Origin of the sequence: Cellulosilyticum sp. ST5 (genome assembly GCF_046529625.1) — a bacterium.
In the GTDB taxonomy this organism is placed as follows: Bacteria; Bacillota; Clostridia; order Lachnospirales; family Cellulosilyticaceae; genus Cellulosilyticum; species Cellulosilyticum lentocellum.
The window spans coordinates 1-115,343 of the sequence record NZ_CP132338.1; the positions used below are offsets into that span (position 1 = coordinate 1).

General features: G+C 35.4%; 98 protein-coding genes, 12 tRNA genes and 3 rRNA genes (1 of these 113 running past the window's edge). 99 read left to right on the forward strand and 14 right to left on the reverse strand.

What is annotated here, in order from left to right:
• The first annotated feature begins 127 nt into the window (after positions 1 to 127).
• The 17 genes from QTL86_RS00005 to QTL86_RS00085 all read left to right on the forward strand — a co-directional run bounded on the left by QTL86_RS00005 (position 128) and on the right by QTL86_RS00085 (position 9,178).
• A 16S ribosomal RNA gene (locus tag QTL86_RS00005) occupies positions 128 to 1,654 on the forward strand.
• Positions 1,655 to 1,798: 144 nt separating this feature from the next.
• Positions 1,799 to 1,916 (forward strand): 5S ribosomal RNA (rrf, locus tag QTL86_RS00010).
• Between the two features lie 5 nt (positions 1,917 to 1,921).
• Positions 1,922 to 1,995, forward strand: a tRNA-Ile gene (locus QTL86_RS00015).
• A gap of 53 nt (positions 1,996 to 2,048) precedes the next feature.
• Positions 2,049 to 2,121, forward strand: a tRNA-Ala gene (locus QTL86_RS00020).
• A gap of 232 nt (positions 2,122 to 2,353) precedes the next feature.
• Positions 2,354 to 5,256: ribosomal RNA gene (locus tag QTL86_RS00025) — 23S ribosomal RNA — on the forward strand.
• Together the 16S, 23S and 5S rRNA genes with 12 tRNA genes alongside form the textbook arrangement of a ribosomal RNA operon.
• A 112-nt stretch (positions 5,257 to 5,368) precedes the next feature.
• Positions 5,369 to 5,440, forward strand: a tRNA-Asn gene (locus tag QTL86_RS00030).
• Positions 5,441 to 5,449: 9 nt separating this feature from the next.
• Positions 5,450 to 5,521 (forward strand) — tRNA-Glu (locus QTL86_RS00035).
• Positions 5,522 to 5,535: 14 nt separating this feature from the next.
• A tRNA-Thr gene (locus QTL86_RS00040) sits at positions 5,536 to 5,608 on the forward strand.
• A 23-nt stretch (positions 5,609 to 5,631) separates the two neighbouring features.
• Positions 5,632 to 5,705, forward strand: a tRNA-Ile gene (locus QTL86_RS00045).
• Between the two features lie 29 nt (positions 5,706 to 5,734).
• Positions 5,735 to 5,808, forward strand: a tRNA-Asp gene (locus tag QTL86_RS00050).
• A 47-nt stretch (positions 5,809 to 5,855) separates the two neighbouring features.
• Positions 5,856 to 5,928, forward strand: a tRNA-Val gene (locus QTL86_RS00055).
• A 6-nt stretch (positions 5,929 to 5,934) separates the two neighbouring features.
• Positions 5,935 to 6,018 (forward strand) — tRNA-Leu (locus tag QTL86_RS00060).
• Positions 6,019 to 6,045: 27 nt separating this feature from the next.
• Positions 6,046 to 6,119: transfer RNA gene (locus QTL86_RS00065), tRNA-Arg, on the forward strand.
• A 50-nt stretch (positions 6,120 to 6,169) separates the two neighbouring features.
• Positions 6,170 to 6,243 (forward strand) — tRNA-Arg (locus QTL86_RS00070).
• Between the two features lie 4 nt (positions 6,244 to 6,247).
• Positions 6,248 to 6,320 (forward strand) — tRNA-Thr (locus QTL86_RS00075).
• A 617-nt stretch (positions 6,321 to 6,937) separates the two neighbouring features.
• A complete protein-coding gene (locus QTL86_RS00080) occupies positions 6,938 to 8,014 on the forward strand; it encodes a DUF6709 family protein (protein WP_127067638.1) in 1,077 nt (358 codons plus the stop codon).
• 141 nt (positions 8,015 to 8,155) lie between these two features.
• Positions 8,156 to 9,178, forward strand: coding sequence for a hypothetical protein (locus tag QTL86_RS00085; protein ID WP_410496134.1), 1,023 nt, complete (start codon positions 8,156 to 8,158; stop codon positions 9,176 to 9,178).
• Positions 9,179 to 9,311: 133 nt separating this feature from the next.
• Here the strand turns inward: QTL86_RS00085 and QTL86_RS00090 are convergent, their stop codons facing one another.
• Complete coding sequence (locus QTL86_RS00090; RefSeq protein ID WP_410496135.1) at positions 9,312 to 10,076, reverse strand: DUF6062 family protein; 765 nt, start codon at positions 10,074 to 10,076, stop codon at positions 9,312 to 9,314.
• Between the two features lie 399 nt (positions 10,077 to 10,475).
• Here QTL86_RS00090 and QTL86_RS00095 point away from each other — a divergent pair, with 399 nt between their 5' ends.
• The 5 genes from QTL86_RS00095 (at position 10,476) to QTL86_RS00115 (ending at position 15,284) form a co-directional block, all read left to right on the forward strand.
• On the forward strand, positions 10,476 to 11,372 hold the full coding sequence (locus QTL86_RS00095) for a DNA-3-methyladenine glycosylase family protein (protein ID WP_013658301.1): 897 nt from the start codon (positions 10,476 to 10,478) through the stop codon (positions 11,370 to 11,372).
• 260 nt (positions 11,373 to 11,632) lie between these two features.
• Positions 11,633 to 11,917: a co-chaperone GroES gene (gene groES / locus QTL86_RS00100; protein ID WP_013658300.1), complete on the forward strand. Its 285-nt coding sequence runs from the start codon at positions 11,633 to 11,635 to the stop codon at positions 11,915 to 11,917.
• A gap of 150 nt (positions 11,918 to 12,067) precedes the next feature.
• A complete protein-coding gene (gene groL / locus QTL86_RS00105) occupies positions 12,068 to 13,702 on the forward strand; it encodes a chaperonin GroEL (protein WP_013658299.1) in 1,635 nt (544 codons plus the stop codon).
• 608 nt (positions 13,703 to 14,310) lie between these two features.
• Positions 14,311 to 14,460, forward strand: coding sequence for a hypothetical protein (locus QTL86_RS00110; protein ID WP_190283409.1), 150 nt, complete (start codon positions 14,311 to 14,313; stop codon positions 14,458 to 14,460).
• 86 nt (positions 14,461 to 14,546) lie between these two features.
• The gene (locus QTL86_RS00115; protein ID WP_127067635.1) at positions 14,547 to 15,284 is read left to right on the forward strand and encodes a hypothetical protein; all 738 of its coding nucleotides are present in this window, start codon (positions 14,547 to 14,549) and stop codon (positions 15,282 to 15,284) included.
• A 65-nt stretch (positions 15,285 to 15,349) separates the two neighbouring features.
• Here the strand turns inward: QTL86_RS00115 and QTL86_RS00120 are convergent, their stop codons facing one another.
• A complete protein-coding gene (locus tag QTL86_RS00120; RefSeq protein WP_127067634.1) occupies positions 15,350 to 16,894 on the reverse strand; it encodes a S1C family serine protease in 1,545 nt (514 codons plus the stop codon).
• A gap of 211 nt (positions 16,895 to 17,105) precedes the next feature.
• Here QTL86_RS00120 and QTL86_RS00125 point away from each other — a divergent pair, with 211 nt between their 5' ends.
• Positions 17,106 to 17,882, forward strand: coding sequence for a hypothetical protein (locus QTL86_RS00125; protein ID WP_127067633.1), 777 nt, complete (start codon positions 17,106 to 17,108; stop codon positions 17,880 to 17,882).
• 40 nt (positions 17,883 to 17,922) lie between these two features.
• On the forward strand, positions 17,923 to 18,651 hold the full coding sequence (locus QTL86_RS00130; RefSeq protein ID WP_127067632.1) for a hypothetical protein: 729 nt from the start codon (positions 17,923 to 17,925) through the stop codon (positions 18,649 to 18,651).
• Between the two features lie 170 nt (positions 18,652 to 18,821).
• Here QTL86_RS00130 and QTL86_RS00135 read toward each other — a convergent pair whose 3' ends face one another.
• A complete protein-coding gene (locus QTL86_RS00135; RefSeq protein ID WP_410496136.1) occupies positions 18,822 to 19,661 on the reverse strand; it encodes an undecaprenyl-diphosphate phosphatase in 840 nt (279 codons plus the stop codon).
• A gap of 207 nt (positions 19,662 to 19,868) precedes the next feature.
• Here QTL86_RS00135 and QTL86_RS00140 point away from each other — a divergent pair, with 207 nt between their 5' ends.
• From QTL86_RS00140 to guaA, 3 genes are all read left to right on the forward strand, one after another.
• A complete protein-coding gene (locus QTL86_RS00140) occupies positions 19,869 to 20,381 on the forward strand; it encodes a DUF6106 family protein (protein ID WP_127067631.1) in 513 nt (170 codons plus the stop codon).
• A gap of 692 nt (positions 20,382 to 21,073) precedes the next feature.
• A complete protein-coding gene (gene guaB, locus QTL86_RS00145) occupies positions 21,074 to 22,528 on the forward strand; it encodes an IMP dehydrogenase (RefSeq protein ID WP_013658296.1) in 1,455 nt (484 codons plus the stop codon).
• 248 nt (positions 22,529 to 22,776) lie between these two features.
• Positions 22,777 to 24,318: a glutamine-hydrolyzing GMP synthase gene (gene guaA, locus QTL86_RS00150; protein WP_410496137.1), complete on the forward strand. Its 1,542-nt coding sequence runs from the start codon at positions 22,777 to 22,779 to the stop codon at positions 24,316 to 24,318.
• 405 nt (positions 24,319 to 24,723) lie between these two features.
• Here guaA and QTL86_RS00155 read toward each other — a convergent pair whose 3' ends face one another.
• Genes QTL86_RS00155 through QTL86_RS00175 form a run of 5 tightly spaced genes read right to left on the reverse strand, consistent with a single transcriptional unit; the run spans position 24,724 to position 33,036 of the window.
• Positions 24,724 to 27,072, reverse strand: coding sequence for an alpha-galactosidase (locus QTL86_RS00155; RefSeq protein WP_410496138.1), 2,349 nt, complete (start codon positions 27,070 to 27,072; stop codon positions 24,724 to 24,726).
• Positions 27,073 to 27,096: 24 nt separating this feature from the next.
• A complete protein-coding gene (locus QTL86_RS00160) occupies positions 27,097 to 28,509 on the reverse strand; it encodes a glycoside-pentoside-hexuronide (GPH):cation symporter (protein WP_410496139.1) in 1,413 nt (470 codons plus the stop codon).
• 21 nt (positions 28,510 to 28,530) lie between these two features.
• Complete coding sequence (locus QTL86_RS00165; RefSeq protein ID WP_410496140.1) at positions 28,531 to 29,994, reverse strand: DUF6937 domain-containing protein; 1,464 nt, start codon at positions 29,992 to 29,994, stop codon at positions 28,531 to 28,533.
• The gene (locus tag QTL86_RS00170) at positions 29,994 to 32,438 is read right to left on the reverse strand and encodes a glycoside hydrolase family 2 protein (RefSeq protein WP_410496142.1); all 2,445 of its coding nucleotides are present in this window, start codon (positions 32,436 to 32,438) and stop codon (positions 29,994 to 29,996) included. The genes QTL86_RS00165 and QTL86_RS00170 overlap by 1 nt, the downstream gene beginning before the upstream one ends.
• A 37-nt stretch (positions 32,439 to 32,475) precedes the next feature.
• Positions 32,476 to 33,036 (reverse strand): TetR/AcrR family transcriptional regulator, encoded by a 561-nt coding sequence (locus QTL86_RS00175; protein WP_013658290.1) that lies wholly within the window; start codon positions 33,034 to 33,036, stop codon positions 32,476 to 32,478.
• Between the two features lie 274 nt (positions 33,037 to 33,310).
• On the opposite strand from QTL86_RS00175, the gene QTL86_RS00180 reads away from it, so the two are divergent.
• The 20 genes from QTL86_RS00180 (at position 33,311) to QTL86_RS00275 (ending at position 54,604) form a co-directional block, all read left to right on the forward strand.
• Positions 33,311 to 33,880 carry a GNAT family N-acetyltransferase gene (locus QTL86_RS00180; protein WP_410496143.1) on the forward strand — a complete coding sequence of 190 codons (570 nt, stop codon included), beginning with the start codon at positions 33,311 to 33,313 and terminating at the stop codon, positions 33,878 to 33,880.
• Positions 33,881 to 33,912: 32 nt separating this feature from the next.
• Complete coding sequence (locus QTL86_RS00185; RefSeq protein ID WP_410496144.1) at positions 33,913 to 34,770, forward strand: effector binding domain-containing protein; 858 nt, start codon at positions 33,913 to 33,915, stop codon at positions 34,768 to 34,770.
• 123 nt (positions 34,771 to 34,893) lie between these two features.
• Entirely contained in the window at positions 34,894 to 35,880 is a 987-nt protein-coding gene (locus QTL86_RS00190) for a serine hydrolase domain-containing protein (RefSeq protein WP_410496145.1), read from the forward strand.
• 158 nt (positions 35,881 to 36,038) lie between these two features.
• Entirely contained in the window at positions 36,039 to 36,887 is an 849-nt protein-coding gene (locus QTL86_RS00195; RefSeq protein WP_410496146.1) for a PhzF family phenazine biosynthesis protein, read from the forward strand.
• A gap of 74 nt (positions 36,888 to 36,961) precedes the next feature.
• Complete coding sequence (locus QTL86_RS00200) at positions 36,962 to 38,428, forward strand: hypothetical protein (RefSeq protein ID WP_410496147.1); 1,467 nt, start codon at positions 36,962 to 36,964, stop codon at positions 38,426 to 38,428.
• A gap of 178 nt (positions 38,429 to 38,606) precedes the next feature.
• Entirely contained in the window at positions 38,607 to 38,837 is a 231-nt protein-coding gene (locus QTL86_RS00205) for a hypothetical protein (protein WP_127067601.1), read from the forward strand.
• 408 nt (positions 38,838 to 39,245) lie between these two features.
• Complete coding sequence (locus tag QTL86_RS00210) at positions 39,246 to 39,665, forward strand: hypothetical protein (protein WP_410496148.1); 420 nt, start codon at positions 39,246 to 39,248, stop codon at positions 39,663 to 39,665.
• 863 nt (positions 39,666 to 40,528) lie between these two features.
• The gene (locus tag QTL86_RS00215) at positions 40,529 to 42,781 is read left to right on the forward strand and encodes an ATP-binding cassette domain-containing protein (protein ID WP_013658283.1); all 2,253 of its coding nucleotides are present in this window, start codon (positions 40,529 to 40,531) and stop codon (positions 42,779 to 42,781) included.
• A gap of 784 nt (positions 42,782 to 43,565) precedes the next feature.
• The gene (locus QTL86_RS00220; RefSeq protein WP_013658282.1) at positions 43,566 to 44,711 is read left to right on the forward strand and encodes an IS1 family transposase; all 1,146 of its coding nucleotides are present in this window, start codon (positions 43,566 to 43,568) and stop codon (positions 44,709 to 44,711) included.
• A gap of 259 nt (positions 44,712 to 44,970) precedes the next feature.
• Positions 44,971 to 46,386 carry an extracellular solute-binding protein gene (locus QTL86_RS00225; protein WP_127067591.1) on the forward strand — a complete coding sequence of 472 codons (1,416 nt, stop codon included), beginning with the start codon at positions 44,971 to 44,973 and terminating at the stop codon, positions 46,384 to 46,386.
• A gap of 115 nt (positions 46,387 to 46,501) precedes the next feature.
• A complete protein-coding gene (locus QTL86_RS00230; protein WP_013658280.1) occupies positions 46,502 to 47,398 on the forward strand; it encodes a carbohydrate ABC transporter permease in 897 nt (298 codons plus the stop codon).
• On the forward strand, positions 47,399 to 48,286 hold the full coding sequence (locus QTL86_RS00235) for a carbohydrate ABC transporter permease (RefSeq protein WP_127067590.1): 888 nt from the start codon (positions 47,399 to 47,401) through the stop codon (positions 48,284 to 48,286).
• A gap of 212 nt (positions 48,287 to 48,498) precedes the next feature.
• Positions 48,499 to 49,131, forward strand: coding sequence for a GyrI-like domain-containing protein (locus QTL86_RS00240; RefSeq protein ID WP_410496150.1), 633 nt, complete (start codon positions 48,499 to 48,501; stop codon positions 49,129 to 49,131).
• Between the two features lie 371 nt (positions 49,132 to 49,502).
• Entirely contained in the window at positions 49,503 to 49,787 is a 285-nt protein-coding gene (locus tag QTL86_RS00245) for a hypothetical protein (protein WP_410496151.1), read from the forward strand.
• A gap of 177 nt (positions 49,788 to 49,964) precedes the next feature.
• Positions 49,965 to 50,492 carry a GNAT family N-acetyltransferase gene (locus tag QTL86_RS00250; protein ID WP_410496152.1) on the forward strand — a complete coding sequence of 176 codons (528 nt, stop codon included), beginning with the start codon at positions 49,965 to 49,967 and terminating at the stop codon, positions 50,490 to 50,492.
• 227 nt (positions 50,493 to 50,719) lie between these two features.
• Entirely contained in the window at positions 50,720 to 51,586 is an 867-nt protein-coding gene (locus tag QTL86_RS00255) for a damage-control phosphatase ARMT1 family protein (RefSeq protein ID WP_410496153.1), read from the forward strand.
• A gap of 140 nt (positions 51,587 to 51,726) precedes the next feature.
• Positions 51,727 to 51,903 carry a hypothetical protein gene (locus tag QTL86_RS00260; protein WP_410496154.1) on the forward strand — a complete coding sequence of 59 codons (177 nt, stop codon included), beginning with the start codon at positions 51,727 to 51,729 and terminating at the stop codon, positions 51,901 to 51,903.
• Positions 51,904 to 52,005: 102 nt separating this feature from the next.
• Positions 52,006 to 52,347, forward strand: a complete 342-nt coding sequence (locus tag QTL86_RS00265; RefSeq protein ID WP_410496155.1) for an arsenate reductase family protein — start codon at positions 52,006 to 52,008, stop codon at positions 52,345 to 52,347.
• A gap of 371 nt (positions 52,348 to 52,718) precedes the next feature.
• The gene (locus QTL86_RS00270) at positions 52,719 to 53,633 is read left to right on the forward strand and encodes a MurR/RpiR family transcriptional regulator (RefSeq protein WP_410496156.1); all 915 of its coding nucleotides are present in this window, start codon (positions 52,719 to 52,721) and stop codon (positions 53,631 to 53,633) included.
• 20 nt (positions 53,634 to 53,653) lie between these two features.
• A complete protein-coding gene (locus QTL86_RS00275) occupies positions 53,654 to 54,604 on the forward strand; it encodes an ROK family protein (RefSeq protein ID WP_127067587.1) in 951 nt (316 codons plus the stop codon).
• Between the two features lie 73 nt (positions 54,605 to 54,677).
• Here the strand turns inward: QTL86_RS00275 and nagB are convergent, their stop codons facing one another.
• The gene (gene nagB, locus QTL86_RS00280) at positions 54,678 to 55,430 is read right to left on the reverse strand and encodes a glucosamine-6-phosphate deaminase (RefSeq protein ID WP_127068170.1); all 753 of its coding nucleotides are present in this window, start codon (positions 55,428 to 55,430) and stop codon (positions 54,678 to 54,680) included.
• A 247-nt stretch (positions 55,431 to 55,677) separates the two neighbouring features.
• Between nagB and QTL86_RS00285 the strand changes: the two genes are divergently transcribed.
• The 14 genes from QTL86_RS00285 to QTL86_RS00350 all read left to right on the forward strand — a co-directional run bounded on the left by QTL86_RS00285 (position 55,678) and on the right by QTL86_RS00350 (position 74,878).
• Positions 55,678 to 57,528 carry a beta-N-acetylhexosaminidase gene (locus tag QTL86_RS00285; RefSeq protein ID WP_127067586.1) on the forward strand — a complete coding sequence of 617 codons (1,851 nt, stop codon included), beginning with the start codon at positions 55,678 to 55,680 and terminating at the stop codon, positions 57,526 to 57,528.
• Positions 57,529 to 57,595: 67 nt separating this feature from the next.
• Positions 57,596 to 58,882, forward strand: a complete 1,287-nt coding sequence (locus QTL86_RS00290; RefSeq protein WP_127067585.1) for an ABC transporter substrate-binding protein — start codon at positions 57,596 to 57,598, stop codon at positions 58,880 to 58,882.
• Between the two features lie 64 nt (positions 58,883 to 58,946).
• Complete coding sequence (locus tag QTL86_RS00295) at positions 58,947 to 59,831, forward strand: carbohydrate ABC transporter permease (RefSeq protein ID WP_127067584.1); 885 nt, start codon at positions 58,947 to 58,949, stop codon at positions 59,829 to 59,831.
• On the forward strand, positions 59,818 to 60,666 hold the full coding sequence (locus QTL86_RS00300; protein WP_127067583.1) for a carbohydrate ABC transporter permease: 849 nt from the start codon (positions 59,818 to 59,820) through the stop codon (positions 60,664 to 60,666). The genes QTL86_RS00295 and QTL86_RS00300 overlap by 14 nt, the downstream gene beginning before the upstream one ends.
• A 46-nt stretch (positions 60,667 to 60,712) precedes the next feature.
• A complete protein-coding gene (locus tag QTL86_RS00305) occupies positions 60,713 to 61,642 on the forward strand; it encodes a GNAT family N-acetyltransferase (protein WP_127067582.1) in 930 nt (309 codons plus the stop codon).
• Between the two features lie 44 nt (positions 61,643 to 61,686).
• Positions 61,687 to 63,213, forward strand: a complete 1,527-nt coding sequence (locus tag QTL86_RS00310) for a DUF4127 family protein (RefSeq protein ID WP_127067581.1) — start codon at positions 61,687 to 61,689, stop codon at positions 63,211 to 63,213.
• Positions 63,191 to 64,165, forward strand: coding sequence for a CehA/McbA family metallohydrolase (locus QTL86_RS00315; RefSeq protein WP_243118617.1), 975 nt, complete (start codon positions 63,191 to 63,193; stop codon positions 64,163 to 64,165). Before QTL86_RS00310 ends, QTL86_RS00315 begins: the two co-directional genes overlap by 23 nt.
• 12 nt (positions 64,166 to 64,177) lie before the next feature.
• Positions 64,178 to 64,870, forward strand: coding sequence for an N-acetylmannosamine-6-phosphate 2-epimerase (locus tag QTL86_RS00320; protein WP_190283403.1), 693 nt, complete (start codon positions 64,178 to 64,180; stop codon positions 64,868 to 64,870).
• Between the two features lie 2 nt (positions 64,871 to 64,872).
• Positions 64,873 to 65,922 (forward strand): GDSL-type esterase/lipase family protein, encoded by a 1,050-nt coding sequence (locus QTL86_RS00325; RefSeq protein ID WP_410496157.1) that lies wholly within the window; start codon positions 64,873 to 64,875, stop codon positions 65,920 to 65,922.
• Positions 65,923 to 65,946: 24 nt separating this feature from the next.
• Positions 65,947 to 67,059 carry an N-acetylglucosamine-6-phosphate deacetylase gene (gene nagA, locus QTL86_RS00330; RefSeq protein WP_127067577.1) on the forward strand — a complete coding sequence of 371 codons (1,113 nt, stop codon included), beginning with the start codon at positions 65,947 to 65,949 and terminating at the stop codon, positions 67,057 to 67,059.
• A gap of 8 nt (positions 67,060 to 67,067) precedes the next feature.
• Positions 67,068 to 68,447 (forward strand): MATE family efflux transporter, encoded by a 1,380-nt coding sequence (locus QTL86_RS00335; protein ID WP_410496158.1) that lies wholly within the window; start codon positions 67,068 to 67,070, stop codon positions 68,445 to 68,447.
• Positions 68,448 to 69,052: 605 nt separating this feature from the next.
• The gene (locus QTL86_RS00340; protein ID WP_410496159.1) at positions 69,053 to 71,071 is read left to right on the forward strand and encodes a methyl-accepting chemotaxis protein; all 2,019 of its coding nucleotides are present in this window, start codon (positions 69,053 to 69,055) and stop codon (positions 71,069 to 71,071) included.
• Positions 71,072 to 71,471: 400 nt separating this feature from the next.
• A complete protein-coding gene (locus tag QTL86_RS00345) occupies positions 71,472 to 72,221 on the forward strand; it encodes a ThiF family adenylyltransferase (protein ID WP_127067574.1) in 750 nt (249 codons plus the stop codon).
• A gap of 416 nt (positions 72,222 to 72,637) precedes the next feature.
• Positions 72,638 to 74,878: a cation-translocating P-type ATPase gene (locus tag QTL86_RS00350; protein WP_410496160.1), complete on the forward strand. Its 2,241-nt coding sequence runs from the start codon at positions 72,638 to 72,640 to the stop codon at positions 74,876 to 74,878.
• Positions 74,879 to 75,062: 184 nt separating this feature from the next.
• Here the strand turns inward: QTL86_RS00350 and QTL86_RS00355 are convergent, their stop codons facing one another.
• Complete coding sequence (locus QTL86_RS00355; RefSeq protein ID WP_410496161.1) at positions 75,063 to 75,824, reverse strand: immunoglobulin-like domain-containing protein; 762 nt, start codon at positions 75,822 to 75,824, stop codon at positions 75,063 to 75,065.
• Positions 75,825 to 76,123: 299 nt separating this feature from the next.
• Here QTL86_RS00355 and QTL86_RS00360 point away from each other — a divergent pair, with 299 nt between their 5' ends.
• The 11 genes from QTL86_RS00360 (at position 76,124) to QTL86_RS00410 (ending at position 86,263) form a co-directional block, all read left to right on the forward strand.
• A complete protein-coding gene (locus QTL86_RS00360; RefSeq protein ID WP_410496162.1) occupies positions 76,124 to 76,789 on the forward strand; it encodes a diphthine--ammonia ligase in 666 nt (221 codons plus the stop codon).
• A gap of 183 nt (positions 76,790 to 76,972) precedes the next feature.
• Complete coding sequence (gene rsmH / locus QTL86_RS00365) at positions 76,973 to 78,022, forward strand: 16S rRNA (cytosine(1402)-N(4))-methyltransferase RsmH (RefSeq protein WP_410496163.1); 1,050 nt, start codon at positions 76,973 to 76,975, stop codon at positions 78,020 to 78,022.
• 141 nt (positions 78,023 to 78,163) lie between these two features.
• The gene (locus QTL86_RS00370; RefSeq protein ID WP_410496164.1) at positions 78,164 to 78,844 is read left to right on the forward strand and encodes a response regulator transcription factor; all 681 of its coding nucleotides are present in this window, start codon (positions 78,164 to 78,166) and stop codon (positions 78,842 to 78,844) included.
• Positions 78,834 to 80,558, forward strand: coding sequence for a sensor histidine kinase (locus tag QTL86_RS00375; RefSeq protein ID WP_410496165.1), 1,725 nt, complete (start codon positions 78,834 to 78,836; stop codon positions 80,556 to 80,558). Before QTL86_RS00370 ends, QTL86_RS00375 begins: the two co-directional genes overlap by 11 nt.
• A gap of 214 nt (positions 80,559 to 80,772) precedes the next feature.
• The gene (locus QTL86_RS00380) at positions 80,773 to 81,105 is read left to right on the forward strand and encodes a hypothetical protein (protein WP_410496166.1); all 333 of its coding nucleotides are present in this window, start codon (positions 80,773 to 80,775) and stop codon (positions 81,103 to 81,105) included.
• A 137-nt stretch (positions 81,106 to 81,242) separates the two neighbouring features.
• On the forward strand, positions 81,243 to 81,689 hold the full coding sequence (locus tag QTL86_RS00385) for a MarR family winged helix-turn-helix transcriptional regulator (protein WP_410496167.1): 447 nt from the start codon (positions 81,243 to 81,245) through the stop codon (positions 81,687 to 81,689).
• A gap of 33 nt (positions 81,690 to 81,722) precedes the next feature.
• Positions 81,723 to 82,841, forward strand: a complete 1,119-nt coding sequence (locus QTL86_RS00390) for a hypothetical protein (protein ID WP_410496168.1) — start codon at positions 81,723 to 81,725, stop codon at positions 82,839 to 82,841.
• Positions 82,842 to 83,016: 175 nt separating this feature from the next.
• The gene (locus QTL86_RS00395) at positions 83,017 to 83,985 is read left to right on the forward strand and encodes an alpha/beta hydrolase (RefSeq protein ID WP_410496169.1); all 969 of its coding nucleotides are present in this window, start codon (positions 83,017 to 83,019) and stop codon (positions 83,983 to 83,985) included.
• 95 nt (positions 83,986 to 84,080) lie between these two features.
• Positions 84,081 to 84,434 carry a YmaF family protein gene (locus QTL86_RS00400; protein ID WP_410496170.1) on the forward strand — a complete coding sequence of 118 codons (354 nt, stop codon included), beginning with the start codon at positions 84,081 to 84,083 and terminating at the stop codon, positions 84,432 to 84,434.
• A gap of 128 nt (positions 84,435 to 84,562) precedes the next feature.
• Positions 84,563 to 85,909: a GyrI-like domain-containing protein gene (locus QTL86_RS00405; RefSeq protein ID WP_410496171.1), complete on the forward strand. Its 1,347-nt coding sequence runs from the start codon at positions 84,563 to 84,565 to the stop codon at positions 85,907 to 85,909.
• The gene (locus QTL86_RS00410) at positions 85,910 to 86,263 is read left to right on the forward strand and encodes a hypothetical protein (RefSeq protein ID WP_127067561.1); all 354 of its coding nucleotides are present in this window, start codon (positions 85,910 to 85,912) and stop codon (positions 86,261 to 86,263) included.
• A gap of 200 nt (positions 86,264 to 86,463) precedes the next feature.
• On the opposite strand, the gene QTL86_RS00415 is transcribed toward QTL86_RS00410, so the two are convergent.
• Together QTL86_RS00415 and QTL86_RS00420 are read right to left on the reverse strand one after the other, a co-directional pair.
• Positions 86,464 to 87,312 carry an aminoglycoside 6-adenylyltransferase gene (locus QTL86_RS00415; RefSeq protein WP_410496172.1) on the reverse strand — a complete coding sequence of 283 codons (849 nt, stop codon included), beginning with the start codon at positions 87,310 to 87,312 and terminating at the stop codon, positions 86,464 to 86,466.
• An 85-nt stretch (positions 87,313 to 87,397) separates the two neighbouring features.
• Positions 87,398 to 88,237 (reverse strand): helix-turn-helix domain-containing protein, encoded by an 840-nt coding sequence (locus QTL86_RS00420; protein ID WP_410496173.1) that lies wholly within the window; start codon positions 88,235 to 88,237, stop codon positions 87,398 to 87,400.
• A 295-nt stretch (positions 88,238 to 88,532) separates the two neighbouring features.
• Here QTL86_RS00420 and QTL86_RS00425 point away from each other — a divergent pair, with 295 nt between their 5' ends.
• The 21 genes from QTL86_RS00425 to QTL86_RS00525 all read left to right on the forward strand — a co-directional run bounded on the left by QTL86_RS00425 (position 88,533) and on the right by QTL86_RS00525 (position 107,728).
• Positions 88,533 to 89,330 carry an SDR family NAD(P)-dependent oxidoreductase gene (locus QTL86_RS00425; RefSeq protein WP_013658258.1) on the forward strand — a complete coding sequence of 266 codons (798 nt, stop codon included), beginning with the start codon at positions 88,533 to 88,535 and terminating at the stop codon, positions 89,328 to 89,330.
• A 474-nt stretch (positions 89,331 to 89,804) separates the two neighbouring features.
• Entirely contained in the window at positions 89,805 to 90,560 is a 756-nt protein-coding gene (sufC, locus tag QTL86_RS00430; protein ID WP_013658257.1) for a Fe-S cluster assembly ATPase SufC, read from the forward strand.
• The gene (sufB, locus tag QTL86_RS00435) at positions 90,557 to 91,954 is read left to right on the forward strand and encodes a Fe-S cluster assembly protein SufB (RefSeq protein WP_013658256.1); all 1,398 of its coding nucleotides are present in this window, start codon (positions 90,557 to 90,559) and stop codon (positions 91,952 to 91,954) included. The genes sufC and sufB overlap by 4 nt, the downstream gene beginning before the upstream one ends.
• A gap of 11 nt (positions 91,955 to 91,965) precedes the next feature.
• Positions 91,966 to 92,709, forward strand: a complete 744-nt coding sequence (locus tag QTL86_RS00440) for a SufB/SufD family protein (protein WP_013658255.1) — start codon at positions 91,966 to 91,968, stop codon at positions 92,707 to 92,709.
• Complete coding sequence (locus QTL86_RS00445; RefSeq protein WP_410496174.1) at positions 92,706 to 93,941, forward strand: aminotransferase class V-fold PLP-dependent enzyme; 1,236 nt, start codon at positions 92,706 to 92,708, stop codon at positions 93,939 to 93,941. The genes QTL86_RS00440 and QTL86_RS00445 overlap by 4 nt, the downstream gene beginning before the upstream one ends.
• Complete coding sequence (sufU, locus tag QTL86_RS00450; protein WP_013658253.1) at positions 93,931 to 94,359, forward strand: Fe-S cluster assembly sulfur transfer protein SufU; 429 nt, start codon at positions 93,931 to 93,933, stop codon at positions 94,357 to 94,359. The genes QTL86_RS00445 and sufU overlap by 11 nt, the downstream gene beginning before the upstream one ends.
• Positions 94,360 to 94,521: 162 nt before the next feature.
• Positions 94,522 to 94,758 (forward strand): purine biosynthesis protein PurH, encoded by a 237-nt coding sequence (locus QTL86_RS00455; RefSeq protein ID WP_127067555.1) that lies wholly within the window; start codon positions 94,522 to 94,524, stop codon positions 94,756 to 94,758.
• 234 nt (positions 94,759 to 94,992) lie between these two features.
• A complete protein-coding gene (locus QTL86_RS00460) occupies positions 94,993 to 95,262 on the forward strand; it encodes a hypothetical protein (protein WP_410496175.1) in 270 nt (89 codons plus the stop codon).
• Between the two features lie 10 nt (positions 95,263 to 95,272).
• Entirely contained in the window at positions 95,273 to 96,442 is a 1,170-nt protein-coding gene (fliB, locus tag QTL86_RS00465; protein WP_410496176.1) for a flagellin lysine-N-methylase, read from the forward strand.
• A gap of 180 nt (positions 96,443 to 96,622) precedes the next feature.
• Positions 96,623 to 97,258, forward strand: a complete 636-nt coding sequence (locus QTL86_RS00470) for a TetR/AcrR family transcriptional regulator (RefSeq protein ID WP_410496177.1) — start codon at positions 96,623 to 96,625, stop codon at positions 97,256 to 97,258.
• Positions 97,259 to 97,261: 3 nt separating this feature from the next.
• A complete protein-coding gene (locus QTL86_RS00475; protein ID WP_410496178.1) occupies positions 97,262 to 98,632 on the forward strand; it encodes a phenylacetate--CoA ligase family protein in 1,371 nt (456 codons plus the stop codon).
• A gap of 129 nt (positions 98,633 to 98,761) precedes the next feature.
• Complete coding sequence (locus QTL86_RS00480) at positions 98,762 to 100,318, forward strand: rhomboid family intramembrane serine protease (RefSeq protein ID WP_410496179.1); 1,557 nt, start codon at positions 98,762 to 98,764, stop codon at positions 100,316 to 100,318.
• Positions 100,319 to 101,196: 878 nt separating this feature from the next.
• The gene (locus QTL86_RS00485; RefSeq protein WP_410496180.1) at positions 101,197 to 101,988 is read left to right on the forward strand and encodes an aminoglycoside N(3)-acetyltransferase; all 792 of its coding nucleotides are present in this window, start codon (positions 101,197 to 101,199) and stop codon (positions 101,986 to 101,988) included.
• A 112-nt stretch (positions 101,989 to 102,100) separates the two neighbouring features.
• Positions 102,101 to 103,168, forward strand: coding sequence for a glycosyltransferase (locus tag QTL86_RS00490; RefSeq protein WP_410496181.1), 1,068 nt, complete (start codon positions 102,101 to 102,103; stop codon positions 103,166 to 103,168).
• Positions 103,165 to 104,187: a phosphodiester glycosidase family protein gene (locus QTL86_RS00495; RefSeq protein ID WP_410496182.1), complete on the forward strand. Its 1,023-nt coding sequence runs from the start codon at positions 103,165 to 103,167 to the stop codon at positions 104,185 to 104,187. Before QTL86_RS00490 ends, QTL86_RS00495 begins: the two co-directional genes overlap by 4 nt.
• Positions 104,168 to 104,569: a hypothetical protein gene (locus QTL86_RS00500; protein WP_410496183.1), complete on the forward strand. Its 402-nt coding sequence runs from the start codon at positions 104,168 to 104,170 to the stop codon at positions 104,567 to 104,569. Before QTL86_RS00495 ends, QTL86_RS00500 begins: the two co-directional genes overlap by 20 nt.
• 152 nt (positions 104,570 to 104,721) lie before the next feature.
• On the forward strand, positions 104,722 to 105,381 hold the full coding sequence (locus tag QTL86_RS00505; RefSeq protein ID WP_127067545.1) for a YoaK family protein: 660 nt from the start codon (positions 104,722 to 104,724) through the stop codon (positions 105,379 to 105,381).
• Between the two features lie 28 nt (positions 105,382 to 105,409).
• Entirely contained in the window at positions 105,410 to 106,324 is a 915-nt protein-coding gene (locus QTL86_RS00510; protein ID WP_410496184.1) for a GyrI-like domain-containing protein, read from the forward strand.
• 50 nt (positions 106,325 to 106,374) lie between these two features.
• A complete protein-coding gene (locus QTL86_RS00515) occupies positions 106,375 to 106,839 on the forward strand; it encodes a GyrI-like domain-containing protein (protein ID WP_127067543.1) in 465 nt (154 codons plus the stop codon).
• Positions 106,840 to 106,941: 102 nt separating this feature from the next.
• On the forward strand, positions 106,942 to 107,508 hold the full coding sequence (locus QTL86_RS00520; protein WP_013658240.1) for a TetR/AcrR family transcriptional regulator: 567 nt from the start codon (positions 106,942 to 106,944) through the stop codon (positions 107,506 to 107,508).
• Positions 107,509 to 107,605: 97 nt separating this feature from the next.
• Positions 107,606 to 107,728 carry a hypothetical protein gene (locus QTL86_RS00525; protein ID WP_256372382.1) on the forward strand — a complete coding sequence of 41 codons (123 nt, stop codon included), beginning with the start codon at positions 107,606 to 107,608 and terminating at the stop codon, positions 107,726 to 107,728.
• 188 nt (positions 107,729 to 107,916) lie between these two features.
• Here QTL86_RS00525 and nagA (QTL86_RS00530) read toward each other — a convergent pair whose 3' ends face one another.
• Positions 107,917 to 109,056: an N-acetylglucosamine-6-phosphate deacetylase gene (nagA, locus tag QTL86_RS00530; protein ID WP_410496185.1), complete on the reverse strand. Its 1,140-nt coding sequence runs from the start codon at positions 109,054 to 109,056 to the stop codon at positions 107,917 to 107,919.
• Between the two features lie 303 nt (positions 109,057 to 109,359).
• Here nagA (QTL86_RS00530) and QTL86_RS00535 point away from each other — a divergent pair, with 303 nt between their 5' ends.
• Together QTL86_RS00535 and QTL86_RS00540 are read left to right on the forward strand one after the other, a co-directional pair.
• Complete coding sequence (locus QTL86_RS00535) at positions 109,360 to 110,196, forward strand: DegV family protein (RefSeq protein ID WP_013658238.1); 837 nt, start codon at positions 109,360 to 109,362, stop codon at positions 110,194 to 110,196.
• Positions 110,197 to 110,476: 280 nt separating this feature from the next.
• The gene (locus QTL86_RS00540; protein ID WP_410496186.1) at positions 110,477 to 111,862 is read left to right on the forward strand and encodes an MATE family efflux transporter; all 1,386 of its coding nucleotides are present in this window, start codon (positions 110,477 to 110,479) and stop codon (positions 111,860 to 111,862) included.
• Between the two features lie 18 nt (positions 111,863 to 111,880).
• Here QTL86_RS00540 and uppS read toward each other — a convergent pair whose 3' ends face one another.
• Positions 111,881 to 112,525: a polyprenyl diphosphate synthase gene (uppS, locus tag QTL86_RS00545; protein WP_013658236.1), complete on the reverse strand. Its 645-nt coding sequence runs from the start codon at positions 112,523 to 112,525 to the stop codon at positions 111,881 to 111,883.
• A 257-nt stretch (positions 112,526 to 112,782) separates the two neighbouring features.
• On the opposite strand from uppS, the gene QTL86_RS00550 reads away from it, so the two are divergent.
• From QTL86_RS00550 to QTL86_RS00565, 4 genes are all read left to right on the forward strand, one after another.
• Positions 112,783 to 113,463 carry a response regulator transcription factor gene (locus tag QTL86_RS00550; protein ID WP_013658235.1) on the forward strand — a complete coding sequence of 227 codons (681 nt, stop codon included), beginning with the start codon at positions 112,783 to 112,785 and terminating at the stop codon, positions 113,461 to 113,463.
• Between the two features lie 139 nt (positions 113,464 to 113,602).
• The gene (locus tag QTL86_RS00555; RefSeq protein WP_410496187.1) at positions 113,603 to 114,511 is read left to right on the forward strand and encodes an ABC transporter ATP-binding protein; all 909 of its coding nucleotides are present in this window, start codon (positions 113,603 to 113,605) and stop codon (positions 114,509 to 114,511) included.
• Positions 114,504 to 115,301: a hypothetical protein gene (locus tag QTL86_RS00560; protein WP_127067540.1), complete on the forward strand. Its 798-nt coding sequence runs from the start codon at positions 114,504 to 114,506 to the stop codon at positions 115,299 to 115,301. The genes QTL86_RS00555 and QTL86_RS00560 overlap by 8 nt, the downstream gene beginning before the upstream one ends.
• 29 nt (positions 115,302 to 115,330) lie before the next feature.
• Positions 115,331 to 115,343 carry the start of a sensor histidine kinase gene (locus QTL86_RS00565; protein WP_127067539.1) on the forward strand. Its footprint extends 878 nt past the window's final position, so 13 of the gene's 891 nt are visible here — the first part of the coding sequence; it begins with the start codon at positions 115,331 to 115,333; the stop codon falls past the right edge of the window.

Below are 115,343 nucleotides of genomic sequence, written 5' to 3' on the forward strand. Positions count from 1 at the left end.
TGAACTTTGAAAACAAAATAGTAACTATAAACCAGTCGATTCATTACGTCTCTAATAAGAGATGAGAATCAGTACAACTTGTACTAAGTAAAATAGTCAGTAGTAGAAATACTACACGGACAAACTTTTATATGAGAGTTTGATCCTGGCTCAGGATGAACGCTGGCGGCGTGCTTAACACATGCAAGTCGAACGAAGTGATAGGAGCTTGCTCCTAGAACTTAGTGGCGGACGGGTGAGTAACGCGTGGGTAACCTGCCCTATGCAGGGGGATAACGTTTGGAAACGAACGCTAATACCGCATAAACTATGGACAATCGCATGATTGTTATAGTAAAGATTTTATCGGCATAGGATGGACCCGCGTTGGATTAGCTAGTTGGTGAGATAACAGCCCACCAAGGCGACGATCCATAGCCGGCCTGAGAGGGTGAACGGCCACATTGGGACTGAGACACGGCCCAAACTCCTACGGGAGGCAGCAGTGGGGAATATTGCACAATGGGCGCAAGCCTGATGCAGCGACGCCGCGTGAAGGAAGAAGGTCTTCGGATTGTAAACTTCTATCAGCAGGGAAGAAAAAAATGACGGTACCTGACTAAGAAGCTCCGGCTAACTACGTGCCAGCAGCCGCGGTAATACGTAGGGAGCGAGCGTTATCCGGATTTACTGGGTGTAAAGGGTGCGTAGGCGGTTTGTTAAGTCAGAAGTGAAATTTAGGGGCTCAACCTCTAAGCTGCTTCTGAAACTGATGAACTAGAGTGTGGGAGAGGAAAGTGGAATTCCGAGTGTAGCGGTGAAATGCGTAGAGATTCGGAGGAACACCAGTAGCGAAGGCGGCTTTCTGGACCATAACTGACGCTGAGGCACGAAAGCGTGGGGAGCAAACAGGATTAGATACCCTGGTAGTCCACGCTGTAAACGATGAATGCTAGGTGTCGGGGCTTACGGGTCTCGGTGCCGAAGTTAACACATTAAGCATTCCACCTGGGAAGTACGATCGCAAGATTGAAACTCAAAGGAATTGACGGGGACCCGCACAAGCGGTGGAGCATGTGGTTTAATTCGAAGCAACGCGAAGAACCTTACCTAAACTTGACATCCCGATGACCGAAGGGTAATGCCTTCTTTCCTAGCTTGCTAGGACATTGGTGACAGGTGGTGCATGGTTGTCGTCAGCTCGTGTCGTGAGATGTTGGGTTAAGTCCCGCAACGAGCGCAACCCCTATCTTTAGTAGCCAGCATTGAGTTGGGCACTCTAGAGAGACTGCCAGGGATAACTTGGAGGAAGGTGGGGATGACGTCAAATCATCATGCCCCTTATGTTTAGGGCTACACACGTGCTACAATGGCTGCTACAAAGGGAAGCGATCTCGCGAGAGTCAGCAAACCTCAAAAAAGCAGTCCCAGTTCGGATTGTAGTCTGCAACTCGACTACATGAAGTTGGAATCGCTAGTAATCGCGAATCAGAATGTCGCGGTGAATACGTTCCCGGGTCTTGTACACACCGCCCGTCACACCATGGGAGTTGGGGGGGCCCAACGCCGGTGACCCAACCCTTCGGGGAGGGAGCCGTCTAAGGCAAAACCAATAACTGGGGTGAAGTCGTAACAAGGTAGCCGTATCGGAAGGTGCGGCTGGATCACCTCCTTTCTAAGGATAGAAATCGAAGGTTTAATAGTTACTGTTTTGCTTTGAGAGTTCATCGCTAGATGTAACTATCAAAGCACCGAACCGAAGTGAAACGGCGGTGAGGTGTTGCTTAAGATCTAGTGTAAAATTGAATTCTAATAAATTTGTGGTGATGATGCGCTTAGGGGAAACACCCGTTTCCATTCCGAACACGTAGGTTAAGACCTAAGCGGCTGATGGTACTTGTCGGGAGACTGACTGGGAGAGTAAGTGGTTGCCACATTTTATAGGCTCGTAGCTCAGGTGGTTAGAGCGCACGCCTGATAAGCGTGAGGTCGGTGGTTCGAGTCCACTCGGGCCTATTCACTTTTAAGAAGTGATGATAGGATTAACTCAATAATAAAAAACACCATATGGGGGTTTAGCTCAGTTGGGAGAGCACCTGCCTTGCACGCAGGGGGTCAAGGGTTCGAATCCCTTAATCTCCACTGTCCTTACAATAGGACAATTTGTACTTTGAAAACTAAACACAATTTAAAATAGATTTGTAAGTTATAGCAATATAACTTGCGCCTAACGATAAATGTACACGCACATTAGTGCAAAAATGTTTGTCAGGGTGTAAAATCTACAATTTAACCGATAATAAATATTCTTTGTATTCAACGAAAGTTGATTAACAAGGCACAAACGACCGATTAACGAAAGTTAATCATTATAGGTCAAGCTACTAAGAGCGTAGAGTGGATGCCTTGGCACCGAGAGCCGATGAAGGACGTGATAAGCTGCGAAAAGCTACGGGGAGTTGCAAATAAACTTTGATCCGTAGATATCCGAATGGGGAAACCTGGCAGAGCAAACCTCTGTCATCCTATAGCCAATACATAACTATAGGAAGGGAACGAAGGGAACTGAAACATCTAAGTACCTTCAGGAGGAGAAAGAAACATCGATTTCCTAAGTAGCGGCGAGCGAAAGGGAAACAGGCCAAACCAGATTACTTGTAATCTGGGGTTGAGGACTGCGTCATGGCAAGAATGCGGATAGCTGAAGAGTCTGGAAAGTCTCATCAAAGAGGGTGATAATCCCGTAAGCGAAATCCAAGTGAAGCCTAGCAGTATCCAGAGTACCACGAGACACGAGAAACCTTGTGGGAAGCCGGGGGGACCACCCCCCAAGCCTAAATACTCCTCGGTGACCGATAGCGCATAGTACTGTGAAGGAAAGGTGAAAAGAACCCCGGGAGGGGAGTGAAAGAGAACCTGAAACTCTATGTTTACAAGCAGTGGAAGCGCCATATGATGCGCAACCGCGTACTTTTTGTAGAACGGTCCGGCGAGTTACTAGCTGTGGCAAGGTTAAGTACCAGGAGGTACGAAGCCGAAGGGAAACCAAGTCTGAATAGGGCGCCAAAATAGTCATTGTTAGTAGACCCGAAACCGGGTGACCTACCCATGTGCAGGATGAAGTTACCGTAAAAGGTAATGGAGGTCCGAACTCACATCTGTTGAAAAAGGTGGAGATGACGTGTGGGTAGCGGAGAAATTCCAATCGAACCCGGAGATAGCTGGTTCTCCTCGAAATAGCTTTAGGGCTAGCGTTGATAGGAGTCTAATGGAGGTAAAGCACTGAATTGCCTAGGGGGCCCACAAGCTTACCGAAGCATATCAAACTAAGAATGCCATCAAGATACCGTCAGCAGTCAGACTACGAGTGATAAGACACGTGGTCAAAAGGAAAACAGTCCAGACCATCAGCTAAGGTCCCCAAGTGTGTGTTAAGTGGAAAAGGATGTGAGATTTCGAAGACAACTAGGATGTTGGCTTAGAAGCAGCCACTCATTCAAAGAGTGCGTAATAGCTCACTAGTCGAGAGATCTTGCGCCGAAAATGTCCGGGGCTAAAACACACCACCGAAGCTATGGAATTCACAATAGTGGATTGGTAGAGGAGCGTTGTAACGACGCAGAAGCAGTACCGTAAGGAGCTGTGGAGTAATTACAAGTGAGAATGCCGGAATGAGTAGCGAGATACAAGTGAGAATCTTGTAGGCCGAATATCCAAGGTTTCCAGAGTAAAGCTGATCTGCTCTGGGTAAGTCGGGACCTAAGGCGAGGACGAAAGTCGTAGTCGATGGACAACTGGTTCATATTCCAGTACTACCTATTATCAGAACTGCAGGGACGCAGGAGGATAAGCAAACCCAGGAATGGTATCCTGGGCCAAGCACAAAGTCGCACCTAATAGGCAAATCCGTTAGGCGAGGATGAAGTGTGATGGGGATCGAAATAAAAGTAGAGAAGTTGCTGAATCCACACTGCCGAGAAAAGCTGCTATTGCGTGATAGGTACCCGTACCGTAAACCGACACAGGTGGATGAGGAGAGAATCCTAAGGCCGACGGGAGAAGCGTTGTTAAGGAACTCGGCAAAATGACCCCGTAACTTAGGGAGAAGGGGTGCCTACTTAGGTAGGCCGCAGAGAATAGGCCCAAGCAACTGTTTAACAAAAACACAGGTCTTTGCTAAACCGAAAGGTGATGTATAAGGGCTGACGCCTGCCCGGTGCTGGAAGGTTAAGGGGAGAGGTTAGTCTAAGGACGAAGCTTTGAACTTAAGCCCCAGTAAACGGCGGCCGTAACTATAACGGTCCTAAGGTAGCGAAATTCCTTGTCAGGTAAGTTCTGACCCGCACGAAAGGCGTAATGATTTGGGCACTGTCTCGACAGCGCACCCGGTGAAATTGTAGTACCAGTGAAGATGCTGGTTACCCGCGACAGGACGGAAAGACCCCGTGGAGCTTTACTGTAGCTTGATACTGAGGTTGGGTATTACATGTACAGGATAGGAGGGAGACTGAGAAATCTGGACGCCAGTCTAGGTGGAGTCGCCGGTGGGATACCTCTCTTGTAATACTTAACTTCTAACCATGGCCCGTTACCCGGGTCTGGGACAATGTCAGGTGGACAGTTTGACTGGGGCGGTCGCCTCCTAAAGAGTAACGGAGGCGCTCAAAGGTAACCTCAGAATGGTCGGAAACCATTCGAAGAGTGCAAAGGCATAAGGTTGCTTGACTGCGACACCGACGGGTGGAGCAGGTACGAAAGTAGGACTTAGTGATCCGGTGGTATGAAAGTGGGATTGCCATCGCTCAACGGATAAAAGCTACCCCGGGGATAACAGGCTTATCTCCCCCAAGAGTTCACATCGACGGGGAGGTTTGGCACCTCGATGTCGGCTCATCGCATCCTGGAGCTGAAGCAGGTTCCAAGGGTTGGGCTGTTCGCCCATTAAAGCGGTACGCGAGCTGGGTTCAGAACGTCGTGAGACAGTTCGGTCCCTATCCGTCGTGGGCGCAGGAAATTTGAGTGGAGCTGTCCTTAGTACGAGAGGACCGGGATGGACGGACCACTGGTGCATCTGTTGTCATACCAATGGCATAGCAGAGTAGCCAAGTCTGGATCTGATAAACGCTGAAGGCATCTAAGCGTGAAGCAGACCACAAGATAAGATTTCCCATCCGAAAGGAGTAAGACCCCTTAGAGACTATGAGGTAGATAGGTTGGAGCTGTAAGTGTAGTAATACATTGAGGTGACCAATACTAACGGTTCGAGGGTTTGACCTAGATAATAAAGGTTGAATAAAAAATTGTGTTTAGTTTTGGAAGTATAAAGGTGTTGACATAAGTCAATAGATATGATATACTTCATAAGTGCTCAAGAGAGTAAAAGAAATAATCCTCGATAGCTCAGCGGCAGAGCATCCGGCTGTTAACCGGAGGGTCGTAGGTTCGAACCCTACTCGGGGAGTTTAAATAAGGCCCGTTGGTCAAGCGGTCAAGACACCGCCCTTTCACGGCGGTAACACGAGTTCGATTCTCGTACGGGTCATTACATTTTAATATGCCGACGTGGCTCAATTGGCAGAGCAGCTGACTTGTAATCAGCAGGTTATCGGTTCGAGTCCGATCGTCGGCTTGCTACATATAATGTAGTGATATGGACCCTTAGCTCAGTTGGTTAGAGCATCCGGCTCATAACCGGACGGTCCTGGGTTCGAGTCCCCGAGGGTCCATCATAGCTCATTAAAATGTAAGTAAATAAGGCCCAGTGGTACAGTTGGTTAGCACGCCGCCCTGTCACGGCGGAGGTCGAGGGTTCGAGTCCCTTCTGGGTCGTATTAGTTAGTTGTTTTAACTAATAAATAAAAATATGCCATTAATATGGTCGCTTAGCTCAGCTGGGAGAGCACCTGCCTTACAAGCAGGGGGTCATAGGTTCGAGCCCTATAGCGACCATCATATGCCCGAGTGGCGGAACTGGCAGACGCACAGGACTTAAAATCCTGCGAGCTAACCCTCGTACCGGTTCGATTCCGGTCTCGGGCATATTTTTAAGTAATTATCAATAAATAAGTGCGCATAGCTCAGCTGGATAGAGCGTCTGACTACGGATCAGAAGGCCGAGGGTTCGAATCCTTCTGTGCACGTTTTCTATAAGATATTATAGAAGTAAAATAAAATATAAAATTGACATCATGTGCGCATAGCTCAGCTGGATAGAGCGTCTGACTACGGATCAGAAGGCCGAGGGTTCGAATCCTTCTGTGCACGTTTTGCCGACGTGGCTCAATTGGCAGAGCAGCTGACTTGTAATCAGCAGGTTATCGGTTCGAGTCCGATCGTCGGCTTTTTGAATTAGAACACCTTAGGGTGTTTTTTTGTTGTTTGAATTAATATATATCATAGACTATTTATCCAGATATAATAAAGAAGTTTTTGATTGAAGAGTAGTGTATAAGAGGGTAGTTAGAAGCGCTAAAAATGTTTCTAACTACTTTTTTTAGTTATCAATATTGTTGAGACTTTACTTGTAAATCACGGAATTTAAAATAAGTATTATTAATTTTAGAACATCAAAAATATAGTATATATAGAAAGGGGGGTATCATGAAACAACTTTATTATTTGGATACTAATGAAATTTATGATAAGTTAAATACTAGTTCTAAGTTATAGAATAGTAGAAGAAAAGTTGAGATAGTTAAAGAGTAGGCTATAGGAATTTAAATACTAGTAGCCTACTTTTTTTGTGATGAAAGACTATATATAGTTTCAAAATGATTACATTAAATATTGATAATATAAAAAAAATAATATATAATTTAAATGACTTAGGAACACTTTAATACTTTTAATGTCTTAAAGGTAGATTATTTAATACATTAAACCTAAATACGATGGAAAGGAGAATTAGGGTTAGATTATTAAAATAGAGGATTTAGAATAAGAAGAAAAGGGGAGAATTATGGAACAAGGGTTGTTAAAGAAGAGTGCAATTAAAAACAATTTAATGTGGATAGTTATTTTGGGAGTGATTTGTGGGGGATTAAGTTTTTTTGGATATCAAAATAAAGATTATTTAAAGTCACTTATAAAACCTATAGTTTTACAACAAGAGGAAAACTACGATGAATACTATGAACAGATGCTACCACCTATTACGAATTTAGATGAATTATATATTTTAAATACCTATTTTTACCTATATGAGCAAGAAACACCTAGTTCTAAAGAAAGAAAAACTGATGGTATATATTTAACGCAGCTAGGTAATAAAATGATTATTTGCGTTTATCCAAGTACCGCAGATGAAGATCCAGATGTATTATTAACTGAAGATATGGTGGGTTATATTAAAAATACAAGTGAAGTAGACCGATATAGTGAATTATTACCAGAGGTAATAAAAGATTTTAACTCATACTATGGAACTGAATTCACTGAGGAAGACTTTGCACCTAAAGTACTGTATATGGAGTCAAAGAGCCGTTTAATTGTTAATTATATTGTTACTGGTGCGATTGTAATTTTTGGCTTAGCAATGATAATATATCTTATTAAATATGTTATTTACCTAATCAACTTTAAGGGGATGAAAGGAATAAGGCATCTGAAAAAGTATGGTGAAATAACCAGTGTTATAGATGAAATTGAGAGTGAACAACCCATCTACGCAGGAAAAGGACAAATGATTACAGAGAACTGGATTGTTTCCACTAAGTTAAACACTTGCGCAGTGAAACTTGAGAATATTATATGGGTTTATACGAAGTTAAAAGGCATTAGTGAAGTACAATATTATGCGCTTTATATACATACCAAGGATGGGGACAAGTTTGTAATAAATACCCTAACCGAAATGAATCATACTCAAGTTCTAAACCAGTTAAAAGAAATGATTCCATGGATTTATTATGGTGAAACTAGTCAAACACATAACTTATGGAAAAAGCAAAGACAGATTATGTTAGATGAAATTGAAGCGAATAAGAAAATAATAAGCCTTAATCAAATACAAGATACAGGGATAGAAGAAGTCTAAGAAAAGGATTTATTTCTCAATACATGATCTAATAGACGTATCACTTCAGTTGAAGTAAAATCTTAAGAGAGGGGGAACTATCATCTAGTTCCCCTTATAATATAAAATGTAAAAATATGATTGATGAGTATGAGGAGAAAAATGCAGGCTAAAGGATTAAACAAAGAGATAAGGCAACATTATCTAAAAAGGTTATTGATTTGGTGTGTTTTATTAATAGTAATCTGCATGCAGACTTATCCCAATAGAGAGTATGTAGAATCATTATTAATAGGTGCTGGGGATATTCAGGACTATGACATGAAATTATTTATAAAGGAAGTACCACCTGTTGTAACAGCCAAGGAAATGAGTTTTATTAATACTGGATATGAAATTTATAGTGGGGACAAAGATGGGGAGAATTACAAGGAAAGTACTATTTATTTAGGAGAAATGAAAGGTAAATACATGATATGTATATACGCTAGTACTAGTAGTACAGATCCATCCTATTTAACGGGTAAGAATAAATTTTTAATAATAAAAGAGGCAAACACATTAATTGATTATGAAACGATTTTATTAGGTGTTGTCCGTGATTTGAATGCTATTTATAAAGAAAATGTAACAGAGGCGGATTTTATAAATAAAATAGTATTCATAGAAGAAGAAAAAGGCTTGTTAAGATATCGCTTAGAAGTAGCAGGTTTAATCTGTATAAGTGTTTTTGTGATTTATGAAGTAATAAAATGTTTAGTAGGTGTACTGGGATTACCAAGGATTAAGGGAAGGCATTACATAGGTAAGCAAAGATGGAAAGAGGTTGCTTTAAAAATACAAGAAGAAAAGAGTCTTAGGGAAGATAAGAGGTATAGAATTACAGAGCACTGGTTTATAGGTATCTTCCAAGGTATTGTAGTTATACCAATAGAGAAAATGATATGGATTTATCAAGAAGACTATAGTATTTATATTTATGCTCAGGATGGGAGAAAGTATTGCTTAAGACATTGGAGTAGAAAGCAGATAGAAAAAATGTATAAAGATATGAAAGAAGCATTACCCTGGGTTTATCAAGGAAATACCAAAGACTTACAGTATATTTGGAAAAAGCAACGTATGCAGATGATAGAAGATGTTGAAGAAGGAAAATTAGATTATGATTTAAGTGAGTGGTTATAATCCAATAGACAGAATGAGCGCAGTATATAACTCATTAAAGTCGAATCATTTTAATAGAGCTGGACACTAAATAGTGTACCAGCTCTTATTAGTAATTATTAAATTTAATCAATAACAAGCTTTGTATAAAAGACTATTTTTCTTTAAAAGGAGGATCTTGAACATAAATACCTACGAGTTTTTGAATACCTCTAGGAATAGCATCTTTAGAATTTTTCCAATCTGCATCTTTATTACGATAGTCATATTTATCTATAAACCAGGATAAATCTTCTTCAATACGTTTCAGATTGGTTTGCATCTTATCAAATAAAATACTATAAAATTCAGGTTTAGCTTTTTCAGTAACAAGGGTATCTGATAGAGCCATTAAATCTCCAAAATGAGTAACACAGAAACCTTTACAATCCTTAAAGAGAGCCATAAAATCAGGGCTTGTCTCCATTAAATAGAAGAAAGTATTCATATAGCGGATAAAATTTTTATCAATATAGTCACAAACATAGCAAGTATGATTTTGTTCATTCACCCACTCACTAATAGGATTTCCAGCTAATTCATCCATGGTTTTAGCTTTTTTGAATTTGGCAAACATACTCGTTTTAGTAGGAGAAAAGGCTTCAATTTTCTTTGCTAATTCCTTTTGAAGGGCTACATAATGGGTATGTAACATAAGAGCCATGCCAAGTCGGTTGCCGTAATCATACATTTTCTTATAGTGTTCACTACAAAAGCCCATTTGGTCAGTTGTAGCGCGAATATCATCCTCCATATAAGCACAGCCTAAAATAAAGGAAATGGCATCTTGTTCTAACTTACGTTTTATATAACAAAAAGGACATTCATCCTCTGCATGAAAGGCATCCGTTAGTGGAATGGTATAAATTGTATCTTTCATAGAAAACTCCCTTCTTAGATAAAAAAATAAATAACTCTGTTTTTATTATACAATAATAAAAAATAATTACCTACTAAATTAATAAATTTAATCAAGTACTAATTGGTATATAAAGATAGAGAGTAGATTTAGAGCGTATTATAATCTAGAGAAACTGTCCTTAAGAAATAATGATTTATTATACTTTTATTGATAATGTTGGAATAAGAGTGATATGAGAAAGGTAAAAAAGAAAAATAGTTTATCTATAACGAGTGTAAAATAATAAATATTATGATAATATAAAAGAAAAATTAACAATCATTAATCATATTAAGGGACAAAAAATTACATAAAAATGGATATTAGTAGACGAAATGGTAATAATATGAAAGAATGAAAAAGTAAAGGGTGTGGAACATGAATAATATGGTAATGCTCAATCATGTAAGTCACTTTAATATTGGACAAATTTTAGAAAGTGGACAAGTGTTTCGCTTTGAAAAAATTTCAGATCATAGTTACCTTTTAAATGCCAAGCAAAAGTTAATTAAAATTACTCAGCAACCAGATTCTAGCAGTGTAGCGATTTATAATACTACTGCTAGTGAAGTAGAAGAAATCTGGATGAATTACTTTGACATTAACACAAACTATGAAAATATTACAGCAACATTAGCTGCAAAGGATGAATGGATGGCAAAAGCTGTGGAGTTTGGTAAAGGCATTCGTATTTTGCGTCAAGATCCATGGGAGATGCTTATTTCTTTTATTGTCTCACAGAATAAATCCATTCCTCATATTAAAGCTTGTTTAAAGAATATAACCAATAAATTTGGATTCCCAATTAATGAAGTCGATGGCATGGGAGAACATTATCATTCATTTCCAACACCAAAGGAGCTATCTCGTGCCACAGAAGAAGATTTAAGAGAATGTAAAGTAGGCTTTAGGGCACCCTATATAATGGATGCTTGCCAAAAAGTATTAAATGGTGATGTTATTTTAAACGATTTATATATTATGCCTATTGAAGAAGCTAAAGCCAAGTTAATGACTATAAAAGGCGTAGGGCCTAAAGTTGCAGACTGCATCTTATTATTTGCTTACTCTAGGATGGAGCTTTTTCCAACAGATGTTTGGATTAAAAGAGTAATAGAAGGCCTTTACTTTGAAGGTAAAGATGTAAAGTTAGAGGAAATACAAAAGTTTGCAAGTGAGTACTTTGGTGAATTGGCTGGTTATGCTCAACAATATCTTTTTTTCTATGGAAGAGAAAATGCGCTTTTTAAAGATATAAGTAAGAAAAAAGCATAAAACAGAGAAATATAAGAAGAGTGTATAAAAACAAGAGAAAAAAGTTAAAAATAAAAGTAAATCATTAAAAATAGAAGCAAATAAAAGAAATTATAAATAAATAAATTAAATATGTTTAAAATACCTTAAATAAGGTAAAAATTGTATTTGCAATATAAGGTATAATGCCATAATATTATAAATATCAATTAGCACTCAATCATAGTGAGTGCTAATAATACAAAAACAAACTATTAAATATAAACAGGGAGGTTTTCTTTATGAACTTAAAACCATTAAGCGACAGAGTTGTAATCAAACATCTTGAAGCAGAAGAAAAAACACAATCAGGAATCATCTTAACAGGGACTGCTAAAGAAAAACCACAAGAAGCAGTAGTTGTAGCAGTAGGGCCTGGTGGCGTTGTAGATGGACAAAAAGTAGAGATGCAGGTTAAAGTTGGAGATAAAGTAATCTACTCAAAATATGCAGGAACAGAAGTAACATTAGACAAAGAAGAGTATGTTATCGTTCGCCAAGGTGATATTTTAGCAATCGTTGAATAAGCTATTATATGACCTAAGGGAGCGTGTTTTCTTTAGTTTAAGTTTATCTAGCTAAGCATATGAGTACTTAATATAAACAACATAGGATAGTTTGAATAAACTAGTCTAAATAATAGAGAGTAAAAACAATAATTTAGGGAGGCTATAAACATGGCAAAACAAATTCGTTTTGGATTAGAAGCAAGACAATCACTTCAATCTGGTGTAGATCAATTAGCAAATGCAGTAAAAGTAACACTTGGACCAAAAGGTCGTAACGTTGTATTAGATAAATCTTTTGGTACACCACTTATTACAAATGATGGTGTATCTATTGCAAAAGAAATCGAGCTTGAAGATCCATTTGAAAACATCGGAGCTCAACTTGTAAAAGAAGTTGCTACAAAAACAAATGATGTTGCTGGTGATGGTACAACAACAGCTACTGTACTTGCTCAAGCAATGATCACAGAAGGTCTTAAAAACATTGCAGCAGGTGCAAACCCAATTATTGTACGTCGTGGTATGAAAACTGCAACAGAAGCAGCAGTAGAATCAATTAAAGCAATGAGCCAAACTGTTAATAGCAAAAACCATATTGCTAGAGTAGCAGCTATTTCAGCTGGTGATGATGAAGTAGGTAACTTAATTGCTGATGCTATGGAAAAAGTATCAAATGATGGTGTTATCACAGTAGAAGAATCAAAAACAATGGCAACAGAATTAGATGTAGTTGAAGGTATGCAATTTGATAGAGGATACTTATCAGCATACATGGTAACAGATACAGAAAAAATGGAAACTGTATATGATAATCCATACATTTTAATTACAGATAAGAAGATTTCTAATATCCAAGATATCTTACCAGTTCTTGAACAAATCGTTCAAACTGGATCTAAACTTCTTATTATTGCAGAAGATGTAGAAGGTGAAGCACTTACTACTTTAGTATTAAATAAAATCCGTGGTACATTCAACTGTGTAGCTGTTAAAGCACCAGGCTTTGGTGATAGAAGAAAAGACATGCTTCAAGATATTGCGATCCTTACAGGTGGTACAGTGATTTCAGAAGAAGTAGGTCTTGAACTTAAAGATGCTACAATTGACATGCTTGGTCGTGCAGCAAGCATTAAAGTAACAAAAGAAAATACAGTAATTGTTGATGGTGCTGGAGATAAAGCGGCAATTAAAGAAAGAGTTGTTCTTATCCGTAATCAAATTGAACAATCTACATCAGACTTCGATAAAGAAAAAATGCAAGAAAGAGTTGCAAAACTTGCTGGTGGTGTAGCTGTAATCAAAGTTGGTGCAGCAACAGAAACAGAAATGAAAGAAAAGAAACTCCGCATTGAAGATGCTCTTGCAGCTACACGTGCAGCTGTTGAAGAAGGTATCATCGGTGGTGGTGGTAGCACATATATCCACGTTGCTAAAGACGTAGAAAAATTATTAGATACAACAACTGGAGATGAAAAAACAGGTGTACGTATTATCCTAAAAGCATTAGAATCTCCACTTTACCAAATCGTAGCAAATGCAGGTCTTGAACCAGCAGTTGTTATCAATAAAGTAAAAGAACTTGAAAAAGGAACAGGTTTCAATGCTCTTACAGAACAATATGTAAACATGATTGAAGGCGGTATTATTGACCCAACTAAAGTAACAAGAAGCGCACTTCAAAATGCAACATCAGTAGCGTCTACATTCTTAACAACAGAATGTATCGTAGCTGACATTAAGAAAGATGAACCAGCTATGCCAGGTGGTGGCATGGGCGGTATGGGTGGCATGGGAATGATGTAATCCCACCCCAAATAAAGTAACAACTACTTCTCCAATATTTTGGAGAGTTGAATAAAGGATGTTCTTATCTAACAAAGTTAGATGGAACATCCTTTTTATATGTCTATATAGTAACTGGATAGTGAGAATGCCCTGAGTAATGTATTAAAAAGACCTTGTTCTCAATTTTTAATAGAAAATTTAAGAAGAAGACCTTTTTTGTGGTAGGAGAATATAAGGCATATAGGAGGAATTACTTATGGTAGCTTGATAGGAAACAATGATAATAAAAAAGTTCAATGAGTTCAAAAAATCCCCTATTAGATTAATAAGCAAGGATATTAAGAGAAACAATAGAAGTAGGTTGAAATAGAGAAGCAAGAGTTAAAACATAGGAAAAAGATACGGATTTATTTTAATGAGAGATCTAATGTAATAAAAGTAGGATAAGGTACAATATATTTGACTTGAAAAGTATATGATTAAATATTAAAATAATATAGAATATTGTAAATAAATAATGATTAAGAAATAAATAAGGAGGATAAATAGATTAATAGAGGTATGCATGACTGCAGCAGTAGTTGCTAGGATAATAATCGATTGACTAGTAACTGGTATAGTACGTTTTGCAACTCCAATTTGAATTTGATTTAAACAATAAGTTTCATATTGAAGTAGAACGTATAGATGATGATGGAGACATAGGGATAGAAAAAGACATGGGGTTAACTATGGAACTTAATGTTTATGTTGAAAAATTGGAAGATGGTTTTTGAAGATTATGAGCATCAATGTACATAGAAGTAGATGCTACATGATATTTCGAAATACCTTAAGAATAAATAAAAGGGGAATAGTAGTAATGAAAAAGTGGAGTGTATTGTTAGGTAGTCTATTAATAGTAATAGTAAGCGTTACAGGTTGTGGGATTAAAATAACTATAGGTGATGAACCAAAAACTAAAGAGCAACAGATGGAGGATGAAATCGCTAAAATATTAGAAGATAGCAGTATAGATGAGACTTTAGCTGGAATTGAGCAGGGGGTAGACACTAAGATTAGGGATTCAGAAAAAGAAGAAATAGAAGTAGTTGTGGAAGAAGAAGAGCCAGTTTCAGAAAAACAGCCTCCAAGAGAAGTAATACCCTTACATGAATATAATATGTACGATTGTATTTATAGCGAAAGGGAGAGCGAAGGCATACCGTATATATCAGGGGAATATGAAGAAATAGATTATGCCTTTGAAGTGTTACAGAAATATTTTGCTGGGGATAAAGAGGTATATAATGTATTACTAAGTAGCCAGTCAAGTGAGACTGAGCCTTTTGTATTAATAGGAGAAGATAGAATTAAACAATATGAAAAGAAACTCAAACTCTATAAGATCCAGTTAGATATGGAGGAAGATGAGTTCTTTGATACAGAAATTTATTCAGTAGAATATAATGGTTTCGAAAACAGCACAAAAGAAACAGGGGTAGAGCTCTCAATTTGTCTAAAACTAATGCCACAAGGACAAGACATTGAGGTTACAAAGTTCGTAACTGCATATGTAGTAGACTATAAAGATGAGCTAGGCGTATTATTATATTTTTAAAAACGAAGAACATAATAGAGTAATAAATAAAAGGCGAGTGAACATGTACTCGCCTTTTTGAGTGTTTATTGATTAAATAACTGTGAAAGTGGTTGAGCAGAAATGCTTTTATAAGAAGTATTTTGCCATCCAGAAGTATCATTAATGACGTGCTGAATATCTACAGCTAAAGAGATATCGGCATAGCCAGACATAATCATTGTATTAACTCCGATTACCTCACCCTTTGAATTAAATAAAGGGCCACCACTATTACCAGGTGCCAATGGCAAGCTAGATTGAAGAAGTGTCACACCTGATTCTTCCCAAGTATTATTAAATAGACCTACAGTTACTGTATTATATAAGCCTAGAGGACTACCAATAGCTAGTACTTCATCTGCTTTACTACAGGTGTCAGCATTACCAAAAGAAACAGGTTCACCGACTGCAGTAGCTAGTTTTAAAATTGCTAAATCTAAATCAGGATTATAATCGATAACGCCTAGAACTGTAGTGGTACTGCCGTCTACAAAACGAATAACACCTTCAGCTTGTCCGTCAATAACATGATAGTTGGTGGCAACCACACCAGGGGCAATAATAAATCCAGAGCCTTGGCTTGTTGGACCTAAGAAAGTAACTGTTTTGGGGTCATTTTCCTTAATGATTTGTTTAATATCAAGTGAAGTTGTATCGACAGAACTTGATGTATCTTTATTTTCGTCAAGAAGAATGGTACTTTCTACAACTACTCCATCTTGAGAAGCAGTGACATTATGGTCTTTAATAACATCAAGTTCAGATCCTTTGCCTAATAATTTAGCTTTAAATGCTTCTAAATATGCCTCAGGTTTATCAGTAGTGTCCTGTTCACTATGGATATAGCTACAATATTTTTCAATTTTATAACCTGTTTCTTCAGCTACTACAGTACAAGTACCTATATATTGCGTTTCTACTACTAAATCTGTTCCTACTTGTTCGCCTTCAATGGTTAAGATAACCCCCATTTTATAAATACCATTTCCACCACTTAATACTTTAATGGCATCAACAGATTTTACGAGAGATGAAATAGCCGACGGAGGTTTATCAGGGGAGTGTTTAGTAACAACACGACCATGGCTGTCAAGAACCATATCATCATAAAGTGACATTGTATAAGATTCAGGAAAAGGTACATCAGCATCTTGAGAAGCGTAAACTTCATAGAAGGCTTTGTAATTTGGAGAATACATATTAAATTGAGCATCGTAAGTTTTAAAATCTGGATTACCTTCCATATAACCATAGTTGTTCATTTCAAACCAATCAGTATAAAATTGGGTTGTGAAAGCAATTACATCATCGATTTCCTTAGAAGATGAAATTTTGAGTGGTGAATTTAAGGTAGTAGAGGGGGGGGCAGCAGAAGAATTAGGCGCTTTAATCTTGCCTGTAGTCTCCTTTGTCTGTTCAGTATCGTCACTAGCGTTTTGAGAGTCTTCGGTTTCTGATATATCAGATGTTGAAGGAGAAGAAGAGCTAGGTTGATCACCAAAAGAAATAGTTACTTTTCCGCAGCCACAACATAAGCATAAGATTGCCATAGTTATGAAAGTAGGTAGCTTTTTAAAATGCATTTTCATATAAATAGTCCTTTCTAATATTATCTTATATATGACATATTATACAAAAGATAATATTAAAAGTAAAACAAATAATCAAAAAATATTAAAAAAATAAAATATATTGAAAAAACATAAAATTTAATTTATAATCTTGTTTATTGTACATGGTAAGTCAAAAAATGTTGGATATAGTGACATACTGTGTTATTACTTCAAGAAGGAGAATAAAATGGAGAAGAAAAAAGTTGTTATTGGTGTAATCGGTGTAGTTTTGATATTAGTGATAGGGATTGTAATAGGTGGAAAAGTACATATAACAATTGAACCTAATGAATCTAAAGTAACAAGTGGTGAAGCAGATAAAAATAACGAAGAAAAGCCAAAAGAAGATAAATCAGTTAAGACAGCAGAAAAGGAAGAATTAGAGGAATCAGTCGATCAAAAGGATAAGAATGGCAGTGGTTCTGTCATTATCAAAGAAAATGAAGAGCAAGAAGTAGTACCTGAAAAAGATGATAACACTTATTTTGCTAAGAGCCAATTTAAGACAAGTAGTTTTTCAGAAGATCAAGTGGACACCAAAATATATGATGATGAAGAAGGAAAGAATTATAAGCTCGGTGAATATGCTGAAATTGATGAAGCCGTTGAAGTGATTCGTCAATATTTAAATGGTGAAACAGATTATTATAGCCAATTAGTAGAGCCAGGGGAAAGTAGTCAAGATGAAGAGAAATATTTTATGCTAGCTGGTGAAGAAGCTTATAAGGATAGAGATAAAGATTACCTATTATTACAAACCCAATTTGAATTTGAACCAGGCACTAAAGTGGACTTTGTTATTAATCGAGTAGAATATGACGGAGAAGACTTGGCATATGATGTAGGCGCAGGCTTGATGATCAAATATAGTGCTTATCCTGAGGGAAGTGAATATGGCTTTTGGGATATTATGTCCATCACTGTATATAATATTGATGGAAAATTGTATTTTAGAGTTTTTTAGAAATTAATACAGATAAAAATAATAATAAGAGAGGGAGAATATGAGAAAGTGGTTTGCTAGTATAATCTTAATGGCTATACTCATTACAAGTAGTATAGGATGTGGAAAGGTACATATAACTTTAGGGGATAATAAAAGTGAAGAAGAAAAAATGGAGGAAGAGATTAATAAGGTATTAGAAGATAACTCCATTGATGAGAGTCTAGAGGAAATGCAAAAAGGAATAGATGCTGTTAATGGGGAATCAGAGGAAGAAGAACAGAAAGAAGACATAGAAGAAACGCAGCAGAAAGAAGAAAAGAAAGATAATAGTAAGACTGTAACTAAAAAGTCTATAGATGATTATAGCGTGGATGATTATATATATAGTGAAGATGATGATATGCCTTATGTAGAAGGTGAGATAGAAGAGGTGGATTTAATAGCAGAAATTATCCAGGGAATGTATAGTGGAGATGAAAGTTATAAAGAACATTTATTGACCTATGAATCAGGAGAATATATACCAATTACTGATGAGGATATAAAAGCTATAGAGAAAGAGTTAAAATTAATTAGAATTTCTTTAGAGTTAACAGAGAAACAGAAAATTGATACAAAAGTATTCAAAGTAGAGTATGATGGATTTGCGACTTTTGAAGAGGAAGCAGGTTGTCACCTGACTGTAGGATATTATATGTATCCTGAAGGAGCAGATAGTTATACGTATCAGTTTTGTGCATTTGATATTATAGATGTAAATGGTGAAATGAAAGCTATTTACTATTAAATCAAACGCTATATTAAAGGTTAAATATTTATAATAAGCAATACAAATAAAGCAGCTAAGAGGATTAATAACTCCTCTTAGCTGCTTTATTTATTACTGGTAGTCATGGTAAATTGGGATGAATGAATAGTGAATTTAATGAAATTATAGTATAGCCTATCAAAAAGATATTAAAATAGCCCAAGCATACCAACGCCTAGTACAACAAAAGCAAAAATGATACGGTAGATAGCAAAGACTTTCATTGGCTTCTTTTGAAGGTAAGAAATGAAAGAACCAATAACCGCTAAGGCCACAATGAAAGAAACTACAAAGCCAATACCAAGGGCAATCCATTCACTTGCTAAGAGCGTTCCTTGAGCTTTTAAGATATTTAAAAGTGCTTGGCCAAACATAACTGGAATGGCTAGGAAGAAGGAATACTCAGCAGCAGCTACAGTTGAAAAACCAGCTACCCAACCACCTATAATAGTGGAAGCAGAACGAGACATACCAGGCACAATAGAGAGTACTTGGAATAAACCTACAATAATGGCCATTTTAGCTGTGATTTTAGTAGTAGACAGAGAAGTGGTTTGATTACCACGTAATTTGCTTTCTGCATACATCATCCAAAGACCACCTACAAATAAAGCACATGCTACGACAAGAGGATTAAATAGCTTTTCCTCAATTAAGTCATTAAAAGGAATACCTATAGCAGCAGCAGGAACACATGAGATGACAATCATAAGCCAGAAATAAAGACCACTTTTTTCGAAAGAAACATTTTTACTTGGAAACAAATGAACAATAGTATCCCAAATTTTCTTACGATAAAGAACTAGCACAGCTAAGATAGCGCCAAGTTGAATAACCATGGTAAACATATTAGCAAAAGCTGTGTTATCTGAGAATTTCAATAGGTTACTAAAAATAATAAGATGACCTGTAGAGGAAACCGGTAAAAATTCAGTTAGTCCTTCCACAACACCTAATATAGCCGCTTTTAATGCAAATAATAAATCCACTTTACAAATCGCCTCCTAAATCGCATTTGTTTATAATTTTTATACATAACTAGTTTATAATAGTTTATGAAAACAAGCTATCAAATTATTACATTTACTGATAATATTATAATTATAAAAACAATAACAGTAAATGTTGAAAAAATAGAGATTCTATAGTATTTTTATTATAGAGAATAAGAGGCGAAAAAGGAAGGGTAGAAGAATATGTCAGAAACATTTAAAGAGTATCTCATTAAGCAAAAGAAATCTTCAACTGATATTTTAGCTCAAATCGGATTAGTTGTAGCAACAATTATTCTGATAGGAGTTGCTTTTATGTTGGGTGGGGATTTTATAGGGCCGATTCTAATTGTAGGTATCCTATTTGGAGCAGGCTTTTTATTTAGCAGATTTAGCAGGGAGTATGAATATATTTTAACTAATAATGAATTAGACATTGATGTTATTTATAATCGCTCAAGACGTAAAAGAGTAATGACGATTGATATGAAAAAAATCGAGATCATGGCCAATATTAAAGATGAGCGTCATCAATCAGAACTTAATAAAGGATATAAAGTAGTTAATGTAAGTGATAATTCAAAAGATGAGAATACATATGTTATTATGACACAAACCCCAGCTAAAGGGGCATGTAAGGTAATATTCTCACCTAATGAAGCTTTTGTAAATGACTTATTCAGACAAGCACCTAATAAAGTTTTTAAGAAAATATAATAATAATCAATAAAGAAAGGGAAACTATTTTGTAGGTTCCCTTTCTTTATTGATTATGGAAGTAGATTGATTACTGGGTTAATCAATCTGACGTAGAAGGAATTTTCACATCGTAAGCATAAGCGTACTCAAGTTAAGGTTTCTAAACTATTCAGCCATATAAGCTATGAGGTAATAAATAGTTTCTCTCATTTCTAGCATTATAATACGAAAGTTACTATATATCCTAGTGACTGAATAGCTATAAAATTTTATAGTCAATGAATATTCGATAAATACAAGGTATAATAGAAGATATTCTGAATTTAAGAATACAAATGTATGCAAGTGACGTACAAATAAGGGGCTAATCACATTCGTTTCTCTTGCTTAAGGTAGAGAGTAAGCTATAAAATAGTTACTTCTCGTCAAATAAAATCTATGAAAGGACTTATATCGAAATAGTATAAAAAAGATGATTAGTAGGGCAATTGCGTCCATTAGAGAAGTAAATAAATATATTTTTCTACAATAGGTTTATTAGAATTAAAAAAGAAATAAGCAAAATAAACAAGGATAAAAAGGATGTCCGTCACAACTTGACAATACCTTTGAAAATGTGATAAAGTGTACAAAATATATCAATATTATTTTAACGTTCGAGTTTTTATTCAACAATAAAAACTATTAGCACAACTTTAGGAGGCCAAGCAATGTCTAAGATTTTAAAAGAAGGTATCACATTTGATGATATCTTACTCGTACCTAATTATTCTAATGTATTACCAAAGGAAGTTTCTTTAAGTACAAAACTGACTAAGACGATTACATTAAATATTCCATTCATGAGCGCGGGAATGGATACAGTAACTGAAGCGAGAATGGCAGTTGCTATTGCACGTCAAGGTGGTATCGGAATCATTCATAAAAATATGTCTATTGAAGCACAAGCTGAAGAAGTAGATAAAGTAAAACGTTCAGAAAATGGCGTTATTACAGATCCATTTTCACTTTCTCCAGAACACTATGTATATGAAGCTAATGAATTAATGGCAAAATACAGAATCTCAGGTGTACCTATTACAGAGGGAACAAAACTCGTAGGTATTTTAACGAACCGTGACTTACGTTTTGAAACAGATTTCAACCGTAAAATTAAAGAAGTGATGACAAGCGAAAATCTTATTACAGCACCAGAAGGGACAGACCTTATGGAAGCTAAGAAATTACTTGCTGAGCATCGTATTGAAAAATTACCTCTTGTAGATGCAGCAGGTAACCTCAAAGGCCTTATTACTATTAAAGATATTGAAAAAGCAATTATGTACCCTAATGCTGCAAAAGACAAACAAGGACGTCTTTTAGCGGGAGCAGCAGTAGGTGTAACTATGGATTTACTTGATAGAGTAGATGCCCTTGTAAAATCTAAAGTTGACGTTATCACAATTGATACAGCACACGGACATTCTCAAGGGGTGTTAGATGCCGTTAAGAAGGTAAAAGCAAAATACCCAGAACTTCAAATCATCGCAGGAAATGTAGCAACAGCAGAAGCTACAGTAGCACTTATTGAAGCTGGTGCAGACTGTGTTAAAGTAGGTATTGGACCAGGTTCTATCTGTACAACACGTGTTGTAGCAGGTGTAGGTGTACCACAAATCACAGCAGTAGAAGATTGTGCAGCAGCAGCAGCTCCTTATGGCGTACCTGTTATTGCAGACGGTGGTATTAAATACTCAGGAGATATCGTAAAAGCAATCGGTATGGGAGCAAGCGTATGTATGATGGGATCAATGCTTGCAGGTTGCGAAGAAAGTCCAGGAGAAATTGAATTATACCAAGGAAGAAAATACAAAGTATATAGAGGCATGGGTTCAATTGCAGCTATGGAAAAAGGAAGTAAGGACCGTTACTTCCAAGCAGATGCGAAAAAATTAGTACCAGAAGGTATTGAAGGCCGTGTTGCATACAAAGGTTATGTAGCAGACACTATCTTCCAAATGGTAGGTGGACTTCGTGCTGGTATGGGTTATGCAGGTGCAAGTTCTATTGAAGAATTACAAGAAAAAGCTACTTTTGTAAAAATCACAAGTGCTGGTCTTAAAGAAAGCCATCCACATGATATTCACATTACAAAAGAAGCACCTAACTATAGTGTAGATTTCTAAGGCAAAATAATGGGGGATGTTGCATAAACATATAAGGTTTCTCATATCTAAAATATGATTATGTGGCAGCCCCTTCTTTATTAATTAAAAATTAGAAATAAATCATTAATTAGAGATGCTGAAGCGTGAAAAGCTAGCTTGATTATTTATTAGTATGAATTAATAAAGATATATAGTTACGAAATGAATATCCTTAGAGACAGAAGGATGATATAATAGATGGAAGAAAAATCAAGGAGGCAAATGGCATGAATCATGAGTTAGTAATCGTTCTTGACTTTGGTGGACAATACAACCAATTGATTGCAAGACGTGTTAGAGAATGTAATGTATATTGTGAAGTACATCCTTACAATATCAGTATAGAAAAGATTAAAGAAATGAATCCAAAAGGAATCATCTTTACAGGTGGACCAAATAGTGTATATGGTGAAGATTCACCACTTTGTGATAAGGCGCTCTTTGAATTAGGTATTCCTGTACTTGGAATTTGCTATGGCTCACAGCTTACAGCACACCTTTTAGGTGGTAAGGTAGCAACTGCACCAGTTAGCGAATATGGTAAAACAGAAGTAGATATAGACACAGCCTCTAAGTTATTTGCAGGTGTGTCACCAAAAACAATTTGTTGGATGAGCCATACAGACTATATTGAACAAGCACCAGCTGACTTTACTATTACTGCACATACACCAGTTTGTCCAGTAGCAGCAATGGAAAATGTAGAAAAGGGAATCTATGCAGTACAATTCCACCCAGAAGTAATGCATACACAAGAAGGTATGACAATGCTTTCTAACTTCGTTCTTAACATCTGTGAATGTCAAGGCGACTGGAAAATGGATTCTTTCGTAGAAACAACTATTAAAGCACTTCGCGAAAAAGTAGGCAACGGTAAGGTATTATGTGCCCTTTCAGGTGGTGTTGACTCATCAGTAGCAGCAGTTATGCTTTCAAAAGCTATTGGTAAACAACTGACATGTGTATTCGTAGACCACGGTTTACTTAGAAAGAATGAAGGAGATGAAGTAGAAGCAGTATTCGGACCAGAAGGCCACTACGACCTTAACTTCATCCGTGTTAATGCACAAGAGAGATTCTACGAAAAATTAAAAGGTGTAGAAGAACCAGAAGCTAAAAGAAAAATCATCGGTGAAGAGTTCATTCGTGTTTTTGAAGAAGAAGCTAAAAAAATCGGTACAGTAGACTTCCTTGTACAAGGAACAATCTATCCAGATGTTATTGAAAGTGGACTTGGTAAATCGGCAGTGATTAAGTCACACCACAATGTAGGTGGACTTCCAGACTATGTAGATTTCAAAGAAATCATTGAACCACTTCGTCTTTTATTTAAAGATGAAGTACGTAAAGCAGGATTAGAATTAGGTATTCCAGAATACTTAGTATTTAGACAACCATTCCCAGGTCCAGGACTTGGTATCCGTATTATCGGTGAAGTAACAGCAGAAAAAGTACGCATCGTACAAGACGCAGACTGGATCTACAGAGAAGAAATTGCAAAAGCAGGGATTGCAAAAGAAATCGGACAATACTTCGCAGCACTTACAAATATGAGATCTGTAGGAGTAATGGGTGACGAAAGAACTTACGACTACGCAGTAGCCTTAAGAGCAGTAACAACAAGTGACTTTATGACAGCAGAATCAGCTGACCTTCCATGGGAAGTACTTGGAAAAGTTACAACTAGAATTGTAAATGAAGTTAAAGGGGTTAATCGTGTACTTTATGATTGTACAGGAAAACCACCAGCAACGATTGAATTTGAGTAAAACTAACAGCCGTGCGCGGCTTAACAAAAAAAGTAGGGATGAGAGCTCGCTCTCAATCCCTACTTTTTTTGTTAAACCGCATAGGGCGCAGTAACACAGTGAGATGAAGCGAAGCGGAGTCGAACTGTGTTGCGTAGCCCATCATATAGATGGAACGGAGTGGAATCTATATGATGCACGGCGATCGAAGCAATCAATATTGTTAGGTAAGATATAATGTAACAGCGTAGAAGTAAGCGTAAAGCAGTAGATTCACTTTCAAGCCCTACTATAAGCGTGCTAAACTTTATAAACTAGTGTGAGAGTATTATAGTGTCGTTGAATCAAGAAAATAATATTATCAGTCCCTAACATCACAATGGCAAACGATCCATAATGCCACCATTCACTCTATTATAATGGTTATCATTGCTGAGCTTCATCCTCTTCCTCCATAAAATAAATACGGGAGCAAAAGTCCTGAAAATATCTTACCTCATCATTGTAACCTGTTGCGGCAAAGCCTTGTTTTAATTTGATGCCACTATACATAAGCGTATCTCCGTAGACATGGTAAAACTCTGTTTCCCCATCTAGTTTAACCCATTTCGTTAAGATGTTGTGAAGCATCGAATCCTGTTTTACATGAATGGGTGATACCGTATTAATCAAATCACCAAATTCTTTAATGTTATGTTTGAGTTTCCTACCTGAAAAGGTATATCTCTTATCCTCATCAAGCCCTTTTGCCTTAAATATTTCGTGTTGCCAGTTTGCGGTTGTGAGTTTTTGCATGAAAAATCCTACTGATTTACTTTTGTCTGCTGATACCGTATTCCAAGAATAAATATTGCCACATCTTATGCGATAAAACGTTCCATATTGCAGTAGGTGGCGCCATTTTTTATAAAGTGTTACCTGTTCACTGAGTGCTTCAAGCTCTTCTTTCTTCATATCACTCAGATTACACTCGTATCCAAGGACACCAAAAGCCGCCACATTGAATCTGCTTTCAAAAGGTGTGATTCTCAAGGTCTGATGATTGGGGCAGCTACTGACATGACAACCTATGGTAGACATTGGATAACCATAGCTATAGCCGTCCTGTATAGCTAAGCGGCATACAGCATCTGTATTGTCACTTGCCCAGATTTGTGGGAAATAGCAAAGCATACCCAGGTCAAATCGGTTACCCCCTGCAGCACAACCCTCAAATAAAATGTTGGGAAATCTCTCAGTAAGGGTTTTCATAATGCTGTACAGTCCTATGTAATAGTTATAAAGCATTTCACCCTGCCTACCGGAAGGAAGAGAAGGGGAATAATAATCGGAAAAAATACGATTCATATCCCATTTCACATAACTTATGTTAGCAGAGGAGAAAACCTCAGACATACTTTTGATGATATATTCCTGAACATTTGGATTACAGAGGTCAAGAATACGCTGATTGCGGCCCTCGCTATGTGGTTGATCAGGAATGGAACAAGTCCAGTCAGGATGCTCTTTAAAAAGCTTGCTATCTGTATTAACCATCTCTGGTTCTACCCATATACCAAATGCCATTCCCATATCATTAATACGATCTGCCAGACCTTTTAGTCCATGGGGGAGTTTAGAGAGATTAGGGGTCCAGTCACCAAGAGAATGCTGATCATCATTTCGCTCGCCGAACCATCCATCATCCATAACAAACAGTTCTATTCCTGCCTTGGCTGCTTTCTTTGCAAGACGTAGCAGAGAGCTTTCTGTAAAATGAAAATATGAGGTCTCCCAGCTATTAAGCAGTATAGGGCGTTCTTTGTACTGCCAGCTTCCGCGTACAATGTGGTTTTGTACAAAGGAATGAAAGTGATGACTTGCCTTTGTGAAGCCGCAGTGAGAATAAGTCATTACAGCTTCTGGTGCTTCAAGGAAATTTCCCGGTTCTAACCGATAACAAAAACTAACTGGCGACATACCTGTTACAATTCTGGTATGACCGTAACTGTCAGCTTCTATGGCTTCGTAATGATTGCCACTGTATACCAGATTAAAGCCATAAACCTGACCAGAATCTTCATCTGCATTGGGCTCTGTGACAAATACCAGTGGATTGGCCCTGCTACTTGAAGTACCACACTGAGAAGAGACCACATATTTGCCTGCATTTAATCTGGTTGTATGACGCTGCATTTCTCGTCCCCATGCCCCATGAAAAGAGGTTACCTGATAGTCTGTACCAAAAAGCGTAAGACTGCTACTTAACAGCCTATGGACATTTACTGAATCAGAACTGTTATTTGTCAGACAGGTCTGCCTGCAGATCACGTCATCCTCTTCATAAACATAGTAATATAAATCCAGTGTTAAAGCATAGTGCTTATCAATGAGTGTGATGAGTAGTGTACTTACCTCACTGTCTGTGCCATAAGAACCAGGAAGGCAGGTAAAGGCTTTCCTTCCCGGTAATATTTGATGGGAATCATACAAAAAATCACATGTACAGCTTCCGTCTGCATGAACAATTTCCACTAGTGGTTCATTGATATCGCCTTTGCCATAAGAAGAAAATTCAAGTGCGGCATTTTCTAAAGATACACCAGGATTATCCTCAGAATACAATACCGTGTTGCCAGGAGCAAAAGTATGCTTTTCTGTCATTGCATCACTTTCCTCTAGATGAATCTTTCTCCCGTAGTGCAGATGTTCAAGATGACCGTCAGGATGTAACTTAAATACATAGGAAGTGTGCTTTGTGTTTAAATGAAAAAGTCCGTTTTTTTCTTGGATCATAAGGGTCATTCCTTTCTGGTAAGCTTAATGCTTTTGACGTGATTTAAGCTCCTTCGTAATTGACTCCAGTTTTTCATCTGTGAGTATATAATGTTTTTTAAAGACAATAAAGGCTACAAGGAGTACGAGCATAGGAAGTACAGTCATGGTCATGCGAAGTCCGACCACAGAACTGCCAGAGATGGCTGACTTAATGGTTTCATCTGCGCTTATATGGAAGACTGACAGGCAAACAGAAGCAATAAGTGCAGCAATTCCTGATGCAAGTTTAACCACAAAGGTCTGCATAGAAAAGATGACTGATTCATCTCTGCGGTTATTTTTAAGTTCACCATAGTCAACTGTATTCGCCAAAAATACGGTGGTCAGTACGTTAAGTATACCGACTGCTCCAAAAATAAAGAATCCTGGAATCAGAAGCAGAAATACATTTCCCATGCTGGTAAATGAAATGCCTAATAATACAAAATAACCAATGATCGCCATCCCTATGCTGATGTAAAATACTTTAATGGCTTGGAAAAATTTTCGAAGTAATGGGAACAAAATCATCATGGACAAGATCTGTACTGCACCACCGAAGGTGTTAAATATCGTGTAATTGGTTTTCCATGAAGTGCCACCAAAATCGTATTTGAAAAAGTAAATAACAAGATTTGAAGTAATATAGACAGCAGAATTAATGAGAACAATAGCAATGACCATTGTCATGGTTTGGTCATTCTGGATGAGTGATGTAAACATTTCCCTAATCGTTGCCGCTTTCATATCCACTGTGGATTTTTCTTTAATGGCTAGACAGGTAATGATGATAAAGATAAGAAAAAGGATAGCAATAATAAGCGCAAAATATTTAAAGCCTATTCGTTCTATTTCTGTATCAGGTGACCCTGAAGGACACAATAAGCTACCAAGTCCAGCTACTGCTATAACTGTAATAATGGTAATAATAGCACTTCCGACACCTGCACAGGAACGGGCTAGTGTAGACAGATTTTCACGTTCTTTGCCCCCTTTTGTAAAAGCAGGAATCATAGACCAGTAAGGGATATCCATCATGGTATAGGTAACACCCCATAAAATGTAAAACACTGCAGCATAAGTAGTAAGTCCCGCTCCATCAAGCTGTGGTGGTGCCGCAAACATAAAAAACAAGATAATAGCATTAAGCAATGTGCCTATGAGAAGCCATGGACGGAATTTTCCCCATTTTGTTTTGGTTTTGGCTACGATTACGCCCATAATAGGATCGTTAAAAGCATCAAATACTCTGGCCACTAATAAGATAATTCCCATTGCCCATGCGCTTACACCCATAATATCCTGATAGTAGTATAAAACATAGCTGGCAGATAACATGTAAACCATATCTTTTCCAACTGCCCCTATCCCGTAAGCAAATTTTTCTTTGACTGATAAACTTTTTACTGTATCCATAACTGCTACCCCCTGTATTTATTATTTATTTTCCTGTTTCATTGCCATTTCTACCACTTTATAAGCACCATCATAGAGTCCTATGGATTTGTTACGTTTGATGGATTCGCACATAGCTGCAAGAAAGGTGTTATCTTTATAAAATAAATTAATCATCTGCAAGGTATGTGGTATGTCACGACATTCCAGTGTACCATCTCCCATTTCAGCAGAGTGGATAGCACCCCACATTTCATGTTTTCCCACTCTTTTTATAAAGAGCTTTGGCACAGGATAAAATGCAAGCTCACTAGGCTTTGTTACGAGTACATCACAGCTTCTCATAAGCAGATTCGTACAATAAACAGCTTCGAATATATTGTGATGATAGAATGCATGGATGCCTGTGACAGGTCCTTCAAGAGCTTGATTAGCAAATGCCTTGGTATCTTCCCAGTTATCAAAGTGTTCTGTGGCATAGGTAGATAAATCTGGTATCTCCGTAATCAAGGCTTCCCATACATTTTTGTAATCACCTACATTGATATAAAGAACAGCTTTGTTTTTTGCAATGGCAGGTAGTACATGCTTGATAATAGCAGCAAATATTTCTTTTTGCGCTCCTGCACCACCGATTGTTAGAAGAAAACGCATAGGTTCTTTATTGGCTTTTCGCTTCATACGCGCATCACAGTCTGCTTCTATATTTGAGACTAGTTCATGGTCAATATAGTGTCCTGTGTAGACTAAAGAATCGGCAGGAAGTGCATGACAAGTTGATTTTTTTTGCATACCATTGCATATGCGGTAACCCTGATAGGCATTCCAGCACTGAACCGTGTGAATGCTTCCTTCGGCAAAATGAAGTGCCATTGGCCAATTGTCAGGGATAGCATTAATAACCTTTTTCATGCCACTATGTACTGCAGCTTGTGATGGCCATACATGAGTACCTATAAAAGGCATATCTTTGGGGATGTTAGCAAATACAGGGGCCATAAGTTCCGCATTTTTTTGGTCAGAAGCATTATAGGAAAGTGCACGGAAGCCTTCGTAATTCATGGGTTCCCATACTAGCTTATTAAACAGAGAAAACTTAGAAAGCCTTGAGCCTAAAGAATACAATTCATTTTGAGCACTTATCACCTTTGTACAGGTAGTAGAAGGATAGGCGTTCAAATCCATCCAGTAGGGTGTATAACCCATGGCATGTGCTGCTGATGCCATTGCCATAGCAATTCGGTAATGCCCGAATCCCATACGAATATTGCCGACAATAATGCCTTTATCCCTGTCAAAGGTACCACTGGGATCTTTAGGGTCTACTATAATATTCTTGACGCCAAGTAAATCTCCGATATAGGGATTTTCCTCAATAGCAATTTTATAATCGGCGTTAGAATCATCCCCAAACTTTTTTAAATAGTTGTTCTTGGATCTTACTGCTTTCTTATAATCCCTTGATGATATGGGGTTTCCAAATATTACTTTTGATTTATCCTCCATTATAATCCTCCATTCTGATTGGCATTATTTTTACAAGTCACATGAAATGTAAAGGTGACTGGCTCTGTCTCTGGAATAGAAACGGTGACACTTCCATGTCCCTCAGAACCGATGGTCTTAACGTAGCATCCGCTGTACCCCCCTTGAAAAGGTAGGATGTCTGGTCCGATTAATGCGATAGCTCCTTCACAGGTGATGTGTGCGTAGCCTGAATAATAGGGAAGAACATTACCGTATTCATCTGTAGCAGAAAGCCTTATAGAGGCTACATCATAGGTATCGCTTTCCGTCAGCATTTGAGTATTGGTAGTCCCTTTTAAATGGATGCTAGTCATTGGGGCTTTGGTGATAGATTTAACGACTTTGCCATTTGTGATGGCATCAAACCTATAGGTAGTAGCCGTGCCACCCCAGTCTCCGATGTATTGATTATACAGCCTCAAGGCATCTGCTGGTTTCATGCGGTATATAGCCATAAGTGCTAGGGCTTTAAGCATAAGTCTGGGTGTCATACAATCTGCTCCCTTTAAGGCATAAGCGTTAAGCAGGTCTTTTACCAGCGCTTCCTGTCTTGAAGAAAAGTGTTCTTGTTTGCCCATCTTATCACCTATAAAATCATTCATAGTAATAGGTCCATGGGATAAGTGACTATAGGTGCTGTCTCTACTAAAGAATTCCTTAATCAATTCATCATTTTTATAAAACCTTACTGAATCTGCATTGGTGTAGATATAAATATCCCCTCTTATACAGCCAGGATGTTCGCCTATATCCATGGAGGAACTGATCTCTAGTACAGGATTTCTATTACCAAGAGCAGCATACACATAAGCAGCAGGCTTTGGATTGCGGAACATATCCATAACACCGTGATAACATATTCTATCTCCACTACCGAAATCACGGTGAGTATTATAATCAAACATGCACCAGCCAAAGGAACCGGCTATCTCATTTTCTGAGGCAACTGCATCAAGAATATTGGCGTGACGTCTGGCATGTTCCCTTTTGTGTGCCTCATCATCATAGGTTTTAGTAGGATACATATGTCCACAATATTCGGTAATAAGATAAGGTTTATGGTTATCCGATGTAACCTTTTTCTTTGGCTGACAGCCTCTTTTTACGCCATCATGTATAAAATCGTTATAGGTATAGACATCCTCTAATAAGTGGCTATGAGCTATTGCCCTGACACCTCCAGTAGGACGTGTTGGATCTGCTTCGTGAGCAGCCTTATTAGTAGCAAGATAAAAGGCATCGTCATCCTGGGACTCATTTATTCTGACACCCCATAATATGATGGATGGATGATTTCTATATTGTCTGACCATATCTGTTGTATTGATTACCGCCTGCTTTTTCCATGTGTCATCGCCTATATGTTGCCAGCCGGGAATCTCAGTAAATACCAGAAGCCCTATTTCGTCACATCTTTGTATGAAGTGATGTGATTGTGGATAATGGCTGGTTCTTACCGCATTTACACCAAGCTCGTTTTTCAAGATATCTGCATCCAGTTTCTGCATTGAAGCAGGCATGGCATAGCCTACATAAGGATAACTCTGGTGCCTATTGAGCCCCCTGATCTTTAACTTGCGTCCGTTTAAATAGTAGCCGTCTTTCTTAAATTCAGAACGCCTGAATCCTATTGTCGTAGTCACTGTGTCCAGTAACTGGGGTGTTTTTTGCGACATGTCATACAGACGAGTGACTAATTGATAAAGCACAGGGGTATCTATATCCCACAGACTGACATTGTCCACCGTAAATTTCGGATGACAGTCTGAACAGGTGTACGTTGCTAACGGTGTTTTTTCTTCAGATGCACTGTATAATAGTTGTTCTAATTTTACTGGGACATCAATGGCAGATAATGTAATATCACTTGAGAGCTGGGCAGAAACTTTTGTATCTAAGCGGATAGGTTCTGTTTGAGTTATTAAGATTTCTGGTTTTACAAAAATATCTGCAATGTGAAGCGTTGGCTTATGCTCTAAATAGACTTCACGGTATATCCCACCAAATGTCATATAATCTATGACATGACCAAAAGGTGGCTGATTTAATTGCTCATGGGAATCAACCTTTACGACCAGTACATTTGTTTCGCCGTACTTTACGCTAGAACTTATATCTACTGTAAATGCTGTATAGCCACAATAATGGGAATATATTTTGACACCATTCACAAATACATCAGCTTGATGTGCAACGCCTTCAAATGTCACAGCTACATAATCACCGTTCCAGTCTGCTGGAATATCCAGTTCTGTTTTGTACCAGCATGTCATCTGATAGAGGTTTTCATCAAAGTAATGAAAGGGTGTTTCTTTGCAGGTGTGTGGAAGTCTTACTTTCAAGCCTTTTGTAAATCCGGGTTTATGAAGCTCAGGTGAATAGTGTTCTGTAAAAATCCAATGATTGTTTATATATTTTTTCATTAACACACCAACCTTTCGGTTTAAAAAATGGAATCTGTCAATCTACAATAATGCCTCTTGTAAGCGTTTTAACCGTTTCTTTCAATGCCTGCTGATAAGTGATGTTATTTTTCTCAAGCAGGTCTCTTTTTAGAAATTGTTCCAGTGTAGCTTCAAATATTGTTTTGATGATAATGGGGTGTATCGGGCGAACCACTCCTTCTTGCATCCCCTGTTCTAAGAGGGCAATTGTATTTTCCCAACCATTTTCAAGGCGCTGTTCAATCTGTGAATATACCAGAGGATGCTTATCCTTGATAAGATATAACTGGCTGAAATCCAGATTTTGATAGCAGTCAGGCAGAACGCCTAAAATAGTTTCTATCTTCTCGGCCGTATTTAAGCTGCTATCCGAAAGCACTTTGTTCTCGCTGTCTTTAATGCCATCGAAACAATAATCCACCATTTGTAGTAGTAGAGATTCCTTGTCATTAAAGACAGAGTAAATCGTTTTCTTGCTAATAGATAATTCTTTCGCCAAATCATCCATGGTAAACTTAATGCCTTTTTTATTAAAAACAGTAATACATGCTTCTAATATACTTGTATGTAAATCCATATTCGTATCCTCCTAGGAAACTAAAAAACTATAATTGGTTTCCTAGTTTTCATTGTATCACAATCAATATTTACTTCAATTCACCTAAAATTATAATAAATTAATTATTATTTTGTGAAATTTAACGAATTTTGAAAAATAATTAAAGGAAAGACAGTAGGTTTAGCAAAATAGAAATACCATTTTAGAGTAGGGGAATGAATAGACAAGCGTATCAATAAGTATTATATTGAAATTAAATTGATAAGTCATAGTTACCATAGGAGATAGAGGTATGCATATAGAAACGGAGAGATTATCCTTAAGAGAAATGAATGAAAGTGATTTTGAGGCACTTTATGCTGTTCTTGCTGATTCAGATATTATGGAACATTATCCCTATACTTTTGATGAAAAAAGAGTGATGAATTGGATTGAGAAAAACAGAGAAAGATATAAGATTTTTGGATTTGGATTATGGGCAGTCATACTCAAGGCAACAGGAGAAATGATAGGTGATTGTGGCTTGACCATGCAACTTATAAATGGTCAGATTAAACCTGAGATTGGATATCATATCCGAAAAGACTGCCAACGACAAGGGTATGCAAGTGAGGCCGCCAAAGCGAGCAGGGATTGGGTTTTTAAGAATACACCCTTCAATAGGATCTATTCTTATATGAAATATACAAATATTGGTTCATATGCCACAGCACTTTCAATAGGGATGCATCAAGTTGATGAATTTATAGATAAGGAGAATGAGGTTACAAAAGTATATGTCATCACTAGAGAGGAATGGGAGAAGGAAGCTATTCGGACAAAAGAAGGCACAATAAGTCGGGAAAGGAATCTTTTGAAGTAATAACATAGAGACATAGCAGGGAGGTAGAAACTATGGAATGGATAAAAAGTATTAGCGAAGCTATCGATTATATTGAGGAAAATCTTACGGATGAACTGACCATCGAAAGAATTGCAAGTCATGCGCTCATCTCACCCTTTTATTTTCAAAAAGGATTTTCCATGCTTTGTGGTTTTACTGTGGGTGATTATATTAGACAACGTAGGCTCACACTTGCCGGAAGCGAACTTGTTTCCTCGGATACAAGAATCATTGATATTGCACTCAAATATGGCTATGAGTCGCCAGATAGCTTTTCAAAAGCTTTTACACGTTTCCATGGTGTTACACCTACAGCTGTACGAAAGGATGGAGCAATGATTAAATCGTTTGCTCCACTGAAAATCTCATTTACTTTGAAAGGTGGTTTTACTATGGACTACAAAATTGTTGAAAAAGAGGCATTTACGGTTATAGGTGCACAGAAAAAGTTTAAGTATGATGATGCGAAAACAGAAATTCCAAAGTTTTGGACAGAACATTATCAAAGTGGTAAAGGGAGTATCGTTTGTGGCATGTATGGCGTGAATATTGATGAAAGTATGGGAGACAAGGAGTTTGAGTATCTGATAGCAGACGATTACAATGGGAGAGCAGAAATACCAGAGGGCTTTGTTACGAAAGTAATTCCTAGCTATACATGGGCTGTTTTTCCTTGTAGAGGAGCAATGCCAAAAGCAATGCAGGAGGTTAATCAAAAAATATTTTCCGAATGGCTACCAAACTGTAAAGAGTATGAATTTGCGGCAGGATATTGTATCGAAATGTATGGTGATGCCTCTAAGTACAAAAATGGAATAGAGGATGATCATTACTATAGCGAGATATGGATTCCGGTAAAAAAGAAATAAATACAAGAATGTAAGTTAAGCATATGGCGAAAGGTTTAAAATAGTACTTGAAAAGCATTTTTAATGGATATATCCTTTGTTTTAAGGATATATCCATTAAATTTTATAGGAGAGTTTAATGATATGAATAAAGAAAAACTTAAAGAGCTAGAGAGTAAAATAAATAATGAATATAGTAATATTGCAGGAGTAGTTGTACTTAAAGATGGTGAAATGCGATACGAAAAGTATTTTAATGAGTGTACAGCTGATAGCAGGATCCATGTTTATTCAGTGTCAAAAAGTATTATTTCGATATTGATAGGGATTGCCATAGACAAAGGATACATCAAAAGTGTCAATCAAAAAGTATTGGATTTTTTTCCTGCTTACATAGTAAAAAAGGGGGAAAAGACCATACAGAATGTTACCATTAAAGATTTACTTACAATGACCACCCCATATAAATATAAGCTTGCACCCTACACCTACATTAAGTATTTCATGAGTGATAATTGGTTGAAATTTACGCTTGATTTATTGGGAGGTAAAGGACAAATAGGTCAATTTAGGTACACACCTATTGTAGGACCAGATATTTTGTCTGGTATTTTAATGAAAGTAACCGGACAAACGGTGCTTGAGTTTGCAACAGATCATTTATTCTCACCGCTTGGAATTATTGTAGAGCGTAATATATTTTTTCGAACCGCAAAGGAACAAAGTGCATTTAACAAAGCTACTAATATCAGCGGTTGGGTTGCTGATGCATCTGGTTTGAACTCTGCTGGATGGGGACTTACCCTATCCCCAGTAGATATGGCAAGTATAGGTAAGTTATTGTTGGATGACGGAGTTTGGAATGGAAAGCAAATCGTATCGACAGAGTGGATAAAGGAGAGTACCAAGGAACATAGCCGATGGGAGAAAGCAAATCTTTTATATGGATATTTATGGTGGATTGTTGATGATGGATTTGCAGCAATTGGAGATGGTGGAAATGTCATATATGTAAACAAAAAGAAAAATATAGTGATTTCAATTACCGCTCTTTTTAAACAGAATGTCACAGATAGAATAGAATTTATTAAGGAGTATATTGAATCAATCTTTGAGAATTGTATATTATGATGGTCTTAAAGCTTTGAATTGGGATGACAATAGTTTTGTTTTATTGTATGATAAATATATTTTATAGAGAAAATTCTGACTAAAATTAAATCAGCTATATTAGTTAGATGAAGAAAACATCAAATCTCAAGAAGAAAAAATATAGGGGGAATAAGAAAATGAAATATTTTCATGTAGATGTATTTTGTAAAGGGGCTTTTACTGGAAATGGACTAACAGTTATGATACTAGAAGAATTTTTGACTAGAGAAAAGATGCAAATAATAGCCAAAGAATTTAAACAGTTTGAAACAATATTTCTTGTACGTCTTGGAGAGAAGGATTTTCAGGCAAGAATTTTTACAGTAGAGGAAGAACTTGATTTTGCAGGACATCCTATATTAGGGGCAGCAGCAGTTATACATCAAGCATATTTCATGGAGGATAAGAAGATAGACATTTCGTTTCGATTAAATAAAAAAGTAGTACAAGTAGAAAGTAAAAAGGAGGAGGGAGGATTTAAGTGCTTCATGAATCAAGGGAAAGTAGAGTTTATGAAGCGAATAGATGAAAATTGCTATATGGAATTAATAGAACCACTCAATTTAGATCAGGAGAATCTTTCAAAAGAATTTCCTCTAGAAGTTGTATCGACCGGTCTACCATATTTATTAGTGCCAGTTGTATCAGGTTTAGAAAAGGCTAAAATCAAAACTGAGGATTATGAACAAGTGCTTGCGAATATAGGGGCAAAATTCGTATATATATTTGACGTAAATAAAATAGAAGGTAGAACATGGGATTCAAGAGGACTTGTTGAAGATGTTGCAACAGGAAGTGCTGCTGGTCCCGTGGGAGCATACTTATATAAGTATAAAGTCTTTTTGGAATCTGAAGTCATTTTATTAAGGCAAGGACGCTTTTTAGAAAGAGACAGTGAAATTGTAATTAATAAGAAAAAGCAGACGGATGAAATGATTGTAAGTGGCCAAGTGTGTATTGTAGCAGAAGGAAAAGTGAAAATATAGAACATTAATATAAACGTTAGGTAGATATACTTTTATTGTAACATCAATTTTTTATACGAATGGGGAGAATGTAAATGGGAAATTGGGGAACTGGTCTTTATTCAAATGATTTGGGCGAAGATGTCAAAGACGAATATTTATCAAAACTAAAAGGTGGGAAAAGTGATGAAGAAACATTAGCTGAGATTTTTCAGTCCTATAAAGAGGAAATGGAGGATGATGATGACCAATATGATGTTTGGTTTGCTTTGGCTGATACCATGTGGAAAAGGGGAAGATTAACTTACGAAGTGAAAAGCAAAGCATTAGTCTTAATTAGTGAGGAGAGACTAGCTAATCGCTTCGAAGATGAAAAGACTAAAAAAGCCAGAAATAAAGTATTAGAAAAATTAGAAGCACAATTAAATACTGAGATGCCAAAACGAAAAAGGATAGCAGTACATCAACCTTTTATTACAAAATGGACACCAAGAGAAGTATATTTATATCAAATAAAGAATCCACCAGAGGGAAAGGAAGAATATGAAGACTGGTGGGTAGTTATTTATGTAAGTCGTTTAGGTGAAATGGAGCCAGTAGTTAGGGGCGTGGTGGATGTTGTACCTTATATTTATTTAAAAATGTCAAAAGAAAAACCGAAGGATGCCTCACAAATCAATTCTCTGCCATTTATTGGTTGGTCTATAGAATGGAGTACGGGACAAGGAGCATTTGAAAAGGCACTTGTTGAAACATCCCATCGTTCTTATCCTAAAGAGATAGAGTTTCTAGGTATATGTGAGGATTTTCAATATCCAACACTTGAAATAAAAAGAGAAGACTTTCAATTATGGTGGTCATTTAAAGCAGATGCAATTGAAGAATATGAGAGAGAGTTGCAAAGAATAGAATATAATAAATTACTAGAGCGTGCAACAGGGTTACAGTTAGAGGACAGAGTGTCTTTTGTACAGGGACATCAGAGCTTACCTATAAAAAGAGGAAAAAATCATAAAATAAAAAGAACTGATAATCATCCCATACATAGCTCACATAAGAATAGATGGTGGATAGGCGATAGATTTGAATACATTATTGATCAACCACCAGAGGGGAAAGAGCAATATAAAGGCTGGAAGATATATCTCTATGTATATGAAATAAGAGGCATGGAGTTGGTAGTACCAGATGTGATGGATGAGGTACCATTTGTATATGTAAAGCTTATAGATGATGATCATTTAAGAGAATTTGCAGATTTTGTACCATTTGTATGCTTTTCTATAAATAAGAAAAATGGAAAAGGAGAGTATTTACTTCCATTTGTAGATATATTGGACTCATGGATGCCTAAAGGAATGAAATATAGAGGTAAATATTTACTAAGAAACCTTCCTGATAATGAGGACTTAGAGGTATGTAAAGAACATATTTTGCATACAGATCATTTAATACTAGAAGCAGTTAAAGGCTACGAACGAGAATTAACAAGATTAGGGCTAGAAGGAGTTGATAATACAACAGATATTATTCGAACAATAATAGAAAGACACAATCATTAATATTTGACTATGTAGAATGAGAAATAGTAATTATCGTTCTTGGAACGGCTAGATAGTATAGTGTATTAAAATTCTTTATAGAGAAAGTGATAAGTAAGCCTAGTTTTGGGAATAATATACACAAGTAACTGTATGTAATGGAACCTATCAACACTGTATTGAAGAAGGAGCACAGATTGTGACAAGAGTACAACTTATTTTCGCGTTTATATGTCAGGTAGTTATAAGATGGGGTATTCTACGAATTGGGCTTCTTGTCATAGGGTGGTCTTGGTATAATGGAGAGGGAGATATAGCAGTAAGCTGTATGGCTTCAGTTATTCTTGTTCTAGTGTATATTTTATTGTTCATCTACGAAGCCATTGTAACCTATAAGGAGTATAAAAAAATTAAAAAGCCAGAGGAATAGATACAATCGTAAAGTCTTTTTGCATTTGTATTTTTGACAATACCTTTGAAATATGGCATTCATTTGCCTACATATTATTGTGCCTTTGATTTTTCCAAAAAGACTCTGGCATAGATATTCTTTAAACTTTATCGGTGGATTTTCTATTTTCTTCTCCCAAGTCACACATAGCATATAAAATAGGGATTGTGAATTATAATAATGAAGTAGGTATAAAGAAAGCAGTAGCATTAGCAGATTGTATTTAGTATTGAAAAATTAGAATCTGTGAGAATTTTTGAGTATGTCTTATTTGGAATGCTTTCATATATTTACCTTAACAAGCTATACTAGAAGGAGTTTTAACTAGGAGATAAATAATCCAGAATATTTATAGTTTAAAAGAGATATATATAAGGAGAACATAATATGGGGAGATATAATGAATTAATGTTAGTACTTAATAATTATCAGTTAATCAATGAATTTGAAGAAATATTGGAAGAGGAATTAGAAAAAGATATAAAAAAATATCCAGATTTACCTAAAGATTATATTGAATTTTTAAGGGAAGTAGGGTGGGGAGATATTGAAATAGATACTTGCCTTAGTATATTTCATGGAGTAATTGAAACAGAGGTGATTTATAAAAGAAAAATCAAAGAGATTCAAGGGATTTTGTATTTTGGAGACTATGTAGTAGGGGACTGTTACTGTGGTTTTGCTATAAATGACAATTGGAGAATAGTAGAGATATATGATGATTTTCAAATTCGAATAGCAGATGAGAATTTTGAGGGCTATATTAAAAGTACAATCAGCAAATATATTAATACAGTAACGAGGTGATTTATTTAGCCTTAGAGTGGTTAGATATTGTTGCAGATTAGAAGTGTAAGATAAAAAAGAATAAATAAAAAACGCCTAAGTCATGCGATGCCCCCAATAAGTTAGATTTTCAGGTCTAACTTATTGGGGGCAGTTCAATAACCACATGACTTAGGCGTTTTCTTTTACCAGCCTCCAAGCTTAACTTCTATAACTACCTGACATACCTATCAAGGGGCATGGCGTAGCTCCTCAGCACTTACATGACTAATCTTGTAAGCACATCAAAGATAGTTATAAAAGTCAAACCAATGAGTGAGGAGCTCCTTAAAAGTCTTGGCCGGTGCACCCTTATGATGAGGAAGCTAAGGCTTTAAGACTCTGGTTTAAGCTTTGTTTAAGGTAATGCTAAATGTAAAGCATTATAAAATAACTTATAAAAGAGCGCTTCCCTTTACAGCGCATCAGTGAACATTTTCCTTAAGTCCAGAGGTACCTATAACAATAGATTGAGACTTGGCTGACCCGGTCAGTTCCTCAGATTGAAGCTGTGGTGATTCTGCTACGAGAAGTTATTTGTTTTATCTTTACATTATATTATATGTGATGAGAAAAGGAATTCCCTAGTTAAAAATAAAAAAATTATTGCTATTCAAAATTAATAAAATCAAATTAAAAAAGTCGTTGAAAAAAATTTTTAATTGATATAGTCTTGAGTATATCAATATTGATTACATTATTTTATGAAATAATACTCTCATAGGACAGGCTAACTGTACTTAAAAGTGGTGAGATGGTTTATGAAGGTGATAGCATTACAAAATACAGTTGACTCATCCCTAGGGGGAGACTGTAACATAGTCTTATATAAGGAGGCGAGTGATATGTTAGAGAGAGACAAGATTGTAATTAGAGGTTTACATCAAAATAATCTAAAGAATGTATCTCTAGATATTCCAAAAGAAAAAATAGTCGTGTTTACAGGGGTGTCTGGTTCAGGTAAATCAAGTATTGTATTTGATACCATCGCAGCAGAAAGTCAGCGTCAGATGAATGAGACCTATAGTGCCTTTATCAGAGGAAGATTACCTAAGTATGAGAAGCCAAAGGTTGAACTTATTGAAAACCTTTCGGCTTCTGTTATTGTAGATCAAAGTAGATTGGGCGGCAATGCAAGGTCTACAGTAGGAACGATTAGTGATTTATATGCAGCACTTCGCTTGTTGTATTCAAGAATTGGCACACCATATGTAGGAACAGCTTCTTACTTTTCCTTTAATGATCCCAATGGCATGTGTATGACTTGTTCAGGCCTAGGAAAAGTGACAGAACTAGATATTAGTGGCGCATTAAAGGAAGAATTATCTTGGAATGAAGGTATGGTGGAGTTACCAGCTTTTCACCCTGGCAACTGGTATTTTAAACAATATGTTGAATCAGGCTTATTTGATCCTGATAAAAAGCTTAAGGACTATACGGAAAAGGAACGAAACCTACTTTTCTATGGGGCCTATGAAAAAGATGGGGAGCGCGTTAACAAACGCGTAGAAGGTATTCATAATCATCTCTCAAGACTTCTTCTAAAACGTGATACTTCTACATCAGGAGATACCACGCAGAAACGCCTTGAGACAATGATTCACCAGAAAGAATGTCCAGTATGTCATGGAAGACGCTTGAATCAGGAAGTACTAAGCTGTAAAATTAACGGCTATAGTATAGCAGAGCTTTGCGAGCTAGAATTCGTGCAGCTTCGTGAAGTGCTAAAGGAAATAAAAGATGAGAGAGGCAAGACCATCATACAGACGCTTATTGCTTCACTTACGCGAATGATTGAGATAGGACTTCCTTATCTAAGTATGAATAGGGAATCTGCTTCCTTGTCAGGTGGAGAGGCACAGAGACTAAAATTAGTCCGTTATATGGGAAGTGCCTTAACAGGTATGACCTATATTTTTGATGAGCCAAGCACAGGGATGCATCCAAGAGATGTGCATCGCATGACCAGACTTTTACAAAGCCTAAGGGATAAAGGCAATACAGTACTTGTGGTAGAACATGATAAGGATGTCATTAGCATTGCAGATGAAGTCATAGATGTAGGGCCTCTTGCCGGCAGAAATGGTGGTCAAATTCTATTCCAGGGAAGTTATGAGGCACTATTATTATCTGAAACACGAACAGGGAAGGCAATGAGAGAGCAGATTCCGTTGAAAGAAAAAGTGCGCCTTCCTAAAGCGTTTCTACCAGTTCAAAAAGCCAAACTGCATAATCTAAAAAATATTTCTGTGGATATACCACTTAATATTCTAACAGTGGTAACAGGTGTAGCTGGCTCGGGTAAAAGTACATTAATCCGTGATGTGTTTGCAGAGACTTATTCTGATAGGGTTATACTAGTGGATCAGTCACCTGTAACGGCGACTTCACGTTCTACACCAGCTACCTTTCTTGGCTTTTTTGATGAAATAAGGAAGGTAATGGCCAGTGAAAATCAGGCAGAAGCCTCATTATTTTCATTTAATAGTAAAGGGGCATGCCCTATATGCGGTGGAAAAGGTGTAGTGGTGACAGAACTGGTATTTATGGATCCTGTAACCACAGTGTGTGAGAGCTGCGAAGGTAATAGATATAGTGAAGAGGCAACTAGCTATCAATATAAAGGAAAGAACATCGTTGATATACTGAATATGACTGTAGAAGAAGCCCTAGAATTTTTCGGGGATAATCGTAAAATTAGTAAGCATATCAAGGCGATGAATGAGGTGGGCTTATCCTATCTATCCCTTGGACAACCTCTCTCAACTCTTTCAGGTGGGGAAAGGCAAAGGATTAAGCTTGCTAAGTATTTGAATCAAAAAGGAAATATCTATGTGTTAGATGAGCCCACAACAGGCTTACATGCTTCTGATGTGAAAAATATTATGAAGCTTCTAGATAGCTTTGTAAAGCGTGGTAATACGGTGGTGGTGATTGAGCACAATCTAGATGTGATGAAACAAGCAGACTACATTATTGATATTGGGCCAGATGGAGGGAACGCCGGAGGAGAAGTTGTATTTACAGGGACACCAAAAGAAATGATTGCTTCTGCAAACACTATTACAGCAAAGTATCTACGCAAATCATGTGAATAGAAGGAATAAGGATAGATATATGACAATATAAAAATGCCCGAGTCATGTGAGAAGAACACTTGATTCGGGCATTTTTATAAGAAATTAATATTCAGTTAATGTTGAGTGACCATTGAGTTAATGTCTCTCTTTTATAATAGTCATATGATAAAGGGGGAGAAAACAGCTAGTGGTATGCCTTATTCACTAAAAGTTTTGTACTAGAGTTTTTAAATTTATGCAATTAATAGGAAAAGAAACAAAAAAATAAAAAGCCTAAGCCATGTAAAATTACATGACTTAGGCTTTCTCATTTTTGGGAGGCATACTTTGAACCTGAAAAATAGATGCTCATCTTAGAGGGGCGACAGTGGGGAAGCAGGCGTTTCTATTTTCTCAGACTCTTAAATTGAACCTACTCATCTGAATGCTAAAAAAATATGAAATAAATTAATTAAAAATAAAGTCGATTGATTTGAGGAAATTAATCTATTTATAGAAGATAAATAAACTTATAAAAGTAAAAAAATTAACTAAGAGGACACCTGACTTGCAGCATATAAATAAGTTTTCAAAGAAAAACAAACCACAAAAATGCTACTTTGATAAAGAATATACAGTGTGCAAAAGATGATTATCCTTAAATCAAGGGATAATTTTCTGAAAAAAGTAGTCATTTTTGTCAATATTATAAACAAAAGAATACAATATTTAAATTGTTTATAATATTGATTTGGTTTATATTAATAAGTATAAGATTAATTTAAGTTAAAATGAGAAGATATTTACTAGAGGGAGAGCAAATATGTCAAAGGGAAATATTGGTTTTGAGGAAGTTTTAGAATTTATTGAAGATTTGCCTTATAGTAAGTTTAGAAAGTTAGTCAATCATTATGCTTTACATAATGGCAAGGAGTTTGAACAAGAGCTGAATAATATGGTTATTCTAGACTTACAGTCTAGACTAGAGAAATTAAATATTCATAAACATTGTCCTCAATGTCAATCAAGTAAGGTAGTCAAGAATGGTAAGAGAACCAATGAAATACAAGAGTATAAATGTAAAGAGTGTTCAACCAAATATACATTATTTACAGGCACGCTGTTGGAGAAGACGCGTTATGATTGGGATAGTTGGGTCAAGGTGTTAGAGATGACGCTTAATAACTATTCACTTCATAAGATGATACATATTTTGGAAGAAACGTATGGCTATGAAGGAATCAATTATAAGACGATATGGCATTGGAGAATGAAATTAATACATGCATTAGCAAAGCTCCCTATGCCAGTACTTACAGGTGTTATTCAAATTGGAGAGATAAGGATTAAGGATTCTAATAAAGGCAATAGAAGGATTATTATAGAGGAATGTGATAAGGAGAAAGAAGATACAAAGCAGGATTTGATACTGATTGTATCGGCTATTGATAATAGAGGATACTGCGTTAGTAAAGTGATGCCCAATGAGGAATTTACCACAAAGCTGTTTAAAGAAGAGTATAAAAGGAATATAAGTGCTCCAGCGTATATTTGTTCCTACCCAGTACAGGTGTATGAGGAGTATAGTAAAGAATATAACATACCTCATTTTATTAAGCCCTTTCATTACATAAATGATATACAAACTCAAGCGTTTATCAAGGAGTCTGATGAGATATGTAATAAGGAATATATTAAGAATAAGGGGAACATTACATATGGTGAGGTGAAGCGGCTTAAAGAGCTGTATCACTTGGGGGTAGAGGAGATAGAGAAGATCAATTTACAGTTACAAACTTTTATTAATCAAAAAATGACCAATGTAAATACTAGGTATTTGCAAGATTATATAGGATTATATGTGTTTAAGAAAAATTGGGAGGTCACCTATGGTCACTTACCTACATCAAAAGAAGATGCAGAAAAGATATTTGTTGAATTACTTAAGCGTAAAAAGCAGGTTTTATAAGAATTGAAGTCTACATAAAGAAGTGTACTAATGACTCTCCTTACATATGATTATTGGTAAAAAAAGATAAATTAGCCTATGTGTTATGCAAAATAATGTATAAAACCATCCCTACTTAAATGGATAATATACAAAAAGCACAAAAAGTTGACTTATAATAAACTGATTTTGTATAATATTCTTGTAAGTACAAAGCAAGTGGTTATTTATCATTTGTTTAAATTACGAGTTGTACATAACTGAAGGGGGTTGATGAATAATGAGTAAAAAAATGATGAGCATTTTATTAAGTGCAGCAATAGGAACGACAATGTTAGTTGGATGTGGTGGAGGAAATGGTAGTACTACTACTTCAGGAACACCAGCACCAGCTGTAACAGATTCAGCTGAGCCGTCTGACTCTGCAGAACCAGCAGGTGGAAATGGGTATGCAGGTGATTTATCACTCATGCACTTTTCAACCTCAGAAGAATCTCAAGGGAATGGAGGTTCTGATGGATTCCGTACTATGATTGCAGAATGGAAGGAAGCAAATCCTAACATTAATCTAACAGAGAATGTATTAGCTAATGCTGAATATAAAACACAGATTGCAACTTTAGCTGGTGCAGGAGATTTGCCAGATGTGTTCTTAGTTCAAGGAATGAATGTTAAACAATGGGCTAAAGAAGGACTTATCATGGATATGACAGATGTTATTGCAGCGTCTCCAGACAGTGCTAATTATAATGAAGCAATGTTTACACCATTTAAAGACGAATCAGGAAAGATCTATGCTATTCCAGCTTTAACTGGTGGTACTTGTACAGTCGTTGTGTATGACAAACAAATGTGGAAGGATGCAGGATTTGATACATTCCCTACTAATTGGGATGATGTATTAAAAGCAAAAGACTATTTTAGTGGAGAAGGTATTGACACAATTGCATTTGGAAATGGTGGTAAATGGCAAGCTAATTCATGTTTTGTATCAACAGTAGGTAATGTGTATACAGGTAAAGACTGGTTCCAATCTATTATTGATAAAGGAGGAGCAAAATTTACAGATCAAGCATTTGTAGATGCTCTTACATTTACACAAGATGCATTTAAATCAGGCGTGTTTAATGCAGACTTTAATGCAATTACTAATGAAGATGCTCGTGAATACTATATATCAGGTGAATCAGCAGCATTCATCGGTGGTAACTGGGATGTATCTTACATCATGGCAACTTTATTAGAGGGAAATGCAGAAAAATATAATAATATTGGTTTTGCAACATTCCCTACTCCAGCTAATGCTAAAGGTTTAACCAATGCGCAAAACATTGGTATGGGATTTGGTGTAGCCATTAACCCTAAGTTAAAGGATGATCCTGAAAAATTAGCAGCAGCAATTGATTTAGCATACAAATTAACAGGCTCAGATTTCTCTAACTTTGTGGCTTCAAAATATGCACTTAGTGGTATTGTAAAAGTTGAAAATGTTGACTTGAGTGCATTTGATGCAGTAACACAAGCATTTTATAACTACTCTTATGTAGATACCAATGCATGTGAAATTTACGATTCATATGTAAACGGTGCTGTTTGGGATATCTTCAACACAGAACTTCAAGATATGTTAAATGGTGATACAGATCCACAAACAGTTGCTGAAAAAACACAAGCTGCATACGAAGCTAATTACTAATATTCATATGAGAAGATATTATTAGTAGGAAATAGCCAATAAAGTAGGGGGCTAGCCCGTTGTGTGGCTAGCCCCTGTTTTAATAAAAACTTAGGAGTGAAGGGGGTCTAACTGTATGCTAAGAGCCGTTAAACCAAAAGGCAGAACCATAGCATTGTATCTATTTATACCAGTTGTTTGGTATACTTTTGCTGTATTTGTGCCACTTATTACAGCTATGTTTTATAGTTTTTTTGAATGGAAAGGTGGACCTAGTAAAACCTTTATTGGATTAGAGAATTATGTAAGTTTATTTAAAGATAAAATATTTTGGGGCGCTTTTATTAATAATATTTATATTGTTATTGCTTGTATCATAGGTCAGATAGGTATTGCTTTTGTTGTTGTACTAATGGTTAACTCAAGACTTGCAAAATTGAAAGGTATTCATCGTACCTTTGCCTTTTTCCCAAGTACGGTGTCAGCTGTATGTATAGGTTTTATTTGGATGATGATTTATGACTACAAGAGAGGCGTTTTAAACTGGGTATTAGAAGCAATTGGTAGAGAAGATTTAACGAGAGTTTGGCTAAATGAGCCAGGGCTTGTATTACTTTTAGTTTGTATTCCACTTATTTGGCAATTTATAGGATATTACATGGTTATTCTATTATCAGCCATTGGCTCTGTAGATTCAGAAATATTTGAAGTAGCTGAGTTAGATGGTGCTAGTGCATTCCAACGTGCCATTTATATTGTATTACCACTTATTAAAAATACAGTTCTTGTTTGTGTTACTTTGTGTGTGGCAGGAAATATGAAAGTATTCGATCATATTTATACCATGACAAAGGGTGGACCAGGTAACTCGTCTATGGTTATGGCAATGTATGGCTATCAGGTATCCTTTTCACAGCAGAACATGGGATATGGTAGTGCTATTTCTGTAGGAATTTTCGTAGTAAGTTTATTAGTTATTGTAGGTGTGCAAGTACTAGTGAATCTACTAATGAAAGATAAGGGGGTGGAATAGATGCCAGCACAAGTAGTTCAGCAAAAGCAAGTGAATAAGAACTCACACAAAGTAGGTATCAAAACGCATATTGCTTCCTTTTTCTTAAATGCTTTTTTAATCCTATTTTCGGCATCATGTATTTTCCCGTTAGTATGGATGTTTCTTTCTTCGCTTAAAGAAAAAAGAGAGTTTAATGCGGATATTATGGGACTTCCAACATCCCCCACTTTCTCTAATTATATTAAGATTTTAAACAACGAGGATTATCATTTGGCTGAGTCCATGTTTAATAGTGTAAGGACCACAGCTCTTTCTATTATTCTAATTGTTTTATTTGGATTTATAGTAGGTTATATTTTGGCTAGGGTTAAATTTAAGGGGAATAGAATTTTATATGTTATGTTTCTAATGGGGATGTTAATTCCTGTCCATTCACTACTTGTACCTATATATGTGGTATTTAAAAACACTCATTTGAATAATCAGTGGTTTACCCTCATTATACCGTATGTAGCCTTTGGGTTGCCGATTGCTATATTCTTAGTAGAAGCCTTTATTAAGTCAGTACCAATAGAATTAGAAGAAGCGGCAGCAATTGATGGAAGTTCATTTTCAAATACGTTATTCAAGATTATATTACCTGTTACAAAACCAATACTTGTAACAATTGCAATCATTCAGACCTTTGCATGTTGGAATGAGTTCTCATTTGCTTTAGTACTCATTCAAGATGCTAACTTGCAAACTGTTCCATTGGCAATGACTATGTTTAAGGGACAATTTGCATCAGATTATCCTAAAATTATGTCGGCGATGCTATTAACGATGTCACCTATTGTTGTTTTATACTTCTCCTTTAGTAAACAAATCATTAAAGGTATGGTATCTGGTGCGGTAAAAGGATAGGATTTAAGTGAAGCATAAGAATGTAATGATAAAGAGATTAATAAATGAAAACGCCCAAATCATATGCAAGAAATAAATGATTTGGGCGTTTTTTCTATTTGTATTGATTTAAAGGAAGAAGATTCAAAACATATTAAAGCTGACATACTGTTGTCAGCTTTAATATGTTAGGATCTAATAAAGTACATATATTACAAACGAGGTGAAGGAAAATGTCATTCGATTATAAAAAAGAATATAAGTCATTTTATATGCCACCAGTGAGACCTGTTATTGTACAGGTACCAAAGATGAACTTTATTGCAATAAGAGGAAAGGGAAATCCAAATGATGAAGAGGGAGAATATAAAACAGCTGTGGGATTATTATATGCTGCATCCTACACTCTTAAGATGAGCTATAAAGGTGAGCATCAAATAAAAGGCTACTTTGAATATGTAGTACCGCCATTAGAAGGTTTTTGGTGGCAAGATGGTATTGCCGGAGTAGATTATTCAAATAAGGATACTTTTAATTGGATTTCAGTCATTCGTGTACCTGACTTTATAGCTGAAACAGACTTTCAATGGGCAGTAGAAGAGGCAACTAGGAAGAAGAAGCTAGATTTTTCCAATATGGAATTTTGGAGCCATGAGGAAGGTCTTTGTGTTCAGTGTATGCATATAGGTTCTTTTGATAATGAGCCAGAAACAGTACGTGCTATGGAGGAATTTGCTAGCTTAAAAGGTTATGTCATAGACTTAAGTGATACTAGACTACATCATGAGATTTACTTAAGCGACCCAAGAAAAGTAGATGTATCAAAGTTTAAGACTGTGATAAGGCATCCTATTAAGGAAGCATGATGATGAGGGAGAGATTCATTAATTTAGTAACTGAGAATCTTGATAGTGGACACCTATGATGCCTATTGCTGATAAAAAGCATCAACGTAGCATTAAAAGTAAAAAGGAGAGAATACAAGGCGTATTACATTTTGATTAAGATGTAATACGTCTTAAGTTTTAATCATAGGCTGTGTTAGATATGTTTGTTTATAATTGTTTAAAACTCCTAAAATCTGGTATACTCTAACTATTACACTTTTTTAGGAGAAGAACTAATGCCAAATACAACGGAAATTAAATAAGCTATTCAGTTATTATCAAAACATGAGATCAAGGATTTGTACCAATTGATCCTAGAGATTTTATCTTTCAATACGTCATTAAGTAACATGCATAAACAGATAAAACGTGGATTTCATAAGAATGGCATTTATCATATTAATAAGATTAATAGCTTGCATAGTCGTTTTAAACAATGGCTTGCAGGCTTTAAAGGTGTGTCTACAAAGTATCTTCCTAACTATTTGTCATTTTTCAAATTAGTTGAGATGATTAAAGGCGAAAAAGAACCTGTTCAAAATAAGAACACACTTCTATATGGTACATCTGGTTTTGTTGATGCCAGAATTTCTAATTTTAGAATTCGCCCCAGAACTCTTGCTAAACTCATCTAACTATTTAGATTTTCTTACAAGTATGATATAATCCTACTAAATAAATAGATATTTTATAAGTGGATAAATTAGAATTTGGAGTGACGAACTATGAAATTGTTTGATTGGGGTGGAAGAGAATAAATACATACTTCTTTGATTAAACAGACAATGAAAATTTAAGGAGAACAATGAAGTATGAACAAATTAATTTTAAGACCAATTATTTCTATTGAAGATAAGAACACATTTATTAGTGAAATTCAAGAAGCCTTTCAAAACGCTTACATAAAAGAGTTTGGAGCATTTGAAAAAACAATTCTTCCTACAAGTGATATTGAAGATTCTTTTAATGAAAGAGGTTCTGAGGCTTATGTTGCAGAAATTGATGGAGAAAGAGTTGGCGGGACGATAATCGTTATAGATGAAAAAACTGGATACAATTCACTTCATCTTTTATATGTGAAATCTGGCTCACAAAATGCTGGAAACGGATTTAAGATATGGAAAGCAATTGAAGAATTACATCCTGAAACAAAGGTTTGGGAAACACATACGCCATATTTTGATAAAAGAAATATTCATTTCTATACAAATCGTTGTGGATTCAAGATTGTAGAGTTTTTTAACCCTAAACACAAAGACCCACATCAAACAGAGGATAGTACAGGTAATATTCCAGAAGAAAACAATTATTTCTTTAGATTTGAAAAAGAAATGAATTAAACAAATTTCAGTTTATAAAACTTCTTCAATATTAATCTTAACCAACCAAATAGTTATTTTAGAAAGGAATAGAGTGCTTTCTACATGAAAGCTCTATTCCTTTTTTGTTTATCAACAGATTTGTCTAACACAGCCTAATCATAAGATAGAAAAAATATGCATATAGGGTTTTGAAATGAAGAAAAGTATATTATGATGTACATAATAGTCTAGGAGGAAATATAGCAATGAAAATGAAAGATCAATGTTTGCCCTGTTTAGTTAATCAAGTTATAAAGGTTGCAGATATAACGCAAGCACCAGATAGAGAAGCGTTATATAGAAAAATATTTACATTTCTTGCTCAGCTGGACTTTCAGAAGACTAACCCAGAAGTTATAGGAGAAACCTTCGCTATTTTAAAGTCACATTTAAAGAACGATGACCCCTATTATGAGGTGAGAAAATACTATAACATGCTATTAATGGATATGAGTGAATCTATAGAAGAACATATTAGGAGTCATGAGTACCCATTTTATCAAGCTGTTAAGTATGCAGTAATTGGCAATATTATAGACTTTAATCCTATTTATAACAGAACTATGGATGAAATAATGAAGTTTATTAATGATGCTGAGCATTTAGACTTTACAATTAACCATGTAGAAGCTTTGCAAAAGGATATACAAGAAGCAAAGACGTTATTATATTTAGGAGATAATTGTGGTGAAATTTGTTTAGATAAATTACTTATTAAACAAATAAAGAAGGAAAATCCTAACTTAAAAGTGCATTTTGGTGTGAGAGGCGCTGCTGTTGTAAATGATTCTATAGAAGCAGATGCTTATGATGTTGGGATTGATGAGTATGCCACGATTATTAGCAATGGGGACTATGCACTAGGTACTGTTTTAGAAAGAACAAGTGAGACATTTAGAAAGGTATTTGAATCTGCAGATGTGGTCATTGCAAAAGGTCAGGCTAACTATGAATGTTTAAGTGAATATGAGAAGAAGAAAATTTATTTTCTTTTAATGGCCAAGTGTCAAGTGATAGCAAATGATATTGGAGTAGCCACCAATTCACTAGTGTGTCTTAATAAAAATATGTAATTTGTCTTTGAACATAAAGAAATGATAGATGATACCCTAGCTAAACATCTTCTGAATAAAAGGTATTTGGATGGTATGAACCACTTATTTATGTGGGTATGATACTCGTGTTTATTATAGGTCTAGTGTTTGCAGGGGGCATGAGTATATTGGGGGCATATTTATTCATTTTATCTCAATTAACACTACTTATTATTGGAATCATTAAGACTAGAAAGCACAAAGATGTAGATTATGGAAATGTAGTGTTAGTGAATAGTGTGGGCTTAGTGGTAGCTTGTGGACTTTTCGTAATTATTAGATTTTATGTTTTTTAGGAGACAGGCTATTTTAATAAATGCTTATTCAGGATAAAATAAGGGTAAATGAGAAAGCATAGAAGGAGCAATTAAGTAGCATGTCTACTTAATAATAGAGCAATGAATATACAAATTTTTGGAACTAAAAAGTGTTTTGATACCAAGAAAGCCGAACGCTATTTTAAAGAACGTGGCATCAAGTATCAACTGATAGATATGAAAGAAAAAGGCATGAGTCAAGGTGAACTTAACAGTGTGAAACAAGCTGTTGGTGGCATTGAGGTCATGATTAATGAAAACTGCAAGGATAAAGAGGCTTTATCCCGTATTCAATTCGCATCCAACATTAATAAGGAAAAAAGAGTATTAGAATATCCGCAGCTTTTAAAGATACCTATTGTAAGAAATGGAAAACAGGCTACCATAGGTTATAAGCCGGAAGTCTGGAAAGAATGGGACTAATAAAAGGTTATTTATAGAGGAGTTGGTGCACTAAGAAATTAGTGCCCGGCTTCTTTTTTTAGGTAAAATAACGAGTTATATGAGTAAATATTCGATATTTGGATAGAAAAACTTGTGTTTAATTACTTAGGGGATAATATACTTCAATGAGATATCATATTTATCTGATTTGAAATTGAATTTAATTAGCATTCAGAAAGTAATTTCTTTGTTATATTCCTTAATAAGATTATGACTTGTTTAAGGTTGTGAGATTTAGGTAGTTCATACTGTGTAAAAATTATTAAATATATCGTAAAGTATCTAGAAACTTCTTTCATGAAATAATTATTGAAAAAAATGTAGAAATAGTGAATAATATGAATATAAGTATGTTATACGCGAAATCAATCCTAGAGAATTGTTTCGTACTGATTTCTAATTTGAAAGAAGTGAACGAGGTCATGAGCGTAAATAATATCAAACAGAATCTTTTATCGGTATATGAAGATATGACAGCAGTAGAAAGAAGTATTGCTGATTTTTTTTTAAATAATGGTGAGATGCTAGACTTTTCAGCTAAAAATATAACAAAACTTTTATATATATCAGATGCTACATTATCCCGGTTTGCAAAAAAGTGTAATTATAAAGGATATAGAGAGTTTATTTATCTATATGGAAAAGAACTACAAGAAGAACTAAATGAACGAAATATTAGTGTACTAACCAAAAGAGTAAAATACACGTACAGTACCTTAATGGAAGAGAGTTTCAACATGTTAGATGAGAAAAAAGTAAAACGTGTATCAGATTTAATGAATTCTCATTCTAGAGTTTGTGTGTGTGGTATGGGAAGTTCTGGATATAGTGCAAGAGAAATTCAGTTGCGATTTATGCGTCTGGGTATGAATATTCAAGCCGTGACGGATTCACAAATGATTCAAATGTCCACAGCCATTTTAGATGAAAACTGCTTGCTTCTTGCTATTTCATTAAGTGGGAAAACAAAGGAAATTATAGATGCTTTGAAGATGGCAAAAGGTAAAGGAGCTAGTGTGGTATTAATTACTTCTGAGATAGATGTAGAGGGTAAGGATAACTGTGATGAAGTACTCTATGTAGCAACAGCTAAGAATCTTGATGCAGGAATGAAAATATCACCTCAATTTCCAATCTTGATTTTGGTGGATGTATTGTACATGTATTATTTTGAAAATGATGCAAAAAAGAAAATGTCCAAATATAGAGATACCCTTTCTGCTTTACAGGGAGGAAAAGCAAATAATAAAAGAGAGAAAAAATGAAAAGGAGATAGAGTATTAAAATGAAGGATAAATGGTATTTGGGAATTGATATTGGTGGGACTGCAGTAAAAATTGGATTGATGAACGAAGAAGGAGAAATACTTAAGACTTGTACAGAAGTTGTAAATTTTGATGGCTATGAAACGCCGATTCTTGAGACGGTAAAAAAATCAATTACTTTCTTCTTAAAAGAAAATGCTGAGTATGAAAAAAAGCTATGTGGAGTAGGGGTATCAGCTACAGGACAGATTGACACCAGTAGTGGTATTGTAATTGGAACAGCAGGGCACATTAAGAATTGGATGGGAAGCAAAATTAAGGAAGAGTTAGAAGAACTGTTGAAATTACCTGTTTCTGTAGCCAATGATGCCAACTGTGCTGCACTGGGTGAATATTGGATAGGAGCAGCAAAAGGTGTTCAAAATGTAATCGTGATTACAATAGGGACAGGTGTTGGTGGAGGAATTATTACTGGAGGGAAGCTTTTATTAGGCGCACAAGGAATTGCGGGAGAGTTAGGACATTTTATTATTCAAGCAGATGGAAAGAGTTGTAGTTGCAAGAGTAGAGGGTGCTATGAAAAGTATGCATCTACGACAGCACTAATAGAGCTGATAAATGACGAAATATCAATGTGTAGGTTAGAAGCATTCGCAGATAGAGTAAATGGAAAGACAATCTTTCAAGAATTAAAAAAGGGTAATAAGCAGTTGGCACAGTTAGTAGATCATTGGATTGATTATGTCGCAGCAGGTATGGTAAGTCTTATACATATTTTTAACCCATCATTGATGCTAATTAGTGGTGGAGTTAGTTCACAGAAGGAGCTATTTATTGATAAGTTAGAAAGCAAGATTAGAAAGCAAATTATGCCAAGTTATGGAGTGGGACTTAGGATAGAGAAGGCAGCATTAGAAAATAGCGCTGGACTGGCAGGAGCGGTATACAATCATATTTTTAGTCAAAATTAATAGAGAAAAAGAACAAGCGACGATAATGGAGAAAATCGTCGCTTGTTCTTTTTATAAAGGGAGTTTTTAGATGTTATTTTACCGTAGTATATAGCTTATCTGGCAATTTGGCTAAGGCAGCTTCATCTGCAATAATAGTTAGATCGTGATGAAACTGCAATATAGAAGCAGGAAACTTAGGTGTTACAGCTTCCATAAAGGAATGATAAAGCGCATCTGCTTTGGCCTCTCCAGTGGCAATTAGAACTACTTTATTTGCTTGTAGAATATACCGGATTCCCATAGTAATGGCTTGCCTTGGAACTTCGTTAATGTTATTAAAGAGTCTTGCATTTGCGGCAATAGTGTTTTCACTTAGATTTACAACATGGGTATCCAAAATAAAATGGTCATTTGGTTCATTGAATCCAATATGTCCATTGTTTCCAATACCAAGAATTTGTAGGTCAATGCCACCAACAGAATGAAGATAGGAATCATATAAAGAACAAGCTTTGTTCAAATCTTGTGAATATCCATTTGGTACATGAGTATTTTCAGGTGGAATATTAATCTTAGAGAATAAGTGCTCATGCATGAAGTGATGATAACTTTGTTCGTTATCAGGGGGAAGCCCCACATATTCATCTAGATTAATAGAAATGGTATTGGAAAAATCAAGGTCTCCTTTTTCATACCACTCTACTAATTGCTTATAAGTACCAATGGGTGAAGTGCCGGTGGCTAGTCCTAGTACACTATTAGGTTTTCCAATGACTTGTGCGGAAATGAGATTGGCAGCCCGTCGGCTAACAGCCTGATAATCTTTTTCTTTGTAAATTCTGATATATTCCATGTTTATTATCCTCTCTTTCTTTTTGAGTGCCCACCTGGTAATTGGTTTGTCTTGCTCATTATAGGCAATAGTTCAAAATGTCACAACAGATAAGCAGAATCTAGAAAGAAATTTCACATAAATTACATAAAAATAGGATTTTTAGTGAGTACTTTCTGAAAGTTTATGTTTTATTGAAATATCAATAACTAGTTGTTATAATGCATTTATTCAGGCTAGAGGATGGGAGGAAAGTTAAATGAAGTTGAAATGGGATTTATTAGCGGATGACATAAGATATATTGCTGAAGAGGCTGAATTATTTTTGAAAAATAGTCCTGATAGAAGTACATACTATATTTCTGCATTTGCCAATAGACAGAATGGTTATTTGATGAAGAAAGATAAAGACAAAATAATTATTCAATATGGAAAGCTAACTGATTTTTGTAGAGCATTAATGGTGGCAGCACAACAGGATGGAGAATATCAAATTGAAGAAAAGAAGCATTTTGGCGATTTTGGTTATATGGTGGATTGTTCCAGAAATGCGGTTCCCAAAGTAGATACCTTAAAGACTCTTATTAAGAGAATAGCGTTTATGGGCTATGACTTTTTAGGGCTTTATATAGAAGATACTATTAAGGTAGAAGGAGAACCTTACTTAGGATATATGAGAGGTGCTTATAGTAAACAGGAGATTAGGGAAGTAGCTAATTATGCTGCAGGCTTTGGAATAGAGGTGCGACCATATGTACAGACTTTAGCACATTTTAACCAAATCAAGCGCTATGAGGAATATCAGAACATTATAGATACAGATGATATTCTTCTTGTAGGAGACGAATCTACCTATGAATTTCTAGAGAGATATATTAAAACCATAGCAGAAGGTTTTCAGGCCAAGAAGATTAATATCGGAATGGATGAAGCTCATATGGTGGGTCTTGGGAAATATTTAGATAGAAATGGATATAAGAACCGATTTGACATTATGTATGATCATCTTGAGAAAGTAACGGATATTTGCAAAAAATATGGATTACAGCCCCAGATGTGGAGTGATATGTTTTTCCGACTTGCTTTTGGAGGTGAGTATTACATAGAAGATGCAGAATTAAAGTCAGAGATAAAAATACCTAAAGGTTTGGAACTAGTATACTGGGACTACTATTCATGTGATGAAGAGCGCTATGATAATATGTTAAAACGTCACAAAATCTTAACAGAACATATAGGGTTTGCAGGGGGCGCTTGGAAATGGACAGGATTTGCACCACATAATCAATATAGTTTAAAAACCAGTAAAGCAGCATTGACAGCATGTATCAAGAATAATCTTGATTCTGTAGTGATTACTGGGTGGGGAGATAATGGAGCAGAAGCAAGTCTATTCTCTACACTTCCAGCACTTTATTTCGATGCCAATATGGCTTATGAGTCAAAAATGATAGATACACCATTTTATATGATGACAGGGATAAGAATGGAAGATTACATGTTAGTTGATATAGTAAATCCATTTTCTGAGATACAAGATAAGCATAATAATGCGAGTAAATATTTTTTATACAATGACCCTCTTATAGGTACATTTGATTCTGTAGCAGTGGGAATAGAAAAGAATTACTATTATTTAGCAACAGAGAAATTAAAAGAGTGTATTAATAATAATCCACAAAGTTCATTTATTTATTTGTTCCAGACATTAGAAAAGTTATGTAGGGTATTAGAGTGCAAGTTAGAGTTAGGAATACGTATTAGAAAGGCATATATTTCAAGGGACACTCAAGTATTAAAGCAAATTGCAGAAAAAGAAATTCCAGAATTACAGGTAAGAATAGATTATTTCTATCATTCTTTTATGGAACAGTGGTACTTAGAAAATAAGACATTTGGATTTGAAATTCAGTCCATACGAATAGGTGGACTCAAGCAACGCCTTACAGAATGCGCAGAAAAAATTTGCTTATATCTACAGGGAAAAAGCGATTTTATAGATGAGCTAGAGGAAGAGCATTTACCATTTCATTATTTTGAGCAAGATGATTTAAAATCACTCAATTATAATCTTTGGAGTGATATTATAAGTCCAGCTGTAGTGGGCTAACTATTATAGGACAATACGGAGCAGTGCCGTTTGTTAATTATAAGAACTTTTTAAGAGGAGGAAGAAAATGAATAGAAGAAAATTAACTAGGGTTTTATTTAGTACTGTGATCGCAACAAGTCTTATGCTAACAGGGTGTGGTGGTAATAAGGGTAATAGCACAGCAGTGGGATCAAAGGATGGGCAGTCAGCAGTAGCGCAGACTACTATTGAGTTTTGGACAATCTCACTGCAACCAACCTTTACAGACTTTTTCAATGAAAGAATAGCTGAATATGAAAAAGAGAATTCAAATATCAAGATTAAGTGGGTTGATCTTCCTTATGAATCTATTCAAGAGAAGTTAGTTACTTCAGTAGCAGGTGGAACCTCACCAGATGTAGTTAATTTAAATACACAAATGGCACTTACCCTTGCAGGGAAAGGGGCCTTAGTGGATTTAAATAAAGAAGCAACAGAGGAACAAAGAAGCATTTATATTCCAAGTCTGTATGAATCAACACAAATAGGAGATTCTGCTTATGCTTTCCCATGGTATGCTTCACCCAATATTATGTTCTATAATACAGAGTTATTTGAAAAAGCAGGAATCACAGATATACCTACTACATATGAAGAAGCAAATAAATTGGCTAAGCAAATGAAAGATGCAACAGGTGCATATCTTTATAACCCACCTGAATTCTTTAATATGTTATTTGAAGAAGGTATTCCTATATTAAATGATGATAAGACAGAAACAGCTTTCAATGTACCAGAAACAGTTGAGTTATTAAGCACCTATCAAGAATATACGAAAGCAGATATTCTTCCAAAAGATAAATGGGGAAGTTGGGATGAGGAGCTCAAATTATTTGAAACGGGAAAACTGGCAATTATTAGTTCTTCAGGATCTTCATTAGAAAGAATCAAAGATGAGGCCCCAGATATTTATGAAAAAATCGCAATTGCAGCACCTCTTACTGGAGCAGAGAAATTAAGTCGAAATGCATTAATGAATATTGTTGTCCCAGAGGCTAGTGACAATCATGAACAAGCAATTAAATTTGCCGCATGGATTACCAATGATGCCAATCAGCTTGCTTTCTGTAAAGAAGTTGCAATCTTCCCATCTACATCAGCAGCAGTGGCAGATTCATTTTTTACTTCTGATACAGAAACATTGGAGGGGAAAGCAAGAGCAATGTCTGCAGAACTTAGTGATACATCCAAAGATTATTCTTTAGGAATCGAAGGACAAAGTGATATTCAAGATGATGTAAATAAGGTATATGAAGCGGCCATTATTAGTGGTATTGATATACAACAGGCTCTTGATAATTCTACTAAACTGGTAAATTCTGAATTGAAGTAAAAAGAGTCAGAAACCTTCCTTGGGCGAAAGTGTCTAAGGAAGGTAAAATTTAAGGAGGTTTGAAATGAAAAGTAGGCACAAACAAACACTTAAAGCCTATCTATTTATGGCTCCAGCTTTAATTATTCTTATTCTGTTTGTATTTCTACCGATTTGTGGAAGTATTCCTTTGATGTTCTTTGATTATTCTGTATTAGGGAAAACAAAGTATATTGGTTTTGATAATTTTGTAGAATTGCTACAAGATCAAGAATTTCGTACTGCCCTATTTAATTCTATTTTATTTGTAGTGATAGTTCCTGTCATTCAGATATTATCAGTTATTCTTGCATTACTTGTTAATAGAAAAATGTATGGTATTACGCTATTCCGTACATTATTCTATATTCCGGTAGTAACTTCAATGGTTGCAGTAGCCATTATGTGGGGATTCTTGTTTGATTCTAATGGGGTGGTAAACACACTACTTATGGAAATGGGAGCAATTAGTAAGCCTCTTGGCTTTTTAAATAACAGTAAAACAGCCATGCTTTGTATTATGTTCATTACAGTTTGGCAAGGTCTTGGATATTATATGATGTTATATTTAGCAGGTTTACAGTCTGTGCCCAAAGAACTAGAGGAAGCTGCATGGGTGGATGGTGCGAGTAACTTTAAGACTTTATTTAAGATTAAGATACCTATGTTGAAACCTTATATTTGGTTTTGTTCTTTAAATTCAGTTATTTCGGCAGTTAGTGTGTTTGATGTAGTTTATGTATTGACAAAAGGTGGTCCCAATGATGCGACAAATGTAATTAATTATTACTCCTATGTAAAAGCATTTCAGGACTTCGAATTTGGATATGCAGCAGCAATTGGCGCGGTACAAGCTATTATTACTAGTATTTTAAGTATTGTGGTATTTGTCTATGGCAAAAGGGGAGGAGGCATGAATGGTAGTGAATAACTCATTAAAATCTAAGAAAAATAGAAAAAGCTTATATAAAGACCTCTGTATTTATATATTACTCATTATTATAGCTATTATCTGTGCAGGACCGTTTTTATGGATGTTTTCTACATCCTTTAAGAGTGGACAGAATATTTACGATTTAAGCTTTATTCCTAAAAATCCTACCCTAAGTAATTATATAGGGGTTATGGAGTTTATGAACATACCCCGATATATTGGAAATACGTTAATTTTAACAAGTTCATCTATTTTTTTGGATGTTGTTTTATCAGCTTTATGTGCATATGCTTTGGCGTGTATGGAGTTTAAAGGAAAGAAAATAGTTATGACGGCTTTGTTAGTATCTATGATTGTGCCCGCAGCTGCTGGTATGATAATTAATTATTTAATTATTAGTAAGATGAGCCTGCTTAATACTTATGTTGGAGCCATTTTACCTGGGGCGGTAAAGGTATTTAGTATCATTTTGTTAAGGCAGTCATATATGGCCATACCTAAAGAACTTATTGAAGCTGCGAGAATTGATGGTGCAGGTGATCTATGTATTTGGAAAAAGATAATGATGCCAGGAATTCTTCCAGCTGTGTCAACTGTTATAATCTTTGACTTTATTAGTAAATGGAATGAATTTTTATGGCCAATTATCGTATTGCAAGATCCAGATAAATATCCACTTGCAACAGCTCTGCAGTATCTGAATGGATCTTTCAACTACAAATTTGGCTATATAGCAGCAGGTACGATAATATCTATTGTACCAGTAATATTAGTATTTATTATATGCCAGAAGAATTATGTGGAAGCAATTAGTGGTGCAATAAAAGGCTAGAGTATGAATGGGTATCATGAGGAGTATATGGAAAGAGGAGTAGAAAATGGAAAGTATTATTAGAGAAATAAAGAGTACTGATAAAAAAGAAATTGTGAAATTATTTCATTCTTGCTTTTCCACATTGTTTCCTATCAGCGAAGAAATTCTTGAAAGAACAGTTTTTGAGTCAGGGGATTACTGTGCAGAAGCAAGCTTTGTGATTTGTGATGCAGAAGATGGAAAGATGATAGGATGTATTGCCACAAAGGTATCAAGAAATCAGGAATTATATCCGGATACTGGGTGGATTACACTACTATTTATAAGGCCAGAATACCGTAGAAGAGGACTAGGAAGTACATTGTATGAGAAAAGTCAGCAGGTATTTAAGGAAAAGAATATACATAAGGTGTTTATAGGGCAAGATCTACACAATCTATTTTCAGGCATTCCGTCTCCCAATATTGAAAATGAAAATTTTTTCCGTAAACATCATTTTTGGTTAAATCCAGACCAACATTATGATTTACAAGGGGATGTGCAACAGAATCCTACTCTTACCCGTTTCGATGTAACTGAATTTGAAAAAGAATTTTATGTAGAAACAATGAAATGTGGTTATGAAGAAGAATTGTTATCATTCTTAGAAAAGGAATTTCTCGGTCGTTGGGAATATGAAGCACAACAATATCTAAGTAATCAAGAAAACTTTGATAAAATTGTTGTATTAAGGAAGCACAACACAGAAGAAATAGTTGGGTACTGTATGCTTTCTATGAACGAAGATAAAATGGCGGGACTTGGTCCTATTGGAATTGGAAAAGAGATTCGAGGAAGACATGTGGGTAACTATATCTTGAGACAGGCACTACTGCAGTTACGTACACTAGGAGCAATACAGTGCCTAATTGATTGGACTGTATTAAAAGACTTTTATGGCCAATTTGGATTTAAACCTATACATGTTTATCGTAGTGGCTATAAAGAAATTTAGTACATATAACAACAGATTTTGTAGAGCACAGGAGTGAGGTAAAAATGAAGAAAAAAATAGTATTGCTACCTTTAGATGAGCGACCTTGCAATTATGATTTTCCAATGGAACTTTTTAATCATGAAGAGCTTGAGATTGTAAGACCAGATAAACTGGGCGATAAGAAAAAGCTTGCAAATAGAGATAAAATCATTAATTTTTTAAAGAAAGAGTGTATAGATGCAGATGGATTAATTTTGTCTATTGATATGCTTTTGTATGGGGGCCTGGTTCCTTCTAGAATTCATAATGGGACAGTGAAAGAGTTCCGAAAAATGTCTACCGTAATAAAAGAATTAAAAGAGAAAAATCCTAATTTGTTGATATATGGATTTCAAGTTGTAATGAGGTGTCCTTCCTATTCTAGTAATGATGAGGAACCAGATTATTATGAAGAATGTGGTGAAACCATTCATAGAGTGGGAGAATTAATTCATAAGAGCCGTCTTGGACTATCTGATGAGAAAAAAATGAATCTAATTATGCCTGAGATTAATCAAGAATATCTAAATGATTATGTAGGCAGAAGACAGATTAACTGTGAGATGAATCGCTATATACTTAATTACTTGAAAGAAGGATATTTAGATTTTATGGTGATTCCACAGGATGATTCGGCTACCTATGGGTATGCTGCTATGGATCAGGAAATTATCCGTGCAGAAATCATGAAACAAAATCTGGGAGACCGGATATTAGTATATCCAGGAGCAGATGAAGTAGGTATGGTGATGATAGCACGGCTTATTAATAAAATACATGGTAAGAAACCCAAAGTATATGTGAAGTATGTGTGTGAGAAGGCAAAGTATATTGTGCCCCTTTATGAAGGAAATACCCTCTCCACAACGGTAAAATATCATATTCTTTCGTCAGGATGTCAGATGGTAGAATGTTATGAACATGCAGACTTGATTATGGTAGTTACTGCACCAGCTGGAGAGATGAAGGAAGCTATAGCACAGCCATGTCTATTACCTGACTATCGCGCAGAAAGAAATTTCCCGGAGTTAATAGACTTTATAAAAGATCGTATAGCAGAAGGAAAACAGATAACTATTGCAGATAATGCTTATGCTAATGGTGGCGATTTAGAGTTTATCAATATGTTGAACTATAATAACCTGTTGTTAAAGGTCGATGGATATGCAGGATGGAATACTTCAGCAAATACTATTGGAACTGCACTTGCTGAAGGAATTGATGCACTTTACTATGGAAAGAGTAAAGCTCATCAGGATTTTCTTGTAAAGAGATATATTGAAGATGTAGGCTACTGTTCAGTAGTTCGTGGTAAGGTTACAGAGGAACTTGCTGGAACGGAAATGAACTATTTTGATGTAAAGGAAAAAAGAGGATTTGTATCACAAACTGTGGAAAAGTATTTAAGAGAATTTCTTTTCCAATATTGTAGTAGCGTAGCGGACAAAATATGGCTTAAGGATGTGTATATGCCATGGCGACGTATGTTTGAGGTTGGCTTCCAAGCAGGAATTGAGGCGAGTAGTGATGATAGATCAAAAGGGATTTAGTACAGATGGTCAGTGGTTCAAAGGTAATCTACATAGCCATACTACTGAATCAGATGGAAATTATACACCGCAGGAAGCAACACAGGAATTTAGGAAGCAGGGATATTCTTTTTTGTGTATAAGTGATCATAATCTATATACTGATTATAGGTCTTTATTAAACACAGATGATTTTATTATCTTACCAGGACTAGAGGCGGCAGCAGTATTATTTGATAAAGAGAATACTTGTATTTGCGTACATCATGTAAATGGAATATTAGGAACGACAGCCATGCAGCAGGCTGCTACAAAGCCACTGCTTCAGCATAAGGAGACATATGAACCTCGTGTTTTCTATAATAAATGGGATGAGGAAAAGGTTGCACAGGAGATAATAGATGATTTACATGAGAGAGGATGTTTTGTGACCTATAATCATCCCATGTGGTCTAGAGTGAGTTCTGAGTTATTGAAAAAGTTGTATGACATAGATATTCTAGAAATTTTTAACTATAATACGGAAAACGAAAGTGGTACAGGCTATATTACTAGTTGCTGGGATCAGATGCTAAGACAAGGTAGAAGACAGCTCGCTAATGCAGCAGATGACAATCATAATGATGGAATATTTGATGATGCTTTTGGTGGTTTCATTATGGTAAATGCAAGAAGCTTGACTCATGAAGCAATTGTATCAGCTATACTAAGTGGTAATTACTACTCCTCTGCCGGACCTTATATTTTAGAATGGGGAATAAAGAACGGTACAGCATACATATGTTGTGATTCTGTAGAGAGAATTAACTTTATTGCAGATGGTTATGTGGGAGCAGGAACTACAGTAATCGCTAAGGAAGAACCTCTACAGAAGGCCGAATGGAAACTTACTGGAAAAGAGAAATATATTCGAATAGAATGTGTGGATGCTCAAGGAAGAAGAGCCTGGACGAATCCTATGTACATTAAATAAGGGGGCATAAGAATGAATGTAATTCAACAACTGAAAGGAGGCCTTATAGTTTCTTGTCAGGCTTTGAAGACGGAGCCACTTTATGGCTCAGAAATAATGGCAAGAATGGCTATTGCGGCTAAGGAAGGTGGAGCTGTTGGCATTAGAGCTAATTCGCCACAGGATATTAAAGCAATTAAAGAAGTGGTAGACCTACCTGTAATCGGACTTTATAAGGTGGATTATCCTGATTCAGAAATCTATATTACACCTACTATGAAAGAGGTGGAGGCATTGATGGAAGTAGAACCAGATATCATAGCAGTAGATGCTACAGACAGGTTAAGACCAGGAAAAATGACGCTTGAACAATTTTTTATAGAAGTTAAAAAAAGGTATCCTAAGGTATGCTTTATGGCAGATTGTGCCACATTTGAGGATGCAGTTAAGGCACAAAAACTGGGATTTGATATAGTAGGAACTACTTTATGTGGATATACTAAATCTACTTTAGGAGTAGATATACCTAATTATGATATGATTCATAGAATAGCAGAAGAACTGAACATACCAACTATTGCAGAGGGAGGAATTTGGGAATTGGGGCAGCTTGCTAGAGTATATAAAGAAAAGATATTAGCTGCTGTAGTAGGAACTGCTATTACGCGTCCGAGGGATATTACCAAACGATTTATATCTGCAATTCCAAAACAGAGGTGGGAGTAAAAATGAAATTAGAAGCTTCCAAAGATAGAATGAAAGTAATGGGGCGCTATGACAGACTAGATGAGATGTTATACCTCTGCTATTCAGGGGCCTATGTAGAATTTCTCTTTGTAGGTTGTTATTTAGAAGTGGAGATGCTTTCTGATTTTGTCAGTAATAAAGAGGCATGTATAATGGGAGTGTACCTAGATGGAAAAATCCATTCTAGGCTTAAGCTAAACAAAGGCATACACCGTTATACTTTAATTGATTCTACTGAGCGCATAAGTGTAAAAGTCAGATTGATAAAACTGACAGAAGTGCAATATGCTACATCAGCAATACATGCATTATTTACAGATGATGAGGCTACTATTCAACCAACAAAATATCAAAGACGAAAAATTGAGTTTATTGGAGATTCTATCACCTGCGGTTATGGAAATGAAGGAAATCAATATGGAAGTTTTACTACTGAAGAGGAAAATGCAGTAAAATCATATGCTATTCTTTGCGCTGAAGAATTAAAAGCAGATTTTCAGCTGATTTCTTTTAGTGGGATTGGTATTATTTCCCGTTATATAGAGCCAGATATAGAGGAGCCTTTGACAGATGTACTCATGCCTATTATATATCCTTACACGGATTGGTACCTCTATAAAAGAAAAGAAATTAAGAATAAACATCTTTGGAATTTTAATGAATTCATAGCGGATATTGTAGTGATTAATTTAGGCAGTAATGATGCCAGTTATATTAGAAATCAAAAAGACAGAGAAAATTATTTTGTAGAGGAATACCAGAAGTTTATTAGTACGGTAAGAAAATATCAACCTGAGTCAGTAATTATCTGTACTATAGGCGTTATGGAAGGAAAAATCAGTCTTGTGGTGCAGAAGGCAGTTAGCTTATACAAAGAACATACAGGAGATAATAAGGTATATTTCTTTGAGGAAGAGGCGATTAGATCAGAGGAAGGAATAGGAACAGCAGGACATCCTACAGTAAGAACTCATGAGAGAATGGCACAGAAGCTAAGGGAATATATTCAAGAGAATGGATGGCTTGATTGATTAAAGAAAGGAAGGAAAGATAAAGTGAGTAATAATTGTTTAAGTGGTAAAATCTTTACGGAAGACGGAACCTTTCAAGAGGGAGTAGTTACAATAGAAAATGAAAGAATTACAAGATTGGAGAAAAAGCAAGATGTGCCAGATTATTACATCCTTCCTGGACTAGTAGATGTACACTTTCATGGATGTGCAGGTCATGATTTTTGCGAAGGAACTAAGGAGGCTATGATAGCAATTGCCGAATATGAGGAAAGGCATGGTATTACATCTATTTGCCCAGCTACAATGACACTAGCTGCAGAAGTATTACTTAATATTTGTGAACAGGCAGCAAGTGTTAAGAAAGAAATTCCTTCTTTGGTAGGCATAAATTTAGAAGGCCCCTTTCTTTCGTATAGAAAAAAAGGGGCACAGAATGGAACCTATCTCCAAAAACCTGATATAAATTTTTTATACGAATTACAAAAGAAAGCACAAGGCTTAATAAAACTTGTAGCTATAGCACCGGAGATAGAAGGGGCTATGGCGTGCATAGAAAAATGTAAAAATGACTTTCACTTTTCAATTGCCCATACAGAGGCTGATTATGAAGAGACATCCTTAGCTCTAAAAGCAGGAGCTGATCATGTGACCCATTTGTTTAATGCCATGCCAGTTTTTGGGCATAGAACACCTAGTGTGGTTGGAGCAGCATTTGATAATGAGAAGACTTATGTTGAGGTCATTGGAGATGGCGTTCATATTCACTCATCTATGATTAGGTCAATTTTTAAACTTTTTGGAGAGAACAGAGTTGTATTAATTAGTGACAGTATGATGGCAACAGGAATGCAGGATGGCATGTATTTACTAGGAGGACAAGATGTAATAGTAAAAGGTAATTTGGCTACACTTGTTGATGGTACTATAGCAGGAAGTGCAACTAATCTATATGACTGTATGGTCAATGTAATCTCCATGGGTATTTCACCTAAAATGGCTATAGAAGCAGCTACTATAAATCCTGCCAAATCCATAGGTTTAGATAAGGAAATTGGTAGTATTCAAGTAGGGAAATACGCAGATTTGTTAATAGTGGATAAAAACTATAAATTAATAAAAGTTGTATCTAAGGGTAAAATAATAGACCTAGAATGAGAGAACCTATGAAACAGTGGAAAATATGGATAGATCAGTACTTAACGAAAGAATTGGGAAGCAAACTTTTTACATATAGAGAACTTTTTAGTATGTTACTTCCGATTATTTTAGATGTTTTTTTTGTTAATATAATTGGCATCTTAACAACAGCAATGGTTAGTTCTTCTAGTCAGGAGTCTGTGTCGGCTGTTAGTTTAATTAATCCTATAGCTATGATGATCTATGCAGTAATTAGTGCACTTTCTACAGGTGGAACAGTTGTAACAGCCAATTATGTTGGAAGAGGAGAAAAAGAAAAAATTAAAAAGACTGCTGGACAAGTAGTTTCTTATCTTACGGTGGTGGGGGCGTTTACAAGTTTTATTATTGTTTTTTTTTCTAAAGAAATTGTTCGGATTTTCTTTACTTCAGCAGATAAACAAGTAATGCAAAAAGCAGAGATATACTTAATTGGTGTAGCAATATCGATGATTTTTCTAGCAATTTATATGGCAGTTTTTGCAATTTTTCGAGGGATTGGTGAAACGAGAACTTGTCTAGGTCTTACTGTCCTTATAAATCTAATTCATTTAATAGCAAGTTTTTTGTTCATTAATATAATGAATTTAGATATATTAGGGACAGTATTATCATTAAATATTGCAAGAGCAATAGGAGCAGTGGTTGCTATTTATATGGTGATGTGTAAGAAAGGCAAGATTGGCATTGCATTTAATTATTTCTTTTCATTAAATAAAGATATTGGAAGTAATATATTTAAAATAGGAATTCCTTTTGCCATTGAGCAGATTTTAATAAATATGGGAGGTATGCTAGTGCAGACATTTTTGGTTCCTCTAGGGACTATGATAATTGCAGCAAATGCAGTTACGAACTCTGTGCTAAGTATTTTGTTTGCCGCAGGAACAGCTGTTGGAACGCTTTCGATGACTATAGTAGGTCAATGCATTGGTGCAGGAGAGCAAAGGTTGGTAAAGAAATATGGAAAGTCTATGACAAAGTTAGCTAGCTATATGATAATATTGTCATCCATGATTTTTTTACCCCTAATGCCTGGAATTTTAAGTTTATATAAGGCGCCAGTAGAAACTGTTAATTTAATATGGAAGTTAATCTTATCTACAATCATTCCTATGATATTTTTTTGGTCTTTTTCAAGTGTACTACCATGTATACTTAGAGCATCTGGTGATTCAGCCTATGTGTCATGGGTTTCTCTTATAACGATGTGGAGTATTCGTGTACTATTAGGATATTTATTGACGATTCCTTTAGGATTTGGTGTTATGGGTCTTTTTATCGCCATGAGTGTAGAATGGATGGTTAAAAGTTTTATTTATTTTTTGCGTTATCGTAGAATTATTAATAGAGTATTAGATGATTGAAAATTAATAATTACAAATTTTAATTTACAAGGAGTTTAATGCAGATACAAGAGAAAGAATCAAATGGCTAAGTATTTAGATATTTGATAATGGAAATGATGAAAAAGCTACATTGATATATATATATTGATTTTTCTTGAAAAACAAGTACCTCCTACTAAGCTTCATCATGGACGGCTATTAGATTTATTGAGTCTATTAAGACAAAGGGGTTAGGTAATATGTTCATTTGTCAGAAGATAAGGACACTACATTTAAAGTTGGGAAAAGGAATGGTAGACTTATAGTTTTAGTAATTGACACAAGAAAGATGATAAAAGTAGGTATACTTAATGGAAACAAATTTACTTGCGTACTGGATTTTAGTGAGAAAATACCACCTTTATTTAATAAACATAAGCTTCCCACACTAGAATGGTGTATTTTACATTGAAAACTCAATATTGTAGCCAATAAAAGGGCATAAGGCTTCTCTTTTTGATATGATCCAATTGACAAAAACCAAAGTAGATTTATGGTATGTTAAGTATACCGCAATTACAGAGTTAAAAAAGCAATTAAAGGATGTATTGCTATAGTATAAATTTCATAGGAGGAAAGAGAACGTGATCAAGTTAAGAGGGATTATTGGTAGAATAAGAAGTATCAAAACAAAACTAATTGTTAGCTTTTCAGCTTTAGTTTTAATATCATTCTCAGTCTTGGGGATAGTTGCTAGTATGATTGCTAGCAATATTATAATAGATGAAGCAAGGGAATCCATGCTATCACTAGCGAGAAGCTCTGCAGCATTAGAAAGTAGCCGTTTAGAAATACAATCCAACACCTTAAAAACCATTGCTATATTGGATGAAGTTCAAGGAATGGAATGGGAAACACTAGCAGCAACATTGAATTCTCTTTTAGAAAAAACAGATTTTCAAGGAATGGGTATAATTGAATCCGATGGAACTGTTCGTTATTCCGATAGAAGAGAGTATACATTAAATGAAAACAGTCCTTTAATGGAGGTTTTCAAGGGCAAGGAAAGTGCATCTGAATTTACTATTAGTCAGGCAACTGGAGAGTTGAATTTATTACAATCTGTACCAATTGTAAAGGATGATAAGGTAATTGGAGCTTTATTTGGTGTGAGAGATGGAGGGGCACTAACTGATCTTGTTACTGACATTGGTTATGGAAAAAGTGGTTATAGCTATATTATAGATAGTGATGGAACAGTGATAGGACATCCAGATGTACGCTTAGTATTAAGCGAGTTTAATGCACTGGAAAAAGCTAGGAAGGATGGCAGCCTTACTTCTACTTCAACTGCAATAAAAAAGATGTTGGAAGAAAAAGAAGGAACTACTAGTTATTCTTATGAAGGAGGCAGTCTATATGTAGGCTATTCCCCAATAGAAGGTACAGATTGGACGTTTATATTGGTTGCTAGTAAGGCTGAAATATTAGATGCTTTGCCAAGATTAGAAAGTTCAATTTTAGTAATTGCTATTATTTTCATTGTAATTAGTATGATACTTACTAATGTGATTGGCAGTGGTATATCAAAACCAATTGTAGAGACTGTTGAATATGCCAATCAGATAGCAAAATTAGACTTGACCCAAATAGTTGCTCAGAAGTACATAGATAGAAAAGATGAGGTAGGAAGTTTAGCTAAGTCCTTACAAAAAATAACAGGTGGACTTCATGATATCGTTGCTGAAATTAATTCCTCTTCTGAACAAATGGCCTCTTCTGCCGAAGAATTGACAGCTACCTCACAGCAAGCAGCCACTTCAGCTAATGAAGTTGCAAAAACAGTAGAAGAAATTGCAGAAAGTGCCTCAGAACAAGCAAAACATACAGAAAATGGTTCTTCTCAAGTGTCTCGGCTTGGAATCACAGTAGAAAGAGTACATGGTTATATTGGAAATGTAAATAATTCTTCCAATAAAGTGACAGAGATAGTAACAGAGGGCTTAAAGGAAATGGATTCTTTAAGTCAAATAACAAAGGAAAGTACGCATGCTATAAGTGAGATTTACCAAGTTATTAACCAGACCAATAAAAGTTCAGAGAGAATTGGTGAAGCAAGCAATGTTATTGAATCTATTGCTACCCAAACCAATTTATTATCTTTAAATGCAGCTATAGAAGCAGCTAGAGCAGGTGAAGCTGGTAAAGGATTTTCTGTTGTTGCAGAAGAAGTTAAAAAATTGGCAGAGCAGTCTGCTGATTCAATTAAAGTGATTCATGACATTGTAAATGAGCTACAAAGTAATATTAGCCATGCAGTTCAGACGATGAATAGGGTTACCGCCATATCTGAAGAACAGGCCAGTAGTGTAAATAATAGTAAAGAGAGATATCATTTGATTGCACAAGCTATGAAAGACACTATCCAAGTGGTGAATCAGTTAAGTACTTCAGGAGATGAAATGAATGTAATGAGGGAAGATATTCTACTAGTATTACAAAGCATGTCTGCCATTGCAGAAGAAAATGCAGCAGCATCAGAAGAAACAGCAGCTGCCACACAAGAGCAAACAGCTTCTGTAAGAGAAATTGCAGAGGCTAGCGATAGTTTGGCTGAACTAGCAGTTAAATTGCATAGTTTGGTTGCCAAGTTCAAAATATAGAGTGTATTTATAACAAGAAAACTGATTAAAGAACATACAAAAAGGGTACTCCTACTTCTTTCTTAAGGGGGTACCCTCATTTAAGTGCCTTTATTCCCGACTATAATTTATACTGCATTATGTCGATATGGGAACTTGGATTGAATAAGATAGATTATTGAAAACAAAAGAGTTTCAAGGTTGATGATAAAAACGATAAATAGGTGGTTAAGATATTTGTAATATCATTTATGAGGATAATGCAAGGAGAGATGAATAATGGGATTAGGAGTAAAATGAAAAAATACCAAGTATTTAGATATGAAAACTTGACAAAACACCTTTGAAAGTTTAGGATTATTTAAAATATGTCAAATAATAAAGAATAAATTCTAAAATAATACGAGAAAAGAAGGGTGTTATGTTAAATCAGTTTTCTAGAACACAATTACTTATTGGAGAAACAGGAATAGAAACATTAGCTCATGCGAGAGTGGCAGTATTTGGCATTGGAGGTGTGGGTGGTTATGTTGTTGAAGCCTTGGCTAGGAGCGGCGTTGGGGCATTTGTTTTAGTTGATGATGATAAAGTCTGTTTAACCAATATTAATAGACAGATTATAGCTACTAGAAGAACGGTAGGGCAATATAAAGTAGAGGTCATGCGTGACCGCATTTTAGAGATTAATCCAAAGGCAGATGTACAGATTCATAAGTGCTTTTATCTGCCAGAAACAGCAGCGGAATTTGACTTTTCAAGCTATACCTATGTTGTAGATGCAGTGGATACTGTAACTGCAAAAATCTCAATTATTATGAAAGCTCAAGAAGCAAAGGTGCCGGTTATTAGTTGTATGGGAGCAGGAAACAAGCTAGATCCAACAAAGTTTGAGGTCGCAGACATCTATAAAACCCAGATGTGTCCTTTAGCAAAGGTGATGAGAAGAGAGTTAAAGAGGCGTGGTGTTAAATCTCTAAAAGTTGTTTATTCTACGGAGAAACCGATTAAGCCATTAGAAGATATGTCCATAAGTTGTAAAAGTCATTGTATTTGCCCACCAGGAGCAGAAAGAAAATGCACGGATCGCAGAGATATACCAGGAAGTATAGCCTTTGTACCATCAGTAGCTGGACTTATTATTGCCAGTGAAATCGTGAAGGATTTAGTTTGATATAAAAAACCGTATTCAGAAATGTGAAAGAAGCATTAATGAATACGGTTTTGATATTTTATAGATTTTAGTATCTTACAAAAATTATTCATATTTTTTTGCTATTATTATCATTGGAATAAATATGCCTAATAATATGGGTAAGATAATAAACCTCTGATACACAGGTGCATGTTCTTAAAAGATAGATTGCTATCTGTCTCAAAAAATTATATAGTTGATATAGGTTGTGTATTCAATACAAGAAGTTAATTTAATCATATATTTCAATTTACCGAATAAAGTTTCAATTCTCCATCGTAAATGATATAATGATTTGATTCTATTACTAGTGATATTTGGGGAACAGTTTTATACCATCCTCAATGGACAAGTATTAACATCTAAAAGAAAGGTAATACAAAAGGTTAATTTAAATGAATAAGGAAAACCAAATAACAAAAACGACAGGGCAGATATTTAAGGATAATATCTGTACGCTTTTCAATCTATTTAATCTACTTATTGCAATTGCCCTTGCCTGCGTAGGGGCATGGTCGAACATGTTCTTCATACTTATTATAGCGGTTAATGTTTGCATTGGAATTGTACAGGAATTAAAAGCCAAGAAGCTAGTAGAAGAGTTATCTTTATTGTCAATGCCAACGGCCGATGTCATCAGAAACAATGAAAAAATGCATATTTCAATTCAAGAGGTAGAAGATCAAGATATTCTTTTACTTGAAAGTGGCAATCAAATCTGTGCCGACAGTGTGATTATCTCAGGTGAGTTAGAAGTCAATGAATCACTACTTACTGGAGAATCAGACCCTATTATAAAGAAAGAAGGGGATTCACTTTTATCAGGTAGTTCAGTTATCAGTGGGAAGTGTCAAGCAAAGGTACTTCATACAGGTAGTGAGAACTATGTTTCTAAAATAGCTGATGAGGTAAAAAAACTTAAAAAGGTAAATTCAGAGCTAATGCTTTCTATGAGAAAAGTGACTGGGTTTACAGGCTGGTTGATTATTCCATTAGGTGTGCTTCTATTCCTTGAAGCTTATTTTCTAAGAAGTAATTCCCTTCAAACAGCAGTTGTTTCGACAGCAGCAGGGCTACTAGGCATGCTTCCTAAAGGACTTGTTTTACTTATTAGTATTGGACTAGCTACAGGAATTGTTAGGCTTTCTAAGCAGAAAGTACTCGTACAGGATTTATATTCTCTAGAATCTCTTGCACACGTTGATATTATATGCCTAGACAAAACAGGTACAATAACAGAAGGCAAAATGCAAGTTGAGAATGTTATCATGCTTGATGATGATTTCAAGATACCATTTAGCACGATTATGGGTGTTTTCTTAGGCAATACAGATGACAATAATGCAACATTTCAAGCCATGAAAGATTATTTCCCAGAAGCAGATGAGTTTCAAGTAACTTCAAAGATTCCTTTTTCCTCTGATAGAAAATGGAGTGCTGTAACCTTTGATCATGGGGATATATTTGTGATTGGTGCACCTGAGAAGCTTTGTGATAAGGAGCTTCCAGAGGAGGTACGCCATGAGATGAAAGATGGCAAGAGAATTTTGCTTGCAGGTGTAGCGAATAAAATAGAGGATAAAACGCTCTGCGCTAGTGAAGTGAAGCTACTTGCTGCTATCATTATTAGTGACCCAATAAGAAAAAATGCTATTTCTGCCATTTCTTATTTCCATAACCAAGATGTTGATGTAAAAGTTATTTCTGGTGATAATCCAGTTACAGTATCAGCTGTTGCAGCAAAAGCAGGAATAAAAGATGCTAGTAGCTTTATCGATATGTTTACAGTAAGTGATACGGACATTCCAAAGATAGCAAAAGAGTATTCCGTTTTCGGACGTGTGACACCACAACAGAAAAAACATCTGATTAGTGCCATGCAAAAAGAGGGACACAGTGTGGCAATGACTGGCGATGGAGTCAATGACCTTCTAGCAATGAAACAAGCAGATTGTTCTATTGCAATGGGGAACGGAAGTGATGCTGCTAGACAAACGGCGCAGCTAGTACTACTTGACTCGGATTTTTCTGTACTAAAGAACGTTCTTGCAGAAGGAAGAAGGGTTGTAAACAATGTTACGAAATCAGCTGGCGTATTTTTTATAAAAACGATTTATTCTGTATTGCTATGTATTATTTGTGTATTACTTAATATGGATTTTCCTTTTATACCGATACAAATTACCTTAATTGACCTGGCCATAGAGGGCTATCCATCATTCTTTATTTCCTTTGAGCCTAATGATACAAAAGTCAAAGGAAAATTCCTTCCTACAGCCTTAAAAAGTGCAGCACCTAATGCGATTGCCATCACACTATGTTGCATTATTATTGGAGCTGCATCATTTATAGTTCCAAATGATAGTGAGCAGACAGCGCTACTTATGTATTTAACTGTAGGTATGCTAGGCATTGTTGGGGTTATTAAATCTTGCATGCCATTTAATAAGCTAAGAGCATTCCTAGCTGTTACGACTACAATTGGATTTTTCACTGCAGTATTATTATTCCATAAGATTTTAAAGCTTCCTCTTATCAGTATGAATACATTATTACTCTTTGTAGGTATTACAGTGATAGGAATAATCATAGAAAGAATTTCTGCAGCATTAATCACTAAGGTATGTAAACATTAATAAAAAAATTACCTTTATGTATGTAAAATAAATAAAATAGATTATTTAAATTTAGATATTATAAATAGAAAAAACAAGAATCCCAAACTATGTAGGAGGGTACATAGTTTGGGATTCTTGCTTTTTTCAGACTCTTAGGTGTTACTTCTATAACTGATTAGTAAAGTAGAAAGTGTAAATAATACTATACTTCAAAGTTAGCATAGTAAGTATTGGTATCATAATCTCCTGTACCTCTAAAATCCATAATCTCTTTACCTATTCTGTATTTGCCAGCAGGAAGATTGCCATATAGCTCTGTCCAGTTCACTACCCATTCTATGCTGCTATTCATGGGGATAATCCAAGCTTCTTGTGTCCAACCTCGTTCATATTCTGAGGGCAACATTTCTACGGGGACCCATTCATTGTTTATTTGGACTTCTAGCCAATAAGGACTACCAGTTTGTAAATTTCCTGTTGGTTGGCCACCTGACTGATTACATACCAATGTCAGTCCAGAAGAGGTAACTTTGCTAGCCGTTAGTTGGATACCCCAAGTATCCGTAGTTTCTTTTTCAAATCTTATCCACTTCTCATTCATGTATAAATCGATGCTGTTTTCATCTACATATTGATAACCATAACCATCTCCAAAATTGGATTGGTTATCTTGGATTGGGATTTTAGAGGTATCTACGGCTGAAGTGATTTCTCCGTCCATCACACCACATCTACCTTCAATATCGCTTTCACGACCTGTATCAAGGTATAATTCGCCATTTACCATTACCATAGGACGCCTGTCCAATGCAACTTCTTCGGTCTCTTTTATTTCTTCTACATTGGTGGCTATAGCAGGTTTGGAATGTCCCTCACTTCCTGGAGCAAGAGCACTTTGACTACAACCTACCAATAGCAGAGACATACAGGTCATGGTGGTAAGTAATAATAGGTATTGTTTCATCTGGGTTCCTCCTAATAAGATGTTTTATTTAATCTTCTATTAGATTTGACGAAAAAGATTACGTAATGTTCCCAATATTCCTCTAATCAAACAGGTGTATGCCGTGTGACATATACTCATTTTTTATATATGATGTTTCAATCAGTTAATTACTAAGCCGAAGACTGTAGGCACTTGGGATAGACAGTTGTGTATAAATATTAAATTTAATATAATCAAGATGACCCTATAGGGGTTATACATGAAATAAGTATTATACACTCTAACAAGAGAGATGAATATAAGGAGAGAATAATAAAATGAATCATAGTGGTAAAAAATTCGTTGCATCCTATAGTGGTGGGAAAGACAGTCTGTTAGCCATATATAGAGCTATTCAAATGGGAATGGAGCCTGTTGCACTCATTATTACATTTAATACAGATAGAAATGAATCGTGGTTTCATGGCGTACCGGAAAAGGTGATTCAAGAGGTTTCAAAGTCATTGAATATTCCTATCAGGCTCATTAAAACTTCTGGTGAGGAATATGCCCAGAATTTTGAAAAAGAGCTTTTGTTTCAAAAGGAAAACGGGGTAGAGGTTTGTGTTTTTGGTGATATTGATATTGAGGAGCATTTAGAGTGGTGCACAAAGCGCTGCGAAGCAGTTGGCATAGAAGCTTTCTGTCCACTTTGGAAGGAAGAGAGGAGAGCCTTAGTGGAAGAATTCATAAAGGTGGGATTTAAAGCCAATATTACAGTGATAGATACGACAAGGCTTAGCGAGAAGCATTTAGGAAGGTGTTTATCTGCTAAAATCATTTCATCCATTGTATTAGAAGGAGCAGATGCTTGTGGAGAAAATGGAGAATATCATACCTTTGTATCAGATGGCCCATTATTTTCCTATCCAGTACCATTTGCTTATAAAGATAAAGTGTATAGCAATCAATATGCTATTTTACCTATTCAAACTAAAGTATAAGCTAGGTATGTATTTGATATTAACAAGAGATAATGAATGGCATTAATATTGCAAAATAAACATAAAGATATAAAAATTTTGTAAGTAATAGATGGATGTGCTACTATTAATTAAAAGATATATAAGATTTAATATTGGAAAATAGTCAAAACAACTAAAACGAGGAAAGTTACGAGGAAATCCATGGATAATCAAGAGCAAAAGCACAAACGACGTGTGAGATATAAAGGAACTCATCCCAAAAATTATAAAGAAAAATACAAAGAACTTCAGCCTGAAAAATATGGAGATACGATTGAGAAGGTAATCAAAAAAGGAAGTACACCTGCTGGTATGCATCTATCTATATGTGTTAAAGAAATACTAGAATTTTTACAAATAAAACCGGGGCAAACTGGTTTAGATGCAACCCTTGGATATGGCGGTCATACTTTAGAAATGTTAAAATGCTTAGAAGCTAAGGGACATATGTATGCCTTGGATGTAGATCCTATTGAAATAGTAAAAACAAAAAAACGATTAGAAGATTTAGGGTATGGAGAGGAAATATTAACAATTAAGCAGCTGAACTTTCGGGATATTGATCAAGTGGCTGCAGAAAATGGCTTATTTGATTTTATGTTAGCGGATTTAGGTGTCTCTTCAATGCAAATTGATAATCCAGACAGAGGTTTTTCATTTAAATATGAAGGGCCATTGGATTTACGATTGAATCCTGAGAAAGGTATATCGGCAGCTGAACGTTTAAAAGATATGACACAAAAAGAATTAGAAGGTATGCTAATTGAAAATTCGGATGAACCCTATGCCAAGGAGATATCTGCGGCTATTATTTCTAGAATAAGAAAAAAAGATTATATTTCTACGACGACTAAGCTTCAACAAGTTATAGGAGAAGCTCTTGAATTTATTCCAGAAGATAAACGAAAAGAAGCGATTAAGAAATCATGTCAAAGAACGTTCCAAGCATTACGAATTGATGTTAATAGTGAGTTTGAAGTGCTAGAAGAATTTTTAGAAAAGCTTCCTAATGTTCTTGCCAAAGGAGGACGTGTTGCCATACTAACGTTCCATTCAGGAGAAGATAGACTTGTCAAAAAATCCTTTAAAAGATTACTCCGTGAAGGGGTTTATAGTGAAATTGCTACTGAGATTATCAGACCATCAGCAGAAGAGTGTAATATGAATGGTCGCGCTCGCTCAACGAAAATGAGATGGGCGATAAAGGCATAATTTGAATAAAAAATAAAAATCCCCAACCAAGTACTAGTAGCACTTGGTTGGGGATTTTTATAACAATGTATTTTACATACAAAAAGTCATAAAAAAGACAGATTATGCTACTATTATGAGAGGGAAAAGGGGAGGACAGAAATGGATAAAATATTATTAGTAGAAGATGAAAAGAGAATGCAGGAGATAATCAGTGATTACTTTCAAGTTAAAGACTGTAAGGTTATCTGCGTGAATCAGGGGAGAGAAGCGCTGAGTATTTTAGAAAAAGAAAGCTTTGATTTAATCTTACTAGATGTGATGATGTCAGGAATAGATGGTTTTACAGTATGTAAAGAGGTACGCCTTCGGTATGAAACCCCCATTATTTTTATTACAGCAAAATCTGATGAAGAAGATCAGCTCTACGGGTATGAGTTAGGGGCAGATGATTATGTGACAAAGCCTTTTTCTTTAGGGGTATTATATGCTAAAGTTATTTCTCTTATTAAGAGGGCAAAAGGAACCATTATTGAGGACAAGCTGAAGGTTAATGATATTTGTATAGATTGCAAGAAATTAGAGGTGACTGTAGGAGGGGAAGAAATCAAGCTAGCTCCTATGGAGTATAGGATGCTTGTTTATTTCATGAGAAATAAAAGTCAAGTCATTACAAGAGACCAGCTTATCGTAAGGTTGTGGGGGTATGACTTTGAAGGGAATGATAGGGTGATAGATACTCATGTAAAAAAACTTAGAAAAGCATTGGGTAAAAGTGGCAAGGCTATTCGTACAATCATGAAAGTGGGCTATAAGCTGGAGGTGGCAACCAATGAAAAATAAGATGAGCTTTCGGAAAATACTTTTAAGAGTATTTGCGGCTTTTTTTGCTTTTTATATAGGTATTATGGGAATATTCACACTCGTTCAGTATCAAAGTAGTAAGAACAATGCTGAAAGTATAAGAGCTAACTTTACTGGTTCTATAAAAGAGTGGATGCGTTATTCTGCAGAATTCAATGCTACAGAGCAAAGTTCGGATACACCTTTAAGTTATCTATGGACAATGTCACGAGATACATTTTCTACTGATGAGAATTATATAAGAGCTACACTTTATACAGAAAGAGGAGAGTGTATAGCGAAAACAGGAAATTTTATAGTTTGTCCTAAATCTACTTTTGTAGGACGAAGTAATCTTGGTAAACAAACATATCATACTTCATATCTTCTACTTGATATGGATAAATATCTTAGCACTGAACAGATTACTTATTTGTTTGAATTAAGCCAAACAGAAAGCGATACCTTGAAGTACAGTCTAGCTGTGTCAGGCTATGAAAATAAGGAGGAAATCATTCCTGAAAAAATAACTGTTTTTAAAGAAAAGTGGAGACCCACAAGTAAAAGTGACGCTACCTTAATGAAGAGTGAGCTTATCGAAGAATACATTTTCAAAGTAGAAGATGTGCAGGGATTACAAAGGTATGAAGTAGAACATTGTAGGTTCTTAATTGAAAGTATGTTGAATGAAGGTTTTTTGAACTTAGGAGATAGTACCTCTGTTATGAACAAAAATAGAAGCAAAAGAAACTTAAGGAGATTTGAAGCATGTACACCAGTACTTATCGAAGATCATATACAAGAAGCTAGAAAACATATCACAGCATTGTCATCAGAAAGTGACTTTTATACGGAGAAGATGTATACCACCCAGTATCTAAATGTAGATGGTGAGAACTACTATTTAGTCATTAATACCATGAGCTATCCATGGGAAGCAGCTATAAGTGATTTGATACCCGTATATGGTTTTTCTTTACTGATGATATTCTTGTTAGTAGTTATTTTATCTAGGGGATTATGGAAAACTTATGAAAAGCAGACACTCTTAGAGAAGAATAGAAGAGAGCTTACAGACACTATTGGTCATGAGTTAAAAACACCTTTAGGCATTATTCGTACTTATAGTGAAGGGTTAAAGGAGCATATTTCAGAAGAAAAAAGAGATCATTATCTAGAAGTCATCATAGATGAGACTGCCAAGATGGATGAGCTTATACTAGAAATGCTGGACTTATCAAAGCTAGAATCAAAGGCCTATACATTGAAGGAAGAAACATTTTGTCTGAATACCCTTATCCAAGAGGTCTTAAAAAATAAAGAAAGACTTTTTGAAAATCAGGAATTAGAAGTAACTTTTACTGCTGATCAGGAGTGGGAGATTGTAGCAGACTACAAAAGAATGATGCAAGTAATCAATAATCTAGTAATCAATGCACTTATACATACACCAGAGGGCGGAAAGATTCAAATCTCAATTGAAAAAGGAAGAGTAGTCATTGAAAATGAAGGAGAGCCTATTCCAGAAAATCAGCTTCCTCTAATTTGGGACGCTTTTTATAAAGGAGATAAGGAAAAAGAAAGATGTGAAAGAGGGACAGGTCTTGGACTATCTATTGTACGTAACGTATTAGAACTTCATAAAATGCCCTATGGAGCCACCAACACAGATGGAGGAGTAAAATTCTGGTTTGAACTTATGCGTAGAAAATAAAGAAATGTAGTATAGATACTATTGGAGGGCCTGGAAAAACCAAGCCTGGAGAAGCTTACGGAAAAGGATTTGATGATGCTTTGTGGATAGATGATACTTTAAATGGACTTGGACTAGCTAAAGCGTCTTTGATAGGCGTATCTCATGGGGGATACCTAGTGCAGCTTTATACGGTGAAAAGGCCAGAAAGAATGTACAGAAGTTGCTATCAAAAATGACAGGAGAACATACAGAGGTATTTATAGAGAATCCATTACTGCTAGAACATTTTTGTTGGCTCATGCAGGGATTTAATAATATGGCTATGAAGTATCATAGTATATCTTCTTTATCAGAAAAAGAGATAGAGTTACTTCGTACAAAGGCATTTTTCCTTGTAGGACTGGAAAATCCTTTTGAAAAGCTTGGTGGAGAAGCTATACTGAGAGAGAAAAAGATGCGTGTGAAATTTTTTGAAGGTGTTGGACATGGAATTAATCATGAAATTGCAGAACAGATTAATCAAGAGATCATACATATTATAGAGAAAAACAGTTTTACTTCATAAATATATTTTTAAAGTACCATTAATAGTGCCAATACGGCTAAGGATAGTTGATTGCTTCTTGACAAAATACATAACATATTATATTTTAAAATAAAATACATAATATATTATATATTCTTGAAAAAGGAGGGCGTAGATTGAAATTAGAAGGAATTGATGAAGAGCTAATGTTATATGGGATGCTCTTTGCGTTATGCAATCGTATTCAAACAATAGGGGACAGTCAGTTTGAGGACATTACTATGAAGCAGCATTTTATGATGGTTGCATTAAGTGTAATGGGAGAAGAAGCACCCACTTTGAAAGAAACAGGGGAGTTCATTGGCTGTTCTTATCAGAATGTGAAGCGTATGGCAACACAATTGGAGCAAAATGGGTATTTGCGAATCATACAAGATGAAAAAGACAAAAGAAAACTAAGACTTGTTGCTACGGACAAAATGACAAAGCTAGAACAAGTGAATTTAGCAGCTACTAACCAATTTATGCAAGAAATGTATAGGGGAATTAGTAAGGAAGAATTAAAAATGGCTATAGGAACACTTAAGAAGATGAATCACAATTTAGGCGGTACCATACAGTAAATGTAAAAAAAGAGTCATTAGGAGGCTATTTATATGAAGATAATGAATGGTGAAGTTCTCCAACCTTTTACCATGGAAATTGTACCTATTAAGAAACTCATCCTTTTTAACTTTGAAAAAAATCCAGAAGCAATTTATGCAGGCCTTGAATTACAGTACCTAGCCACAGAAAACGAAGGAAAAGGTTTTAGGGTCATTGCTTATCGAAATGATAGATATGTGGATGTATACGATGAAGAAAGTTTATGCATTAAGGAAGTTGGAAAGTTTGAGGTATGCGATAAGGGACTCAAGCACTATCGTAAAGTGACTTTTGATAGAGGATGTTTTCAGTTAACAGAGGAGGGCATTCAAGTTGAATTTTGTTTTCGTGATTACAAAGGAAGGCTAATAGATGTAGTTGCAAGGGAACATGGAAAGAAACCAAGCAGGACCTTTGATCTTATAGCACCAATAGGCGTATCTTCAAGAAATCCAGTATCCTTTCCAGCCTTTGCTATGTACCAATTTGATTTAGTGAGAAAGAAAAATACTATCCTTAAAATACAAATCGATGGGAAAGACATACCACCAGATGCATTCCCAGTACCTATTCCCAAAGATGGACAAATGCGCCATTTTACTAGATATGGCTATGATTGTGAGCTGGTTGAGTTTGGGAAAAAACAAGAAGTGATTTTACAGACCTATCCTTGTAACAATCATGAAATTCATGAACAGGGATTAATTGCAACCTATCAAACAGTAGAGGATATGAAGCTGATGGAATCCCTAAGATTCCAGAACTCAAAACATATTTTTATATTGAAATTTGTAGATGCCTTTCCCGATTTATTACGTATGAAAAATACAGAGGTGAATGGTCGTTTTAAGATAGAGATGGATGAGTCTATGGGGTATTTTTCTGGTAAATATAAAGTAGCAAGACAAGAAGAACATGTTGAAATTACAATGATACCTACTGATGGATGGATTGTTCACAACAAGATGTTTTTAACAAAAGTCATGTTGCAGAAAAAATCCATATTTTGTACTTGGCCCAAGACGTATTGTTATAAGCAGAATATAAACTTACAGACGGGTCAATCGTCTACTAATTGGGCAAGAATAGATTATAAAGAATTGACTGCTGATTGGTGGAAAGGGAAATAGAGTCAAGAAATCATTACCAATGAAGTAGTTATAAAAGAGCAATCAATTCATACGCCAAGAAGTAGTAAACTTCTGGAGGTTCAATCATATATTGGAAGTGAAATACCTAAGATTTTACAACAAAGATAAGAGGTTTAGAAGATTGCCCCAAAAAGTTGTAAAGGAGAATAGATATATGAGGAGAACAGTACCTTTAGAAAGAGAAGCAGAATTGGTTTGTGATAAGAGCTCCAAACCACCTCTTATTTTTCAGCTTCCTCCAGAGCAGGGGCGTGAGGTTTTAGAACGTGCCCAGGATGCACCTGTTTATAAGTATCCAGCTGAAATTAAAATAATACCCGTTCAAACAAGCAATTGGGGGACCATTAATGTCTATTGTGTAATACCGGACAATATCGTAGGCAGCCCTCATGTGATTTACTATATTCATGGAGCAGGCTGGGTATTTGGTAGTTTTCATACGCATGATAAATTAGTGAGAGAACTAGCTGCACGTACACAGTCTATAGTCATATTTCCCGAATATAGCCGATCACCAGAAGCTAAATATCCTACAGCCATTGAGCAGTGCTATGAAGTCATGTGTTTATTACCAGATTTATTAGTACAAGCGAGTTGTAATGCTAGATTAGATACCCTAACAGTTGCTGGAGATAGCGTAGGAGGGAATATGGCAACTATAATGACGATTATGGCTAAGTATAGAAAAGGGCCTAAAATCCATAAGCAGCTCCTCTATTATCCTGTTACAAATGCCTGTTTTTCTACGGAATCCTATTACAAGTTTGCAGTAAATTATTATCTGTATAGAGCAGGCATGATGTGGTTCTGGGATCAGTATACAATGAGTAAAAAGGATCGTAATCAGATAACAGCCTCACCTCTAAGAGCAACTATAGAAGAATTAAAAGAGCTTCCTGATGCCATGGTTTTAAATGGAGAAGCAGATGTGCTAAGAGATGAGGGAGAAGCTTATGCTAGAAGGCTGCGAGAAGCAGGAGTCAGTGTAACAGCTATACGTTTTCAGGCGATCATCCATGATTTTGTAATGCTTAATGCTTTAGACCAAACTAAAGCCTGTCGTGCTGCAATGGATATTTCTACGGAGTGGGTTAATAGAAAAAATGCTGAGGTTATAAAGTAATAAAAATTTTGTCCAATTATTTATTAATGCTAAGAACCATCTGGTGTGAACAGGCATACAATGTACTAGCAATCACGCTAAAGGAGGTTATAAGCATGAGTTGTAGGCAAAAACCATGTCCACAAAATCCACGTCCACAAACACATGTACACGAAGTTCAAGGAAGTGTACAAATAGCTGAAATTCCAGATGACCCACATAATCACCGTTTTGCAACGGTATCAAGTGAGGTAAGATTTAATCCAGATGGAACACATTTTCACATTGTAAAATTCCGTACGGACTTTTATGAAAACCATTACCACGAATTCTGTGGTCCGACATGTAATGACATATGTGTTGGAGATAATAGGCATATACATTTTTTAAAAGATGAAACTGAGTGTAGTGATGGTCACAGACACGAATTCCGTTTTGCAACATTTATCAATGATCCCATTGGTGATTAGTACCTAATATTTTAGCCATAGCACATGCTGGAGGATGGGCTATGGCTGTTTTTTTAGAGAAAAAGTCGGATGTTAGGAAGAGGGAACTGCTATAATAATATCAACTTAGCAAAAGAGGGGGGAGAGCCTTGAATTATTATGAAAGGATTCAAAAAGCTATTGACTACATTGAAGCTTCTCTAGAAGAAGAGATGAAGATAGAGGATATAGCCAAAGAAGCTTTTATGTCAGTATCTAATTTTTACCGGATGTTTTTTGCTATTACAGGTTATCAGGCCAAAGAATACATACGATGTCGCAGAATATCCTGCGCAGCTCGTGATCTTAAACAAGGTAAAGAGAAAATCATAGAGGTGGCTGTAAAATATGCTTACAATAGTGTAGATGCCTTTTCTAGAAGCTTTAAGAGTATTACGGGATTTTTACCTAGTAAGTATACGGATAGCATTAAAAATTATGTTTTTGAAAGGGTTGATGTAATGGACAAGTATTTTGAAGTACAAGATAGTGAGGTTGCAGAGCAGTATCCAGATATTAAAGTTTTAAAAGAAATGAAAGCTATGAGAGTTGCTTACTATTGCTATTACGGAAAAAATCCTGAAGATGGTGCCTTTAGCGTCATGCAGGACTGGGTTAAGAAAAATAATATAGATATTAATAATGGGAATTATCGTATCTTTGGTTATAACGCACCCGATACGGATGCATCTGGAGAAGAGTATGGCTATGAGGTGTGTATTACTATTCCAGAAGATTTAGTAGTGGAAGATGAAAAGGTAAAGACTAAAGAGCTGAGTGGCGGATTATATGCAGTAACGGCTATTAAGCGTGGCGAATGCCTTGGAGAAGCAATTATAAAAGGCTGGCAGAGATTTCAAAAGTGGTTAGAGGGAAGTAAATATGTCTATGGGGAGGCACAATGGCTTGAGGAACATCTAGGTTTTACACAAGACATGGAGCATATTGGTGGAGTGGATTTATATATGCCTATCCTATTACGTAGTGATTTAAAGGCAGAGGAAACGGAAGAGCTACTTTCTCCTCTGACCTGTGTTTCTTATACTGTAAAAGGTAAAAATGCAGAAAATAAAGCAAGAAAATATTTATTTGATTGGGCAAAAAACAATGGGATTGAGTTTCAAAAAGCTGAGACAAGGCTATTTGCCTTTTACAACTTTGAAAAGATAGGAACACCGGAGTATTTTTATACCTTATATTTAACTATTCCAGAAGCGCTTGAAATAAAGGATGAGAAGCTTATAAAGGAAACATTTACAGGTGGTTTATATTTAAAACGGTTCATAAAGTATAAAATGAATAGCCAATCTTGGTTTAATTTTATTAAATCCATAGAGTATAATGAGAAGTATTGTTTTGGAAGTCATCATTTTATGGAGGAGTATGTGATTAATGAACCAATGATTGATGGCGATACAGACATTGTACAATATATGCCAGTAATGAGGAGGATTTAGATGGAACTAATGATGCAGCCTAATCCATGTGCTTGTGGTCAAGCATGTATAGCAATGATTGCAAATAAAAGTATTGAGGAAGTTTTCAAGGTGATGAAGACAGAAGGACCAACCTCAATAGGTCAACTGATCGAGGCCCTTGATTACTATAAGATTAAACATGCAGAAAAAAACGTGAGAATTTCAAAGAAGAATCCAATGCCTTCAGAGTATGCTATTTTAACAGTACATATGCCAACTTATACACATTGGGTCTTATTGTATAACCAGCAATATTATGATCCAGAGTTTGGCCTTCTAGAGTCGTGCCATCCCGAAGGAAAGATTACCTCCTTTCTTGCAATTTATGAATAATAGGGGTATAAAGGAACAAATAATGATAACAAGCCATTAGAGGTGATATAGGTGGCAACTTTAAGTTAGTTAATAGATTAAATGAATTTGTTCCTGCAAGGTGTTAAAGTCTAATAAAAAACACGAAGGCCATGAATCAAATAGTCATTGCTCTTCGTGTTTTTTATTAGATGGTTTTATGAGATGATAAAGCTAGAAGATTAGCTCCAGTTATCGGAAGCCAATCTTTTATAAAAGTAAGCAATAATTTGTTCAGAGGCCAAAGTAGGATATTCAAGGCTCTTCGCTCTACAAATTTCTTCAGCATCTTGTTTAAAAAGAACCATACTTTTTTTGACAGCAGCTTCTAGGCTGCAAAGATCTGCTTTAGAAAAATAAGCTTTTAAGTGTTCTTGTTTTTCATTAGGGATACAGTGTTTTACTTTGCTTTCCCAGGCACCCCAATCTAAGTTATCATAGTAGGATAGTAGTAAATCCACATGTGAATGAAATAAGAACTCTTGGATGTTTTTTATTAATTTGAAGATATCATTTCTTTTGAAGTATTTAATCAGCATCTCAATATGGAACCAGTAAGTATCTATGGCTCTTAGGGTGTTAGGAATGTAGTTATCTGTGCGATAGCCTTTGTCAAGAAAATCAGCTACCTCCCCTGTTTGGTCAAAAAGAATATGCTCCTTGGTACAACCCTTACAGTGTTGTTTGCACATCCAAGCTTCTGGGTGGTCCTGATTAATAATAAAAAAGTCTAATTGATGGAGATTATCTCCCAGGCGAATGACACTGCAGTAATTTTTGAAGGAAGCATCATTAAAGCTCTCTGGCCAAAGGATTAAAAGCTCATCGGAAACAGCCCTAAGAAAATAGGGAACGTCTGCCGCAAAGGCTTCAAAATCTTTATCTGCTACCAAAAAAACTGGATCGTAATCAGAATAAATATCATCTTGCCCTCGGCTAATAGAGCCATAATGCCAACCTCCTTTACAACGCATATCCTTTTTCAAGAGCGCTAGCATATTATGAAAGGCTACCTCTAAATCTTTATGCATAACCCCACCTCCATTATTTATATTGTCATTTTACAACACAACTTGAAGTGGGTATTGTTTATTATTTACTTAAGATGGTTAAATCTTATCTTTTGGCAAATTGATTCTTATATTTATTTGGAGTTGTACCATAGGCTTTTTTAAAAGCCTCAATAAAGGCTTTTACATTAGGAAAACCATTGTTTAAAGCAAGCTCTGTTATAGAGTGAGTGCTATTTAGCAGTTCTTTATGGGCGTGATATAGTCTGATGTGTGTTAAATAACTATGTACGGTTTCATTAGTAGCGTTCTTGAAAAAGCGAGAAAAATAGTTAGGAGACATGCCGATGTAAGTCGCAATCTCTGATAGCGAAAGATCATCTTCATAATGATTTTCTATAAAGGCAATGACTTTCCTAATATCTACCATACTTTTTACCTCAGGCTTACTTAGATTTTTTTCTTGCCTTTTATGCTTACAATTTTTTAGCAAAATAAGGCAGAGCTTTCTGAGAGCAATAGAGAGTTCTAATTCATAGTAAGCATCTTTCTTTTCTGAGAGTTTGGCACACTCTAGAATAAGCTTTTTGAGTTGCTGATGAATCGTATCATTGCCACTCCAATTAAAATAATAAGTATCTACATCAGGGCAGTACTCCTTGAGTAAATCATAAGAGAGTAAAAGTGTAATAGCCCGCATGTGATTTTGATCCACTGCATCAGTTTCATGTAAATCACTACTATTGACGAAAAAAATATCTCCTGGAGGAATAGTTACAGAGTTGCCGTTAATGACTCCTTTGATTATTCCTTCTAGCACCAAATTAAACTCTAAATGGGTATGCCAGTGTAGGGGATAATGACAATTCATACATTGGCTATTACCAATATAAATCTGAGCAGGTATATTACCTTGATTCTCTACCTTTTCTTGATAATAATTCATATATCCCTCCATAAATGGTTATTTTTCTTCTAAGCAGCTATTTAAAACGTCATGAAGCATAGGAAATTACTTACTTATTTTATCTTTTTTATAATAATCTATTATCACATATCTGATTCTATAAAACAATAAAGCAGAATGAATAGATAGTATATTAGTATAACATGAATAACGATTTCAAAATTTCCTATGATATTAAAAGGCTTTAAAATAAAGATTGCGTTTATAATAATTATATATGGGAGATATAAACTTATGGGGAACATAAAAATAGCTTGTATAGGAGGAAAACATCATGAGATTACAAGGTAAAGTAGTATTAGTAACAGCTTCTACAAGAGGAATTGGATTAGCTTGCGTGGAACGTTTGGCAAAAGAAGGCGCTACTGTGTATATGGGTGCTAGAAATGTAGAACGTGCCAAGGAGATTGCAAGTGAATTAAATATAGAAGGTTATCAGGTAAAGGTTGTTTATAATGACGCAACAGTAAAAGAAAGTTATAAAACTATGGTAGAAGAAGTAGTTAGCCAAGAAGGGAAAATAGATATATTAGTGAATAACTTTGGAACCTCTAATCCAAAAGTAGATTTAGATATTAAGACTACGGATTATAATGAATTTATTGGAACGGTAGATATCAATTTAGCTAGCGTATTTTTATCATCACAAGCAGCTATTCCACATATGGCAGCAAATGGAGGAGGAAGTATTATCAACATCTCTTCTATTGGTGGTATTCGCCCAGATATCTCTCAAATTGGTTATGGAACAAGTAAAGCTGCTATTAATTATTTAACAAAGCTTATTGCTACCCAATGTGCAAGAGACAATATTCGTTGCAATGCAGTGCTTCCTGGGATGACTGCAACAGATGCTGTAAATAATAATCTATCAGATGCATTCAAAGAATTCTTCTTAAAACATACACCAATTAAGCGTATGGGATTACCAGAAGAAATTGCAGGAACAGTATTATACTTTGCAAGTGATGACTCTGCTTATACAACTGGTCAGATTGTAGATGTTTCAGGTGGATTTGGCATGCCAACACCTGTATATGGGGATATGATTGAACTTAAGAGCAAGAGATAAAAACAAAATGCCCTTGCTATTATTAAGAGTAGCAAGGGCATTTGTTAAATTTTTACAACATAATTTCTCATAAATCGCACATACTAGTATTGTAAAACCAAACCAAATTGAATGTAGGAGGGAACAAAGATGAATAATCAAAGTAACCAAAGCATTCTCGACTCGGAGGCTTACGCAGACAATGGTGCTGGAGATGGGCCAAAAGGAACTTAAGGCTTATAGGATTTGAAAAAATCTTATAAGTCGGTAAGGTTTTATAACTCATAAGGACCGACTTATCTATCATACAATGTATGAATTTAAGTAGGTCCTTTTAGTGTGCAACGAATTACATAGTATAAAAAATATAAAGATTAACAAGATTAAAACATAAATATAAGATAAAAAATATTGACTAATAATTATTATTGGCTTACAATTAATCCATAGTAAGTTACTCGGAATTAAAATGTATTTGATAAAGGAGAAATTCTAATGGAAGAATTAATTAAAATAAATGATTTACATGTAGAAGTAGAAGGAAAAGAAATTTTAAAAGGTCTTAATTTAACGATTAAGCCAGGTGAAATTCACGTTATTATGGGACCTAATGGAGCTGGTAAGTCTACCTTAGCAAGTAGTATTATGGGGCATCCGAAATATGAGGTAACAAGTGGAGAAATCTTATTTGAAGGAGAAAGCCTAGAAGAAGTTTCAGTAACAGAACGCGCTAGAAAAGGAATCTTTTTATCTTTTCAATATCCTGAAGAAATCAATGGGGTTACTATAGAGAACTTTATTCGCAGCGCTAAAATGGCAAGAAGCACTGAGCCTGTAAGATTAGTTGCTTTTAGAAAAGCTTTAGAAGAGAAGATGGAGGAGCTTAGTATTTCTAAAGAATATAGAGATAGGTATTTAAATGTAGGCTTTTCAGGTGGTGAAAAAAAGAAAAGCGAAGTTCTTCAGATGGCAATGCTACAACCCAAGCTTGCTATGCTAGATGAAACAGACTCTGGACTTGATGTAGATGCTACTAAAATTGTTTCAGAAGGTATACTGAAAGTAGCTAATGAAAACAATGCCTTTTTAATCGTGACACATCATAATCATATGCTTCAAGAGATTAAACCAGATTATGTTCATGTATTAGTGGCAGGAACTATTGTCAAAACAGGTGGTATGGAAATCGTTAAAGATATAGAAGCAAATGGATATGGTAAATATCTTCAAAAAGAAGGTGTGAATCTATGAGAACAGTAGTAGATGATGTCGAAAGAGGCATATATGATATTAAGAACAAAGATGAATATAGTTACAGAACTGAAAAAGGGCTGACTGAAGATGTTATTAGAGCTATTTCAAAAGAAAAAAATGAGCCACAGTGGATGCTAGACTTTAGATTAAAATCACTGGCTATTTATAATAGCATACCTGTGCCAACATGGGGACCAGATCTTAGTGAATTAGATATTGATAATATTATAACTTATGTAAGACCTAAATCACAGCTAAGTGATAACTGGGAAAATGTAGATCAAACTATAGCTAATACTTTTGATAGACTGGGTATTCAAGAAGCAGAATCCTCTAGCTTAGCAGGTGTAGGTGCACAATATGATTCAGAGGTAGTTTATCACTCTATTCAACGTGAGTTAGAAGCTCAGGGGGTTGTTTATACAGATTTCGAAACAGCTTGTAGAGACTATGAAGAGATTGTAAGAGAGTATTTTATGAAGTGTGTACCACCTAGTGATCATAAATTTGCAGCTTTACATGGGGCAGTTTTCTCAGGAGGCTCATTTGTATATGTCCCTAAAGGCGTACAGGTGAATATGCCTCTTCAATCCTATTTTAGACTGAATGCACCTGGAGCAGGTCAATTTGAACATACTCTGATTATCGTAGAAGAAGGTGCAAGTTTACATTTTATAGAAGGATGTTCAGCTCCAAAACACAATGTTATTAATTTACATGCAGGCTGTGTAGAGCTTTATGTTAAAGAAAATGCAAGACTAAGGTATTCAACAATAGAAAACTGGTCCAAAAATATGTATAACTTAAATACGAAAAGGGCAATGATTCATAAAAATGCCCATATGGAATGGGTATCAGGATCTTTTGGTTCTAGAGTGTCTATGTTATACCCTATGAGTGTCTTAATCGGAGAAGGAGCAAGTAGTGATTTTACAGGGATTACCTTTGCAGCAAAGGGACAAAACTTGGATACAGGAGCAAAGGTGGCACACCTTGCACCACATACTAAATCGACTATTCATACAAGGTCTATTTCTAAGGCTGGTGGAGAGACAACCTACAGAGGATTGGTTAAGATATCACCTAAGGCATATGGTTCTAAAGCATCAGTCAATTGTGATGCATTAATGCTAGATGATATATCAGCATCTCATACAGTTCCTGTTATGGATATTAAAAATGATGATGTAGAAATCGCCCATGAAGCAAAAATAGGTAAAATCAGTGATGAAGCTATTTTTTATCTTATGAGCCGCGGACTTACAGAGGAAGAAGCAGTAGGACTCATTGTAAGAGGCTTCGTAGATCCTATAGCGAAAGAATTGCCAGTAGCTTATGCTGTCGAACTGAATAACCTAATTAACTTAGAGATGAAGGGAACTATTGGATAGGAGGTGGAGAAATGACGGAGTTACAATCTAATTATATAGAAGACTATACAAAGCAAAGCCAGTTACTCATTATAAAAGAAGACATGTCTGGTAAGGAAAAGCATATTACCCTCGGTAGAGGTTCCTATTTAAAATTAGCAATGATTAATGAGATTAACCAAGAAGAAGAGGCTATTTTTAAGCTCAGCGTAGAACTAGAAGATGATGCCAAGTTAGAGCTGACGACGCTTTACCTAGGAAAAGGTAAAAATAAAGAGAGCATTACCATCTATCTTAATGGAGATGGTTCAAGGTGTAAACTAAAAGCAGGTTATCTCATAGATGAACAAACAACTCATATGATGGCATATGATGTGTTCCATAAAGGCAAACGAACGATTTCTGATGTCATTGTAAAAGGAGCACTTCAAGATGAAGCACATAAAGACTTTAAGGGAAATTTATATTTCAAACAAGGGGCTAAAGGAGCTAAAGGTTCTGAGATAGAAGATGCTATTTTATTAAGCCCTAACGCTAAGTCCTATGCAGTACCAGCGCTCTGGTGCGATGAGGATGATATTATGGGAAATCACTCTGCATCTTCTGGTAAACTTTCAAAAGATAAGTTATTTTATCTGATGAGTCGTGGTTTATCAGAAGAACAAAGCAAATGTCTCATGGTGGAAGCTGAGCTTGCTCCTATTTTAGATGAAATAGAAGAAGTGGAAATGAGAGAAAGCATTTCAAATGAAATAAGTAGGAGGATAGGAAAATGAAACAACTTGCATTAGAAACTTTGGTTCCAAAGACTGACTTTCCTATTCTCGGTGAAATCATTAATGAACAAGCCTTAGTTTATTTGGATAATGCAGCCACTACTCAAAGACCACTAGCTGTACTAGAAAAAACAAGAACCTATGTATTGCATCAGTATTCTAATGCAGGAAGAAGTGGTCATGTATTAGCAGAAAGAGCCTATGAAGCCTTGGAAAATACAAGAGAAAAGGTGAGAGATTTTATAGGCGCAGCGTCAAAGGAACAAATTATTTTCACTAGATCTGCAACAGAAAGTTTAAATATGATTGCGACAGGCTATACACAGATTGAAGAAGGGGATGAAATCGTCGTACTTATTTCTGAGCATCATGCCAATCTGTTACCTTGGCAGCGTATAGCAAAGCTAAAAAAAGCGCATTTAAAGTATATGTATTTAAATGATGCCCTAAAGCTTACTGAAGAAGAAATAGAAAGAAAGATAACAAATAAGACTAAGGTTGTGGCTGTAGCACATGTTTCTAATGTGCTAGGCTACAAAATACCTATAGAAAAAGTGGCAAAAAGAGCTCACGAGCAAGGTGCCATTCTCGTTGTAGATGCGACACAAAGTGTGCCACATTGTAAGGTAGATGTGAAAGAGTTGGATGCGGACTTTATGGCTTTTTCAGCTCATAAGATGTTAGGGCCTACTGGTGTAGGTGTTCTATATGGAAAGCTCAATCATTTAGAAAAGCTAGAGCCTCTTTTATTAGGTGGAGGCATGGTTGAATATGTAGAGGAACAGAGTGTTTCTTTTTCAGACCTTCCTTCTAGATTAGAAGCAGGTACCATCAATGTAGAAGGCATTGTAGGACTAGGTGCGGCTATAGATTACTTAAAGGATATAGGAATGGACCGTATAGAAGCCCATGAGCAAGCTATAGCTGCTTATGCAATAAAAAGACTTCAAGACCTTCCTTATATTCAGCTTTTAGGAGACAGTTTAGAAGATAAGTTGGGAGTAGTAGCTTTCAATGTAGAAGGCATACATGCACATGATGTAGGAAGTATATTAGATGCACAGGGAATTGCTATTCGAGTAGGTCACCATTGTGCTCATCCACTGATGCATTATTTACATGTGCCAGCTTGCTGTAGAGCATCCTTTTATTTGTATAATAGCTCATCAGATGTAGACCGTTTAATAGAAGGCTTAAAAGAAGTAAGGAGGGTGATGAGACTTGAACCTTGATTTGATTTATACAGAGTTAATTGCAGAGCATAGTCAGTATTCTCCTTATAAGGGAGAGTTAGAGGAAGCAACAATAAGAGAGAGGGGACATAACCCTTCTTGTGGAGATGATATCCATTTAGATATTTGTATTGAAGATGGGAAAGTAGCAAAGATGAGATTTCATGGTGTAGGTTGTGCTATATCTCAGGCCTCTACTTCTATGATGATTGAACTTTTAGAAGGAAAGACAGTAGATGAAGCAATGGAGCTAGCAGAGACTTTTATTAAAATGATTAAAAAGGAAATTACCTCAGAAGAAGAGCTAGCTGTACTTGAAGATGCTATGACCTTCCAGTCCATCTCTACCATGCCAGCGCGTGTAAAATGTGCAGTGCTATCTTGGTATACCCTTAAAAAAGCCATAGAAAAGCTATAAAAGGGATAATAAAAATAAACTTAAGAATAAGAGATAAAAATAAAGGGCCTTTGCTATGATGATAAGTAGCAAGGGCCTTTGTTAAGATTTATTGTAGAGTGTAATTTGTTCAATGTAGTATCTGTGATATAATAAGAGCATATGAATGAAAAGAGGCATAATATGGAGCAATATTTAATTAAAAATACAACAAAAGAACAAAGAGAACAGATTGTAAAAGATGCACTTGGTTATAGTGATTTAGGTTGTGAAGATGGTGGGGGCAGATATGGCTATGATTTTTATGAACCATATATTAATGGAGAAAAAGAACTTTCTGAACTTAACCAAGCATTTAGAGCTGCTTATGTAAGTGAAAGTAAGGAAAGACCTAGTAGTGGCTGTAGTTACGCTAGATAGTAGAACTTACTGGGCTTATGAACCCTAATGATATGAAAGGGCTATAAAACTGTAGAAAAGCGAGGTTGTTATTAAACATCCTCTTATTTTATTTGGATTAGGTGCGCTTAGGGGCGGATGATAGTACTGATTTATGCTAGTGAACGCAGCGTTTTCATACCAATGACCATAGCTTTATGATAAGATAAAATGTAGCAAAAAGCTAAAGTAGTAAAAAAGAAAGGAAATAGAGTAATGTATTACGTACCAGATGGAACTAAAAAATGTGGCTACTATGAGTGCAGCGAATGTGGCACTAGATTTTTATCTTTGCACTTAGAAGAAATCATAGATTGTCCTTACTGTGAAAAGGATTTTGACCCTGAGATTGGGCCTGATGAAGTCATGGAAGCAATCACCTCTAAGGCTCAGCTAGTTAAAATAATAGAAGGTGAAGACATAGAAATGTGGGATAAGCTTTTAAGTCTTGCTATTACAGGCGGAGACGAAGACGACTGGATATAAGGAGTATGGCATGAGTAATACAATTAAAGTGAATTATTATGATCAGTTTAAGTGCATTGCAGACAAGTGTTCTTTATCTTGCTGCCAGGAATGGCGAATTGCTGTAGATGATGAGACGCATCAAAAATGGCAGGGAGTTCAATTACAAGGAGTAACAGAAGCTGGTAAAAATAAGGAACCTCTTGAGTTATGTAGCTGTGTAAAAAAAGATGAAAATGGTTATGTTGTGGCCTTAAAACAGGATCAGCAATGTCCGTTTTTAAATCAAAAAAAGCTTTGTAATTTAGTCATTGAGTTAGGGGACGAGTACTTATCAGATACCTGTACTACTTTTCCAAGACAGATCAATGAATTTGGAGAAAGAACAGAGTACTCGCTGGCTTCTTGTTGCCCAGCAGTAGTAGATTTGCTAAATGAAAATGAAGGAAAACTCCAGTTTCAGCAAGAAGGAAGCAGCAAACAAAGTGATGAAGTACTAATGGCCGTACGTGATATGCTGATAGCAGTTATGGAAGAAGAGAGCTATTCGGTGCCAGAACGCTTAATGATGCTATTTTATGCACTTTTAGACCTTCAGACGAAGAAAAAGTTAACGCAGGAACAGATTAAAAGTCATTCAGCAAAAAAATATCTAGAGCCTGTAGTAGAGGCTATTAGAAACATGAAATTTGACTTAATGGATACCTTTTTTGAAAGAAATGAACTTTTCTTAGATATTGTAGAGAATTACCGAAAGCAAAAGCTGTACGTTAACTATATAGAAGAGATTTCAGTATTAGCAGAGTCATTAGAAGAAGAATATTCTGATGAAGAGCTTTTAGAAAAGCTAGAAGACTTTGAAGCACAATTAATTCCTTATGAAAAACTATTCAAAAATTATTTAGTAGCTGAACTTTTTGGTAACTCATTGATGCCTGATATGACACTAGAAGATTTAATCATTGCTTTTGAGTGGATTACCTTAGAATATAGTGTTATTAAGCAAGGGATTTTCTTAAAATGGTTATCAGGAGGTAGTAAGGAAATGACTTATACTATGGTTCGTGACTATATAACAGTGATTTCAAGAATAACAGGTTATGACCATAGTGATATCAAGGAGTACTTAGAAAATAGCTTTGAAAGTATTATTTGGGAGTGGGGATACCTAGCGCTTGTTGTTGGTCATGAGAAAATTTAATAGATAGTACTTAAGTAAATAAAAGGGCTGATAAGAAATAAAGCTGTGCTAACAGCGTTATTTCTTATCAGCCCTTTTGGATAAAATAAACTAAATGAACTAAATTGACTAATGAGTCAATGTGAAGTATAATTAATAGAAAATAAACATAAAACAGAAAAATGGATATAGGGGTTAAAGATGAAAGAGGAACAACTAAGTAAAATAAGTGAGCAACGCAGAGAAGCCATATTAAAAAGTGCAATAATAGAATTTTCACAGAAACCTTATAAAGAAGCCAGTACAGATCAAATAACAAAACAATGTGGCATTTCAAAAGGATTACTTTTTCACTACTTCAAAAGTAAGAAGGATTTGTATTTAGTTTGCTTAGAGCAAGCACTTATGAGGCTTATGACAAAAACGAAGGAGACTAAAGGTGAAGCATTTTATGAGATTATTTTCTCGGCTATGGACCATAAGTTTAACCAGTGTTTAGTTTTTCCAGAGGAAATGAGAATGGTGAATATGGCAGCTAGAGAAATGAGTAAGGATGTATTTGAGGAAAAAAGTAAACTACTGATGCGTTATATTCTAAAGGGAAAAGAAGAATCAGCTAAAACCATGACAAGAGCAGTATCTACGTTGAAGTTACGAGAACCACAAAATCCTAAAGTGACAGCAGCACTTTTAGTGTATGTTAATGCAGTAATGAACCACTATTTAGAGTTATATAAGGAACGACCAGATGACTTTTTTGCAAAAGCTGGTGAAATTAAGAAGGAGCTGAAAGCATATTTAGATTGCATGCTATATGGTATTGTAGGGGAGGAATAGTAGATGAAGAAAATAGGCTTGATAAAGGGTATGAGATTATGTGCTAAGTATCAAAAACTAAGTGAGACTGAAAAAAGTCAAGTACGTCATAAAAGACTACATGAGATGGTAGATTATGCAAGAACTCATAGTCCCTATTATAATCAGTTGTATAAAGACTTAGAAGAGGACTATACACTATCAGATTTACCACCCGTCAATAAGAGCGAGCTTATGGCACATTTTGATGAGTGGCTGACAGACAGAAAAGTTAAGCTAGAGGATATTCGTGTATTTATGGAGAACCTAGATAACATCGGTCGTAAGTTTCAAGGAGAATATCTAGTATTTACCACAAGTGGTTCTACAGGAAATCCTCTTGTGAGCTTGTGTGATCGAACAACTAATAATATGATGGGAGCCATTAATGCAGGGAGAACTTTTGCGAGAAAAAGTGATTTAAAGGCTTTTTTTCGTCGCAGAGGAAAGACAATAGGAGTTTTTGCGACTGGAGGTTTTTATTTAGGAAATAGTTCTGTTCGTGCCAGACTTTTATCTATGCCTTGGAAAAAGAAGCAAATAGCAGTCACTAGCGCCTTACTACCTGTAAAACAGATTGTAGAAGAATTAAATAGCTTTCAACCCGCTATGCTTGGAGGATATCCTACAGTATTAGAAGCATTAATAGAAGAACAATTAAATGGTCGATTACATATTAAGCCAGTGCTTATTATGACAGGAGGAGAATATCTTTCTAATACATTAAGAGAACGATTAAGTGAGGTTTTTAAATGTTATGTTCAAACTTCTTATTCTTGTACAGAAGGGGGTACTATAGCTTGTGAGTGCACAGAGCAGCATTTTCATATTAATGAAGATTGGGTTATTGTAGAACCTGTAGATAAGAATAATCAACCTGTAGAAGATGGTGTATTATCAGATAAAATTTTAATGACGAATCTATTTAATTATACACAGCCTTTCATTCGTTATGAGATAACAGACCGTGTTAGAATGCACCATGAGAAATGCAAGTGTGGTAATCCAATGCCTTGGCTTACATTAGAGGGGCGTATGGATGATGTGGCTATTTTTGTAGAAGAGGGACAAATCATAAAAATACCTCCACTTGCACTATATGCTACTTTAAAGGAAATTCATGGAATACAGCGCTTTCAGTTGGTTATTCATGAAGGTAATCAAATAGAACTTCGCTTAATTCCAGTAGAAAATGTTAATATAAATGAAGTATTTGACAAAGCTGTGCAAGTGTTAAAAGACTTTTTAGCTACTCATGGTGTAAAAACAGTAACATGCATCCTTTCAGATGAATATCCTAAGCAGCATCCAAAGAGCGGTAAATTTAAGCATATCATTAACCAATCAAAAGGTTAGGAGTTGTCATTAGTGTTCATTAAAAATACAAGAAAAGTGTGTATAATAGAATAGTAAATAAAGACACTTATCATATAATAAGAAGATAGGAATAAATGGTGATTATTGAATAAGTAAAGAGAGGAAATCATGGAACAAACGTTTATAGAGAAACTCATAAAAAGATTAATAGTTAAGCAAGATTATATTCTTGTACCAAATGAAGAAGGCAGGGTGATCATTGATTCGAGTGTAAATGTTCTCCTTAAGCAAGATAGTCAGTGTATTACTTATATACAGATTATTGATGGAGATAATAGTTCTATTGATATAATCAATGAGAGATTAGAGCAAAAAGATGGAACGTTATTACGTATGGGGGAACAGACCAGAATCTTTGCGTATAGTTTATTTGTTTTTTCAAATGGTATAGATGAAGAGAAGCTAAAACTAATCGAGGAAAGCCAAAGGAATCACGAAACAGAACCCAAGGCTTTTAAAAGCTTTGTAGTAGATACAAGCAGTAAAGAAGTTAAAAAGCTATTTAATAGGCCTAGTACTGATAGAGGACTTTTAAAATTAATCACTAATGTAGTGGAGAAAGATTCAGCAGAAGCTTATGATCAAGTATCAATTGAAACTTTAGTTTTGGACAAGAAGAAAGATTATCAAATCACCTATCAAGTTAAAAAGCCAATGCTTACCTATGGGCTTATTGCGATTAATATTCTGGTGTATTTAGCGTTGGTTTTATATGAAAGAACATCAGGCATAAGTTATGGACAGCTGATTATTCAATTTGGAGCTAAGGTTAACAATTTGATTTTAGAAGGAGAATATTGGCGACTCATTACACCTATATTCTTACATGGTAGTTTGATGCATCTACTAGTTAACTGCTATTCCCTATATATCATAGGTTCTTTAGTAGAACGCCTGTATGGACGAGGTAGATTTATCACAAGCTATCTCATTGCGGGGATTTTAGGAAATCTATGTAGCTTTTTATTTGTACCAGGCCCTTCTGTAGGTGCATCTGGAGCAATATTTGGTTTAATGGGTATATTATTATACTTTGGTTTAGAAAGACCACTTCAATTTAAGGTTTACTTTGGAAGTAGTATTATTACTACTATTCTTATTAATCTAGTTTATGGTTTCTCAAGTACAGGAATAGATAATTTTGCTCATTTAGGCGGCCTTATAGGTGGTTTTTTAGCTATAGGCATACTTTCAAATGTTAAGAAAAAGCGTTGGTATTTTAATAAGCTATTATATGTGCTAGTACTTAGTGTACTGACTGTAGGGGGTATAGCCTATGGCTTTAATAATAGCGAGAGTAAAATCATTCGTAACATGAATACCTTAGACAAACTAGAAGACATGGAAAAATGGGATGAGGTAGAAAAAATAGCAAAAGATATACTAGATATGGACTCACGATATGAGGATAATCAAATAATAGCATTATGGTCACTTATTAGAGCTCAAGGTATTCAAGGAAAGTATGATGAAGCTATCCCGTATTGTAATCAGCTGATAGCCTTAAGTCCAGCAGATGGACATTACATGTTAGGCATCATTTATTATGATCAAGGGGAACTTCAGATGGCAAAAGAAGAACTTTCAGCAGCGGAGGCAGCAGGTGCTGATGCAAAGCAGATTCAGCAACTACTAAGTATTATCCAGCAATATGAGAATCAATAGAAGTAGAAATAGAAATTGGTCGTGAACTTTCCAGAAGTGTTTTCAAGAAAAAAGAAAAGCTGATTCATTTTATTTATAGTAATTGGAGACAGCAAAAATAGCGCCCTAAGTATTCTATATACTTGGGACGCTATTTTTTGTTCCAGACTCTTGAAATTAACTTTTATAACTAACTAATAGACCTTAAACAAGGCGCAAAATGGCTCCTCAGCACGTATGCATTGTAGCTTAGTGCCTACTAGACTAGCTATGAAAGTCAAACCAATGAGTGAGGAGCTCTTATCGTCTTAGCCGGTGCACCCTTATGATAGGAAACTAAGGCTTTAAGACTCTGGTTTAAAACTTTATTTGGTAATGCTACGTATAAAAACCTTTAAAACAACTTATAAGTGGCGCCTTCCTTGCAGCGCACAAGTGAACATTTTCCTTAAGTCCAGAGGTACCTATAACAATAGATTGAGACTTGGCTGACCCGGTCAGTTCCTCAGGTTGAAGCTGTGGTAATTTGCCGTGGGAAGTTATTTATTTTGTTTTTACACTTCTATATATGTGCTCAAAAATCCAAATCCCTAATAAAAAATAAAATTTTCTGTTTTCCTCACTGCGCTACTGTCCTCGAAGTTTATGAGTTCAAAAACGTTTGTAAAAATGAGGTAGCCCTCTCCCTCATTTTCTCCCAAATGTCATTCCTCATAAGCACTGAGACAAACTTCTATTTGCACAGTCAAAAAAATAAACAAAATGAGATTATTAATTTCATATGGGGTTACACGTTTAACCTATTGTAGATGTAAAACTCTAGATGTATATTCATCTTAACACTAAATAAGTATAGAATTTTTGAATATGAATAAAGAGAAAGAGGAAGGAGCTATATGATGAATGAGAGACCAATTATTTTAAAGCAAGATCTATTAGAAGGGTTACAAAGTATAGGTATCGAAAAAGGACAGAGTATTATGGTACATACCTCTTTAAGCAGTTTTGGTTATGTATGTGGAGGTGCCGAGGTAATTATAGAGGCACTGTTAGAGGGCGTTGGAGAAGAAGGAACCATTATGATGCCTACTCAAAGCTGGAAAAATTTAGACCCATCCTATGGTGTACATTGGGAGGAACCTGAAAAATGGTGGCCTTTAATAAGGGAACATTGGCCAGCGTATGATAAAGATATTACGCCAACTAATACCATGGGGGCTGTAGCAGAAATGTTTCGTAAGTGGCCAGGTACTTTAAGAAGTGACCATCCAGCACGCTCAGTAGCTGCTTATGGAAAAAGTGCCAAGTATCTTGTAAGCCAACATGACTTAAGTGATATTTTTGGTGAGACATCCCCATTAGCAAAATTGTATGAAATAGATGGTTATGTTCTTTTACTAGGAACAGGATATGATAAAAATACTTCGCTTCATTTAGCTGATGTGAGGGCAAACTACCCATCAAAGCACATGGAGGAAAATAGTAGTGCTATGATGGTTAATGGCAAAAGAGAGTGGGTTACTTACTCAACACTTTATGTAGATGGAGAAGATTTTGAAGAGATAGGAAAAGCTTTTGAAGAAACAATGGCAGTTAACAAAGTCGACCTTGGAAATGCACAGTTACGTTTCATGAAACAAAGAGAGTTAGTTGATTTTGCAATAGGTTGGATAGAGCAACATAGAAAATAACATTGTTTAGAATATTCATACCAAAAACACATTGATTTCAACTAACTATCACTTTCTTACAGTAGATTATTTTTAAGCTTAATAATTAACTTAAGAAAGTTAAGGTGTTTTTATGGCAAATCAAAAACAAGTTATTGTAGTTATTCCGGCATACGAACCTAGTGATGAATTACTTACACTGATTCAAGAAATTAGAAGTCAGACACCGTTTAAGGTGATTATAGTAGATGATGGTAGCGGTTCACGCTATGCACCTATTTTTGAAGAAGCGAGGTTAGATGCTTATGTTATTGGATATAAGGATAATGAGGGGAAAGGAAGCGCTTTAAAAACAGCTTTTTCTTATATACTAAAAAGGTATGAAGAAGCCATTATAGTTACTGCTGATTCAGATGGACAGCATCGGGTCAAAGATATAGTAGCTATAGCAGAAGCTGCCAAACAACATCCCGAAGCACTGGTACTAGGAATCAGAAGCTTTGATAAACAAGTGCCAGTGAGAAGCAGATTTGGAAATAAGATAACTTCTTTTATATTTCAATTATCTTCAGGTATTAAAATTAAGGATACTCAAACAGGACTTAGAGCTTTTGATGGTAAAGCACTTAACTACTTATTAAAGATTCCAGGCAATCGTTATGAGTATGAAATGAATATGCTTATGAATTGGGCAAAGGATCAAAAAGAAATCTATGAAAAGCCTATTGAAACGATCTATAGGAATGAGAATTCAAGTTCACATTTTCACCCAGTTAAAGATTACTTTCAAATTTATAAGGAAATCATAAAATTTAGCTGCTCTTCATTGATTGCATTCTTAGCAGATTACATTTTATATGCCTTGCTAATTGTGCTTACAAATAGTCTTCCCATTAACCTGAGTATTGGCATAAGTAATGTGGGAGCCAGAATAATGAGTGCTATTTTAAACTATAATCTCAATAGAAAGTTTGTTTTTAAAAGTGACAATAACGTGCTTAAAACAGCCTTACAGTATGCAGCACTTGCAGCGGGAATTTTAGTATTAAATACCCTCCTTTTAACACTTTTAGTTCATACCTGCATTACTAATCAATTTGTTGCTAAGATTGTAGTAGAATTAGTTTTATTTATTATAAGCTGCACAGTACAAAAACAAATCATTTTTAAAAAAGCAGAAAAAATAGGTGAAGGCAGATGAAACATATCATAAAAAGAAAACCACCGTATTGGTGGGCTATTACATATAGCATATTACTCGTAGGATTTACTAGTTTTGTTTTGCTTAAAGTATTTGTTATCCAATCTACACAGATAGCTGATATTAAGGGTAGTGGCATTTATTTACAAGAAGATAAAGATAACCCTCATACTGAGGGGCAGGAACAAGTGAATGAAAATTTAGAAACTCATAATGATAGAGATGAGCAGGCAACACAACAAGATACCTCCATTACATCTGATGATAATTCAACTCAAGAGATAGCAGAAGTGACCGATTATTCTTATAAAGATGATAATATAAATATTACCATTAATGAAAAGCAAATAGATGAGACAAAAGTATATATAGTGGATATTCAATTAAGCAATGTAAAATATTTAAAAACAGCTTTAGCGGATAATGCTTATGGCAGAAATATTAAAGAAAAGACCTCTGAAATGGCTGAGCAGAATAATGCGATTTTGGCTATTAATGGTGATTACTATGGTTTTCGGGATTATGGATATGTCTTACGTAATGGAGTGTTGTATCGTAGCAATTATGGAGAAGCAACTGATGAGGCTTTTGTCATTTATGAAGATGGGAACTGCAAGGTAGTGACAGAAGGTGATGAAACAGCAGAAAGTTTGTTAGATAATGGCGCTGTTCAAATCTTATCTTTTGGGCCAGGATTAATTGAAGATGGCACTATAGCCGTTAGTCAAAATGAGGAAGTAGACCAAGCTAAAAGAAGCAATCCTAGAACAGCCATTGGTATGGTAGATCCACTTCATTATGTTATTGTTGTATCGGATGGTAGAACGAATGAAAGTAAAGGCTTAACACTCTATGAGCTGGCAGAAGTAATGAAGGATAGTGGCTGCAGTGAGGCCTATAATTTAGATGGCGGAGGTTCTAGTACGCTTTGGTTTAATGGTAAGGTTATTAATAATCCTACAGATGGCAGAAAACTAGGAGAACGTGAGGTGAGCGACATTGTCTACATCGGTTATTAAAGGAAAAGAAAGAGTAAGAAAAGGGCTTATTGGGATGTTGGTCACTTCTTTATTTTGTATTATATTTGCCATAATCTATAATCACTTTGGCCATGGCGTCTATTCAGTTTATATGACCTATATGTTTTTATTCCCACTTATTTTAGGAAGCGGTGTATATGGTCTTGTTTTAATTTTACCCCAAATGAAAGGAATTTCTAGACTTCCCTTTAATCTATATAATTCAGGTATTGCTACATTAACGGTTGGTAGCTTACTAAAGGGAATTTTTGAAATAGCAGGGACATCTTCTCCTTATGTAGTGGTTTATTGGTTAGTTGGAACTATAATGATTGTTTTTTCAGTGTTAATTGCAATAAGACAGAAAACAGTTAGTGAATAAACCGAGATACATGCTATAATAAAGGTAAATACTACCTATGAATCCTAAGACATCCAGAGATTACTATAAAGATGGCTTGGGATTTTGCTGTATCTACGAATTTTAAGGATGAATAAGTGTAGTAGTGTTAAGAAATAAAGGGGAAATGTCAATTGAAACAGACTAAACAAATGTCAGAAACTTTACTAGTTGGTTCTTTGCTTGCAATGGTAGGAGGTTTTTTAGATGTGTATACTTATTTAACTAGAGGAGGTGTTTTTGCTAATGCACAGACTGGAAATATTGTGTTGTTAGGGATAACACTTTCAGAAGGAAATATCAAAAAGGCACTTACTTATTTGATTCCTATTCTTGCATTTATCATAGGAATTATTGTTGCAGAAGTTATAAAAAATAAGTATAAAACTAAAGAGAGCGTACATTGGAGACAGATTATTGTACTTATCGAAGGCATAACGCTATTCATAGTAGCTTTTATTCCAGATACTCAGAATATGGTGGCTAATGCAATTATTGCTTTTGTATGTTCGCTGCAAGTTGAAAGCTTTAGAAAAGTAGAGGGGAGTCCTTATGCAACAACTATGTGTACAGGCAATTTAAGAAGTGGCACAGAGCTGTTTTATTATTATAGAAAAAATAAGGATCAAAAAGATTTAGTTAAAAGTCTACAGTATTTTTGCATTATCTTATTCTTTATTATCGGAGCTTGTATAGGAACTATTTTAGCTAAACTATTTTTACTAAAGGCGGTATTATTTTCGATAATACTTCTAGGAATTGTTATTTTACTTATGCATAAAAAAGAAAGCTAAAGTGCTATCCTACAGCATATTACATAGAATGTCGGGAAGAATTAAGAAAGTTGTACTATACTTTAATAAAGGTGATGGTTATATGAATTTATTAGATAGTATGAATGAAGCCATACAGTATATTGAAAAAAATCTGGGGGAGAAAATTGATTACGCAGAAGTAGCTAAAGTAGCAGGCTGTTCACAGTGGTATTTGCAGCGAATGTTTATGTCTATTACCGATGTTTCTATTTCTGAGTACATTAGAAGAAGAAGACTAACTTTAGCAGCCTTTGACCTTAAAAATAGTGATCAAAGTATATTAGAGATTGCTTTAAAGTATGGTTATCAATCTTCTGATGCTTTTACAAGGGCGTTTAAGGCTTTACACCTAGTGACTCCTTCAAAGGCTAGAGAAAATGGTGTACTTCTAAAATCATATGCACCCATTACTTTTATATTATCCATTAAAGGAGTGGCGGCTATGAATTATAAGATTCAAGAAAATGAAGCAATGCGTGTCGTAGGGGTTAAAAAATGGTTTTCAACTATTGATAATGGTCAATTAAAAGAAATACCTAAAATGTGGGATGAATTTCCTAAAGAAAAAATGGAAAAGCTCAAAAGTTTATCAGTATCAGGAGAAGTTGTAGGTATGTGCGGGGACATGTATAATGATGGTTTTGATTACTGGATAGGTGTTATCACCGATAAACCATGTCCAGAAGGGATGTGTGAAATGACAATACCAGCTTCTACATGGGCTATTTTTGAAGTCATTGGACCTATAAGACCTTTACCTAATACCATGCAAGATATATGGGGCAGAATTTTTTCAGAATGGCTTCCTAACTCTGGTTATGAGCATGCAGAAGTACCAGAATTAGAATGCTATAGTAATGGTGATTGTATGGCTGAGGATTATAAGAGTGAGATTTGGATTCCAATTATCAAAATGCCATAAGTCTATATTTATTAAATAATATAGTGGACTTGTATATAGAGGAGGATAAAATGGAGATTAAAACATGTACAAAAGAATCTTTTTCTGTAATAGGAAAAGAGGGTTCTACAATGGATGGAGATGCATTTGTTGAAAGACTATGGGATGATGCTAATACTCATTTTAATGAAGTAGGGGGCCTAGCGAAAACAGACGAAAATGGACATATTCTTGGCGTTTGGGGAGCTATGTCAGATGTGACACACTCCTTTAAACCTTGGGAAGATAATTTCACAAAAGGATTATATCTCGCAGGGATTGAGGTGAATGATACAGCTGAAGCGCCAGAGGGTTGGGTAAAATGGACTATTCCTTCATATGAGTATATTTATGTTAAAAGCGAAGGGCTCGATACATTTAAAGAAGTCATAGCATATCTGAAACAAAAGGGTATTACTCTTGCCGGTGCGGTACATGATTTCAAATGTCCTGAAGAAAATCAGTGGTATATGTTCTTTCCTATACGAAAGCTATAAGTACAATTAAGTTGGTTTTAATAGAGAGATTTGATATAATAAGTTTGATATTTTAAAGAAATAAAGGGAAGAATTTATAGAGCATTTGAAGGGGGACAGTTAATGGCACAAACAACAAAAAAGGCATTAGCAGCATCACTTAAAAAGCTGTTAACTCAAAAAACATTAGATAAAATTACAGTGATAGATATTGTAGAAGACTGTGAAGTGAATAGACAGACCTTCTACTACCATTTTCAAGATATATATGATTTAGTAGAATGGATTTTTGCTACAGATGCAGCTAAGGCACTTGATGGCAAAAAAACGTATAATACTTGGCAGCAAGGCTTTTTGCAAATCTTTGAGTATGTATTAGAGAATAAGGAACTAGTTATGAATACCTATCATTCTGTAAGGCGTGATCAATTAGAGCATTATCTTTATGATGTCACTTATGGCTTATTGATTGGCGTAGTAGAAGAAAAAGCAGTAGGAATGAAAGTGCGTGAAGAAGATAAGCAGGCTATAGCACATTTTTATAAGTTTGGTTTTGTGGGCTTGATGTTAGAATGGATTAGTAGTGGTATGAAAGAAGATCCTGAGCATATTATTGAGCAGCTTAGTATTTTGATGAAGGGCAATATTACGAGATCCCTTGAAAAATACCGTAGTGACCATCAAATCTAGACAGATCACCTAGAATGTATAAATTATGGGTGTTCCAGAGTATTTGGTTCTTGCTATGATGTACGTGTGTTATTAGATTCTACTTCAAAAAGGATGGATGGCAAAAAAACTTACAGACATTAAGCTACCATTTTTAGCAGGGCTTGTAGAAAAAGCTAGTTTAAAGAAAATCCAAGGAACGATCATCGAGGAGTTACTTGAAAGATACCACTTAATTTAAGGTTATAATAAAAGGGACTTTCGCATCATTAATACTTGTAAAGTCCACCGAATAAAAGACCTATGAAGCTAGAGATTTCAACTAGTTTCATAGGTCTTTTTGATAGACATCAAATGGGCCTAAGCCTATAATTTGCTTAAGATAGCTTACATAAGCAATTAAGAAATAAGAAGGTTTTGAAAGAACTATTACTTTAAAAGAATACCACTAAAGAAAATATCTTTAATGGAGAGATCTTTTTTGAGTATAACAAGATGAGCAATCTTACCATGAGTGATACTACCATAGTTTTTTTCAATACCAATAGCACGAGCTGGGTTGAGTGTAGCTGCTTTAATAGCACTTTCTATAGGTATTCCCATGCTAATGGCAATCCGCAAACAGTCCATTAAATGAGTTGCACTACCTGCAATGGCACCATCTTTAAGGGTAGCTAAATTTTTAGTTACTGTGACAGCTTGCCCACCTAAGCTATAAGTGCCACTAGACATACCACAGGCCATCATACTGTCGCTAATTAATATAACACGGTCATCACCAAAGAGTTTGAAGGTCGAACGAACTACAGAAGGGTGGATATGAATACCATCGCAAATAAGTTCAACCATACAATGAGGTGTGTCAAAAGCTGCCCCTATTACACCAGGAGCACGATGAGAAAAGGCTGGCATAGCATTATAAAGATGTGTCACATGATTAGCACCAGCTTCAAAAGCTTTTAGTGAAGTAGCATAGTCAGCGGTGGTATGAGCAATAGAAAAAGAGACTTGATTTTTAAAGGCACTAATACATTCATAGGCTCCGGCTTCTTCAGGGGCAATAGCTACTAATTTAATTAAATGATTAGAGGCTTCTAATAACCTAGAAAGCATAGCCTGATCTGGACAACGAAGGTAAGATGGATTTTGTGCTCCTTTTTTTGCATAAGAAAGGAAGGGACCTTCTAGATTGATGCCGCATATGGTTGCACCAAGGGTCTTTGGTGCATAGTTAGCAGCATGTTGGCAAATTTTAAGTAGGCTTTCCTCTGGCAAGGTCATAGTGGCGGGACAAATGGTTGTTATACCTTGGCTTAATTCATAAGTAGTAATTGCTTCTAGCGCTTCATCTGTGCCATCACAAAAGTCATATCCCATACAACCATGAAAGTGTATATCAGTTAAGCCTGGAATGATATAACAGTCTGAAGCATCATATGAGTCGGAAGATAGTGAGGAATGAAATGAGCGTGGTTCTTCAAGTCTAGAGATTTTATCCTTCGAAATGAGTATATCCTTTTTTTCAAATAAGCAAGAATCAGTAAAAACAAGGCCATTTTTTATAAGCATAATCATTCTCCTTATCATAGTATTTACCTTGTAACTATGATAGCAATTGAAAAAAGGGACTTCAAGCTTTATCTCATGGCTAGACAAAAAGAGAAAAAAAACACAGGATTATTATATTGGTATAATACAGTATTTGCTGCTGAAAATATAAATTACAGGAAATGGTATTATGTTGACAAATATATTAAAAAAAGTTATGATAAATAAAACTTTGAAAGTCAAAGTAAATATAAAACGAATAAAGATAAGTAAAAATAGATAGATTAATAATTAAGAAAGAATTCATGAGGGAAGGGCATTCAGATGATTAGAATTATTACAGACAGTACATGTGATTTAACAAAAGCAGATCAGGAGAAACTAGGCATTACCGTTATTCCATTACAAGTCTTATTTGGAACAACTCATTATACAGATGGTATTGATTTATCAGTTGAAGCATTTTATCAGAAGTTAGAAACAGAAAAAGAATTACCAACGACGACTCAGATTAATCCAGATACGTTTATAAATGCATTTGAAGAGTATTTAAAGCAAGGAGATGAAATCATTGCTATTTTACTATCTTCTCACTTAAGCGGGACTTATCAATCAGCAGTGATTGCTAAAGAGATGCTAGAAACAGACAAAATTCATCTGATAGATTCTCAAAATGTAACACTTGGTTTAGCATTATTAGTAGGTGAAGCTTCTAAATTAAGAGATCAAGGATTAAGTGCAAGTGAGATTGTAGAAGAGATAGAACTACTCAAAAATAAAGTAAAGCTAATTGCTATTGTAGATACACTTAAGTATTTACAAAAGGGCGGTAGAATTTCAGCGGCAAGTGCAGTAGTAGGAACTGCACTTGGTATTAAGCCTATTGTACAAGTAAAAGACGGTATTGTTCAGGTATTAGGAAAAGAACGTGGACAGAAAAAAATGTATAAGTTTATTGCTCATTATTTAGAAGAACATCAAATAGATACTCAGTACTGCGTAGTGTTTGCTCATTCTATGGCGGAAACGTCACTTAAATCGCTGAAAGAAATGATTGAAGAAAAGTATAATATTAATGATAACCGCACGGTATGCATTGGAAGCACAGTGGGAACACATGTAGGACCAGGGGCAGTAGGTGTGGCGTTTATAGCCAAATAAAAAGGACTAATAAAGCAAGAAATCCTATGCTGTGTATAATCGGCATAGGATTTTTTTTCATATTCACTTCTATACCGCTATTATATATATAAAACACTAAAGTTAGAATATTCTAAGATGAAATATTAATTGATTGAGAGAAAAAAGTAAAGCAATTAATGAGTATAAAGTTAAAAAAATTTAAATAAATTGTCTTATCTTAGGAGGTATGATATATTAGAATGAAAATTAATAAAAAATATAGATTAATCAATAAATAAAAGACGGAAGAAGGATCTCGATGTTTAGCGCATTAAAAAACAGATTATACGATAGTTCAAAGATTGATAGCGATAATAAGCTATTTAGTAACAAGGCATTATGGGTATTATTATTCCCTATTATTATAGAACAGCTTTTAAACTCTTTTATGGGTATGGCTGATACCATGATGGTTAGTAATGTAGGGAGTTCCGCTATATCGGCAGTTTCTTTGGTGGATTCTATTAATGTTTTAGTGATTCAAGTCTTTTCAGCTATGGCAACTGGTGCTACCATTATTTGTTCACAGTTTCTAGGTAGAGGAGATGAAAGGAGAACTAATAAGGCAGCGAGGCAAGTTGTGTTAACAATGGTGGTTATTTCGGTTACATTAACCATTCTTTTAATTAGTTGTCGAAGCTGGCTTCTTAGTTTTATTTTTGGACAAGTCGAGTCTGAGGTTATGGCAGATGCTAAGGTCTATTTTTTGATTACAGTATTATCATATCCGTTTATAGCTTTGTTTAATGCAGGTTCTGCTTTTTATAGAGCCGGAGGTAACTCTAAATTTCCTATGAAAATAGCTGTTGTTTCAAATCTACTTAATATTATAGGCAATATCATTTTAATATTTGGCTTCCATATGGGAGTTGCGGGAGCTGCACTATCTACACTGATTTCAAGGATATTTTGTTGTATGGTCGTATTTTATTTTCTAGGAAAACCTAAGCAACCTATTGTACTTAATGAGTATTTAAAAATAAGACCTGATTTTCCACTGATCGGTATGATTTTATCTGTTGGTGTGCCCGCGGGCATTGAAAATGGTATGTTTCAATTTGGTAAATTAGCTATTCAATCTACCGTGTCTACACTAGGTACAGCTGCTATTGCAGCACAAGCAATGACCAATATTTTAGAAACAGTTAATGGAATAGCTGCAATTGGTATAGGTATTGGGTTAATGACTATAGTTGGGCAGTGTATGGGCGCAGGAAGAAAAGAAGAAGCAAAATATTACATAGTAAAGTTGACAGGCTATGCCGAAGTGGCCATTATTTTATCTTGCTTGTTTGCCATGGCCATTACAAAGCCTATTACCTATCTAGCAGGTATGGAAGCAGAAAGCGCAAAACTTTGTTTTGAAATGATGATTGCTATAACAATTGTTAAACCTTTTGTATGGGTATTATCTTTTATTCCTGCTTATGGTATGAGAGCAGCAGGAGATGTGAAGTTTTCAATGATTGTATCTACTCTAACCATGTGGTTATGCCGTGTGGCACTATGTGTCTATTTATGTAAGGTATGGGGCTTTGGGCCAATAGCAGTATGGATTGGTATGTTTGCTGATTGGACTATTAGAGGCATTATATTCTCCATAAGATTCTTTAGTGGCAAATGGGCAGAAAAGCAAGTGATATGATGAATAGATGTAACCCTTTTAGCCACCAAGGGTTACATCTTGTTTATTGTACCATTCTATTGCCCGGGAAAATTGGTCTTTAGAAAACTCAGGCCACATTTCATCTAAGGTATAAAAATCAGCATAAACCGATTGAACAGGAAGTAAACCTGATAAGCGATTTCTTCCACCCCAACGGATAATAAGGTCAATTCTAGAGATATCTTTAGAGCAAAGGCAGTCCATAATGGTATGACGATTAGTAGTATCTGTATGCATATGTCCAAGGTCCCATTCCCAACCGTAATTAACAAGAAAGTTAACTTTAGTGGTTCCGGTGCCAAAAGCAACACGCTCTTTGGTATAAGGAAGTAGCTCACTAGGAAACATAGGAGACTGGGTATTGCCAACAACTAATAAGCGAACATCTTCATTTTTAATAAGATTAATGGCATCTATGCAGGCATCAACAAAGGCTTTAACCTGAACAGGTGGCCTTTTACAATTATCAGTAGTAAAACCATAATAGGTAAGTTCTTCAATACCGTAAGTTTTAGCAAGGCGAAGGGCCTCTACCCCTGGATTTAACCCATGCTCATAGCCTTGGTGCTTTTCAAGACCAGACTCATTAGCCCAGCGTCTATTACCATCAGGAATTATGGCAACATGTTTTGGAATTCTCATAAAGTGTTAAACTCCTTTTTTAGGGTAAGTATTACCAGAAGACAAAAGATTTAATCAGTTAGTAACTTATAGATTTGTCTATTTAGGTCAAGAAATGAGGAGGATCTTTTGTTACAATCATTTTTGGGGGATAGGGATGGATATAAGTCCATCTTTACTCCTTTTTATTTTGGGACAATATATGATAGAATACTATTAATAGTTAATTAATTTAGTTTAATAAGAAATCAATAACTATCATGAGGTTGGAGAGCTATATGGAAAAAATATTAATTATAGAAGATAATAAAGATGTCAATTTATTATTAAAAGAAACGCTAATAAGCGAGGGATATGAGGTGATTTCAGCTTTTGATGGGTTAGAGGGAACGAAATTAGCTAAAAGTGGTGAATTTAACTTGATTCTATTAGATATTATGCTTCCTTATAAAAGTGGTGATGAGATTTTAAAGGAAATTCGTACCTGGGGAGATGTGCCGGTTATTATCTTATCAGCTAAAGATATGGTAGGGACTAAAATTGATTTACTTAAATTAGGGGCAGATGACTATATTACCAAGCCATTTGATTTAGGTGAAGTAGCAGCTAGAGTTGCGGTACAGTTAAGGAGAGCACATAAGCAGATGAAAGAAGCAGAAGTACTGTCTTATAAAGATTTAATCGTAGAGAAAGAAGATAAAAGAGTAACTGTAAATGGGCAAGAAGTAGAATTAACAGCTAAAGAGTATTCAATGTTAGAGTTATTACTTAATAATCCTAATAAGGTATTTTCTAAAGCCAATATTTACGAAGCTGTTTGGAATGAAGAGTATCTAGGGGATGATAATGCAGTCAAAACCCATATGAGTAATTTAAGAAGCAAACTAAAGAAAGTAAATGCAGAAGCAGAATATATAGAGACCGTATGGGGTCTGGGCTATAGACTTTATAGAGGGTAAAGAAGAATTAACTTTTTCTTTACCTCTTTCTTATTTTTCTTAACCTTTTCTAAACCTTTTCAGTTTAAACTAAAACTATAAAAGAGTAGCTACTGTTTTTATAGCCTAACAGAAAGGAATTGCCATGAGAGAATATATATTGAAAACATATGGACTTACTAAACGTTACAACAACTTTATTGCCTTAAATAATGTAGATTTATCTTTAGAGTCAGGGAAAATCTATGGACTAATTGGTCAAAATGGGGCGGGAAAAACAACTTTAATGAGGCTTATTGCAGGATTAAGTATTCAGACTTATGGCGCTATCGAACTATTTGGACACCAAGAAGAACGGCAAAGGCAAGAAGAATTAAAGCGCATAGGTATTTTAATAGAAGAGTCAGGCTTAAATGGTAATATGACAGCCAGAGAGAATTTAAGATATTATCGAATCATGAGGGGAATTCCAGGAAGTGAATTAGAAGAAGAACTTCTTGAAATGGTGGGGCTTAAAGAGTCTCATAAAAAGAAAGTTAAAAATTTTTCACTTGGAATGAAGCAAAGGCTTGGTATTGCTATCAGTTTATTAGGGAATCCTGAACTACTCCTATTAGATGAACCTATTAATGGTCTAGATCCAGTAGGCATTGTAGAAGTACGTGGGTTGATTAAAAAAATCAGTGAGGAAAGGCATGTAGCCGTTCTTATCTCAAGCCACAATTTACCGGAGCTTTATCAGACCTGTACAGACTACATTATTATAGATCAAGGAGAAATTAAAAAAATACTAACGCAGGAGAACCTAGAGGAAGAATGCCAGCACCATTTACTCATTAAGTGTGAGAAAGTAGAAGCTCTAGTAGCGGTATTAGAAATGAAGCTAGGAACTACAAGATTCAAAGTAATGCCTGATAGAAGTGTTAAGCTTTATGATTATTTAGATCAAAGAGAAAAGGTGATAAAGATCCTTTTTGAAAATAACATCTTACCTACTCATTTTGCTTTAAGTGGAGATACATTAGAAAGTTACTTTTTATCTGTTATAAGGGGGGAACAAGGTGTTTAATTTAATTGCAGCGGATTTATTTAAGCTTCGTAAATTAATAGCAGTTAAAGTAAGTATACTCTCTTGCATGATAAGTGCAGTTTCCTTAACTATAATGAGCTATGGGATTTCCAAGGGTTTTATAAGTGAAGCAATAAGTGGAGATCTTTCGGGATTAACAGAAATCATGATGATTTCCCTTTTTGGTTCATTGATGGCAGGAGTAGTTATATGTCAAGATTTCGAGGATAAAAGCATGCATCATGTGATTTCGGCGGGAGTAGGAAGAAGTACGATTGTGAGAAGTAAATTCATTACTTTTGGACTCATGATAGCCATTTTATTATTACCCTACTTATTGACTACTTTAGTAGCAATGCTAATAGGTGTATCTTTGCCGGACAAGATTGTTGTGTCTACTTTTCTCAAATGCCTAGCAGATGCTAATGGGCAAGCAATAAGTGGTGTACAAATAGGAAAATTAGTCATTATTTATATAGCAACTGTAGTGGTATATGTAGCGAGATTAAGTATATGTATTCCGTTTGCTTTGATTATTAAAAAGCAGATATTTGTTATGATTGGAGGTTTTGCAGGATGTGGATTAATAGATATTGTTGTGGGCCTATTAGGAGAACTGCCTATTTTTTCAATTTTACTGGGTTACACACCTTATTCTAGAATTTATATGATTTTAGGCTTGGAGACGAATATTGCGGTGTTAATAAAAGCTATCATAGTTAATTTGATATTTATTTTTATTATGGGTGTCATAAGCTGTAAAATTTTTAAAAGAGTTGAGGTTAAGTAAGGAAGCTTGGGAAAAGGATGGAGGAACATATGGCTTATTTGG

What these genes read in the sequence shown, in the direction of transcription:
- QTL86_RS00375 (WP_410496165.1), top strand. Translation starts at nt 78,834, where the DNA reads ATGAAAAATAAGATGAGCTTTCGGAAAATACTTTTAAGAGTATTTGCG.
- QTL86_RS00490 (WP_410496181.1), top strand. Translation starts at nt 102,101, where the DNA reads ATGGCAAATCAAAAACAAGTTATTGTAGTTATTCCGGCATACGAACCT.
- QTL86_RS00515 (WP_127067543.1), top strand. Translation starts at nt 106,375, where the DNA reads ATGGAGATTAAAACATGTACAAAAGAATCTTTTTCTGTAATAGGAAAA.
- QTL86_RS00090 (WP_410496135.1), bottom strand. Translation starts at nt 10,076, where the DNA reads ATGAAAGATACAATTTATACCATTCCACTAACGGATGCCTTTCATGCA.
- QTL86_RS00390 (WP_410496168.1), top strand. Translation starts at nt 81,723, where the DNA reads ATGAAGATAATGAATGGTGAAGTTCTCCAACCTTTTACCATGGAAATT.
- QTL86_RS00220 (WP_013658282.1), top strand. Translation starts at nt 43,566, where the DNA reads ATGTCAAAGGGAAATATTGGTTTTGAGGAAGTTTTAGAATTTATTGAA.
- QTL86_RS00455 (WP_127067555.1), top strand. Translation starts at nt 94,522, where the DNA reads ATGGAGCAATATTTAATTAAAAATACAACAAAAGAACAAAGAGAACAG.
- QTL86_RS00175 (WP_013658290.1), bottom strand. Translation starts at nt 33,036, where the DNA reads ATGGATTTACATACAAGTATATTAGAAGCATGTATTACTGTTTTTAAT.
- fliB (WP_410496176.1), top strand. Translation starts at nt 95,273, where the DNA reads ATGAGTAATACAATTAAAGTGAATTATTATGATCAGTTTAAGTGCATT.
- groES (WP_013658300.1), top strand. Translation starts at nt 11,633, where the DNA reads ATGAACTTAAAACCATTAAGCGACAGAGTTGTAATCAAACATCTTGAA.
- QTL86_RS00460 (WP_410496175.1), top strand. Translation starts at nt 94,993, where the DNA reads ATGTATTACGTACCAGATGGAACTAAAAAATGTGGCTACTATGAGTGC.
- sufB (WP_013658256.1), top strand. Translation starts at nt 90,557, where the DNA reads ATGAGAACAGTAGTAGATGATGTCGAAAGAGGCATATATGATATTAAG.
- QTL86_RS00540 (WP_410496186.1), top strand. Translation starts at nt 110,477, where the DNA reads ATGTTTAGCGCATTAAAAAACAGATTATACGATAGTTCAAAGATTGAT.
- uppS (WP_013658236.1), bottom strand. Translation starts at nt 112,525, where the DNA reads ATGAGAATTCCAAAACATGTTGCCATAATTCCTGATGGTAATAGACGC.
- QTL86_RS00420 (WP_410496173.1), bottom strand. Translation starts at nt 88,237, where the DNA reads ATGAATTATTATCAAGAAAAGGTAGAGAATCAAGGTAATATACCTGCT.
- QTL86_RS00265 (WP_410496155.1), top strand. Translation starts at nt 52,006, where the DNA reads ATGAATATACAAATTTTTGGAACTAAAAAGTGTTTTGATACCAAGAAA.
- guaB (WP_013658296.1), top strand. Translation starts at nt 21,074, where the DNA reads ATGTCTAAGATTTTAAAAGAAGGTATCACATTTGATGATATCTTACTC.
- QTL86_RS00290 (WP_127067585.1), top strand. Translation starts at nt 57,596, where the DNA reads ATGAATAGAAGAAAATTAACTAGGGTTTTATTTAGTACTGTGATCGCA.
- QTL86_RS00250 (WP_410496152.1), top strand. Translation starts at nt 49,965, where the DNA reads ATGAACAAATTAATTTTAAGACCAATTATTTCTATTGAAGATAAGAAC.
- QTL86_RS00310 (WP_127067581.1), top strand. Translation starts at nt 61,687, where the DNA reads ATGAAGAAAAAAATAGTATTGCTACCTTTAGATGAGCGACCTTGCAAT.
- QTL86_RS00335 (WP_410496158.1), top strand. Translation starts at nt 67,068, where the DNA reads ATGAAACAGTGGAAAATATGGATAGATCAGTACTTAACGAAAGAATTG.
- QTL86_RS00300 (WP_127067583.1), top strand. Translation starts at nt 59,818, where the DNA reads ATGGTAGTGAATAACTCATTAAAATCTAAGAAAAATAGAAAAAGCTTA.
- QTL86_RS00225 (WP_127067591.1), top strand. Translation starts at nt 44,971, where the DNA reads ATGAGTAAAAAAATGATGAGCATTTTATTAAGTGCAGCAATAGGAACG.
- QTL86_RS00080 (WP_127067638.1), top strand. Translation starts at nt 6,938, where the DNA reads ATGGAACAAGGGTTGTTAAAGAAGAGTGCAATTAAAAACAATTTAATG.
- QTL86_RS00120 (WP_127067634.1), bottom strand. Translation starts at nt 16,894, where the DNA reads ATGAAAATGCATTTTAAAAAGCTACCTACTTTCATAACTATGGCAATC.
- QTL86_RS00125 (WP_127067633.1), top strand. Translation starts at nt 17,106, where the DNA reads ATGGAGAAGAAAAAAGTTGTTATTGGTGTAATCGGTGTAGTTTTGATA.
- QTL86_RS00550 (WP_013658235.1), top strand. Translation starts at nt 112,783, where the DNA reads ATGGAAAAAATATTAATTATAGAAGATAATAAAGATGTCAATTTATTA.
- QTL86_RS00180 (WP_410496143.1), top strand. Translation starts at nt 33,311, where the DNA reads ATGCATATAGAAACGGAGAGATTATCCTTAAGAGAAATGAATGAAAGT.
- QTL86_RS00130 (WP_127067632.1), top strand. Translation starts at nt 17,923, where the DNA reads ATGAGAAAGTGGTTTGCTAGTATAATCTTAATGGCTATACTCATTACA.
- QTL86_RS00160 (WP_410496139.1), bottom strand. Translation starts at nt 28,509, where the DNA reads ATGGATACAGTAAAAAGTTTATCAGTCAAAGAAAAATTTGCTTACGGG.
- QTL86_RS00270 (WP_410496156.1), top strand. Translation starts at nt 52,719, where the DNA reads ATGTTATACGCGAAATCAATCCTAGAGAATTGTTTCGTACTGATTTCT.
- QTL86_RS00190 (WP_410496145.1), top strand. Translation starts at nt 34,894, where the DNA reads ATGAATAAAGAAAAACTTAAAGAGCTAGAGAGTAAAATAAATAATGAA.
- QTL86_RS00215 (WP_013658283.1), top strand. Translation starts at nt 40,529, where the DNA reads ATGTTAGAGAGAGACAAGATTGTAATTAGAGGTTTACATCAAAATAAT.
- QTL86_RS00480 (WP_410496179.1), top strand. Translation starts at nt 98,762, where the DNA reads ATGGAACAAACGTTTATAGAGAAACTCATAAAAAGATTAATAGTTAAG.
- QTL86_RS00380 (WP_410496166.1), top strand. Translation starts at nt 80,773, where the DNA reads ATGACAGGAGAACATACAGAGGTATTTATAGAGAATCCATTACTGCTA.
- groL (WP_013658299.1), top strand. Translation starts at nt 12,068, where the DNA reads ATGGCAAAACAAATTCGTTTTGGATTAGAAGCAAGACAATCACTTCAA.
- QTL86_RS00520 (WP_013658240.1), top strand. Translation starts at nt 106,942, where the DNA reads ATGGCACAAACAACAAAAAAGGCATTAGCAGCATCACTTAAAAAGCTG.
- QTL86_RS00165 (WP_410496140.1), bottom strand. Translation starts at nt 29,994, where the DNA reads ATGGAGGATAAATCAAAAGTAATATTTGGAAACCCCATATCATCAAGG.
- QTL86_RS00320 (WP_190283403.1), top strand. Translation starts at nt 64,178, where the DNA reads ATGAATGTAATTCAACAACTGAAAGGAGGCCTTATAGTTTCTTGTCAG.
- QTL86_RS00240 (WP_410496150.1), top strand. Translation starts at nt 48,499, where the DNA reads ATGTCATTCGATTATAAAAAAGAATATAAGTCATTTTATATGCCACCA.
- QTL86_RS00210 (WP_410496148.1), top strand. Translation starts at nt 39,246, where the DNA reads ATGGGGAGATATAATGAATTAATGTTAGTACTTAATAATTATCAGTTA.
- QTL86_RS00470 (WP_410496177.1), top strand. Translation starts at nt 96,623, where the DNA reads ATGAAAGAGGAACAACTAAGTAAAATAAGTGAGCAACGCAGAGAAGCC.
- QTL86_RS00345 (WP_127067574.1), top strand. Translation starts at nt 71,472, where the DNA reads ATGTTAAATCAGTTTTCTAGAACACAATTACTTATTGGAGAAACAGGA.
- QTL86_RS00475 (WP_410496178.1), top strand. Translation starts at nt 97,262, where the DNA reads ATGAAGAAAATAGGCTTGATAAAGGGTATGAGATTATGTGCTAAGTAT.
- QTL86_RS00155 (WP_410496138.1), bottom strand. Translation starts at nt 27,072, where the DNA reads ATGATCCAAGAAAAAAACGGACTTTTTCATTTAAACACAAAGCACACT.
- QTL86_RS00170 (WP_410496142.1), bottom strand. Translation starts at nt 32,438, where the DNA reads ATGAAAAAATATATAAACAATCATTGGATTTTTACAGAACACTATTCA.
- QTL86_RS00485 (WP_410496180.1), top strand. Translation starts at nt 101,197, where the DNA reads ATGAATGAGAGACCAATTATTTTAAAGCAAGATCTATTAGAAGGGTTA.
- QTL86_RS00235 (WP_127067590.1), top strand. Translation starts at nt 47,399, where the DNA reads ATGCCAGCACAAGTAGTTCAGCAAAAGCAAGTGAATAAGAACTCACAC.
- guaA (WP_410496137.1), top strand. Translation starts at nt 22,777, where the DNA reads ATGAATCATGAGTTAGTAATCGTTCTTGACTTTGGTGGACAATACAAC.
- QTL86_RS00285 (WP_127067586.1), top strand. Translation starts at nt 55,678, where the DNA reads ATGAAGTTGAAATGGGATTTATTAGCGGATGACATAAGATATATTGCT.
- nagA (WP_410496185.1), bottom strand. Translation starts at nt 109,056, where the DNA reads ATGCTTATAAAAAATGGCCTTGTTTTTACTGATTCTTGCTTATTTGAA.
- QTL86_RS00305 (WP_127067582.1), top strand. Translation starts at nt 60,713, where the DNA reads ATGGAAAGTATTATTAGAGAAATAAAGAGTACTGATAAAAAAGAAATT.
- QTL86_RS00255 (WP_410496153.1), top strand. Translation starts at nt 50,720, where the DNA reads ATGAAAATGAAAGATCAATGTTTGCCCTGTTTAGTTAATCAAGTTATA.
- QTL86_RS00260 (WP_410496154.1), top strand. Translation starts at nt 51,727, where the DNA reads ATGAGTATATTGGGGGCATATTTATTCATTTTATCTCAATTAACACTA.
- QTL86_RS00415 (WP_410496172.1), bottom strand. Translation starts at nt 87,312, where the DNA reads ATGCATAAAGATTTAGAGGTAGCCTTTCATAATATGCTAGCGCTCTTG.
- rsmH (WP_410496163.1), top strand. Translation starts at nt 76,973, where the DNA reads ATGGATAATCAAGAGCAAAAGCACAAACGACGTGTGAGATATAAAGGA.
- QTL86_RS00445 (WP_410496174.1), top strand. Translation starts at nt 92,706, where the DNA reads ATGAAACAACTTGCATTAGAAACTTTGGTTCCAAAGACTGACTTTCCT.
- QTL86_RS00440 (WP_013658255.1), top strand. Translation starts at nt 91,966, where the DNA reads ATGACGGAGTTACAATCTAATTATATAGAAGACTATACAAAGCAAAGC.
- QTL86_RS00410 (WP_127067561.1), top strand. Translation starts at nt 85,910, where the DNA reads ATGGAACTAATGATGCAGCCTAATCCATGTGCTTGTGGTCAAGCATGT.
- QTL86_RS00535 (WP_013658238.1), top strand. Translation starts at nt 109,360, where the DNA reads ATGATTAGAATTATTACAGACAGTACATGTGATTTAACAAAAGCAGAT.
- QTL86_RS00395 (WP_410496169.1), top strand. Translation starts at nt 83,017, where the DNA reads ATGAGGAGAACAGTACCTTTAGAAAGAGAAGCAGAATTGGTTTGTGAT.
- QTL86_RS00525 (WP_256372382.1), top strand. Translation starts at nt 107,606, where the DNA reads ATGGCAAAAAAACTTACAGACATTAAGCTACCATTTTTAGCAGGGCTT.
- QTL86_RS00230 (WP_013658280.1), top strand. Translation starts at nt 46,502, where the DNA reads ATGCTAAGAGCCGTTAAACCAAAAGGCAGAACCATAGCATTGTATCTA.
- QTL86_RS00355 (WP_410496161.1), bottom strand. Translation starts at nt 75,824, where the DNA reads ATGAAACAATACCTATTATTACTTACCACCATGACCTGTATGTCTCTG.
- QTL86_RS00510 (WP_410496184.1), top strand. Translation starts at nt 105,410, where the DNA reads ATGTCGGGAAGAATTAAGAAAGTTGTACTATACTTTAATAAAGGTGAT.
- QTL86_RS00370 (WP_410496164.1), top strand. Translation starts at nt 78,164, where the DNA reads ATGGATAAAATATTATTAGTAGAAGATGAAAAGAGAATGCAGGAGATA.
- QTL86_RS00315 (WP_243118617.1), top strand. Translation starts at nt 63,191, where the DNA reads ATGATAGATCAAAAGGGATTTAGTACAGATGGTCAGTGGTTCAAAGGT.
- QTL86_RS00185 (WP_410496144.1), top strand. Translation starts at nt 33,913, where the DNA reads ATGGAATGGATAAAAAGTATTAGCGAAGCTATCGATTATATTGAGGAA.
- QTL86_RS00085 (WP_410496134.1), top strand. Translation starts at nt 8,156, where the DNA reads ATGCAGGCTAAAGGATTAAACAAAGAGATAAGGCAACATTATCTAAAA.
- QTL86_RS00275 (WP_127067587.1), top strand. Translation starts at nt 53,654, where the DNA reads ATGAAGGATAAATGGTATTTGGGAATTGATATTGGTGGGACTGCAGTA.
- QTL86_RS00495 (WP_410496182.1), top strand. Translation starts at nt 103,165, where the DNA reads ATGAAACATATCATAAAAAGAAAACCACCGTATTGGTGGGCTATTACA.
- QTL86_RS00360 (WP_410496162.1), top strand. Translation starts at nt 76,124, where the DNA reads ATGAATCATAGTGGTAAAAAATTCGTTGCATCCTATAGTGGTGGGAAA.
- QTL86_RS00140 (WP_127067631.1), top strand. Translation starts at nt 19,869, where the DNA reads ATGTCAGAAACATTTAAAGAGTATCTCATTAAGCAAAAGAAATCTTCA.
- QTL86_RS00425 (WP_013658258.1), top strand. Translation starts at nt 88,533, where the DNA reads ATGAGATTACAAGGTAAAGTAGTATTAGTAACAGCTTCTACAAGAGGA.
- QTL86_RS00195 (WP_410496146.1), top strand. Translation starts at nt 36,039, where the DNA reads ATGAAATATTTTCATGTAGATGTATTTTGTAAAGGGGCTTTTACTGGA.
- QTL86_RS00295 (WP_127067584.1), top strand. Translation starts at nt 58,947, where the DNA reads ATGAAAAGTAGGCACAAACAAACACTTAAAGCCTATCTATTTATGGCT.
- QTL86_RS00245 (WP_410496151.1), top strand. Translation starts at nt 49,503, where the DNA reads ATGCATAAACAGATAAAACGTGGATTTCATAAGAATGGCATTTATCAT.
- QTL86_RS00325 (WP_410496157.1), top strand. Translation starts at nt 64,873, where the DNA reads ATGAAATTAGAAGCTTCCAAAGATAGAATGAAAGTAATGGGGCGCTAT.
- QTL86_RS00400 (WP_410496170.1), top strand. Translation starts at nt 84,081, where the DNA reads ATGAGTTGTAGGCAAAAACCATGTCCACAAAATCCACGTCCACAAACA.
- QTL86_RS00200 (WP_410496147.1), top strand. Translation starts at nt 36,962, where the DNA reads ATGGGAAATTGGGGAACTGGTCTTTATTCAAATGATTTGGGCGAAGAT.
- sufC (WP_013658257.1), top strand. Translation starts at nt 89,805, where the DNA reads ATGGAAGAATTAATTAAAATAAATGATTTACATGTAGAAGTAGAAGGA.
- QTL86_RS00350 (WP_410496160.1), top strand. Translation starts at nt 72,638, where the DNA reads ATGAATAAGGAAAACCAAATAACAAAAACGACAGGGCAGATATTTAAG.
- QTL86_RS00095 (WP_013658301.1), top strand. Translation starts at nt 10,476, where the DNA reads ATGAATAATATGGTAATGCTCAATCATGTAAGTCACTTTAATATTGGA.
- QTL86_RS00115 (WP_127067635.1), top strand. Translation starts at nt 14,547, where the DNA reads ATGAAAAAGTGGAGTGTATTGTTAGGTAGTCTATTAATAGTAATAGTA.